Here is a 115,343-nt window from a genome sequence, read left to right as displayed (position 1 = left end):
TTCTAGAAATAAGCTTAGAAGGTTCTGTAGGATAATATAAAACCCATGAAAAAACTAGTTACGGTACTCCTAGTCTTTGGTTTATTAAGCGCGTGTAAAAACGACACAAAAACAACCGATAGCCAACAGCAAACCACCAACAGCGAATACACCCTTTTAAAAGGCGAATTTGTTTACCTGGCCGATGCTGCCGTACTTCAAACAGAGATAGAAGTCTATGGCGTTGTTATAAACCATAAAATGCACGAGCTGGACGATATGGTGAGAAAATACAAAAAAGAAGACACCGATATGGTTCCTGTTGAAATAAAAGGACTTATCACACCAAAACCCGAAAACGAAGAAGGGTGGCCGTTTCGTGTTGAAATAAAAGAAATTATAGGAGTCTCTAAACCAGACCCAAACAAAAACGATGTTGTAAAATTAGGAAGCGAATAAGACTATGTTAAAGATTAAAAACCTACACGCAAGTGTTGAAGATAAAGGAATTTTAAGAGGCATTAACCTTGAGGTTAACCCTGGCGAAGTACATGCTATAATGGGCCCTAACGGCTCTGGAAAAAGCACGTTGGCCTCTGTAATTGCAGGAAAAGAAGAGTACGAAGTAGAACAAGGCGAAATCTTTTTTGAAGGCGAGGACATTAACGAATTGGCCGCCGAAGAACGCGCCCATAAAGGGGTTTTCCTATCGTTCCAATACCCAGTTGAAATCCCTGGAGTTTCGGTAACCAACTTTATGAAAACAGCCATAAACGAAACCCGAAAAGCCAAAGGCCTTGAAGAAATGCCTGCCAACGAAATGCTGAAAATGATTCGTGAGAAATCTGAACTTTTAGAAATTGACCGTAAGTTTTTATCACGCTCGTTAAACGAAGGCTTTTCCGGTGGTGAGAAAAAACGTAACGAAATTTTTCAAATGGCCATGTTAGAACCTAAATTGGCCATTCTTGACGAAACCGACTCGGGGCTAGACATCGATGCACTGCGTATTGTTGCCAATGGGGTTAATAAACTAAAAAGTAAGGATAACGCCGTAATTGTAATTACCCACTACCAGCGTTTACTAGATTACATTGTACCTGATTATGTGCATGTTTTGCACCAAGGGAAAATTGTAAAATCGGGACCAAAGGAATTGGCCCACGAACTAGAGGAAAAAGGATACGACTGGATAAAAGAAGAAGCTAACGCTTAATAGTCTATAGTTGGAACGCCGAAAGTCATAAAGTTAAAAAGTAATGAAAAAAATAAATGCTTTTGAAGATATAATTGCTTGGCAGAAAGCCAGGTTGTTTAATAAAAGTATTTATACTATTACTAATAAAAACTTTGTAAATGATTTCGATTTAATTAGACAAATAAGAAGCGCTTCGATTTCAATATTGTCAAATATTGCTGAAGGTTTTGAACGCAACACCAATAAAGAGTTTATCCGCTTTTTATTTGGCGCAAAAGCATCGGTAGGCGAAGTTAGATCTCAATTGTATTTAGCATTAGATTTAAACTATCTAACTCAACAAGAATTCGGCCAATTAAGTTCTGAAATCAATTAAATTTCAAAACTCATAAGTGGTTTTATAACATATTTAAACAAATAATTCACTTAAGTTAAACGTCTTAACACTCATGTTTTTTTAACTTTCAACTTTAAGATTTTTAACTTTAAGACTAATACACAATGGAATTAAAAGATAAATTAGTCTCATCATTTATGGCTTTCGAGGACCACTTAGAAGCATCCTCACCCATTCATGGTATAAAAAACCAAGCCATAAAAACCTTTGAGCAAAAAGGATTTCCCTCTAAAAAGGACGAGGCCTGGAAATACACCTCCTTAAAGCCCGTACTAAAACACAACTATAGCCTATTCCCTAAACAGGAAACAGCTATCGATTACAACGACATTAAAAAGTACTTAATTCACGATATCGATTCGTACAAGATTATTTTTGTCGATGGGAAATACTCTTCCTACTTATCGCAAACCACCCACGAGGGGATTGATGTTTGCCTAATGTCGGCTGCATTATCAAAAACTAAGTACCGCTTAATTGTAGAACACTATTTTAACAAGGCGGCCACGCAGGACAGTTTGTCCTCGCTTAATACGGCGTTTTCGAGCGAAGGGGCTTACATTCATATTCCAAAAAACAAATTGGTAGAAAAACCCATTCAAATCATCCACTTTGCAACAGGTAACGAAGCCGCTTTAATGCTTCAGCCTCGTAATTTAATTGTGGTTGACGAAAATTCGCATGTTCAGATTATCGAACGTCACCAAAGTTTAACAGACAACCCTGTGTTAACCAATTCGGTAACCGAGATTTTTGCCAACAAACGCGCTATTGTCGATTATTACAAAATACAAAACGACAACCAAAACGCATCTTTAATAGACAATACCTTTATCAAGCAAAAGCAAGAGAGCCACGCCTCGGTTCATACCTTTTCATTTGGCGGAAAATTAACGCGTAACAACCTTAATTTTTATCAAAATGGCGAGCGCATGGATTCTACCTTAAAAGGGATTACGATTATTGGCGACAAGCAGCATGTAGACCACAATACGTTAGTGCATCATATCGAGCCTAATTGCGAAAGTCATCAAGACTACAAAGGTATTTTTGGCGACAGCGCAACGGGCGTGTTTAACGGTAAAGTTGTGGTTGAAAAAGAAGCTCAAAAAACTAATGCTTACCAGTCTAACAACAATATTTTGGTAAGTGATAAAGCCACCATAAACTCCAAGCCACAATTAGAAATCTTTGCCGATGACGTAAAGTGCTCGCACGGGTGTACCATAGGCCAACTAGACGAAAGCGCCATGTTTTATATGCGCTCTCGCGGAATCCCAAAAAAGGAAGCCAGAGCCCTGTTAATGTATGCTTTTAGCAATAATGTTTTAGAGAGTGTTAAAATTCCAGAAATAAAAACACGCATTAACAAACTTATCGCCAATAAGCTAGGAGTTAATATTGGGTTTGACTTATAAGTTTTATCCCACAAAACACATAAAAAAAGGATGGCTATTTAGCGATCCTTTTCTTTTTTAAACTCAATCTCTTTTACCGTGCCGTTAGAAAGCAACAGCTTAAAGTTGACATTGCTTGTATTTTTGATAGAAGTACGTTGGTATGAGTCCGAAATTGAGAAACAGAAAGCCAATAAATACGATAATGCCTCTGTAAGGCCAAGTTAAAAACTCGAACATAGCGCCTATACCAAGAATAAAAAAAGTGATAAAACCCAGGATGTAAAACGATTTTTTCATAAGATAATATTTAAGAAAATTTGTGAACGGAAAGTTTGTACTTAACGTAAAAATGTATGGGCAGAATAACCAAAACCGAAAGTGCAATGGCCCCCAACAACCAAGCATTAGCATAAGGCCAAGCCATCATTTGAAAGACCAGGCTCATAACCAAAAGCAAAATAACCATAAAACCTATGGAAAATTTCACCTTATTGATGGCTATGATTTGCTTGGCGAATTTTTGATAATTGGTTTCTAATTGTAGCTTCTGAAAACTCGCATAACCACCAAATTTCTGCAAAGCCTTTTGATATAATGCGTTAAAATCGCTAGAGTCTTCCTGCTCCATATAGGTGCAAATATGATCAACCAAATCCTCTCTTAACGCACTATCCTCCACACCATAAAGCGTTAAACTGTTTTCTATAAAGGCGATGTGCTTCTCTGATAATATCATTGAACTAATGGTTTTGTATTAAAAATGGTATGTAACGTCATTATAAAATCGTTAATCTCTTTGGTAGCCTCGATTACTTTCTGTTTGCCATCTTTGGTAACACTGTAATACTTCCTTACACGTTTGCCCACATATACTTTTTCGGTAGTCAAAACTCCTTGTGCTTCTAGTTTATGAAGAATGGGATACAATGCCCCTTCTGAAATATCAATTTTACCAGACGTTAATTTTTTAACCTCTTGAGTAATCTCGTAACCATACATTTTATCTCGACTACTAATTAGTTTTAAAATGATGGGTTGCAACGTGCCTTTAGTCAGTTCTTTACTATACATATGACAAATATACATTTTTATTCAATACATTTTATATAAATGTATTGTTTTTTGTGTTTACAACCTAAAAAGCCCTGTTGTTTATGTTTAGATACACCAATGCTTTGTACCTTTGCAATATGAAATTAGAGACACCTTTTAATGTTGAAGCCTTAAGAAAAGACTTCCCCATTCTTAATCGCGAGGTTAACGGAAAGCCTTTGGTTTATTTTGATAATGCAGCTACCTCGCAAACACCACAACAAGTCATCGATTGTATTGTAGACTACTACAGTAACTACAATGCCAACATACACCGCGGCGTGCATACCTTAAGTCAAGAAGCTACAGATAAATATGAAGCCGCCCGACTTAAAATTCAAAAGCACTTTAATGCCAATAAGTCTCACGAAATCATTTTTACTTCTGGCACCACTCATGGTATTAATTTGGTTGCCAATGGCTTTTCATCGTTATTAAACAAAGGCGATGAAATTATTGTTTCGGCCTTAGAGCACCACAGCAACATTGTCCCTTGGCAAATGTTATGCGAGCGCACTGGAGCTATTTTAAAAGTGATTCCCATGAATGAAGATGGCGAATTGGTGATTTCAGAATACGATAAACTACTTAGCAACAACACCCGATTAGTTTTTGTTAATCACATATCAAATGCCTTAGGAACCATAAATCCTATTGAAGCCATTATTGAAAAAGCCCATCAAATAGGTGCCGCTGTTTTAATTGATGGCGCTCAAGCCTGCCCACATATAAAACCCGATGTACAGGCCTTGGACGTCGATTTTTATGTGGCTTCTGCCCATAAAATGTGCGGCCCAACAGGTGTTGGTATTTTATACGGAAAAGAAGCTTGGTTAAACAAATTACCACCCTACCAAGGTGGTGGCGAAATGATTGCCGAAGTCACCTTCGAAAAAACCACCTATGCCGATTTACCCCATAAATTTGAGGCGGGAACCCCAAACATTTGTGGCGGCATTGCCTTTGGCGCAGCCATAGATTATATGAATCAGGTGGGGTTTAACGCTATTGCAGATTACGAACACGACCTTTTAGAGTACGCCACTAAAAAGCTTCTCGAAATTGAAGGCTTAAAAATTTACGGCACCTCAAAACACAAAACTTCGGTTATTTCCTTTAACATTGCAGGTATTCACCCCTACGACATCGGAACCATTCTCGACAAAATGGGCATAGCCGTAAGAACAGGACATCACTGCGCCCAACCTATCATGGATTTCTTTAAAATCCCGGGTACCGTAAGAGCTTCGTTTGCCTTTTACAACACCAAAGCAGAAATAGATGCTTTAGTTGAAGGCGTAAAAAAAGCAACCAACATGTTGCTATAACGCAATAACACATACCTTACTCTAAAAAAACAGCACCCTAATACGGTGCTTTTTTTGTGCTTATCCTCTTCTAAAAAGCAAGAGTTGTTAAAAATAAAAGGTTTTTATTGACAATAACGCTTGTTTAACCTTCATTTTTTTATATATTTCCACGTTTTTAACTAAAAATTAAATAAAATGAAAAAAACACTTTTAGGTTTAACAGCTTTAGGCTTGTTATTTGCTTCTTGTAGCGACGAATCCAATCAAGATTTTACAAGTCAGCAGCAAGTAAAAGTAGACATGAGCGATTTTTATGTGTACACTGATGCCGATGTTGATGAAGCAGCGCGCATTGCAAACGGAAATTCGAAATCTTGCCATACCATGGTTAACCTTAACCGATTATTACACGAAAACCCCGGGCTAGAAAAAAAGATGTACGATATTGAATATAGTTCGCGCGCCTTTATTGCTGGCAAAAAACCCGACGGTGTTGGCAACGGTAACGGCAATGGTAATGGCGGAAACGATGGTGGTGGTGACACTGGAGGAAATAATGACAACCTAGGCTCCATTAACATTCCTGTATATGTACATGTTGTATACAGCAATGCCCAAGAAAACATTAGCGACACTCAAATCAATTCGCAAATGACTGTGCTAAACAAAGATTTTGGCGCCTCTAACAACGATATAAACCAAGTACCAAACGAGTTTGCCAATGTTGTGGCAGATACCGAGATTACCTTCTCGTTAGCAGGTGTATTTAGGCATGCCAACTCAAGAACCTCGTGGGGAACAAACGATTTGGTAAAAAGCACTTATCCGCCGGTAACCCCAGAAACACACCTAAACATTTGGGTCTGTAACATTGGCGGCGGCATTTTAGGATACGCCCAGTTTCCAGGTGGGCCTAGCGCTACAGATGGTGTTGTTGTAGGACCAAACTATTTTGGAACCACAGGTTATGTTTCTTCGCCTTTTGATGAAGGACGAACAACAACTCACGAGGTAGGACACTACTTAAACCTAAGACACATTTGGGGTGACGGAAGATGCAATAGAGATGATTTTGTTGCTGACACACCAACATCCGATGCACCAAACTACGGCTGCCCATCGTACCCTACGGTAAATTGCAGATCTAACGACATGACCATGAATTACATGGACTATGTTAACGATGCCTGCATGTACATGTTCTCTGAAGGCCAGAAAGAACGCATGCGCACCTTATTTGTAGCCGGTGGTGCTAGAGAAGCCATGCTTCAATAATAAACCCCGACACGTTATTTTTTTAAAAGGCGCCTACTTTGGCGTCTTTTTTGTATACTTATATTACATTCTATAAAAAAGTACAGCATGAAAATATTTACCATACTTGTTAGCCTATTTATTATGAACGCTTGCGGCAGTGCCAAAACAGACACCCCAGCCGAAGCACAATTTCAACAAAACAAAACGGGCCAAGAATATGTTATCGCTTATTCGGCCGTGACTAGAGGCTACCTTTTAGACGTTAAGGTTACCCCAAAAACAATTACCCGTAAAGCAGGCTTAAACGCAAAAGCCTTAGAAAAACCCATCACCCAACAGGACTACCAAAGTCTTGTAAAAAAAATAGAAGCCATCGGTCTAGCCAACATGGCAACCCTTGAAGTGCCCTCTAAAGACCACCAATTTGACGGTGCTTTAATAGCCAATTTAAAAATAACAACTCAGGACACTACCTACCAAACACCATCGTTCGACCATGGCAACCCACCAAAAGCCATTAAAACTTTGGTAGAAGAAGTGTTATCATTATCTGAAAAGGTTGAATAGCAACGTTACTATTCGTATTTTTGCATCAAAAGAAAACAACGTGAACATTACCGACATACAAAACGACATTATAGACGAATTTTCAATGTTCGACGATTGGGAAGAACGCTACCAATACATGATAGATTTGGGCAAAACACTCCCCCTAATCAATGAGCAATACAAAACTGACGATCACCTTATTAAAGGGTGCCAAAGTCGCGTTTGGGTTCATGCCGATTTAGAGAGCGATAAAGTGGTGTTTACAGCCGATAGCGATGCCATTATTACCAAAGGCATTATCGCCATTTTAATACGTGTATTCTCCAATCAGAACCCAAAAGATATTATAGATGCCAACACCGACTTTATAGACAAAATTGGCCTAAAGGAGCATTTATCGCCAACCCGCGCCAATGGTTTGGTGAGTATGATTAAACAACTAAAAATGTATGCTGTAGCATACCAAACACAATTGAGTTAAGATGAGCGAAACAAAAATAGACACCAATGCTTTGGGCGAAAAAATCGTTAAGGTTTTAAAATCCATTTTCGACCCGGAAATCCCCGTAGACATTTACGAACTAGGCTTGATTTACGACGTTTTTGTAAATGAAGACTACGATGTAAAAATTTTAATGACCCTAACCACCCCCAATTGCCCCGTAGCAGAAACATTGCCTATGGAGGTTGAAGAGAAGGTAAAATCGCTGGACGAGGTAAAAAGCGCCGAAGTAGAAATTACATTCGACCCGCCTTGGAGCCAAGACCTTATGAGCGAAGAGGCAAAACTAGAATTGGGAATGCTTTAACAGGTTATGGCAAAAGACATTGTAAATCGCATAGCCAAAAGCCCGTTGGTTACTTTGGACCTAGAGGATTTTTATCCGCAGGGACAGCGTATGGTATTAGACATAAAGGACTGGCTGTACGAAGGCCTTATTCTAAAAGAAAAAGATTTTAGGGCCTTTGTAGAGCAACACAACTGGCATGCATATCAAGACGCCTATGTGGCTTTAACCTGTAGCGCAGATGCCATCATACCGTCTTGGGCGTATATGCTTATTACCACAAAGCTTTCACCTTACGCCAATCTTGTAGTAGTGGGCGACTTGGTTGCTTTAGAAACCCTTATTTTTCAAAACATCATCAACACCCTACCTACAGAACCTTATGTTGGTAAGCCTATCATTATTAAAGGATGTGCCAACAAACCCATCCCCGAAACGGCTTACAGCTTGTTAATCTCTAAGTTACAGCCTGTAGCCAAATCGATTATGTTTGGGGAGGCCTGCTCGACCGTGCCACTTTTTAAACAAAAAAAATGACCTTCTTAAAAAAGAGGTGTCTCATTCAGAATTAAAGCACTTATACATTTTAAATCAAATCACTAAAACATGAGAAAATTAATCCTTTCATTAACTTTTATTGGTTTCACCGTTTTGGCTCAAGCCCAAACGATGGACGAGTTAAAGGCAGAACAAGCCACTAAGAAAGACTCTATAGCGGTCCTTCAAGGCAAGGTTGATGCCTTACAGAAACAAATAGATGCTATGCCTGGCTGGCGCATTGGTGCCATTGGAATTATTGGTGGTAGTTTTTCGGAATTTAACAACTGGTACGCCCAAGGCTCGCCAAACAACTCTTCAGGTAATATTGGAATTACGTTTAGTCCCTATGCCAAATTAATTAAAGAAGATTATTTTTGGTATAACAATGCCAACGTAAACCTAAGCTGGATAAAATTTGATGATAAAGATGATCCAAATGACGATACAGATTGGCGTGAAGCGACCGATGTTTTTAACATTTCCTCGCTTTTTGGTTATAACCTAACCAAAACCATCGCGGCATCGACCTTGGCAGAATACAGAACCACACTACTAAACAACTTTAACGACCCAGGCTATCTAGATGTTGGTGTTGGTGCTACTTGGAGACCTAATGCCGATTTAACCGTAGTGGTCCACCCATTAAACTACAACTTTGTTTTTGCCGATAACGAAACTGTTTTCCATTCGTCTTTGGGTGCAAAAATTGTTGCTAACTACACCAAGAGCTTTGGCGACTTAAAATTCATGTCAAACCTATCGGCTTTCCAAAGCTATAAAGATGCCGATCTTTCTAACTGGACCTGGATTAACTCTGCCAGCTATTCACTTTGGAAGGGCATAGGAATTGGCTTTGAGCTTGGCTTAAGAAACAACAAACAGGAAGCGTTAAACTACGCTTTAGGACAATACGATGCAACCACAGCTACAGATCCTGCTCCTACGTTTGATAATGTAGACAACGACTTACAAGTATACACAACAGTAGGGCTTAGCTATTCGTTTTAAACGCAGCTTAGCAACACCAAATAAAAAAGCACTCAGCATAAAACTCTGGGTGCTTTTTTTGTTAGTTTGCTTTAAATTCCTTGGTTTTTTTGTTGCTTTTAAACAGGCGCTTAAAAAAACCATCTTCTTTTTCGGGTTGGCAATCCAAATCGTTTAAAACATCTTTATCGGGAGTTTCGAATGCGGCTCTTGTAATGGCATTAAATGCGCTATCGCGATTTAGTTTTTGATAAAACTTAGCAAATATAGGCAATGCCGAATTGGCCCCTTGGCCCAAACCAGTTGTTTTAAAACCAATATTGTAATCGTCGTTTCCAACCCAAGTCACAGCTACTAAATTTGGGGTAATGCCCACAAACCAACCATCCTTATTGTCTTGTGTTGTTCCTGTTTTTCCTGCAATGGCATTTTGCAACCCGTAAACAGACTGCAGTCTATGCGCTGTTCCCGAGTTTACTGTTGCTTGCATAAACTGCATCATAACCTGCCGTGTATAATCGGTAAATGCTTTTTCTTGGTTAATTTCGGGTTTGAACGCCACAATCTCATCACCGCGTTGGTCTTCAATTTTTGAAATCATATACGGCGTTACCGGCCTGCTTTCATTAACAAAACTAGCATAAGCGCCAGCCAATTCCTTAATGGTTATTTCGGCAGTTCCCAAGGCTAAAGAAGGTTCGGCGGGAAGCTCTGTTTTAAGGCCCATTTTTTGGGCTTGCGCAATAACCTTAGAAATACCCACATCGTGCAACACCTTAACGGCAATTGTATTTACCGATTGGCTTAACGCCTTTTCTAAACTGTAGTTAAGATGTTTTGCATTTTCTGGAGCTTCGCCCGAATTGGTTGGCTTCCAGTTGTCGTAATTGGTATAGGTTATGGCTTCTAACGTATAGTATTTACAAGGCTTTATACCCGATTCTATGGCCGAAGTATAAACAAAAGGCTTAAAGGTCGATCCCACTTGGCGTTGGCTTTGCGAGACGTGATCGTATTTAAAATAACGGTAATCAACCCCTCCAATATAGGTTCTTATAGCGCCTGTTGCTGGTTCTACAGACAACATGCCTGTATTTAAAAACTTTAAATAGTGCGACAAACTATCGATTACCGACATGGATTGTGTAGGCGTTTCATCCCAGTTAAACACATTTAACTCTCGTTTTATTGCCAACGTATCCATAACGGCCGCATCGCTCAGACCCTTGCTTTTAAGCTGGCGAAAAGCGGGCGTTTTCTTTAGGGTTTGTATTAAAAAGTCCTTATTCTGCCACGGTGCTGCTTCGCCATAAGAGGCTTCATAACGCTTCTGTAGAGCCTTTAGGTGTTCACGCATCGCTGCTTCGGCATATTGCTGCATGGTTGCATCTAGGGTGGTATGAATGACCAATCCGTCCCGATAAAGATCGTAACGATTGCCATTCGGTTTTTTATGGTCTTTTAAAATCTGGCTAACTTCTTTTTTAACTTGAGCCCTAAAATAGGGCGCTAGACCCACATCGTGATTAAAAGAATGGTAATCCAATGTTAAGCTGTCCTGTTTTATTTTTTCGGCTTCAGCCTTATCCATAAAACTATAGTTCACCATTTGGTCTAAAACCACATTGCGTCTGGCTTCGCTTCTTTTTAAATACTTTCTGGGGTTGTAATAACTATTGGCTTTTAATGTGCCAATTAGGGTTGCTGCCTCTGATACGGTTAAAGCCGAAGCCGTTTTATTAAAAAACTTTTGCGAAGCACTTTCTATGCCATAGGTATTATCTGGAAATGGCACGGTGTTTAAATAGAGGGTTAGCAGCTCTTTTTTTGAATAAACAGCTTCTAGGCGTCTTGCTACTGCGGCCTCCTTAAATTTATTTATAAGCACGCCAAACAAGGCGTATTGCTGCCTGCCATACAGGTTTTTGGCCAATTGAAGGGTTATGGTACTACCACCACCTGCCGAGGCATCGCCCATAAGAATGTTCTTAAAAAAAACCCGAAGCAAACTCTTACCATCAATACCATTGTGCTCGTAAAAGCGCACATCCTCGGTGGCAATAAGGGCGTCTATTAAATGCTTAGGAAACGCTTTATAGGCTAAAGGCTGCCTATCGTAAATGTAGTACTTCCCTATTAACGTGCCATTTTTATCTAAAACTTGGGTGGCTTTTTCCTGCTTTAAAGCTCCTAGAGCCTCTTTTGAAGGCAGTTTACCAAAAACCCCGACATAAACACCACCATAAAGCAGTAAAAAAAACAATACCACCCCACCACAAGCCATTGCCAACCATTTGGTAAGCTTACTTTTAAATAACGCCTTTATTTTTCCCATATACGTTAAAACGTTAAAGCGGCTTGTTTATTGGTTGGTTTCTTTTTTAACAGCACTGTTCCTCTTATTCTTGCTGCTCGTTTTCATCGTAGTCGGGGTACAGAAAATTATTGTAGGGGAATCTTGTCACATGAATGCGCCTTACCTCTTGATATACTTTTTTTCTGAAGGCCTCTAGATTTTCTTTATTTAAAGCTGAAATAAACAAAACGTTGCCTTCCATTTTATTCATCCAGGTGCGTTTCCATTCCTTTAACGAATAGTTGGCCGGTGTTCGCGGGGTCATTAAATCGGTTTCATCAAAAGGTTCTGCTTCGTAGGCATCAATTTTATTAAACACCATGATGATTGGCTTATCGGCACTGTTAATTTCGTCTAATATTTTGTTTACCGACTCGATGTGCTCTTCAAAATTGGGGTGTGAAATGTCTACAACGTGCAACAGCAAATCGGCCTCCCTAACTTCATCTAAGGTGCTCTTAAAACTCTCAACCAATTGTGTGGGCAATTTTCTTATAAACCCAACGGTATCGGTCATTAAAAACGGTAGGTTTTTAATCACAACTTTTCTTACCGTTGTATCTAATGTGGCAAACAGTTTGTTTTCGGCAAAGACCTCACTTTTACTCACCACATTCATTAAGGTCGATTTGCCAACGTTGGTATACCCCACCAAGGCCACACGAATTAATTGCCCGCGGTTACCACGCTGAACCGCCATTTGTTTATCGATGGTTTTTATTTTTTCTTTTAGCAGGGCTATTTTATCGCGTACAATACGTCTATCGGTTTCTATTTCGGTTTCTCCGGGACCACGCATACCAATACCTCCTTTTTGCCTTTCTAAGTGGGTCCACATCCCTTTTAATCGCGGCAACAAGTATTCGCATTGTGCCAACTCTACCTGTGTTCTGGCGTAGCTGGTTGTTGCACGTTGGGCAAAGATGTCTAAAATTAAGTTTGTTCTGTCTAAAACCTTACACTCTAAAATCCTACTGATGTTACGCTCTTGGGCCGGCGAAAGCTCGTCGTCAAAAATAGCCGTTCCCACCTCGTGTTCCTTAATAAACGTCTTAACATCCTCCAGTTTACCCGAGCCAATAAAGGTTTTGGGATTGGGGGTGTCTAACTTTTGGGTAAACCGCTTGACCACCTCACCACCGGCAGTATATGTTAAAAACTCCAATTCGTCTAAATACTCTTTAGACTTCTGCTCGTCTTGATCTTGGGTTACTACCCCAATCAGCACAGCACTCTCTAACGCTATATTCTTCTTTTCTAACATAGATGCAAAGTTACAAGTATTAAAGCAATTCTTGCAAAATAGAAAATGTATTAATCTGTATATTTATAGAAAATAAGGTCTTAACATGCAAAAAAAGCAATTTACCATAGCCTTTTACAATCTCGAAAATCTTTTTGACATTTACAATGACGCGGCCACCAATGACGATGATTATTTACCGGATTCGGCAAAAAAGTGGACGTCCAAGCGGTATTACAATAAAATACACAAACTTGGTTATGCCATAAAACATATAGGAATGGAAGACACCGGGTTTCCTCCTGCTCTTATTGGGTTTGCCGAAGTGGAAAACAAACGGGTTTTAAAAGATTTAATCACAGCAAGCGACCTAAAAGCGTTTCATTACGATTTTGTGCACTACAACTCTCCCGACGAACGCGGCATTGATGTCGCCTTACTTTACAACACACGGGTTTTTAATGTGGTTCACACCGAAACCTTCCCCTTAAACATTTACAACGACGATGGCAGCAAGGACTATACGCGCGACATTCTTTTGGTCTCTGGCTCCTTAAACGGCACGCTTATACACGTTCTTGTAAACCATTGGCCATCGCGTCATGGTGGCGAGGACGTAACGGCCCAAAAACGTCTGGCTGCTGCTAAAAAGGTTATTGAAATTATAGATATTATAAAAGCTGAACATGACAATCCTAAAATTTTGGTTTTAGGCGATTTTAACGACGACCCCTTTAGCAAAAGCCTAAAGCATCTTTCGAAAACTCAAGGCCTTTACAACCCTATGGCGACGCTTCAATCACACAATAAAGGCACCACGGTGCATTATAGAGCATGGAATTTATTTGATCAGATTTTGTTTAGCACCAATTTTTTTGAAACGCAGCAAGGCGCACTTACCTACAGAGAAAGCGCTATTTTTAACGAGCGCTTTTTACAGGTTTTTAGAGGCAAATACAAAGCCACGCCCTTTAGGACGTATGTTGGTAAAAAATACCAAGGCGGGTATAGCGACCACTTTCCCGTATACATTGTTTTGGAAACCGTTTAAACAAAAAAACCTCGCGAATTGCAAGGTTTTTTTATATTTCTAAATCAATAATGTATTAGTTTTCAACCAATACTCTAAAATTATCTATTTCAAAGGTACCATCAATAGTTCCTGTACTTGGAGCATTACTACCACTATTATCGCCTCCTACATATTTAAATGCAATATAAACATTACCCGAGTACTCGCTTAAACTAATTAGTCCAGACCCTACCCAATCTTGGTAATGAGTGCTATCACCCACTATTGTCCCTGGCAATGCGCTCCATGTCGCTGTAGCAATGTTTGCCTGGTTTCCATCCCAATCGGTTGATATTAACAATTCTAATTCACTATCATCAGAAAAACTATTAGACGATTCAAAACTAACAAACTCAAGGTCTTGTGCATCCAAATCGATAGCAGGGGAAATTAACCAAGCTATATTTACTGGCGTTCCCGAGTTATAAGCTCCCATAGAAGCAATGTTCGTGTTGTTTTGATTGTCGCTAGAATTAAGAACTCTCCAATTGTAGTTCCCTTCCTCTGCGTAAGCAGTCCATCCATTACCACTAACAGTAGTACCTGTTGGCATAGACTCAAAATCTTCTTCTAAAACCACCGAGAAATCCTCAATATTCAACAAAGAACATCTTGTATCGGTAAAGTTTACACCGTCTAAATCGTTTAATGCTAACACCAAGCTAGCGCCATCGAAAGTTTTGTTAACCACAGCAGTAATAGCACCGTTTGCAGTAGGTAATAATTCGTACTTAAACGAAGCAAAGGCACTTGTTTCTAACTGAAAGTTTGAATAATCGAACCCGTCGCATGCTTGTAAGGTTCTTCTTGTATCGAAATCCTGCTCCGAATCGAAATAACGTTCTCCTTCTAAACTATCTTCAAACTCTACACCATTAACTTTTACTAAAAGTCCTACGTGAGCTCCAGAAATTTGTGAAAAGCTTACTTCTAACGGCACCATTTCTTCGGTAACTGTTGAACGTAATACTTTGTTTTGCGTTTGATTGCTGCTTAACTGTGTAACAGTCGTTCCGTATTGGTCGGTTTCTGTTCCGCCACCAATGGTTATTACCCCATTACCAACACGCTCTTCACCAATATAAAGTCCGTTTAAGTTGACATAAACCTCACGACCTACATTGTATTTGTTATAGGTATCTACTAGGTTTAAAACCACTTTAATGGCCGTGGTTGGGTTTGTTGGCGAATCTTGGATAAAGAACTCCTTAAAGAAGTTTCCTGTTCTATCGGAAGACGACACATAACCTTTTATATAGATTTCGGTATCTACAGGGTCTATAAATTCGCCCTCTTCGTACATGGCCTTCGCTTCTGCTATACTTATTACAGTTGAAGAAGCGATTAATGCTTCAAGTTTTTCATTTTCTTCATCGCCAAAAGAAGATGGGATGTTAAAATCATCATCCTGAACACATGATACAATAGCTAAGGCCGCTATCATACCAAAAAACAGTGTTAAAAATTTATTCGCTTTCATAAGTTTTAATGTTTTTAATTAATGTATTCTTTTTCAGTTTTTTTTAGAATCTAAAGTTAAGGTTTACAAAGTAAGTAGCCCCACGTCCGTACCAATATTTTGGTCCAAACACACGTTTAGGCAGGTTTACGTCGTCTCTAAGGGTTCTGTAATCAGAACGTCTTCCTTGTTCGTAACCACCTGTTTTGTATACTTCATCTAGTAGGTTGTTAACACTAGCAAAAAGGCCAATGTAATAGTCGCCTACTTTCCAAGACTTTCCTCCTATTAAATTCACTGTAAAATAATCGTCAAATTTTTCTTGCTTTAAAAGCTCTTGGGCTACATTTTCATTGTAGTCATTAAATGGCAGGCCATCATCTGCTAGGTAAAATCTTTCCGATCTTGCTAATGGGCTTACATCGACATACGTATTGTTAAAATAATTTACGGTTGCACCAAACCACCAGTAATCTGGATCGCGGTACTCGAACCCTACAGAGTATGCGTGCTGTGGGCCACTCGCTAATTTATAATCTTTTAAATTTGCTACCGATACCTCGTTGTCTGCTACCAAATCTACACCGGCATCGTTTACAAAATCTTCTGAACTGGAGGTTGTATAAATATTAGGGTTGTTGGCATAAGTAAACTGCCCTACAGAAGCTACCCCTTTAAGTTTAAGGGTTGGTAACACTTGGGCTTCGATGCCTAGTTCTCCTCCAATATGTTGCTTATCGATACCTGTTAGAACTTCCTGTAGGAATCCTGTTCCGCTTCCTCCTTGGGTAAAGAAGAATGAGATTTCGTTAGCATCTTCCATTAGGGTATAGTACCCTGTTAATTTAGCGTTCACTATTGGCGAACGGAAAATATAACTTGCATCGACCGAAGTAATTTTTTCTTCAACCAACTCTACATTAGAAAGTTTGTTGCCGTTTACCGTACCTACGTAATCATGGCTTTCTCTAGAATTGGTAAACACGTTTCTAAAGTTTGGAGCTTGTGTAATATACCCACCATTAACATCGATAAGGTGTTTTCCTGAAATTTTATAGGTAAACCCTCCCTTGGCACCAAAGCCATTAAAGGTTAGCTTATCGCCTTTACCATACGAGTTATTGGCATGACGGCCGTTTCTGTACAACCCTTCTCTTTGGTATTGGGTATTGGTATAGCTTGCTGCCGCGTAAAAGTCTACTTTTGAGTACTTAAATTGTGCTTGGGCGTGTCCAGAAACCTCATCGGCAAAAATATTGTAGTTATATTTAAACCTATCGCCTTCAAAAGCCACATAATCTGGATTGTTTAAATCGTTTGGTGCCATGGCATCAGATAACGCATAGCTATCTTTGTTAAGGTATCCTGTGGTACTACCAAGCAGGTCGATAATCTCTGCAAAGTTCTCCGATTTCAGTTTTTTATAATTAATCGATGCATTTAATAAAATGTTCTCGTTAAGTTCTGAACTTAAAATAGAGTTTACCATTAGTTGCTTATCGTCGTTTCTATCTTCGTAAAGTGCGTAAGCAGCATAATTGCTTCCATTAACGGCAATGTTATTGTTTAGGTTAGCCCCTATAATGGTTTCCCAATCTATTTGGCCATCGTTAATAAAATTTTGCTCGGCAGCATAGGCCCCTGCTAAATCGCCATCTTCTAAAAATGCACTTGGTAAATTTTGGTAATAAGCCGGGCTAGGGTTTCCACCACCAGCATAATCTAAACGGCTATTTCCTTGTTTACCAAATTGGTAAGCCACATTAGTATTTAACTGTGTTTTCTTGCTAATATCCCAATAGTGGTTAAGCATTAAAACAGGCTCTTCTATTTCTTTTATTCTTGAGTTTTTCTTCTCACCATCGTACCATCCCCAGTACTCGTTGTACTTTATACCTTTTAAATCGTATACTTCTTGAGTGTTTGGCGACGATTTTCCGCGTCGGTTAGGCGTGTAAATCGAGGTGAAGTTTATGCTGTGCTTGTCGCCAAGTTTTTTCTCGACAGAGGCAAAAAACGAGTTCGAATCGTAAAGTGTGGCTTCTTGGTAGCCTTCTTTACCCCAACGTCTTCCTACCATAAAGGTAAAAGCCCAGTCGCCTTTTAACATGCCCGAGGCATAACTTGCCATTAAGCGGTTGGTATAGCTTCGGTTAGATGTTGAATAGGTAATTCGGCCGCCTTCTCTGTATTGCGAGGCTCTTACGTTCATGTTGGTTGTTCCTAGAATACCGCCAAAGTTATAAGCCGAAGGCTGTAAGCCCGTGGTTAATTCTTGGTTGCGAAGCACATCGTTTAAGCCACCCCAGTTACTCCATTGCGGACGCCCGTTGTACAGCTTGTTCATTTCGATTCCGTTTATCAAAACCGAACCGTTTTCAGAGTCTAAACCTCTTACTCTAAAGAAAGACGAGCTAAACTCAAAAGCTGCTGTGCGTTGAAACACATCTTGAGAAGACTGCAACAAACCAGAGATGTTGTCCATGCCGCTGGTGTCGTCGTTCAATTCATCGTCAGACAGGGTAATGGTAAACAAATCGGCTTTTGTAACCACTTTATCCAACGTCATGTCGGTAATGTTAACCTCTTGTCCTTGGTTAACCACAATGGGGTAGCGTTTAGAAACATACCCGCTTTTGGAAACCTTCAAAACCTGTTCGCCTAAAGGCACCGATTGCAAAAACTGAAATTCTCCCGAAGCATTTGTTGTTGTAGAAAGCTCGCTGCCTTCAATAGTTACAATAACATCTGGGATAGGCTCGAAAGACTCTCCTTCAGATACACTTCCTTTAACCACAGTCTGCTGCGAAACAGCTGTAATTGTAGAAAGCATTCCAAATAAAAAAATAAATAATCCTTTTTTCATACTATGAGTTATAGTTAATAGTTCTTTTAGCGATAAATAATAATTATTTAAAGCTTGCAAATTTACATTATTTATAATAAATATCTACTTTTGGCGTAACATTTGTATTTAGATAACAATAACATAACATATTGATTTTGATGAAACATTTTAAACTTTCAGCGCTTTTTTTATTCGTTTTAATGGGCTTCTCATTACATGCCCAAAACGAAAAAAAGTACATCGCCCACACGGTTGCCTTCTACAACCTTGAGAACCTTTTTGATACTGAGAATGATACCAAAAAACTAGATGAAGCCAGCCCTATTATGGAAATGAAAGGCGACATTGAAAGTGTTTACAAAAAGAAAGTACAAAACATGGCACGGGTTATTGCCGATATTGGTAAAGACGTAACCCAAAACGCACCCGCCATTATTGGGGTTTCTGAAGTGGAAAACAGAGCCGTTCTTGAAGATTTGATTAACGACCCACAACTTTTTAACCACGACTACGGCATTGTACATTACGACTCGCCCGATGTTCGTGGGATTGATGTTGGGCTATTATTCCAAAAAGCTCTTTTTACCCCCTTGCATACCAGCAAGCACGAGCTTGTAATATACGACGACAACTCTAGAGACCGTATTTACACCAGAGACCAACTGCTTGTTAGCGGAAAACTTGATGGGGAAATGATTCATATCTTGGTTAATCACTGGCCATCGCGCCGTGGTGGTGAAGCCAGAAGCAGACCTAAGCGTGTTGCCGCCGCAAAATTGTCTAAAAAGATTGTAGACTCGCTTCAAAATATAGACCCCTACGCCAAGGTTTTTATTATGGGCGACCTTAACGACGACCCTACCAACGACAGCCTTAAAAAGGTTTTAAAAACAGAAGACGACAAAGAGAAGGTTGATTTTAAAGGCATTTACAACCCTATGGAAAGTTTCTTTAAAAAAGGTCTAGGCTCTAATGCTTATAGAGACAGCTGGAGTTTATTTGATCAGATTTTAATTACCCAGCCGCTACTGGAAAAAGACTTCTCTTCGTTTAGGTACTACAAAGCAGGTATTTTTAACAAAAACTACCTAGTGAACAAGCATGGCAGATGGAAAGGTTACCCCAAGCGCAGTTTTTCCAACAGCAGTTTTACCGACGGGTTTAGCGACCACTTCCCGGTATATGTTTACATTTTAAAAGAGGTTGTAGAATAAGCTTGCAGTAAAATAAACAGCTATAAAAAAAAAAGCGACTCGAATGAGTCGCTTTTTTTATAGGTTATGACAACCATACATCCCAAGGTATTCTAGAAAGAAACAACACTAGGGCTATGGTATAAAATATGGCTATGGTATTGAACTTAGCCTTAGAGATAAGCTTTTTCTTGTGTTTTGAATAGCCTATGGTAATTAAGGCAATTGCAATAAGGTTAATTATAGGGTGCTCTATTAAGTATAGTCTAGCAACTTCGTTTTTCATAATGCCTCCCATGCCCAAATCTCCAAAAAGGGCCATTCTAGGAGAGACCAGATAAAGCACAATTCCTATTAGTAACTGTAAGTGGGACACAATTAGCGCAAATAAGGAGATTCTAAAATCGAAGGCCAAGTAGTCCTTTCCTGTGGCGCGCTTTACCAAACTGTTTATTGCAGCAATAAAAAGAATTAGCAAAACAATGTAGGCCCAATAAGAGTGTAGTGTTTTTACGGTATCGTACATATTTTTAAAAATTAGTTATTTATATCTTCACAAAGGTAATGAATAAACCCATAAAAAAACCCCTTCAATTTGAAGGGGTTTTTAATACCTTATTTTCTAAGATTAGAAGTTATAACGGATGCTTGCATTCCATGTTCTTCCTATTCCTAAATAATATCCAAAACTATCTCTTTGGTTAATGTATGATTCGTTAAATAAATTATACACATTCCCTCTGAACACTATTTCGTTTACTCCTAATTTAAACTTATACGTTAAACCAGCATCAGCTAAGGCATAAGCAGGCAACCTAACAGATTCGTACTTGCCTCCAGCTAAAGCTTCGGCTGCAACATCTGAAGGGTCTACAAACTCGTATAAATCTGTGTAAATATTATATGTTCCGTCCACCGATAGATTATCCAACAAATCAAAACTAAGTCCTAATCCAAAAGAAGTTTGAGGTGCGTTACCTACTTTCACATCGGTTAGATCGACTTTACCATCTGTTGTAATGAAATTACCAGTATCGTCATTTTGTAATGTGTAAGGCGTTTCTCCATCATACTTCCAGTTCCCTAAAGAACCATATCCTTTTAAGCTCCAATTAGCTGCAACAGGTCTGTATTCAAAGTCAAATTCCACACCTCTGTGTACTTGAGTAACATCGGTCATTCTATAGGTACTAAACTGATCGTCGCTTGTTCCAACCATACCGTCATCTCCTGGCTGTACTGGCCCATTGATTGCCAAGTATCTGTTACCCCATTCGGTATTATAAACATCTATGTTAAGTCTTAACACTTTATTTTTAAAGCGGTAGCCGCCTTCGAAAGAAAGGATTTCTTCATTATCTACTTCTGGTGAAGCTAACTCATTGCTATATCTAACATTAGCGAAAATATTGTCTAAAAACGGCTGTCTTGAATAAAAACCAGCATTAGCAAATAAGGCGTGCTCATCGTTTAATTTATATGCTGCTCCCCCCTTAATGTTGTATCCTGCTTTACTAACTTTTTCAGATTTTCCTTTTCCATCACCATATCCAGAAAAGAATCCTTCTCTTTGATATGATTGCGTAGAAACTGCTCCTTGCACAAATGCTGAGAAACTATCGTTTTTATATTCTACTTGACCAAAACCACCCACGTATTGTATAACTTCCTCGTAGTTATAGTCATAACGTTGATCGTCATCGGCGTAATCAAATAAAGCTGACCATGGGTTTGCTTCAAATGTTTCGGTAATTACATAATCACTTGGGCGATCTGTTCTAAAGTTATCATTATAACCATTAAGCCCTAGTTTGTTTTCTAATTGTCTAAAGTGAATACCATTGTACGTTCTTCCATCTACTCCTATGTTCATGTTCCAATTTTCATTGGCTTCATAGTTTAAGTTTGACAACAATCCGTACCAGTTATGCGCATTAACAGAAGATCTTCTTAAGTAAGAGTCACCAAAATTACCATTACCATTTGCATCGGCAGTAGCAATGTTATTTTCAACGATAGCATCAAAATTAATTTCTCTTTCGTTTAAACCACTAATGCCTAAATCTCCATTTCTAATACGACCATTACCTACATTACCCGTTCCGCCACCGCGGCCCCAAGAAGCATATGCTACAGTAGATAAGTCTAATTTGTCATTAATATTAAAGTCCCAGTTTAAGTTTGCCACTGGTTTGTGGTAATAATTGCGTCTTTCTGTAAAACGTTCACCGTTTAGGAACCCTGAGTTATCGTTAGCTTTTTCACCATAAGTTTGGTAAAACTCTAAGTCTTCTGAAAAGTTTTGGTCGTGCCATTGTGGCGCTCCTGTTAATAGGAAGTTGAAGGCGTGTTTATCGTTTGGCTTATACCCAACCGATATCAAGTAGTTCTGACCTTGCCCTGCTGTTCCTATAGAATATTTTCTATGGGCTTGCCAATGGTCTACAAGAAATGAGAAAGCCCATCCTTTATCACTTAAACCTGTATCATAAGAAGCCGTTCCTTTAAAATAGCTATCGTTTCCTGATAGAAATCTTACAAAACCACCTTGTGTTTTATCTGTTGTTTTAGATACAATGTTTACCGTTCCACCTACTGAAGAAATGGCTAATTTAGAAGCACCTAAACCTCTTTGTACCTGTACAGCATTAGCAACGTCACTCATTCCTGACCAGTTAGACCAATACATTCTACCATCTTCCATACCATTAATTGGTTGACCATTTAACATATAAGCTGTGTTGGTTTGGTCAAAACCTCTTAAAAATATCTGGCTATCTCCAAAACCACCAGCTTGGTTAGACACGTAAACTGAAGGAGTGTTTTTTAATGCTTCACCAAATTCAACATTTCCAGCAGATTTTAATTGAATGTCTGCTCCTTTTATTGTAGATACTGCTACAGGAGTTTCTCTTCCCTCTGCCAAATCAACAATTCCAGTTCCTATAATAACGATTTCTTCTAAAGAATTGTCTGGTGTTAAGGCAATTTCGCCTAAGTTAGCGTTGCCATTAAAAGATAATGTTACTTTACCGTAACCTACATACGAAATAACCACTTCGCCAGAGGCGGCCTCTGTAGTTAAAGTAAAGTTTCCGTCAAAGTCTGAAGACACACCGTTTGAAGTTCCTTTCTCAACAATGTTTGCTCCAGGTAACGGGGCGTTCATTTCGGCATCTTTTACCGTACCTGTTATGGTGCTCTGTGCCATAGAAAAAGCAGTAAACATAAATGCTACTGCCATAAATAATCTAGTAATGTTTCTCATGTTATTAAAAGATAATTGGTTTTAATTTTCGGCAAAATTACGCAACTTTATCTATTATACATTACGTAATTGTTAATTATGCATGCATATTATTTTTCTACTAAAAACAGCTTTCCTAATTTAAAGGCTTATTTACTTGTTATCAGATAAATACAATATTTTAATCAACAAATTAATTAACAATTAGCTTTTTAACGCCTTGTAATATGCGATTAAATGCTGTGTAGATGGGTCGTGATGCCCTATGTTGGCAGCCTTGAAGTCTTTTAAAATATGGCCGGCCAATTGTTTGCCTAATTCTACGCCAAATTGGTCGTAGCTAAAAATATTCCAAACTACCCCTTGCACAAAAATCTTATGCTCATATAACGCGATAAGTTTCCCGAGACTCTCTGGTGTTAGCTTGTTTATAAAAAGGGTATTGGTTGGCTTATTGCCCTCAAAAACCATGTATGGCAGCAGCCTGTCTATTTCGGTCTTAGAAACCCCTTTAGCCTCTAGTTCCTGCACAGCTTCTGCTTTGGTCTTACCGTTTAGCAAAGCCTCGGTTTGCGCCAAAAAGTTTGAAATAAGCTTATCCTGGTGATTGTTATTTTGGTGAAGCGCATTTACAAACCCAATAAAATCGGCTGGGATTAACTTAGTCCCTTGGTGAAACAACTGAAAGAACGCATGCTGCGAATCTGTTCCTGGGCCACCCCAAATAATGGTTCCAGTTTGGTAGTCTACAGCTTCTCCATTTCGGTCAATACTTTTGCCGTTACTTTCCATAGTGCCTTGTTGCAGGTATTTTGCCAGAGTATTTAAATAACTGGAATACGGAATAACCACCTCGCTTTCGGCATTAAAAAAGTTGTTGTACCATACAGACAGCATCGCTAAAACCACCGGAATATTCTTATTAAACGATGCACTTTTAAAATGGTTATCCATTTTGTTGGCACCTTCAAGCAGCTTTTCAAAATTGTCGTATCCTAAAGCCAAACTTATGGTTAGACCTACCGCACTCCACAACGAAAAACGCCCGCCAACCCAATTCCAAACTAAAAAAATGTTGTCTTTATCAATTCCAAACACCTGAGGGTTCTCTTCAGATGTAGAAACGGCTACAAAATGTTTGGCCACATCGGCTTTTGCATCAGACTGCAAGAACCACGTTTTTATGGTTTGTGCGTTTGTAAGTGTTTCTTGTGTGGTAAAGGTTTTAGACACAACCACAAACAGGGTTGTTTCGGGGTTTAGTGTTTTTAGGATTTCGGCAACATGGTCGCCATCAACATTGCTTACAAAATGCGTTCTTAAATGGTTTTTATAGTATTTTAGGGTATCGACCGCCATGGCTGGCCCAAGATCAGAGCCGCCTATACCAATGTTTACAACATCGGTAAACGGCTTTCCTGTATACCCTGTTTTTCCCCCGTTTACAACCGCATTGGTAAATGCTTTCATTTTATGTTTTACAGCATAAATATCGGGAACTACATTTTTTCCATCAACAAAAACCGCTGTTGTTTGGTTGGCCCTTAATGCCGTATGAAGCACAGCGCGATTTTCGGTTTCATTTATTTTTTCTCCTGAAAAATAAGCCTCGATGGCTTGTTCCAACTTAACCTCTTTTGCAAGCTCTAAAAGCAACTCAAGCGTTTCGTTAGTCGCCCTGTTTTTTGAAAAATCAACAAGAAAATCCTCCCACCTAATAGACATATTATTCGCACGTGCTGCATCTTGAGCAAACATTTGCTTAATCGATAGGTTCTCCACCTGTTTAAAATGCGCTTGAAGTTTGGTCCAAGCAGCTGTATGTGTGGGGTTAATTTTGGGTAGGGCCATGCGGTTACTGCACTTGACTTATTAGATTTTCTTCTAGCGGGTTTTCTAACAAGGTCTCCTCGGCAAAAGAGATGTTATCCAACTGCAATTTAACTGGTGCAATAGCGTCTAAAAACCGTGTTTTTAAGCTGTCGGAAATAGGTTTGGCCTCGGGCAGTTTTTGTTTAAACGGATCTACCTGACTGCCATTTTTCCAAAATCTATAGCACACGTGTGGGCCAGAGGTATTTCCTGTCATTCCTACCAAACCAATCACATCGCCTTGTTTTACAAAATCGCCTACTTTCACCTTGCGTTTGCTCATGTGAAGGTATTGTGTTGAGTACACCGAATTGTGTTTAACCTTAACATAATTTCCATTGCCTCTTGTATAGCTTGACTTTACAACGGTACCGTTTGCCGTGGCCATGATGGGTGTACCAACGGGGGCGGCAAAGTCTGTACCCTTATGGGGGCGAATGCGGTTGCCATAAAGCGCTATACGGCGCCTAAGGTTATATCTAGACGATATGCGGCTAAACTTAACGGGCGCCTTTAAAAAGGCCCGCCTTAGGTTTTTGGCATCTTCGTTAAAATAATCTACAATGCCCTTTACGGTATCGGTTTTAAATTCAAACGCATAAAATGGCTCTGATTTATGCTCGAAATAGGCCGCTTTTATTTCATTTATACCACCATAAATGCTATCGTCTATATACTTATCGGTGTAAATTACCTTAAAACGGTCTCCTTTTTGCAACCGTCTAAAATCTATCGTCCAAGCGTAAATCTCATCGGCTAGTTTATAGGCCAGTCTTGGGCTTATGCCCTTTTCTTCCAAAGTTTGCGAAATACTATTGTTTATAACCCCCGAAAGTTCTTTCTCGACATAAGTTATGGGCTTTCGGCTTTTATAGGTATGAATGGAATCTTGAAAGTTAATAACCACGTATTCCTCCTTATTGGGCTGGTAAATAAAGCATTTGGGTTCTTGCAATGTATCTTTTGAACAAAGCAGTGTGTACGGCTTCCCGATTTGCAACGAGCGAATATCGAAATCTGATTTGGCCTGTTCTGCAATTTGATAAATTTTGGGGTAGCCCAGTTTGTTGCGCTCCATAATAACCCCAAACGTATCGCCAGAGCGTACGGTATCACGCTTCACGATAAAATCGTTAAGATTAAACCCAAACTCGTAAACCTCTTCTGGTTGGATTACGGCTAGTTCTTCGGTTGGTTCAATTTGGGGCTTTGGGTCTTCCTTGCAGCTGGCAACTAACCAAACTGCTATTAACATTAAACATTTTCTCCCCAATGCTTTAATTCGTCTTCTGTCCATAATTCTGGAAAAAATATTCTTCTTTGATATTTTGGGTGCATGTATTTTACCCATTCACTTCCTCCTGTTGCCTCTGCTGTTTTTCCGCCAATGTTTAAATAATGGTTGGCTGTATTGTAATGTGCCATAACCCATTTTATGTTTACGGTATGGTCGTAATGGCGCATGGCTTCTATTAACCCTTTATCTTCTTTAACTGCTTCGGGAAGGGTTTTAAACTTCGTCCACAGGTTGTTTGTGTTATAGAATTTCGCAAATCTAATAAATTCATCTTTGTATCGCTCCTCAAAAACTGTTAATAAATAGCTTTTCTTGCCTGTTTTGTAATCTTTTCCAGCGGCTTGCCAGTATAAATGCTCGAAAGCATGCTCAAAAGAGGTGTTTCTATCTATGGTTTCCCTAAACCTGTTATCAATTAGGTTAATAAGCTCTGTTGAAGCAAATTCTATTTTCCTGTACTGGGCACTTTGAAATCCGCTTGCCGGGGTTAGTGTGGTTCTAAATTTGTTGTATTGTTCGACCTCCATACCTTCTCTCATAATGTTGAATGAGGAAGTTAGCATGTCGAAATAACGGCTAATACGCATAAGCTTTTCTGAAAAGATCTTTGCCGTAAGCGCTTCGCACTTAGCAACCTGATCTATTTCCCAAAGAATCATTTTAAACAGCAGCTCGTTTATTTGATGGTACATAATAAACACCATCTCGTCTGGCAATACGGTGCGTTGGGTTTGTAAATCCAACAAGGCATCGGTTTGTATGTAGTCCCAATAATTTATGGGTTTACTATAAAGCAAACCTTCTAGGTGGGTGTTTAGGTCCTGTCCTATGCTATCAAACTTCTCTTGTAGTTGGTTGGTTATATGTGTACTCATTAATTTTCTACTACTATTTTAAATGGATGTTTTAACCCTTTAAAAGCGTCTAGGTCAGCTCTTAAGGAGCCCACCGCTAAATCTGCCTTTACTCGCAAAGGTACTCTATTTTTATCGTTAGAAACCCATAAGGTTAAACTTTCTTCCTCTTTAAACACCCGCCCAGCCATAACATAAGGTCTAAATTTTAGGGCTTTTACTTTTCCAAAATTGGTAGATATGGTCTCTTCGCCTAAATATCTAATTTTAAAACCATAGTTTTCTTTATCGAAAAACATGTTTACAAACACCTCTTCGCCTATGTTTAGGTTATCTACATCCAGCTGGTTACGTAAATAGTAAAACGTAGATACCATGTCCTGAACATTGGGTTCTGTTTTAATCACCGATTTTTGCCGGTGTTTTTTATCGTTTACGTATGCTTTTTGATCTTGGTGATCAAATTTAATCTCGATATCTTTAGTATGCCCACCTTCATCAATATCTCTAATAAACCTGTAAGGGATTATGTGTGTTTTGTCGAAAAAACTTTCATAGCGGTCCTCAACCTTAAAAAACCATTTAATGGCGCCTGTTGTCCACCCCTTACCAACCACATGGTAAACGGGTTTGCCCTCAACCATATTATCCTTTACTTCAAGGGTGGCTTCGCCCGCTTTTAAAAAGCCGCTGTAACTCATTTCAAAACGAAACCATTCGCCTACCTTAAAAGCCGATTCGTCCTGGGCATGAAGCAGCTGGAAAGCGGTAAAGAACACTATAGTAATTAGGCAGGTTTTGTTCATTGTTATGCTTTTATAATTGTAACTCGTTTTCATAAAAAATGTGTTTCTTCACATAAATTACAATTACTGTTCCAAATGTATTAAAACAAAAAAACTCCATCAAGATTGTGATGGAGTTTTTAATAATTTAACAAGGTATATTTCTTTTAAAGGGTGCCTCTTTTTTCCTGTTCTCTTTCAATAGACTCGAAAAGCGCTTTAAAGTTTCCTGCCCCAAAGCCTTTGGCGCCCATACGCTGTATAATTTCGAAGAATAGGGTTGGTCTGTCCTCTACTGGTTTGGTAAAGATCTGCAACAAATAGCCCTCTTCATCGGCATCGATCATGATACCCAGGCCCTTTAAGGTTTCAATGTCTTCGCGAAGCTCGTGGCTAAACTCATCTAAACGTCCTGGCACAGCTTTATAATATTCTTCTGGCGGCGTTGACAAGAACTCAACTCCTCTAGAACGCAATGCCGAAACGGTTTTTATAATATCGTCTGTGGCTACAGCAATGTGTTGTACTCCTGGGCCTTCGTAAAAATCTAAATATTCTTCTATTTGCGATTTTTTCTTTCCTTCGGCTGGCTCGTTAATAGGGAATTTAATACGGCCATTACCATTGCTCATTACCTTACTCATTAAAGCCGAATATTCGGTATGGATTTGCTTATCGTCGAACGATAGGAAATTTACAAAGCCCATCACATCTTCGTACCATTTTACCCAAGTGTTCATTTCGCCCCAACCAACGTTGCCTACCATGTGGTCTATAAACTTTAGCCCTACAGGTTCTGGGTTGTAATCGGACTCCCACTTTACAAAGCCTGGCATAAACTGCCCTGTATAATTCTTGCGTTCTACAAACATATGCACGGTTTCGCCATAGGTATAAATTCCTGCACGTACTACTTCGCCATGCTCGTCTTTCTCTACTGTTGGCTCCATATAGGACTTTGCCCCTCTTGAGGTGGTCTCTTCCCATGCGCTTCTGGCATCGTCTACCCAAAGTGCTACGATTTTTACACCATCGCCATGTTTTACAATGTGGTCGTTAATAGGGTGCTTGGAGTTTAATGGTGTGGTTAAAACCAATCGTATCTTGTCTTGTTTTAAAACATAAGACACGGTTTCTCTGCTTCCTGTTTCCAGACCTTTATAGGCATAGGATTGAAATCCAAAAGCCGTTTTGTAAAAATGCGCTGCCTGCTTGGCATTGCCTACGTAAAACTCAACATAATCGGTTCCTAAAAGCGGAAGAAAGTCTTCGGCGCCTTCAAATATTTTTTCTAACCCGTAATTTACTGATTCTATATTCTTGCTCATATTTAATGTATTTTAAAGAAACTAAAGGATAAAAATGGCCTCTTTTGCCGTTTTTCTGAACCTCTGTAGTATTTCTTCAAGTTTATTTAATTTTTATTTTCACGTTGAAAAGCGTCTACCAAAAGTAGAGCTTACTTCTATTAAACCTTATTCCAACCACGATTTAAAATAATCTTCATCTGCAATTTTTAAAGCGTCCTCGGTAATTTGAAGGGGCTTAAAGGTATCTACCATAACGGCTAGCTCATCGGTTTTTACTTCTCCTATGCTTCGCTCGGTGGCTCCTGGGTGTGGCCCATGTGGAATTCCCGCAGGGTGCAACGATATGTGCCCGGCATCGATATCGTTTCGGCTCATAAAATCGCCATCTACATAATACAACACCTCATCGCTATCAATGTTGCTGTGGTTGTATGGTGCTGGAATGGCTTGTGGGTGGTAATCGTATAACCTAGGCACAAAACTGCACACTACAAACGCATCGGTCTCGAAGGTTTGGTGTACTGGTGGCGGTTGGTGCACACGCCCTGTAATGGGCTCGAAATCGTGAATGGAGAATGCATAAGGGTAGTTATAGCCGTCGTAGCCTACCACATCAAACGGGTGTGTGGCGTAAACCATCTCGAAAATATCGTCTTGCTTTTTTACTTTTATAAGAAAATCGCCAGTCTCATTATAGGTTTCCAACTCTTGGGGCTGGCGTAAATCGCGCTCGCAAAATGGCGAATGCTCCAACAATTGCCCAAACCAATTGCGGTAACGTTTTGGAGTGTATATGGGACGACGCGACTCTACAATAAACAAGCGGTTGTCTTCGGTATCGAAATCTATTTTATAGATTATCCCTCTTGGCACCAACAAATAGTCGCCATACTTAAAATCGAGATTCCCCAACATAGTACGAAGCTTACCGCTGCCTTTATGTACAAATATTAGCTCGTCGGCATCGGTGTTTTTGTAAAAATAGTCTTTTGTAGATTGCTTGGGTGCGGCAAGTATAATACTGCAGTCGCTATTGGTAAGCACGGTTTTTCGACTGTCTAGATAATCGGTTTCTTGGGGCACTTTAAACCCATGAAATCTATACGACTGTATGCTATTGGCCTTTGCTATTTTGGGTGCTACGCTATATTGGTCTTTTATTTCCTTAACCTGGGTTGGCCGATGCTCGTGATACATGTTGGTAGACATGCCATCGAAGCCTATGGTGCCAAACAATTGTTCGTAATACAAACTACCATCTGGCTTTTTAAATTGTATGTGTCGTTTATGGGGAATGCTCCCTAACTTATGATAAAAAGGCATTTTAGTTTTGGTTTAAAAATATGAATGCTACTAAACAAAGTGCGATAATCGCCTTAGACTACGTCTTGCATAAAGATACAAAATAAGTCATTTATTCGGGGTTTCTCTTAATGAGAAAATGAAGATGACGCAACAAATCTTTCCAAAAGAGTTTCATGCCTTCAAATATGCGAATTTTTCAACGATTTTTCAAACGATCTTTCTAAAACCAAAACCCTAAGTTAAAAAAGAAGTAATTCTCCTTAATCTCTGGCGACCAAGTATACTTAAGTTCTATAGGCCCTAAAAACGTTTCATAGGCATAACCTAGAGCATACCCCGTATGGTCTGGAGCATTAATCCAATCGCCTGTCGAAAAAATATCGTCGTCTACATTAGCATAGTTGGCTGCTAAGTTTAAATGGTGTTTTTTAAACAGCTCGTAATCCAGTGTAAACCGGCCATTAATAAAACTATCGCCAGAAAGTGAAAAGTAGTCATACCCATAAAACGCAGTAAAATTGTTTATAAAATTCTGGCCATATCCTCCTAGAACAAAGTCTAAAAACGGGTCTTCATTTTCCCCTATCCTAAACCCGCCTTGGGTTGTTATGTTTGCGGTAAGCTTACTGGTAAAACTTTTGGTATAACCAATGGTTGCCTTTCCTATAGAATACTCAGAAAACGTATTATTGTAATCCGACGAATATAGATACACATGAAAATTACCATCAAAGAAAAAGCCTTCGTTTGGGAAATACTTATTATCGTAGGTATCGAATTTTAACCCGCCAAACAAACTAAGGTAGTCGCTATTTTCGAAAACAGTTTCTTTATTGTTAAACAGGACGGTTTGCGTACTCACTTTAAGATTTTTGTGTTCTGCGCCCAAAGTGAGCGAAAAATCCCTTCTGAAGAGCGTTTGCAAATAAATTTGGTTGGTAAAATCCTTAAGCCTCATATCCAACTGATTAACCCCCGGGAAATAACTCTCCTCAAAAAGGAAACTGCTTGGGGTTTCGTGCTTAAATTGGTTAAAACGCGATTTTAGTCCTATGCTCCAATAAAACCCTTTATCGATGTAATACTCAAAATTGTATCTAATATTATCTCCAGCAATAATATCGAGCGAAACAACATCGTTGCCCATAATAAGTTGTTTTTTTGTGATGTTTAACAACGCAGCACTTTTATACAAATCGTCATAATGCACCCCAAACTTTAAAAACGTTTTCTTCTTGCTTTCTACCACTTTAAGGTCAATATTGTATGCGCCGGGCTCTGTAGCAGATTTAAACCCATAGCTTATGCTCTCGAAATTATTGGTAGCAGCCAGGTTATTTACCCCATCGACAAAAGCATCGAATTTAATGTTATCGCCCTGACGAAATTTTAATTTCCCCAAAACATAGGCTCTAGAGTATTTTAAGTTACCAGAAACGTTAATAGCGTTTATTTTAACGCTATCTACCGGCTGGATTTTCATGTTCTTTACAGGCGCCTCTCTAAGGTTTTGAAGTGCCAAAAGCTCAGGCATTTTTTCCCTTGCCGCATGTTCGCCGTTAAAAATAATCTCCCTACCATCATCAAAAGACACCACAGTATAGGCTTCTATGTCTGGTTTTATATAAATATCGGTGATTTTAGATTTCGATTTCATCGCATTAATTGTGCGATAATTGTTTATTTGAAGCAACACATCCAAGGCCGAATCCAGCTCGTCTCTAGTTGCCAAATCGTCTTGAACATCGACACCTATCACTAGGTCCGCACCTCGTCTTTTAAGCTCTTCAATAGGGTAGTTATCTGCAACACCACCGTCTATAAGCAGTTTCCCATCTATATTTATAGGCTGAAATAACGACGGGAAGGCACTGCTAGCCGTTATGGCCTGAGGCAGGCTACCCCGATCTAAAATTACGGCCTCTCCTGTTTCTACATTGGTTGCCATACAGAAAAACGGGATGGGCAATTGGCTAAAATCGTCTACATGGCTTACATGCAACGTTAATTTAGACAGTAGGCTAAACGTATTTTGCCCCCTTGACAAGGCCGAAGGCAGCTTGAGCTTAAACTTGTCGAACGGCAGGGTTATGGCATATTTTTCGGAGTTGTCTCGCTCGTAAAATGTTTTGGCCTTTCGTGGCAGTTCATCATTTATAATCTTATCGAAATCTACCCCTTCAAAGATCGAGTCGATATCCTTACCCGAATACCCCGACGCGTACAATGCCCCTATTATGGATCCCATACTGGTTCCTGCAACATAATCTACTTTTATCCCCAAGCTATCTATTACCTTTAAAACCCCAATATGCGCTAGACCCTTGGCCCCACCACCACTTAACACCAACCCTATTTTTTTGGGGGGTGCCTGACTGGCTGGTTGGTTGTCCTGTGCAAATACAGCAATATGCAGTGCAAGCAATACTATGGTTAAAGTTTTTTTCATGGCTTGTGGTAATAATTATATATCTTGTTTGCCTTGTGCGAGCCCACAACATCTTCCAGCTCATCCAGCTTGGCATTGGTTATGCGCTTTACCGATTTAAAGGCCTTTAACAGCTGAACAATTGTTTTCTCGCCAATTCCTGGAATGGTTTCCAGCTCGGTATTTAAGGCACTTTTACTTCGTTTATCCCTATGGTGCGTTATTCCAAAACGGTGTGCTTCGTTACGCAATTGCTGAATGATTTTTAGGGTTTCGCTTTTTTTGTCTAAATATAAGGGAATTGGATCGTCTGGATAAAATAATTCTTCCAAACGTTTCGCAATCCCGATGATTGCTATTTTACCTCTTAATCCCAGAGCATCTAAACTTTTTAACGCCGATGACAGCTGTCCTTTGCCTCCATCAATAACAATAAGTTGGGGCAAGGGTTTTTCTTCTTCCAACAACCGTTTATAACGCCTGTACACCACTTCTTCCATCGAGGCAAAATCATCAGGCCCTACCACCGTTTTTATATTAAAATGCCGGTAGTCCTTTTTGCTGGGCTTACCGTTTTTAAACACCACGCAGGCCGCCACGGGATTGGTGCCTTGTATATTCGAATTATCGAAACACTCGATATGGCGAGGCGCCTCACTTAACCGCAAATCGGCTTTCATTTGTGCCATAATACGGTTAGCATGCTTGTCGGGGTCCGTCATTTTCACCTGCTTAAAGCGCTCCATTCTATGGTATTTGGCATTTCGTAAAGACAAATCTAAAAGATGCTTTTTATCGCCCAATTTGGGTACAGTAACTTTTATATCATGGCCCACGTTTATTTTAAAAGGCACAAAAATCTCTCTAGAGGTTGAGTTAAAGCGTTGGCGCAGCTCGGTAATGGCCAATTCTAAAAGGACCTCGTCGGTTTCTTGTAGCTTCTTTTTTATTTCTAGGGTGTGCGACCTAATAATGGCACCATAGGAGAGTTGTAAAAAGTTAACATAGCCGTAGCTTTCGTCGCTCACTATGGTAAACACATCTACATTGCTAATCTTAGGGTTTACAACCGTAGATTTGGCTTGATAGTTTTCTAAAATCTCTATTTTCTCCTTTATTTTCTGAGCTTCCTCAAACAGCATGTCTTGGGCATACTGCTGCATTTGCTGTTTAAACTGATGCAAGGACTCTTTAAAATTTCCTTTTAGTATTTCCCGTATAGCGGCAATGTTGTTGTGGTAGGCTGTTTCGGTTTCCAGTCCTTCGCACGCGCCTTTGCAATTTCCCAAATGGTACTCTAGACACACTTTATACTTTCCTGCATCTATTTTTTCTTGAGCCAGATCGTAATTGCATGTTCTAAGCTGAAACACGCCTTTTATTAACCCCAACAAAGTGCTTACCGTTTTCATGCTGGTATAGGGGCCAAAATATTCGCTGCCATCTTTTATTACCCGCCGGGTTGAAAACACTCTAGGAAAGCGTTCTTTTTTAATACAAATCCAGGGGTAGGACTTATCGTCCTTTAGCATAACATTATACCGCGGCTGGTATTTTTTTATCAGGTTGTTTTCAAGCAGCAAGGCATCGGTTTCGGTATTGACCACAATATGCTTAATGCTCGCAATTTTTTTAACCAGCACCTTGGTTTTGCCATAATCGTGCTGTTTGTTAAAATAAGAACTTACACGCTTTTTAAGGTTTTTGGCCTTTCCTACGTATAAAATTTTATCATCGGCATCAAAAAACTGATACACTCCTGGCAGATTTGGCAATGTTTTTAGCTGTACGTTAAGCGTTGTTTCACCCATTATTTCAAAGGTACTTATTTTAATTTTCAGTGGTGAAAAATTAATGCATTTTTATATTCTGAAATTTCGTAAATTGATTACTTTTCGCCACTTTTTTATAAACTATAAAAAAACACCATGCAAAAACCAATAATAGGTCGTGTAGATAAGGTCGATTTTCCTAGCCTAGGTCTCTTCAATATCGATGTAAAAATTGATACGGGTGCTTACACCTCTGCCATCCATTGCTCTGAAATAATAGAAGAGAACAACACCCTAAAATGCACCTTCTACAGCAAGGGACACCCTAATTTTGGAGGCGACGAAGTTACCTTTACCGACTACTCCCGAACCGATGTTAAGAGTAGCAACGGCTATAAGGAAAACAGGTTTAAAATAAAATCTGATATTGTTATATTTGGTAAAACGCATACAATTAACTTAACTTTAAGCACCAGAGACGACATGAAGTTTCCTGTGCTTATTGGTCGCCAATTTTTAAGCCACAAATTTCTTGTCGATGTTAACAAACAAAACATATCATATAATAAGCGCCTAGATGAACATTGTCATACTCTCTAGAAACATTGGCCTATACTCAACCAAGCGCCTGGTTGAAGAAGGTGTAAAGCGGGGACATCAAGTTGAAGTTATCGATCCGCTAAAATGCGAAATCATTATCGAAAAGGAACAACCTAAAATTTATTATAGGGATCGTTATTTAGATTATGTCGATGCCATTATCCCACGCATTGGCTCCTCGGTAACATTTTATGGTTGCGCTGTGGTTAGGCAATTTGAAATGATGAACGTCTTTACGACCGTCACCTCAGATTCCATTATACGCTCGCGCGATAAGCTGAGAAGCTTACAACGTTTAACCAAGGCCGGTGTTGGCATGCCAAAAACCGTTTTCACCAACTACTCCAGAGATGTAGAAGAAGTGATCAACTCGGTTGGTGGCACGCCGGTAATTATTAAACTCCTAGAAGGCACTCAAGGTCTTGGTGTGGTTTTGGCCGAAACCAAAAATGCTGCCGAATCGGTTTTAGAAGCCTTTAATGGACTTCAGGCTAGGGTTATTGTACAAGAATTTATTAAAGAAGCCAAAGGCGCCGATTTGCGTGCTTTGGTTGTAGATGGCCAAGTTGTTGGCGCCATGAAACGCCAAGGTAAAGAAGGTGAGTTTCGCTCTAACCTGCACCGTGGCGGCTCTGCCAACATTGTTAAGTTAAATGAAGCCGAATTAAAATTGGCCATGCAAGCCTCTCGAGCCTTAAAATTACCCGTTTGTGGGGTTGATATGCTACAGTCAGATCGTGGCCCCTTACTTTTAGAGGTCAACTCTACCCCCGGACTAGAAGGCATAGAAAAGGCCACAGGCAGGAACATTTCACGTTCCATTATTACATACATTGAAAGAAATTATAAATGATCTACGAGCAAAAGCAAATCATAACGGTATTGGGAAAGCAGATTAGAGCTGGGGAAAGTTGTGAATTGACTTTTGGCGTAGCCAACTTACACACCTCTTCGAGTGTTGATGTTCCTGTAATTGTAGAGCGCTCTAAAAAGCCGGGGCCCGTAATCTTGTTTACCGCAGGAATTCATGGCGATGAAGTAAACGGCGTAGAGATTGTGCGTCAAATCATTGCCAAAGGCATAAACAAACCCAAATGTGGCACCGTAATTTGCATGCCGGTTATAAACGTTTTTGGGTTTGTACATTTGGTTCGCGAATTTCCAGATGGCAGGGATTTAAACCGGGTGTTTCCGGGTAGCAGAAAAGGCTCGCTGGCAAGTCGGGTAGCCTATAAACTTACAAAAGAAGTTCTCCCAGACGTCGATTTTGTTTTAGATTTCCACACCGGTGGCTCAAAACGATTTAATGCCCCACAGCTAAGGCTTATTAAAAACTCGCCAGAATTGGAAGCGCTTGCTAAGGTGTTTAACCCCCCATTTATTCTATACTCGAGAAACATAAAAAAAACCTTTAGAAATGCCTGTACCAGATTGGGTAAGCCCATGCTGCTTTTCGAAGGCGGAAAATCCTTCCATATCGATTCTCAAGTTACCAATACTGGTGTAAATGGAGCCAAACGTGTTTTAAAGCACTTTAACATGTTGGCTTCAAAATTTAAAACCTCTAACCCCACAAAAAACCCTGTTTTTATCGATAAAAGCCGTTGGCAACGGGCAAGCTTTTCGGGCATGTTCAAGCCCGTCGCAAAAATTAACACCTATGTTAAAAAAGGCGAGGTTATTGGTAACATTACCGATCCCTACGGCAAGTTTAACCATTTTGTGAAAGCTTCACATACAGGCTACATTATTAATGTAAACGAATCGCCCATTGTGTACCAAGGCGATGCCCTGTTTCATATTACCGTAAAACTTAAAGACTAGTTTTGTAGCATGCCAACAAAAGCCCAACTTAGAAAAACATACAAACACAAACGGCAACAGCTTACTCCTGCGCTCATTGACGATTTAAGCCTTAACATCTCTAACCAACTGTTAAAGCTTAATATTTGGGACCATGCCTATTACCACATTTTTTTAAGTATTGAAGAGCAACGTGAGATTAACACCGATTATATCCTGAACATCCTCTCAGGAAAAGACAAGCATATCATCATTTCTAAAAGCGATTTTAAAACGTTTAAAATGACACATATCTTACTAACAGATGCTACTGTTATTAAGAAAAACCACTACAACATACCCGAACCTGTTGATGGTATTGAAATCCCCGATGCTAAAATTGAGGTTGTTTTTGTACCGCTTTTGGCTTTTGATAAGCAAGGCCATCGCGTAGGTTACGGCAAAGGGTTTTACGACACGTTTTTATCGAAATGCAACCCAGATACTTTAAAAATTGGGTTGAGCTTTTTTGAAGCTGAAGATTGTATTGAAGACACCTTTAAAGGTGATATTGCTTTAGATTATTGCGTAACTCCTAATAAAACATACACCTTTTAGGCTAATCTGCTTTTGAAAATGCTTTTTTATTAAACACAATTAGCAAGCCAAAGCCAGTACTAATAGCGACATCGGCAATGTTAAATACGGGCTCGAAAAAGGTAAAATACGTGCCCCCGTAATAAGGAATCCATTCGGGCAAATAGCCTTTCCAAATCGGAAAATACAGCATATCGACTACCTTGCCATGCAATAACGAACCATACCCGCCACTTTCTGGCAAAAAGGCCGCAACCTGACCATGGCTATCACTAAAAATAACACCGTAAAACACCGAATCTAAAATATTGCCTAAGGCGCCAGCAAAAATCAAGGCTACGGCTATCACCAATATCTTAGGGCTTTGTTTTCTACAAACGTCATACAACCAATAGCCAATACCAAAAATGGCCACAATACGAAAAACACTTAATGCTAGTTTGGCGGTTTTATCGGAGATTGAAGGGATAATATCGCTTAATTTGGTACCCCAAGCCATGCCGTCGTTTTCAATAAAATAAATTCGAAACCATTTAAAAACCTCAACATCATCGCCAATGGCAAAATGGGTCTTAATGTAAATTTTACTTATTTGATCTACAAGTAAAATAGCTATAATAAGGACAATCGATTTTTTTAACGACATAAACAAGGTTGTGGGTAAAAATAGGAATATTATTCAGTATCGAAACATTAACAGCATAGGATATTAAAACAAAAAACGCTTCTGTGTAGAAGCGTTCTTTTGGGTTATGCTATTTAAGCCTCCTTTATTTTTGCATGTTCTTGGCCTCAATACTTAAGGTTGCATGGGGCACTAGTTTTAAACGCTCTTTTTTAATGAGCTTTCCTGTTACACGGCAAATGCCATAGGTTTTATTCTCTATCCTGATTAGGGCATTTTTAAGGTCGCGAATGAATTTTTCCTGACGAATGGCCAATTGCGAATTCGCTTCTTTACTCATGGTCTCACTACCTTCCTCAAAAGCTTTAAACGTTGGCGACGTATCGTCTGTGCCATTGTTTAAATCGTTCATATAAGCCGATTTGATTAAACCTAAATCATGTTCAGCCTTATCAATCTTCTCTTGAATAATTTGTCTAAACTCTTCTAAATCTTTATCTGAGTATCTTACGTTTGTATCTGTTGACATAATCTTAATGTTTTTGTATAAACAATTTGGTCGTTACCTCATCAAAGGCAATTTCTATACCATTGTTTACAGAGTCCATAATTTCAAGTTCTTCGGTTAAGGTTTCAGACTTAATATAATCGATATTGGCATCTATAGCCTTAACTATATTAGCGTCTTTTTGAAGTTTCACATCTATACGATCTGTGACTTCAAATCCTGAATCTTTACGTAAATTTTGAATGCGGTTTACGAGCTCACGAGCAATCCCTTCTCTTCGTAAATGATCAGTAAGCGTTACATCTAGGGCGACTGTTAAGGCACCTTCATTAGCGACCAACCAGCCTTCAATGTCTTGCGATGTGATTTCCACATCGGCAACTCCTAAAATAATGCTTTTTCCGTTAATTTCAATATTTATTTCGCCATTTTGCTCGATATTTTTAATATCGGCGGCGGTAAATTTGCCTACTGCGCTTGCTACCAGTTTCATGTCTTTGCCAAAACGAGGGCCAAGGGCTTTAAAATTTGGCTTTATTTGCTTAACCAGTATGTCTGAAGCATCCTCAAGCAATTCTATTTCCTTGATATTCACTTCGCTTTTTATCAGGTTGGCTACAGCCAAAATTTCTTCCTTTTGTTGGTTATTATCAACAGGAATCATGATTCTTTGCAAAGGCTGACGCACTTTAATTTTCTCTTTAGCTCTTAACGACAATACCAAAGACGAAATGGTTTTCGCATTTTCCATTTTACGCTCCAAGCGCTTATCTATAATGCGCTCATCGTGTTTTGGAAACTCTGCCAAATGTACACTTTCAACGTTTTCTTTTTGTGTTACCTGTGTTAAGTCTTGGTAAAGTCTGTCCATATAAAATGGGGCTATGGGCGCACCTAATTTTGCCAAGGTTACCATACAGGTATAAAGCGTTTGGTAAGCCGAAATTTTATCGTTTTGGTAATCGCCCTTCCAAAAACGTCTTCTGCTTAAACGCACATACCAGTTACTTAAATATTCTTGTGTAAAGTCTGATATAGCTCTTGCTGCTTTGGTAGGTTCGTATTCTGCATAGAATTCGTCTACCTTCTTGATAAGCGTGTGTAATTCAGATAAAATCCAACGGTCCAATTCTGGGCGTTCTTCTAGCGGTATGTCGGCCTCTTCGTATTTAAAGTTGTCTAGATTGGTATACAAGCTAAAAAACGAATAGGTGTTGTATAGGGTTCCGAAGAATTTACGTTTCACTTCTTCTATCCCTTCCAGGTCAAACTTTAAGTTATCCCAAGGGTTGGCATTGCTTATCATGTACCAACGTGTGGCATCGGCACCATAGGTAGACAGGGTTTCAAACGGATCGACGGCATTACCTAAGCGTTTCGACATTTTTTGGCCGTTTTTATCCAACACCAAACCGTTAGACACCACATTTTTATAGGCTACCGAGTCGAAAACCATGGTTCCAATAGCATGAAGTGTATAGAACCACCCACGGGTTTGGTCTACCCCTTCCGCGATAAAATCGGCTGGATACGAGGTGTGTTCATCTATTTTTTCTTTGTTTTCAAACGGGTAATGCCATTGGGCGTACGGCATGCTTCCAGAATCGAACCAAACATCAATCAAATCGGCCTCGCGCTTCATGGGTTTTCCCGAAGCAGACACCAAGGTAATTTGATCGACAATATTTTTATGAAGATCTAAAGTGGCATAGTTTTCATCACTCATATTACCAACTTCAAAATCAGCAAAAATATCAGCCTCCATCACGCCTGCCTTAACGGCTTTAGCCATTTCGGTTTTTAGCTCTTCAACCGAGCCGATACAAATGGCTTCCTTACCGTCTTCGGTACGCCAAATAGGCAACGGTATCCCCCAATATCGCGAGCGCGACAGGTTCCAATCGTTGGCATTGGCCAACCAGTTGCCAAAACGCCCCGTTCCGGTTGCTTTTGGCTTCCAGTTTATGGTTTGGTTTAATGCAGCCATACGTTCTTTAACATCGGTTACTTTAATAAACCAAGAGTCTAATGGGTAGTAAAGTATGGGTTTATCGGTACGCCAGCAGTTTGGGTAACTGTGTTTGTATTTTTCGACCTTAAAGGCTTTGTTTTCTGTTTTAAGTTTAATGGCTAGTTCTACATCAACTGATTTTTCTGGAGCTTCGCCATCGTTATAATATTCGTTTTTAACGTATTTTCCAGCAAATTCACCCATTTCTGGACGGAATTTCCCTTGTAAATTCACCAAAGGTACTAAATTATCATTCTCGTCTTTTACCAACATTGGTGGCACGGGTGGGGTGGCTTGTTTAGCTACCAAAGCATCATCGGCACCAAAGGTTGGTGCAGTATGAACGATTCCTGTCCCGTCTTCTGTAGTCACGAAATCTCCAGAAATAACCCGAAAAGCATGTTCAGGATTGTCGTTTGGCAACGCATACGGTAAAAGCTGTTCGTAGGTAATCCCAACCAAATCTGCGCCCTTAAACGCTTTAACTATTCTGTAAGGTATTTTCTTATCGGTTTCGGTATAGTTTGCTATATCGGCTTCGGTTTCAACTTCAGCATATTTTCCAGTAAATTGTTTTCCTACCAAAGGCTTACCAAGCACGACTTTTATAGGCTCGAAGGTGTATTGGTTATAAGTTTCTACCAACACATAGTCTATTTTAGGCCCTACGGTTAAAGCGGTATTACTTGGCAAAGTCCAAGGTGTTGTGGTCCATGCCAAAAAGTGTATCTCGCCTTGGTCTTGCAGAAAATCTGGAAGCGTTTCCTTCACGGCTTTAAACTGAGCCACCACCGTAGTATCTGTCACATCTTGATAGGTGCCAGGTTGGTTTAACTCGTGCGAGCTCAATCCCGTTCCTGCTTTTGGTGAATACGGTTGAATGGTGTAGCCCTTATAAAGCAAGTTTTTATTATAAATCTGTTTTAACAACCACCACACGCTTTCCATGTATTTGGGTTCGTAGGTAACGTACGGGTTATCCATATCTACCCAATAGCCCATTTTTTCGGTCAGGTTGTTCCAGATATCGGTATAACGCATAACGGCTTTTCTGCACGCTTCGTTGTATGCTTCGACAGAAATGGTTTTTCCAATATCTTCTTTGGTAATTCCCAGCTCTTTTTCTACCCCAAGTTCCACAGGCAAACCATGGGTATCCCATCCGGCTTTACGTTTCACTTGATAACCTTTCATGGTTTTATAACGCGGAAAAATATCTTTGATAGCTCGTGCTAAAACATGGTGTACACCGGGCAATCCATTGGCCGATGGCGGGCCTTCAAAAAACACAAAAGGTTTCTGGCCTTCGCGAGCCGTTACACTCTTTTCGAAGATGTTATGTTCTTTCCAATAGCCTAGGATATTCTCTGCCACTTCCGGCAAGTCAAGACCTTTATATTCAGGGAATTTCTTACTCATGGTATCATTAATTCTTATCGACCTGCGAAATTAATGATTTTTAAGTAAATAGGGATATTGAAATCTTTTTAAATTAAACCAGAGCACCCACCAAATCCTCGACTTTGGAAATCAATTGAATTTTGATGGTCGTGTTTTTTAGGGAAATCTTGTTGTATTTCGATACAAAAATGGTGGAAAACCCAAGTTTTTCGGCCTCTAGAATGCGTTGTTCTACACGTTGCACCGGTCTAATCTCTCCCGATAAGCCCACCTCGGCAGCAAAGCAGTAGGTATTTGGCAGGGCCTCATCCTCGTTAGACGATAAAATGGCCGCTACAACAGCCAAATCAATAGCGGGGTCGTCTACCGTAATGCCTCCGGTAATGTTTAAAAACACATCTTTGGCCCCCAACCTAAACCCGGCACGTTTTTCTAAAACAGCTAAAATCATGTTAAGCCGCTTGGCATTAAAACCTGTAGCGCTGCGTTGTGGCGTGCCATATACAGCCGTACTTACCAAAGCCTGAACCTCAATCATTAAAGGGCGCATGCCCTCTAAGGTTGCTGCAACAGCATTACCGCTTAGCTCGCCATCTTTTTTAGAGATTAGTATTTCGCTAGGATTGGTCACTTCACGTAAACCCGCTCCTTGCATTTCGTAAATCCCCAATTCGTTAGTCGACCCAAAACGGTTTTTATGCGCACGCAGAATTCTAAACACATGGTTGCGATCGCCTTCAAACTGCAAAACCGTATCGACCATATGCTCTAAAATTTTAGGGCCAGCAATGTGGCCATCTTTGGTAATGTGGCCAATTAAAATTACTGGGGTAGCCGTTTCCTTAGCAAATTTTATCAGTTCGGTGGTGCATTCCTTAATTTGCGAAATACTTCCCGAAGACGACTCGATATAATCGCTATGCAAGGTTTGAATGGAGTCGACAACCACAATATCGGGTTCTAAGGCTTCTATTTGCCTGAAAATATTCTGGGTCTTGGTTTCGGTTAAAATGTAACAGTTGTCGGTTGTTGGCTGAATGCGTTCGGCACGCATTTTTATTTGCTTTTGACTTTCCTCGCCAGAAACATAAAGCGTTTTAAACGGTAGTTTTAAGGCTATTTGTAGCAGTAAAGTACTTTTTCCTATTCCAGGCTCGCCTCCTAAAAGAGTTAAGGAACCCGGCACTAAACCGCCGCCCAGCACGCGATTAAACTCGGCATCTTCTGTGTTAAAACGCACTTCTTTAGAGGTATCGATATCGCTTACCCGTAACGGTTTGGACACACGTTTTTTTTCTGTTGAAGCACTGGCAGCCTTCCAATCGTTTTTTTCTGGTTTTTGCACCAGCTCTTCCACTATGGTGTTCCACGCCTTACAGGCAGTACACTGGCCTTGCCATTTTGAAAACTGACTGCCGCAATTTTGACAGAAAAAGGTTGTTTTAGCTTTTGCCATACTCACCTCCTGCGAAAGCAGGAATCTTATTAATTAGATGCTATACTTTTTAATGGTTCTTGAAAACTTTGCCAGTTAATTTAATACCCAAAATCTGCTTTAATCTCTTCGGCTTTTTCAAGCACCAAATCTTTGGTGATACCACCAAGCTCTTCTAAAACATAAGCCGACTGGTAGGTTTTCATGGCTTTTTTGGGCTCACCGGTCTCTTCGTAAAAACGCGCCAAGTAGTAGCTTCCTAAAATGGCATCTGGATAGGCTTTTCTGGCTAATTTCCCTAAAGCTTCGTAATGCTGAAATTGTTCATTTTTCTCTATGGCTGCCGAGATGGCCTTAAAATCGTTTACTAAAATTTGCTTTTCTATACCGAACAAATCCTTAATAGTTTGGTATTTTTCCTCTAAATAGACTACCGGGGACGATTGTAGTTTTAAGATGGTTTCTTTATACTCGTTCTTGCTTATTGGCTGATAGACCAAAAATATTTTCATTAGAGCATCTGGAATGGCATAGGCAGGCACCGCGTAGTGCGTTGGGTTTTCAAAATCGAAATAATTATATAAAATATTCTTGTTTTCCAGCTTGCCAATTTCGGCGTTAAGCGATACGGTTGCGGCCTTTATGTGGTTGATGTCGTTTTTTGAAGAAGCCAAATAGTAAAAAATCTTAGACTGCACTTTTTGCAGCTTCTCGGGGATGTAGTTTAACATGTCTGGAGCCAAATCTGGAGATAACACCACATACCCCTGAAACAAAGGCTCTCCTTTTAGCAGGTAATAATTTATAAAGTTAGCTGTTTCGCCATGGCCAATGGCCATTTTAAAATTTTCTATGCGGTAATTTTTCTCTAAATAAGGCATGAGTTCCATGCCTACAAATTCAAAAAAACTAACGCCCGTTTCTATGGGCAGGGAGTTTTGTTCAGAATATAAGGAATCGTCATAACGTTTATCCAGTTGGTTAATACCCACCACGATGGCCTCTGGCATATCGTCCCAATAAGAATAGTAATCGACATTTCCCGCCACGGGTTCAAACAGGTAATCGCCATCAAAAACAACAATTAACGGATAACGTTTGTTGTCACTATCGGCATACCCCCTTGGCAATTGTATTTTTAGCTCGCGCTCTTCCCCTAGTTTTTCCGAAAAAATGGTTTTATAGTCTACCTGCGAAAACGCAATTTGAACGGTAAAAAACAACAATAACAAAAGGTGTATTTTTTTCATGGCTATCCTTGATTGAATTTACTTGGCAAGATAAAAAAATAAACTATAGGTTTAAAGCGATTGCCCCTTGTTTAGTGCCGCTTACGATTTTATAGGCTTTCGTTTATTATAAAACGGCAGCATTACCATAGATATCCCTCCCAACAAAACCAGCATAAGGGTTTGGGAAGCCCACATAATCCAACCAAAAGCACGGCTTGGCTCTTCTGGTAAGCTAAACAACAAGAATGCGATAACGACAGCCTCTGGATACGACCCCACGCCGCCATTTGTTGCTGCAATGCTAAAACTAGCAGCTATAAACGCTACTAAAATGGCTGAGAACGGGACAGGTTGCAGGGCTTCAACCGAAAATGTTGTAACATAAAACATAAGCACATACATGCCCCAAATAAACAACGTATGAAATATAAATGCCCATTTGCGCTTCATTTTAAAAATGCTTAACACCCCTTCTACCAAGCCCGAAACAAAGCCCCGTATTTTCATGGCGATTTTAGAAGTACTCGTTTTAAAGTATACCACCAAGACGATGATAAGGCCCAAAACAAACGCCAACCCTAAAACCACTTTTAGAGGATTGTATTTGCTAACTAACAGAGTATAAATAAAATCGAATTCCAGCAATAAGGTTACGGCAATAATAAGAAGCAGCACGACCATATCGGCCACGCGTTCGGACACGATGGTGCCAAAGCTTTTTTCAAAAGGCACCTTTTCGTAATTGGCCAGTAAAGATGCTCTTGTTACCTCGCCTGCCCTAGGAATGGTGTAGTTTACCAAATACCCAGAAAACACAGCCATTACGCTATTTAAAAGCCTAGGCTTATACCCAAGCGGTTCGAGTAAAAACTTCCAACGATAGGCTCTTGACAAATGGCTTAAAAGCCCCAAAAAAAGGCCTATCCCTACCCATGTATAATCAGCATGTTTAAAGTAGTTTAAAAGTGTAGCAACAGATATTTTAGACAACGAGTACCAAACCAGAGCCACCCCTAAAAGAAGCGGTAAAAATAAGGCTATAAAACGTTTGGCTTGGCGGTTCACATGTTATTTTAGTAAGTTGGTCGCCTCGTCTGGAAAAACAAGTGCTGGCTTGAAGGTTTTAGCTTCTTCTATAGCCATAAACCCATACGTGATTAAAATAAGGACGTCTCCTGGAGATACCAATCTCGCGGCTGCGCCATTCAAGGTAATCTCTCCACTATTTCTAGGCCCCGGAATAGCATACGTCTCTAAGCGCGCCCCATTGTTGTTATTAACAATTTGAACTTTTTCGCCTTGTATAATATTCGCCGCATCCATTAAGTCCTCATCTATGGTTATGCTACCAATATAGTTAAGGTCTGCGCCTGTACATTTTACTCTGTGAATCTTGGATTTTACTACTTGTATTTGCATGGTGCAAAGGTAATTAATTTAGAGCGATATTGTCTATTAGTCTAATATTATCTGCATAAACCGCAATAAACGCCCTGTATTGTTTTTTGTTTGATTTTCGTTTAACTGGCTTTAAGGTTTCGGCATCGGCAATGGTAAAGTACTCCAGCTCGAGGAGCTCGTGGCTTTTAAACTGATTTTGAACCCATTTCACCACTACATTAGCACTTTTTGTGCCAAACTTAGTTTTGGCAGTCAATAAGGTTTTATAAATAAATGGCGCCGCTTGTAAATACATTGGCTCCAACCTTTCGTTTCTAGAACTCATGGCCAAGCCCGAAGGTTCACGAAGAATATCGCAACCTATAACATTAACAGGAATGTCGTAGGCTTTTACCAGCTTTTTAATGATTAAAAGTTGTTGATAATCCTTTTTTCCAAAGTAGGCATTATCTGGTGTTACAATATCAAAAAATCGTTTAACCACAGTAGCAACTCCATCAAAATGTCCAGGGCGAAAAGCACCTTCCATCTCGGCTTCTAATCCATCAAAATTAAAACCGCTAGAAACAACATCTGTCCCGTAGATATCGTTGACCGTTGGAGCATACACATAAACCGCTTTAGAGAGGGACGACAGCAAGGCAACGTCGGCGTTTAAATCTCTCGGGTATTTTTTTAAATCCTCCTGATTATTAAATTGGGTCGGGTTAACAAAAATGCTTACAAAAACTGCATTATTGTCATCTAAAGCCTGTTGTATTAAAGACAAATGTCCTTTATGAAGTGCCCCCATAGTAGGTACAAAGCCAATGCTTTTTCCTGTTGATTTTAGCTCTAAAACAGCTTTAGAGACCGCTTGTTTGTTTTTGAAAACTTTCACAATTAATAAAAAATTAACGCGTGCAAACTTAAGATTTTACGGTTAATTTGCATAAATTTTTGTAATTTTGCGTGTTTTTTATTTTGAATTTCAAAAGTTCCCTAATATATGAAAGATAAGAGGATATTGTATGTATCATCTGAAGTAGTTCCTTATTTACCAGAAACCGAAATTTCTTCTATGTCGTTTGAAGCTCCTAGAATGGTGAACCAACAAGGCGGCCAAATTAGAATCTTCATGCCACGATACGGCAACATTAACGAACGAAGACACCAATTGCACGAAGTAATACGGCTTTCTGGAATAAATTTGGTTATTAACGATTTGGACATGCCTCTAATCATTAAAGTTGCTTCTATCCCAAAAGAGCGTATTCAAGTTTACTTTATTGATAACGACGAATACTTTAAAAGGAAAGCCACATTGACCGATGAAGACGGTAACCTGTTTCCCGACAACGATGAACGTGCCATATTTTTTGCCAAAGGCGTTATCGAAACCGTTAAGAAATTAAACTGGGCCCCAGACATTATTCATGTGCACGGCTGGCTAGCATCGTTACTGCCTTTATACCTAAAAGAATACTACAAGGACGAACCCTTGTTTAACGATAGTAAAATAGTAACCTCTATATACAATCAAAGTTTTGATGGTACGTTAAATAAAGACATGCAAAGCAAAGTACAGTTTGACAACATTAACGACAGTGCCATTAAAATTTTAGAAACACCAAACTTTAACAACTTAATGAAAGTTGCCATCGATTACTCTGATGCGTTAATTATTGGATCGGAAGACATCCCGAACGAGATTACAGACCATCTTGAGGCCTCTAAAAAACCTGTTTTAGAGTACAAGACTATGGACGAGTTTGGCGAAGCATATACCGAGTTTTACACAACACAGGTTTTAGGTTAAACCAAACCTTTTAAGAACCACTTCAAATACACTATGAAAAAGTTAACCCAAATAATAAAGCTCCCAGCAGCCCTTTTGCTACTGGCTGCTGCTTTTATTGGTTGCGAAAAAGACTACACTGCTTTAGACAGCAACATACAAGGCATAAAAAACTTTGAGGCGCTTACAGAAAAATACCCTGCAATTGCCTATAACAAAAAAACAACCCCAGTACAGACAGACAATTTTAGCTCGAACATACTAGGCGTGTTTAACGACCCCATTTATGGGCAAACTACTGCCAGCATCGTAACGCAGCTTATTCCACAATCCGGCGGCTTCAACCCAGATTTTGGGGACAACCCAGAGATTGTTTCTGTAAAACTAAACGTTCCCTTTTACAGCTCGGTAATCGACACGAATGATGATGGCGAATCTACCTACGAGGTCGATTCTATTTTTGGCAATCCTGCTTCACCATTTAAGCTCTCTGTTTACCGAACAGATTACTTTTTGGCCGATTACGACCCTAACAGTGAGTTTTCAGAAAACCAGGTGTTTTATTCTAACGCCAACCAGACTATTAATTTTAACAACCACGAGCTGGAACTTTTGTTTCAGGACGAGACTTACATCCCTTACACTGAAGACACCTATTTGGAGGAAAGCGCAGGATTAAACTTCGACCTTAACCTTATTGAATCTTCTGAAGGGTTTTGGGAAGCCATGTTTTTCGACAACCAAGGTAATCCAGCGTTGTCAAACCCCAATAACTTTAAAAACTTTTTTAGAGGACTCTATTTTAAAGCCGAAGCCATTGGTCCCAATACAGGGCAAGCGATCATGCTAAACTTTAGCAACCGTTCTGCCGGCATTACCATTGAATATACTAACGACAGCACCGAAGAAGACGAAACCCTAGAATACAAATTGGCGTTTACAAACGTAAACCGTTTAAACACCTTCGATAACGACCCAACAAGCACAATTATAGAAGATGCTGCCAACAATGCCGATATGGTTAATGGTGACGAAACGCTATACCTAAAAGGCGGAGAAGGGTCTTATGCCGTAGTAGACCTTTTTGGGGGCGACGATACAGATGGCAATGGCCTTTCTGATAATTACGAGGACTTTCAAGCAGCTTTCTTAGACCAAAACGGTCAACCTACAAGACTTATCAACGAAGCCTCTATCTCGTTTTACGTTAACCAAAACATTGTAAACGGCGAAGAGCCAAATAGGGTTATTCTTTACGATTTAAAAAACATGACACCTGTTGTCGACTATTTTTACGACTCTGGTGTAAGCACCATAAACCCCCATACATCTAAAAGCTCTTTTTCAAAAATCTTAGAACGCGACGAAAACAACCAAGGCGTTAAATATAAAATTAACGTTACCGAACACATTAATAACATTCTGCTAAGAGACTCTACAAACGTTAAGCTAGGCCTATACGTTACTACAAATATTAACGAGATAAACCAGGCCAAGCTGTTAAACGATGAGAATGTAATTTCTACAGCTACCGCACTTTCTCCTCGAGGTACGGCATTGTATGGTAGCAGCAGCAATGTTCCAGAAGAAAAAAGAGTACAACTAGAGATTAATTACACCGAACCCAATTAAGAATTATTATGTGTGGAATTGTTGGTTATTTAGGCAAAAGGGAAGCCTACCCTATTATCTTAAAAGGCCTTAAACGCCTTGAATACAGAGGTTACGACAGTGCCGGCATTGCCCTATACGATGGCAACGACATCAAACTTTGTAAAACCAAAGGTAAGGTGGCCGATTTGGAAGAAAAAGCCAAACAAGAAATCTCTACCCATGGCACCTTAGGAATAGGCCACACCCGATGGGCTACCCACGGCGTGCCTAATGATGTTAACTCACACCCACACTATTCCAATTCTGGAAATTTGGTGATTATACACAATGGCATTATTGAAAATTACGATGCCCTTAAAAAAGAACTCATTAAAAGAGGCTACACCTTTAAATCTGACACCGACACCGAGGTTTTAGTAAACCTTATAGAAGATGTTATGAAAAAAGAAGGCGTAAAACTAGGAAAGGCCGTACAAACAGCCCTTAATCAGGTTATTGGAGCCTATGCTATCGCCGTTTTCGACAAAAACAAACCCAACGAAATTGTTGTCGCTAGACTAGGAAGCCCTTTAGCCATTGGTATTGGTGACGACGAGTTCTTTATTGCTAGCGATGCCTCGCCTTTTATAGAGTACACAAAAAACGCCATCTATCTCGAAGATGAAGAAATGGCTATTGTTAGACGTGGTAAAGACGTTAAAGTAAGAAAAATTAAGGACGATACCTTAGTTGCCCCATACATGCAAGAGCTTCAATTAAATCTCGAGCAAATAGAAAAAGGCGGCTACGAACATTTCATGTTAAAAGAAATTTACGAGCAACCTCGAGCCATACTCGATACGTTTAGGGGGCGCCTTAAAACCGATGAAGCCATTATTAAAATGGCTGGTGTAGAGGATAACATGAAAAAATTTCTAAATGCCAATAGAATTGTTATTGTAGCTTGTGGCACCTCTTGGCATGCCGGTTTGGTTGCCGAATACATCTTTGAGGACCTTGCCAGAATTCCGGTAGAAGTAGAATACGCTTCAGAATTTAGGTACCGAAACCCGATAATCAACGAAAACGATATCGTTATCGCTATTTCTCAATCTGGAGAAACAGCCGATACCCTTGCTGCCATTAAGCTGGCCAAATCTAAAGGTGCTTTCGTTTTTGGTGTGTGCAATGTTGTGGGCTCTTCCATTGCCAGAGAAACCCATGCTGGCGCCTACACCCACGCTGGGCCAGAAATTGGCGTCGCTTCAACCAAAGCCTTTACAACTCAAATTACGGTACTTACCCTTATTGCCTTAAGATTGGCACGCGCCAAGGGCACGATTTCAAGTTCAGATTACAGACACCATTTAATCGAACTGGAACTTATTCCTGAAAAGGTTGAAAAAGCCCTTCAATCTGATGCGAATGTAAAAACCATTGCCAACATTTATAAAGATGCCAAAAACTGCCTATACCTTGGTAGAGGCTTTAATTTTCCGGTAGCTTTAGAAGGCGCCTTAAAACTTAAAGAAATTTCCTATATCCACGCCGAAGGCTACCCTGCCGCCGAAATGAAACACGGCCCTATAGCCCTTATCGATGAAAACATGCCCATTATTGTTATTGCTACAAAAAAGGGGCATTACGAAAAAGTGGTTAGTAACATTCAGGAAATTAAATCTAGAAAAGGTAAAATTATAGGTATTGTTACAGAAGGCGACAAGCATGTTACCGAACTAGCCGATCACGTTATTGAGGTTCCAGAAACCCTAGAATCGTTATCGCCCTTGCTAACCACCATTCCTTTGCAGTTATTATCGTACCATATTGCTGTTATGCTGGGTAAAAATGTAGACCAGCCCAGAAATTTAGCCAAGTCGGTAACCGTAGAATAGGTGTTTTAGTATCAAACTGTTAACAAAACCCTGATTTTTTGAAAATATTCAGTTAAATCCTTGTTTAATTACCAAAACCTATTATGCGCGCATAATTTTTTAGGAAAAACTCATTATTATTTTATAGTTTTATTATATTGCTTTAATATTAATTAACTAAACTATAAAATGAAATCATTCCTTTCTCTTTTGCTGTTATTTGCAAGCATAGCAACATACTCGCAAACAACAGTCTCAGGCTCGGTTGTAGATGATAGTTCCCAACCCGTTCCTGGAGCCAATGTTATTATTGTTGGAACATCGTCTGGAGCAGTAACCGATTTTGACGGTGGCTTTACCCTTACCGTAGATCAGGCCCCGCCCTTTACCCTACAAGCAAGTAGTATAGGTTTCGAGTCTGTCTCCATAGAAATTACTACCAACAATCAAACGGTTTCTTTTGTTCTTAAAGAAGGAACATCTTTAGACGAAGTAGTTATTTCGGCCTCGAGAACCCCAGAACGTATTAGAGAATCTCCTGTAACGGTAGAGCGTATGGGGCTTAAAGAAATAAAAAATGCCGCTTCGCCATCGTACTACGATTCTGTCGAAAACCTTAAAGGTATAGACATGAACACCAACAGTTTAACTTTCAAATCGGTAAACGCTCGTGGTTTTGCCACCTTTGCCAACACACGCTTTATGCAATTGGTAGACGGGATGGACAACTCTTCGCCTGCTCTTAACTTTGCCCTAGGAAACCTTTTGGGCATGTCCGAACTGGATGTTAATACGGTTGAGCTTTTACCAGGAGCATCATCTGCACTGTATGGTGCCAATGCCTTTAATGGTATTATGTTCATGACCAGTAAAAACCCTTTCGATCACCATGGGATAAGCGCTTATGCCAAAGTGGGCATGACCTCCAGCGAGAATGCCGGCGACAATAAAATGATTGATGTTGGCATTAGAACAGCTTACAAGTTTAGCGACAAATTTGCTGCTAAAGCGTCGTTCTCGTTCTTAAACGGTACAGAATGGTACGCTACAGACTATAGAGACTACAACAATCTGGGCGCAACAAGAGACAACCCAGCATACGACGGCCTTAATGTTTATGGCGACGAAGTGTCTACCACATTAGATTTTGATGAAATTGCAGCAGCCAATCTGCCTGTACCTGTCCTTACCAATTATGGGGCATCGACCATTTCTAGAACGGGTTATAACGAAGTTGATTTAATGGACTACGATGCCGAAAGCATAAAAGCAGATTTTGGCCTGTACTTTAGACCGTGGGAAAATGATTTTGAAGTTATCCTAAACTCTAAATTTGGCCGTGGAAACACCATTTATCAAGGTGCCAACAGATACTCTATAAAAGACTTCTTCATGCAACAGCACAAATTGGAGCTTCGCAATGACAATTTCTTTGTTAGAGGTTACCTAACAGATGAAAAAGCGGGGAACTCTTACGACTCGCGTTTCGCGGCAATAAACATAAACCGTAGCTGGAAGAACGACACACAATGGTTTACAGACTATGCAGGATCGTACATTGGCTACTTAGCCAATCAAGGTATTTTTAACCCAACATCCGAACAGCAAGCCGCAGCACATCAAGCAGCAAGGGTAGCCGCCGACACAGGCCGATACCTTCCAGGAACGACTGCGTTTAACAATGCCTTTGCAAGCGTGACCTCGGACCCTAATTTAGAAACCGGTGCCAAATTCAAAGACAACTCTAGAATTTACCACGTCGATGCCAACTACAACTTCAGTCATTTAATAGATGTTGTAGACATCATGGTTGGAGGTTCCTGGAGACAATACTCGCTAAATTCCGATGGCTCCATCTACACCGATTACGATGGCTCTATCGACTACAACGAATATGGCGCCTACCTACAACTTCAAAAGAAACTTTTAGACGAACGCTTAAAATTCACAGGATCTATACGTTACGATAAATCTGAATTTTTCGATGGTTTTGTATCTCCTAGGGTCTCTTTGGTATACGCTGCAGACGAAGCCAAAAAACACAACATAAGAGGGTCGTTCCAAACAGGATTTAGAAACCCAACCACCCAAGATTTATTTATTGGTCTAAACGCAGGACGAGCTATTCTTGTAGGGTCGTCACCAGACAACCTGTCTAGATATACGGCTACAAGTGCCCCTTTAAGCACGCAAGGGCAAGCCATCACAGGCTCGCAAACGGTGCAACTTAATGGTGGCGATGCTTACTCGAATGCTTTCGACTTAGCATCGGTAAACGCCGGTAACCCTACAGCCATTAACGTAGGCCTTGTAAAGCCAGAAAAAGTAACTGCCTACGAAATAGGCTATAGAGGGATTGTTAAAAAAGTAAACGTCGACCTAAGCGTTTATTACAATGCCTATGAGGACTTTATTTCTAATAAAACAGTACTAACACCATTATATGGCCAAGCAGGAGACAACTCGCTGTCCTTGTTAGCATTACAAAACGGAGATTTTCAAGCCTACCAAACGTACACAAACTCTACTGCAGACATTAATTCTTACGGGGCTTCTATTGGCTTAAATACTAAAGTATTAAATGGCTTCGACTTTGGTATAAACTACACCTATGCCAAACTGGATTTTGATGAAAGCAGTGATCCTGGTTTTGAAACGTCTTTCAACACCCCAGAGCATAAAGTTAAAGCCTCGTTTGGGCATTCGGACCTATTTAAGAACTTCGGCTTTAATGTAAACTGGAGATGGAACGATTATTACCTATGGCAATCTACTTTTGCCGATGCTTATCTACCTGCCAGAAGCACTGTAGATGCACAGTTAAATTATACGATAGAAAGTTTAAAGTCCACAATAAAACTAGGCGGCGCTAATATTTTAGGGTACGAATATGTAAGTGCGCCAGGCTCTGGTGCAGTAGGTGCACTATATTACATTTCATGGACATTCAATAATTAAAAAATCTTATTATGAAAATTAAATATTTCGCATTATTAATCGGTTTTCCTTTACTGTATTCCTCTTGTGATAGCGATATGGATAATTTGGCAGAGCCTTACAGTCAAGAAACAACCGACGTAACACCAAACATCCAGTACAGTAGTGGTTCGGCAAACCTTTCAACCTTTGTAACTGTTGGCAACTCGTTAACGGCAGGATTTTCAGATGGAGCTTTGTTTAAAAAAGGGCAGGAAGTTTCTGTTTCTAATATTTTAGCAGATCAATTTGCATTAGCTGGTGGCGGGACTTTTACCCAGCCTTTAATGAATGATGATGTTGGAGGCTTGTTGTTGGGCGGAAATCCTATTTTAAACCCTACAACCGGAGACAACATGTTTCCGCAAAGAATGTTTTTTGATCTTGGTACCCAAACCCCAATGACCTTAAACCAAGCATCATCAACCGAGCTCACCAATATCCTACCAGGACCATACAACAATATGGGAGTTCCTGGTGCTAAAACGTTTCACCTTGTGGCTCCTGGCTATGGCGACCTTGCTAATTTTCCTGCAGCGGCCAATCCTTATTTTGTTCGTATGGCTTCTGCCCCTAGTACAACAGTGCTTGCTGATGCCATGAGCATGAACCCAACATTCTTTTCGTTATGGATAGGAAACAACGATGTTTTAGGATATGCCATATCGGGCGGCGACGGCTCTGATGCCATTACAGACATCAACACCTTTTCTGCTGCTTATGGTGCCATTGCCGGTACTTTGGCCTCTAATGCCTCTGGTGGTATTATAAATAACATTCCTAATGTGACCGACATTCCTTATTTTACGACGGTTCCTTATGCACCGTTAGATCCATCAAACCCAGATTTTGGGCCATTAATTCCTACCTTAAATGGTATGTTTGGGCTTTTAAACCAAGTTTATGTGGCCATGTCTATGCCAGAACGTGCTGTTGTATTTTCTGAAACATCTGCCAGCGCTGTTCTTATTAAAGATGAAAGCCTAGTAGACATCTCAGCTCAAATGACACAAATTTTAGCGACTAACCCGGCCTTGCCTATGTTTATCCAACAATTTGGTTATTCTGAGCAAGAAGCTCAAGCACTAGCACCACTTGTTGCGGGCTTATTAGGTAATTATTATGGGCAAACCCGTCAAGCAAACGCAAACGATTTGCTTGTACTTCCTAGCAGCAAGGTTATTGGAGAAATTAACATGACCTCATTACAAAACCTAATGAACTTAGGGTTCCCACAAGAACTTGCCGCTCAATTCTCTGTAGAAGGCATTACTTATGGCCTTGATGATAAGTGGGTACTACTTCCAACCGAACAGCTTGAGGTAGAAAATGCGACTACTGCTTTTAATCAAGTTATAGAGCAAACAGCTTCAACTTACGATTTGGCCTTTTTTGATGTAAACACCTTTTTTAGTGGTGTTGCCAGTTCTGGTTACCAAGCAGGAAGCGCTTTTATGACAGCCGATTATGTTACCGGAGGCGCCTTTTCTTTAGATGGGATTCACCCTTCGCCAAGAGGCAACGCCGTTATTGCGAATCAAATGATTCAAGTTATTAACGAAAAATATGGTGCCAACTTGCCCAATGTTAATCCAGTAGATTATACAGGGCTTTATATTAACTAGCACAAAATTCTTAATCATTTAAAAGCCTGCAACTAGCAGGCTTTTTTTATTTGCAAAAAAGCCATGGCAACCTATTTATTTTTAAATTAAAAAAACATATCTTTGCAGCGCGAAAACCAAAGGTGTTTTCAAAGTTTTAAATTGCATAATATTAAACATATAAGTAATGTCAAAAGTTACAGGTAAAGTTGCACAAATTGTAGGTCCGGTTATCGACGTTGAATTCGGCGCTGAGGCTGACCTTCCAAAAATTTATGATTCGTTAGAAATTAAAAAGGCTGATGGTTCTACATTGGTACTTGAAGTACAGTCGCACATTGGTGAAGACACTGTACGTACCATTGCCATGGACTCTTCAGATGGTTTAAGTAGAGGAACTGAAGTTGTTGCAACTGGAGCACCTATACAAATGCCAATTGGCGATGATGTTTACGGACGTCTATTTAATGTAATTGGAGATGCGATTGATGGTTTGGGCGACTTACCAAAAGCTGGAAATGCTGGTTTGCCTATCCACAGAGAAGCACCAAAATTTGAAGATTTATCAACTTCTACCGAAGTTTTATTTACAGGTATTAAAGTAATCGACTTAATTGAGCCTTACGCAAAAGGAGGTAAAATTGGATTATTTGGTGGTGCCGGTGTAGGTAAAACTGTATTAATTCAAGAGTTGATTAACAATATTGCTAAAGGTCACGGTGGTTTATCGGTATTTGCCGGTGTAGGTGAAAGAACGCGTGAAGGAAATGACCTTTTAAGAGAAATGCTTGAGTCTGGTATTATTAAATATGGTGACGACTTTATGCACTCGATGGAAGCAGGCGGATGGGACCTTGAAAAAGTAAACAAAGCTGCCATGAAAGACTCTAAAGCAACGTTCGTATTCGGACAGATGAACGAACCACCAGGAGCACGTGCTCGCGTAGCATTATCTGGGTTAACTATCGCAGAATATTTCCGTGATGGCGCTGGTGACGGACAAGGAAAAGACGTACTTTTCTTCGTAGATAACATCTTCCGTTTTACACAAGCTGGTTCTGAGGTATCGGCACTTTTAGGTCGTATGCCATCAGCGGTAGGTTACCAACCAACATTGGCAACAGAAATGGGTGCCATGCAGGAACGTATTACTTCAACTAAAAAAGGATCGATTACATCTGTACAAGCGGTTTACGTACCTGCAGATGATTTAACAGATCCAGCACCTGCTACAACCTTTGCCCACTTAGATGCCACAACCGTATTATCTCGTAAAATTGCCGAGCTAGGTATTTACCCAGCGGTAGACCCATTAGATTCTACGTCGCGTATCTTAACTGCAGACATTTTAGGAAATGAGCACTACGACTGTGCACAACGTGTAAAAGAGCTATTACAACGTTATAAAGAATTACAAGATATTATCGCGATTCTTGGTATGGAAGAATTATCTGAAGAAGATAAATTAGCCGTATCTCGTGCAAGACGTGTACAACGTTTCTTATCGCAACCATTCCACGTAGCAGAGCAGTTTACTGGTATTCCTGGTGTGTTAGTAGATATTAAAGACACCATTAAAGGTTTTAACATGATTATGGAAGGTGAATTAGACCACCTACCAGAAGCAGCCTTTAACCTTAAAGGAACCATTGAAGAAGCTATCGAAGCTGGAGAGAAAATGTTAGCTGAAGCTTAATAACTAGTATTCAGTTAGCAGTAACAGTTAACAGAAAACTGAGACTAAAAACTGAGACTGAAAACTAAAAACATATGTACTTAGAAGTTGTATCACCAGAAGACACCTTGTTTAGTTCAGAAGTAGATTCTGTGGTTGTTCCAGGTGTAAATGGCGATTTTCAAATGTTGAACAATCACGCCCCTATTGTATCCTTACTAAAAGAGGGCACCGTTAAAATTCATACGCATACTCAAAGCCATTTGGTTTTAGACGATTTACATGGTAGTATTGTTCCCCACATTGATGACAGCAAGATTTTAACCATTGCTATCACCTCTGGAACGATTGAAATGAAAGACAATAAGATTATTATTTTAGCAGACTAACATTGCTTAAAAATAAATTATAAAAAACGCGAAGAACTTATTCTTCGCGTTTTTTTATTTATAATATCCGTGTTTTTATCTTCCGCCAAAGCCTTATTAATACGATGCCTGCCACACTAGCAACCCCTAGCAACAACAGTGCTATTGCATGATTGCCATAAATAAAATACCCTGTAGCAAACATGATGGCATAAATTAGCAAACAGCTTACCAACATAGCTAAAATTCCAGAAGGCACAGACCAACCCTTAATATTCTTATCAGTTATGGTCTCGTTATCCTCTAAAGCCAAACGAACTACCTTTTCCCAACCAGGACCACCAGGTTGAATTTTCTTATAAAACGCTCTAAGCACCGCGGCATCTTCTGCAGGTGTTAAATACGTGACCAATACCCAAACTAGGGTTGTAACAGCTACAACAAAAGGAAATTTGGCCCAAGCGGGAAACGCACCATCTACGCCAAACAACATATCCCCCAAGCCCGTAAAGGCAATTAGTATAGATACAAGCCCCGAAACAAACATGGCCGAAATCTCGCTCCAAGCATTAATGCGCCACCAAAACCACCGTAGGATAAATATAAGCCCGGTGCCCGCACCAAACATCAAAATAATATCGAACAACTGTAGTGCATTTTGAAGAACTAAAGCAAATAACGCACTTAGTACCATTAGCACAACCGTTGATACCCGTCCTACCAGTACCAGTTCTTTTTCTGAAGCTTTGGTGTTTATTTTTTCTTTATAAAAATCATTTACCACATAAGAACTCCCCCAATTTAAGTGCGTTGATATGGTACTCATGTACGCCGCAACAAGCGAAGCCAACACCAAGCCCAATAAGCCCGATGGCAATTTGGTTAGCATGGCAGAATACGCCAAATCGTGCCCCAATTTATCTTGAGCCACATTAGGGAAAGCCTGCTGTATACTCGCTAAATCTGGGAAAACCACCAAAGACGCCAAGGCCACTAAAATCCAAGGCCAAGGGCGTAAGGCATAATGCAAAATATTAAAAAAGAACGTTGCCCCTATGGCGTGGTTTTCATTTTTGGCTGCCAGCATACGCTGGGCGATATACCCCCCACCACCAGGTTCTGCACCAGGATACCAAGAGCTCCACCACTGCACAGCTAAAGGAATAACGAGTAATGAAATAACTATTTCTGTATTGTTAAAATCTGGCAGTATAGCCATTTTACTACGAACCTCCTCATGCTGCAACAAAGCTTCTAAACCGCCTACTTCTGGCAAACCTACTAAATAATACGCCGCACCTATAGCACCTACCATAGCGGTGAAAAACAAAATAAAATCGGTGTAAACCACTCCTCTAAAACCTCCTAAAGCACTAAACACAACGGTTATTACACCAGCATAAACCACGGTTTCCCAAGGCGCTAAGCCCAACATGATGCCTCCAATTTTTATTGCTGCCAAAGTCACTCCGGCCATAGCCAAGACATTAAAAATAACCCCTAAATAAACCGCTCTAAAGCTTCTTAAAAATGTAGCAGGCTTACCACCATAGCGCAATTCATAAAATTCGATATCGGTTTTTACTTGCGATTTCCGCCACAATCTGGCGTAGACAAATACCGTTAGCAAGCCTGTAATTAAAAAGGCCCACCAAACCCAATTTCCAGAAACACCGTTGGTACGCACAATATCTGTAACCAAATTTGGGGTGTCTGTCGAAAATGTTGTTGCCACCATCGAGAGTCCTAAAAGCCACCAAGGCATGCTCCTACCCGATAAAAAATACTCGGCAGAACTTTTTCCCGATTTTTTTGACACAAAAACGCCAATAAAGAGGGTTATTGTAAAGAATGTAATAATGAGAATGTAATCTATAGTAGATAATTGAACCATGGGGTGCTACTGGATTTAAAAATAAGCTACAAAATATGTAATTAATTACTGATGGTCTTTGTTCTTTTCAAGAAAATTACAGCTTTTTAATCACATTTGTAACAACGCCCCAGATAACAAACTCGTTTTCTTCTGTAATTTGAATGGGGCTATACCTATCGTTTTCGGGCAACAACCAAAGGCCATTAGCTGTAACACTAAGGCGTTTTACCGTAAATTCCCCATCTAAAAAACACACGGCTATCTTACCGTCTTCGGGCTCTAAACTTCTATCAATAACCAATAAATCATTATCGTCTAGGCCTGCCCCTATCATGCTTTGGCCACTTACTCGGGCAAAAAAGGTAGCTTCTTTATTTTTTATCAATTCCCGGTCCAAGGACAGGCGTTCTTCTTTAAAATCGTCTGCAGGTGATGGAAATCCAGCCGAAATCCCCGAATCGAAAAAAACAGCGCCTTCACTAGAACTCGTATCTGGCAAAAAAAACGTTAGGTTTATAGAATTTTCTTTAGCTAGCATGTTATTTTAATTATGTCGTTAATGTTAGTGGTGTATTTTGGCGATAAGCGCTCTTGGCGCATTTTCCAGGTCTGTTCTAAATCTTGGTTTCCCAATTTAACCTTATTATCCCTATATTTATTATTTAAGCCATCAATGGCCCGCATAAGCGGTTTGTGTTTGGGGTTTTCATGTGCAAACAATTGGAGCTGGTAATTATCGTTTGGCACCAAACCCATCACAACAACGCCCGCACGCTTGTATTTAACGCCTTTTCTAAAAATACGTGTTACTGCCTTTACAGCCTCCTTACTAATTACCAATGTAGAATTTGTTGGGCATGCTAAATGAATGGTTTGACTGCCGCGGTGTTGTACTGCCGTTTTCTTATGCCTGTCGCTGCTTAAGGTTACCAAAATCATATAACAACTGGACTGCTGCTTTCTTAGTTTCTCTGCACAACTTGCAGCAAACGTAGCGATACGCTCCTTAATATAATCCAGATTATCGTACGTATAATCAAAACTTCTGGTTGTGGCAATGGCCTTTTTATTGGTAACCTCATCGAGTTGAATGCTGGCAATTCCTTCTAAGTCCTTTTTTAACCTAAGCTCTTTTATGGATAGGTTTTTAAACACCCATGAATCGGGTAATTGCGTGAAATCATAAGCCGTTTTACAGCCTTTTGCTGTTAGCCGTTTTGCCAAACGGTAGCCAATGCCCCAAACATCTTCAATTTTAAGCCATTTTAGCGCTTTTATCCGTTTAGCTTCAGAATTAATCACATACACACCATTTGTTTCATTTGGAAACTTACGCGCTATTTTATTAGCCACTTTGCTCAAAGCCTTTGTGGGAGCCATACCCACACAGGTTGGAATGCCTGTCCATTTTAAAATACGGCGACGCATTTGGGTACCATAATCGTTAAAATCGTAATATTGAAATCCTTTAAATTGCAAAAAAGCTTCGTCTATGCTGTACACTTCAACATCTGGGGTAAATTGCCTTAGTATGCTCATTACGCGATTGCTCATATCGCCATATAACGGGTAGTTTGAAGAAAGCACAGCAATGTTATGCGCTTTACAGAACGCTTCCCACTTAAAAATAGGAGCACCCATGGGCAGTTTAAGCGCTTTTGCCTCGTCGCTTCTCGAGATAACGCAGCCGTCGTTATTACTTAAAATAGCGACGGGCTGTCCTTGCAAATTCGGATTAAAAACCCGCTCGCAGGACACATAAAAATTATTGCAATCTACCAAGGCGTACATACCCATAAAGGTAAGTGCTTTTCTTATATTTGCTATATGCTGCCAGAAAAACTTGCAAACAAAATACATCAGCGAAAAACCGAAAACGCTCTTAGAACTTTGGGCACTTCGTTACCATTAACCGATTTTTCATCCAATGACTACCTTGGATTTTCTAAATCTGAGCAGCTTTTTAATGCCGCCCACGCGTATTTGGCAGCAAACAACATAAAACACAATGGCGCTGCAGGTTCTAGGCTACTGTCGGGGAACCATTCGCTTTACCCTAAGCTCGAGCATATGCTCTCGGAGTTTCACAACAGCGAAGCAGCTCTAATTTTCAACTCTGGGTACGATGCCAACATTGGCCTGTTCTCTAGCCTGCCACAACGTGGCGATGTGGTTTTGTACGACGAACACATACATGCTTCCATTCGCGATGGGATTTCCATGAGCCACGCCAAAGCCTATAAATTTAAGCACAACAACCTAACTCATCTTGGCGAACTCCTTAAACGCTATCAACAAAGCGACACCATTTATGTGGTAACCGAATCGGTTTTTTCTATGGATGGCGACTCTCCCGATTTGGTGCAACTTTCAAACCTTTGCAAAACTTATCAGGCTTATTTAATAATTGATGAAGCTCATGCCATTGGCATTTTAGGAAACAATGGCAGCGGACTGGTTCAAGCAACGGGCTTAGAGCAGCATGTTTTTGCCCGTCTGGTAACCTACGGAAAAGCTTTGGGCTGCCATGGCGCTGCCGTTTTGGGCAGTAAAGCACTAAAACAGTACCTTATAAACTTCTCCCGATCTTTTATTTATACCACGGCCTTGCCCCCACACAGTTTGGCTGCCATTCAAGCGGCATACCAAGAGCTTCCCTCGCACATTAAAAGAGCACAGCTGCATGAGAACATTAAACATTTTAAAAAAGATCACTTTGGTTGTGCCTCCCTCATGATGACGAGAAATTAAACTTTTTCGACAGCCTTCTTAATGTTAAACCAACGCATTATAAGCCAAACACAATTTCTCAACCACCGCTTTAATTTCATCTTCGGTTAATTGCCCAAAACCAAAACGAATGGCACAGGTATCCTTATCCTGATACAAAATGGTTTTTGGTATAAACACATCCTGTTTTTCAGCTGCTTCAGCAAGTTTCACTAAGGAAATTTTTGGTTCAAATTGCAACCACAACGCCAACCCGCCAGAGGGAATTTCAACGTGTATCTTATCTCCAAAAGATTCCGAAAGGCACTTACATAAAGTATCCCGTCGCTCTTTATAAACCATGATATTCTTCTTGATAAGTCGGTGTATTTCGCCCTCGTGAATTAATTCTGCCAACATTTGCTCCTGAATTAAATCGCCTTGCTTGTCGAGCAATTGCAAATAATTTTTTGCTTCCGAAATTAAATTTTCTGGCGCCACGACAAACCCTGTTTGAAAGCTTGGAAACAGCGATTGTCCCAGCTTGCCCAAATAAATTACCATGCCGTTGGCATCGGCACTTGCTATGGGCAGCATGGCTGAGCCTTCGTATTGAAAATCGTAATCGTAATCGTCTTCAATAATGGCAAATCCATAATCTTTAGCCAATTGCAACAACTTTAAACGGCGCTCGGCGCTTAAAGTCCTAGTGGTTGGATAATCGCGTTGCGCACAAACATACACACACCGAATGCTTCCTCTTATAAAATGCGTTTTAATATAATCGACATCCAGTCCTTCATCATCAACCGGAATGGTTTTAATGGTCGCCCCTACTTCTTGAAAAATCATGTTCGACTCGTAGTTACTCAATTGCCCTACCAGTACCACATCTTTTGGTTTTATAAGCAGTTGAGACACGATGTACAAACTCATTTCGGTACTTCGTGTATTTAAAATGTTTACAGGTTTAATATGAAACCCTCTGGTGGCATTTAAATAATTGCATAGCTGTTGCTCAAAAATAGAATGCGTGTACTCCCATGCTCGATTCCACTTAGGCACTAACGACTTGCGTTTCATGGCGGCACTATACCATTTTGAAAACTGATGAATAGAATACAATCGTAGGTCTGGTTTTCCATCTGTAACACTATACTTCGCTTGCGTGGCTTGTGTTGTTGGCGCTAAATGCAATGCCGTTTGAAACGGAAACCCGGTGGTTTTTGAATAGGCATAAGCCTGATCCATTTGTTGTGCTGGTGCGGTAATCTTTGCTGTGCGCTGTTCTGGCACCAATACAAAGGTTCCCTTATTAGGCAAAATTTCTACCCAACCCTGCGAGGCCAGCTCATCGTAAATAGCAACAACCGTATTTCTATGAAGGTTTAAAAGTTTGCTTAATCCGCGAGTGCCAGGCAACAATGTGCCTTTTAATAAATACCCACGCTGAATTAAATTAATAATTTGTTCGGCAACCTGCATATAAACAGACTTTGATAAGGATTTATCAAACGTAACAAGTTTTTCAAAAAGACCTTCAACCGGACTACTTACTGATTTCAAACTGGACTACTTTAATAGTCCGCTAAGTTACGACTTTTGTGGTGTTTTTAAATTTTAAATTCAATCATGAAAAACAAACTGATACTTATCTCAGTCGTATTGCTTTATACGTTATTCGCTAAAGCTCAAAACCAACCCGTTAAAATAGATTCGTTACAGGAGATAACCATTACCTCAACGCGTATCGATTTACCTTTTAAAGAAAACTCAAGAACCATAAACATAATCACTTCAAAAGATATTAAAAACAGCGCTGCCACCAATGTTGCCGACCTGTTACAACAAGTTGCCGGCATAGACATAAGACGTCGTGGCACCGCTGGAAGCCAGGCCGATTTATACATTCGTGGCGGTAGTTTTGACCAAACCTTATTGCTTATTGACGGTATAAAAATGGACGATGCACAAACCGGACACCACACCATGAATGCTGCTTTACCCATTGAAGTTATTGAACGCATTGAAATTATAAAAGGCCCCGCAGCCAGAGCTTTCGGGCAAAATGCTTTTGCCGGAGCGATAAACATTGTTACTAAAAGCCAGCTAAATAATAGTGTTTCAGTAAATCTTGAAACGGGTTCATTCAACCAACTAAACGGATCGGTGACAGTGGGGTCCGATTTAAAAAACTCCTCACATATTGCACACATGGGCAAATTATCGTCTGATGGCTACAGAACCAATTCCGATTACGATAACTCCAACTATTTCTTAAAAAGTGTATTCAACAAAAACACGCAACCCATTGAAATGCTTGCCACCTTTTTCGAAAGAAAATTTGGAGCCGAAAACTTCTATACAAGCAATGCAACCTTTCATGAATACGAAGAAACCCAGAACAGTTTAATTGGCATTTCTACAGCATTTAAAGCGAATAACCTAAAAATAAAGCCGAGACTGTACTGGAAACGCAACCAAGATATGTTTCTGTTAAGACGCAACGAACCAAGCTTTTACAGAAATTTACACCTCAGTAATAAAATGGGTGCCGAGATTAACACCTCTTACACCTCGAATTTAGGGGTTACCGGATTAGGCGTTGATGTCTCGAAAATTTACATGACCAGCAACACCTTAGGCGACCGCAACCGATTTATGGCTACAGCATTTTTGGAGCACCGTTTTAAAATATTCAACCAAAATCTTGATATTACGCCTGGCGTAGCTGTTACCTATTTTTCAGATTTTAAATTCCATGCCTTTCCCGGTGTTGATGTAGGTTACAAAATTTCTGAAAACTTTAGAGCTTATGGTAATTTAGGTTATACCTACCGCATACCAACCTACACCGATTTGTACTATAGCGATCCTGCGACCATTGGAAACGAAAACCTCGAGCCTGAAGAAGCCCTATCGGGAGAAGTTGGTGGTAAATTTTTCTCGTCAAGATTTAATGCCTCGTTCGCCTTATTTTACAAAGACGCTGAAAATTTAATTGACTATGTAAAAGCCAATACAGACGATCCTTTTATGGCCATGAACATAAGAGATTCGAAAACCAAAGGGTTTGAAGTAAACACGTCTTACAACTTTACAGTAAACAATTTAAAGCAAAACCTATCGGTGGGTTACACCTTTATGGAAGACCAAATTGGCGATATCAACCTAGATTTTTCACGATATTCTATCAACTCGCTTAAGCACCATTTTACATCGCGTTTAAGCACACGAATCACAAAAAGCATCAACTTTAGTGTGATTTATAAATATGCTGAACGCACACAAGGATTAAGCTACAACGTGCTAGATGCTTCGGCGATTTTTAATGTAAACCAATTTGAATTAAGCATCACGGCTAATAATATTTTTGATACCGATTATATTGAAACCGGCATTGTTCCAATGCCTCCAAGCAATGTACTATTCGGGTTACGATACAACTTTAAATAAACAAATTATGACTGCGGCGAAACACAACTGGACTAAAGAAGAGATTCTTAAAATTTACAACAAACCATTAATGGAGCTACTTTACGAAGCAGCTACTGTTCATCGTTTACACCACGATCCGAATACCGTTCAGGTAAGCACCTTGCTGTCTATAAAAACAGGTGGTTGCCCCGAAGATTGTGGGTATTGTCCGCAGGCCGCACGTTATCATACCCATATTGAAGGCAACGATTTAATGTCCGTGACACAGGTAAAGGCTCAGGCCTTACGTGCCAAAGCGTCTGGCAGTTCTCGCGTTTGTATGGGTGCCGCTTGGCGTAATGTTAAAGACGGCGAAGAGTTTGATCAGGTTTTAGAAATGGTTCGTACCATTAACAAATTGGATATGGAAGTGTGCTGTACTTTAGGCATGCTTACCGAAAACCAAGCCAAGCGTTTAGCCGAAGCCGGTTTGTATGCGTACAACCACAACTTAGACTCATCTGAGGAATATTATAAAGAAGTGATTTCTACACGAGGTTTTGAGGATCGGTTGGAAACCATTGGCAATGTTAGAAAAACCAATGTAACGGTTTGCAGTGGCGGTATTATAGGCATGGGAGAAAAAACGGAAGATCGCGCTGGCATGTTGGTGGCGTTATCAACTTTAAATCCGCAACCAGAATCGGTGCCTATTAATGCTTTAGTTGCTGTTGAAGGCACTCCGTTAGAAGACCAAAAACCGGTTTCTATCTGGGATATGGTACGCATGGTTGCCACAACACGTATTGTCATGCCCGAAACCCAAGTCCGCTTAAGTGCCGGACGCACACAAATGACTCGCGAAGGCCAAGCCATGTGTTTCTTTGCCGGTGCCAATTCTATTTTTGCAGGCGACAAACTGTTAACCACACCAAACCCCGATGTTAACGAAGACATGGAAATGTTTGAGATGTTGGGCTTAAATCCGCAGAAACCTTTTATTAAAAAAATGCAGCCAGAAACCGTTGAAGCCAAAGATTCTGAATATGCTGCACTGGGCGAAAAACCCAAATGGAGCCGTCCGGAGCACACAATTGATCGTAACGAAGCCGCAAAACAAAAAGCCAAGACTATAAAGTAATCCTGTTTTCGCGTTAGGGATAGTAGCGGCATCCTTTTTGTGCGGTGTTAGCACCCTTTATTTGCAAAACAAATTACTGGGGGAACTGTTATTGGTTGAGATACCGAAAACAAATTCGGCACAAAAAGATACAGCGTATAGCCCGACCTGTTTTTAGCAGGTAACGCCCAAAATTATAGCCGTTGTTTGGTAACATTTTGTTAACTTTAACCGCTAACTTTTTTGGACGTTGAAACTACAACTTAAAGAAATTCCTAGGGTTAGGAATATTAACAAAGCCGATTTTATAAAACACTACTACAAGCCACAAAAACCTGTGGTTATTGAACGTTTTATAGAAGATTGGCCTGCATTTTCTAAATGGAACCTAGATTACATGAAAGCCGTTGCAGGGGAAAAAACAGTCCCCCTATACGACGATAGGCCAGTAAGCCATAGCGATGGTTTTAATGAGCCGCACGCCAAAATGAATATGGGCGATTATATTGATTTGCTTAAAAAAGAACCCACAAGATACCGCATTTTTCTGTGGAATATTTTAAAGGAAGTGCCACAACTGCGCCAAGATTTTTCCTATCCCAATTTGGGGATTTCCTTTATGAAAGGGTTACCAATGTTGTTTTTTGGTGGTAAAAACTCGTATACCTTTATGCATTACGATATTGATTTGGCTAATATTTTCCATTTTCATTTTGAGGGCAAAAAAGAAGTCATCCTTTTCGATCAAAGTCAGAACAAGCACCTATACAAAGTGCCGTTTTCTTTAATAACACGGGAGGACATTGATTTTTCGAACCCCGATTTTAACCAATGGCCCGCCTTAAAACACGCCAAAGGACTTGTTACCGAACTAAACCACGGCGAGGTGCTTTACATACCCGAAGGCTATTGGCACTATATGAAATATGTGACCCCCGGCTTTTCCATGAGTCTAAGATCTATAGCAAAGCGCCCTAAAAATTTGGGTAAGGCCTTATACAATATTTTTATTATGAGACATCTTGATAACTTTATGAGACGTTTAAAAGGCCAACGCTGGATTGATTGGAAAAACGCCCAAGCTATTGCCAAAACCCACAACCATATTAAAAACTTATAATATCTTTGCCCCTTTAAAATAAAACACTCTTATTATGAAAAAAATATCTGTTATCTTATTACTGTTATCTGTGTTTTTTGCTCACGGACAAGCGTTTGTTGGTAGCGGTGACCAAAAATTACAAATTGGCGCTAATTTTCAAGATATGGCCACAGGCATAAACGTTTCTTACGATTATGGTCTGGGCGAAAACATTTCTGTAGGACTAAGCGCCGTATACGCACTGGGCATTTCCAGTGATCTAAAGCACGATGTTGTGGCAAATGGCGAAACCCTGGTTGAAAAGGCTGGTTTTATAGACCGTTTTGATTTAAAAGCCCGCTTTAATGCCAATATAGGGAATGTTCTTAATATTGATGAGAACTTCGACCTATACCCTGGCCTTAACATTGGCTTTAAAAATTTTGGTGGTCACGTTGGGGCACGGTACTTCTTTACCAACGGCTTTGGGCTATTTACCGAAGCGCAGTTCCCTATTGCCAAATACAATGACAACCTAACACCGGCCGAGCACATTCACAACCAGTTTAATTTGAATATTGGAGCGGTTTTTAACCTATAAACGTCTTCTCTTTTTAAATAACAAAGCCCAACAAAACGTTGGGCTTTTTTTATGGGATTAACTCCTTAACCTTCTCGTAAACCAAATGCGATTCCCAGCCGCGATACAACAAATAATCGGCGAGCTTTTTTCGTTTTTTCCAAACGTTAGGCTCCTTTATGGCCAAAAAACGCTTTTGGGCCAAACTGTTTAACGTGTCGTAATACTCCAAATCGTCTATCTGTTTTAACGCTATGTTAATGTTGTAGGTGGAAATGTCCCGCTGTTTCAACTCGTTTTTTAGTCTTTGCTTGCCCCATTTTTTTATGCGGAATTTTCCCTGTACAAAAGCTTTGGCAAAACGGGTTTCGTTTAAAAAATTATCAGCTATAAGCTGAGATACAATAACATCTATGGCCTGCGGAATCATGTGCATGCCCCATAATTTATCGCGTACCTCTTTATGGCAACGCTCTTGATAGGCACAGTATTTCTGTAAGGCACTTAAAGCCTCCTCTACGGTATAGGTGGTACGTTGATTCATTTAAGACAAAAATAATAACATTTTATTAATATATAAGTTGCTAACAGTCATGCGTTTACTACAAATATGTGCTATATTTGTATGCTTGCATAGTATGTAAGCATAGTAAATTCCCTCTTATGATAAAATATTACGCCCTCGCTTTGTTGCTTTTTTTAGGTGCCTTTAACTTTGGATTTGGGCAGATTGTCATTGCTGTTCAAGATTTTGATGGTGCAACTCCAAATTGGAATTATGCTTCTAACCCTTCACCCTACAATGGTAGTGATGATGATTGGGATATACTTAACACAAATAATGATCCTACTGGAACAAATGGTAACTTCTGGGCCATACAAGATTTAAATAACCCGAATGGTGGCGGAAATTTTTATCATGAGCTAACTTTTAATGATATTGACCTAACTGCTTATACAAATGTGCAAATATCTTTCAGATACTATACTATTGGTTTCGAAAGTGCAGATGAAATTAATTATAAAATAGCGTATAATGGTGGTGCATTTGGCTCTGAACTAAGTTTGAATAAAAACACTAATAGTTGGGCAACAATCACAATAAATGTCCCCAATGGAACAACTTCAGCAAGAATTCAATTACGAGCTAAACAAGAAGGTGGAAGTGATTACGCTGGATTTGATGATATCATGATTGAAGGTGATATAGCTTGCACCCCACCCACAGACCCCAATGGCTCTATTTCAGAAACCACACCAGTTTGTAACAGCACTACCTTAAGTTACACCCATGGTGCTGGCCAACCCCAAGCCAATGTTGCGTATTATTGGCAAACCACAGCAACTGGCACAAGCACGACAAGTAACGCGAATAACACTTACAATGCCACAACTTCTGGCACCTATTATGTAAGGGCTTTTAATACAGCAACCTCCTGCTGGTCGTTAAACGCTGTAAGTTATACTGTGGAGGTAAACAACACGCCAAGCATTACGGCACAACCGCCCAACCAAGACATCCAAAATGGCAGCAATACCACCTTTAGCATCACGGCCAACAATGCCATTTCTTACCAGTGGCAAGTGTCTACAGACAATGGCGGTTCTTGGATCAATTTAAGCAATGGAGCGCCCTATTCGGGGGTAACAACAGAGACTTTAACGCTAACGGGAGCTTCTTTAAGCTTACATAACAACCAATACAGATGTGTTGTTTCGGCTAGCCCCTGCCCCAGCACCACATCGAATGCTGGGATTTTAACGGTTAATAATATAGCCCCCAACAATGCGCAATCCTTATCCAGTTGCTTTTTAGACGATGCCGTAACCCTTAGCTGGAACCATCCGGCAACCCCACCAGACGGGTATGTTATTTTTGCCCTTGAAGGCACAACACCACCTACTACGCCCACGCTAGACGCCACTAACTATGCAGCCAATTCCAACTTTACAGCGGCACCATTTGAAACCCCAATAAGCTTAGGTAAAACTGTTTACAAAGGCACTGGCACCACTGCCACCATTACAGGGTTAAATGAAGACAACACCTATTCCTTTAGGATATTTGCTTATAACGGCGAAACACAAACAGGATGGTCAAATGGAAATACCGCAGGGAGTAATGCGCAAGGTCTGGCACAAGCCGATATTACGAACCTCACTGCCACGCCCAACACCAATCAAGTAAACCTCGCTTGGAACAACCCACTGCCAACCGCCTGTTTTGACGAGTTAATTATAGTGGCCAACCAAGGCACTGTTTCATTTACACCTTCTGGTTCTTATGCCCCTATAAGCATTCCCTATGCTGTACCTAATTCAGTGGTTTACGCCACAACGGCAACGGTAAGCACTAAAGCCATTTCGGGCTTAACCAACGAACTCAATTACTGTTTCAAGATTTTTATTAGGCGTGGTACTATATGGAGTGAAGGTGTTGAAGTTTGTGCAACCCCAACGCTTTCCTACTGCGATGCCTACGGGAATACCAGTTATGATACTGGGATTACGGGCGTGTTTTTTAATACCATAAACAACAGTGTGACCTCTAGCAATAATAGTTATACAGATTACACAAGTTTATCTACCGATGTTGAATTAGGAAGCACCCACAATTTATCGGTGCATGTTGAGGTTGACGGCAATGGTACTGTGTACACCAAAGCTTGGATTGATTGGAATCAAGACGGCACATTCAACAACACAACCGAAGCCTACGATTTAGGGGACGCCTATAATGTTGTTAATGCGCCTACAACCAATTCGCCCTTGGGAATAGAAGTGCCCTCAAATGCAGCCTTAGGCAGCACAAAAATGCGTATCGCCACCAAATGGGACAGTCATGCAACCCCATGCGATACAGGATATGGTGGCGAGGTAGAAGATTATACCATTAATGTTATGCAACCCAGCGGCCCTGAAATAAACATAAAAGGGGGTAGTATTTCAATCCCTAACGGCTTTAATACCCCATACGGATTAAACAACACCTTATTTGCTGCAACCCCCATTAATAACGATGGCGACACCAAAACGTTTACCATTGAAAACTTTGGCCTAACTGCTTTAACCCTAACCGGATCTCCGCTTGTTGAAATTATAGGCGATCATCCAACAGACTTTATTGTTGATGTACAGCCTAATGCCTCCGTACCCTCTTCTGGGCAAACCACCTTTAGCATTAGGTTTCATCCTACCCTCGAAGGCGTTCGAACGGCCATTGTAAGGCTTCTAAATTCTGATAGTAATGAAAGCCCCTATCAATTTACCATTCAAGGGTCTGGTGTTTGCAGCGCTGCGATAACCAGTACCATTTTACCTACATCTGGCCCAGAAAATACCGAAATCACCATAACCTCAGCAACCAATTTAACCAATGCAACGGCTTCAATAAACGGTATTCCCATGCCCATTGTTTCAAGCACCTCTGACCAATTGGTTGTTAGTGTCCCTAATGGGGCCACAAGCGGGAATATTTCTGTGCTATTGAATACGGGGTGCACGTTCAACAATGCATTTACCGTTATAGACAATACGATAAGCAACTGCGATGCCCTGTCTAGTGCCACAACGCCTGCCAATTTATTTATAAGTGAAATCTCCGATGCCACCTCCGGCAGCTCGTCTTTAGTCGAGCTGTTTAACGGCACTGGCGCGCCTATTGATCTTTCCGATTATGTGCTTAAAGTCTATAATAACGGTAGCTCGAGCGCCTCTAGTGACAATGCGCTAACAGGCACTTTAGCCAATAATAACGTATATGTCGTGGCTTTGGGGGCAACCTCTTGCGATTTACCGTCGAACGGATTGAGCAATAGCCCAAACCAAACGTTTTCTAGTTCAAGTGGTATTAATTTTAACAACGATGATTCTGATGCCATTGTTTTAGAAAAAGTCTCTGGCGATAATCCAGGTGAAATAGATATTTTTGGGGTTAAAAACAGTAACTCTTGGGCGAATACGCTGGGAATAGGCGACAAAGGCGTTAATTTCAAAAGAAAAAATGACGCGCCTAATTTGCCAAGCATGAGCTTTTTATTATCGGACTGGGATATGGTAGATTGGACCAGCTGTGACGATTCAGATTATGCAGGTTTTGGCAATTACGATTTTTCGGTTGGCATTCCCCCGGTCATAACACTACAGCCAACCACACCCGTAGCAGCCTGTTATTTGGCCGCTACTCTTACCGTAAACGGAAGCGAAGGTTATGATGGTGCTGGAGACACCCAAGACCTAGCTTACCAATGGTACTATGCGGCGCCCAGCCACAGTGGCTGGACTGCTGTAAACGACAGTGCCATTTACACGGGTAGCACAACAAATACCTTGAGCATTTTAGACACTTCTAGCCTTAATAACTATCAGTTTTACTGCCAAGTAAGGGAGGACGATGAAGGCTGTTTTACGGCCAGCAATGCCATTAAGATACATTCTGGAATGACCGTTTGGGATGGCACCACCTGGAGCAATGGCATACCAGACCACAATACCGTAGCCATAATAGACAACCACTACAACACCGATACAAATGGCAGTTTTGAAGCCTGTAGCCTTACTGTAAATGATGGCTGGCAAGTTGTTATTGCCGATGAAGATAATGGTAGTAGCAACACGTATATAGAGGTTGCCAACGATGTAAAATTAATAGGCAGCGCATCTATGCTTGTTCATCCTAAAGCGGCTTTTGTTCAGCTTAACGATAGTGGCTTGGTAACGGCTGATAATGCAGACAACTATCAGGTTAACAAAACAACGGCGCCCATGAACAACTGGTACGAGTACACGTATTGGAGTTCTCCGGTAAGTACCGAAACCATAGCCCATGCCCTAAGCACTGCTACTCCCAACAGACGGTTTAGGTTTAGTGCCCAAGATTATCGAGACTCCTACAAAGAAAACAATAACAGCAACACATTTAACATTGGGCAAGATGGTGTTGATGATGACCCCGATTATTTTACCGACGGCACAGGCGCCGATTGGCAATTAACTAGCGGCAGCGATATTATGACTCCTGGCGTGGGCTATATTTCTACCCACAGATCCGATTTGTTTGGCCAATCGCCTTGTAATAATGGCCCTAACTGTCAGTTTACATACTCGTTTAAAGGTCTTTTTAACAATGGAATTGTAACCGTTTGGATGTATAGAAACGACGAAGAAACCAACGACCTTAACTGGAATTTATTGGGCAACCCCTATCCTTCTGCTATTAGTGCCGATGCTTTTTTAAATTATAATGCCGACATTGCAAGTGCTACAAACCCTGTTGTAGATGGTGCCATATACCTTTGGTCGCAAAACACGCCGCCAGACGGAAACACCAGCGGTAACGAAACGCTTAATTTTTCACAAAGCGACTATGCTGTAATTAATGGCGTGGGCGAAACAGGCAGTGCCCCCGGTGGCGATGGCAGCGACCCTTCTAACAGAATGATTCCTTCTGGCCAGGCCTTTTTTGTCGCCATGTCCGATTCGGCTCCTGGCACACAATTTCATTCCGACCCCAGCGCAGATTTGGGTAATATTGTTATGAAGGAAGTCGTCTTTAACAATGCCATGCGCGTAAGGGGAACTAGCGACAACTCGCAATTTTACAGAATGAACAACAACAGCAACTCCAACCCGAACAAAATATGGTTAAACCTAACCTCTGATAACGGGGCTTACAATCAAATTTTAATAGGTTATGTGAATGGTGCCACAAACGGTTTGGACAACATGTATTACGACGCTCCTATGGCGGTCACTAATGTTAATGCCGTTATGTACTCGACCATAGAAAATGTGCAAAATAAATTTACCATTCAAGGCAAGGCACCAGAAGCCCTTAATCTAGATGAAGTAATCCCTCTTGGGTTTAAGACCTCCATAAATGTTTCTACCCTGTACACCTTGAGTATTCCTAGGCTTGAAGGCCCGTTTTTAAACACCAACACCATTTATTTAAAGGACAACCTACTAAATACATACCACGACTTAAGCACTTCAAACTATACATTTACTTCTGATGTGGGCGAGTTTAACAGCCGCTTTGAACTTGTTTTTAAGAACCCCACCTTAACCAATGAAGCATACGAACTCCCTAATTTTGGGCTTACCATTATTGAGTTTCAAAATAACCAAGTGCAATTTTCTGTTGACAAAAAACACACCATGACATCTATAACTATTATCGATTTATTGGGACGTACCGTTTACCGCTTACCGGGCAACAATTCACACCAAGTTACCCACGACCTTTCTAGTTTAAGCAGCAGCGTTTATATGGCCAAAGTACATTTAGCCAATGGGCAAATAGTTTATAAAAAAGCGCTGAAAAAATAATTATAAAAAAGAGAACGCCACAACGGATTTTTAGTTGTGGCGTTTTATTTATAAAGTATATTTTAAGGACATAATAAGGTTTCTACCGGCCGAGGCTATTCCCGAAGAGTAGGTTTTATAACGCTGGTCGGTTATATTTTCCAAGCCTGCCGTAACGCTTAACGATGGCATAATAGCATACTTAGCCCTTAGGTTTAAGGTATACCAAGAAGGCGCGTATGGGTTGCCGTTTGCGTCTAAAGCGTACATATATTCTTTACTTGTTTCAGATGGCGCCAATTGATAATAGGATAATTCGCCATTGTAGTTGGCATAGGCATCAATTAAAAACTTGTCTTTATCCCATACCAAATGGGTATTTCCAAACTGCGGCGCAATATGTCTAACAGGAACATCGGTACCATTATCATCTTCTTTTCCTCCTATAAAATTATACTGTGACGTTACTTTTAGGTGTTTGCTGAAATTTAATTGAATTCCGGCCTCAACCCCATAAATGTTTGCGCTAGAAGCATTTTGTATGGCCTGCACTTGGCTTAATTCGCCATCGTACATAATCTCGGTTTGCCCGTTTAAATTATAGTCCCTTCGCACCAACGCATGATCTAAATAGGTGTAATAGGTCGCCAAGTCTACCAAAACAATGTTATTAAAGTTTAAGCTCAGGCCAAGCTCGGCATTATAGGCGTACTCTGGCTTAAGGTTGTTATTTGGCACTACAACAGCTCCAGGCTCGGAGTCGAAAACCTTGCCTACATCATCAATATTTGGGGCTCTAAATGCGGTTGAGCCATTTAGTTTCCATTGAATGGTTTTATTAGGAATCCAGCTTACACCAAAAGAGCCCGTTACGGCATCGGAATTGATCTTAGCCTCATTAAAAGGCAGGTTTAAATAGGTGTTATTTTGGGTAAAATCGGCATACGTGCTTATGTAGTTATAACGCAAACCTGATTGTAAGATGAACCTCTGGTGGGGTTTAAACTTTAGGTTAACATAGGCGGCGGCCGTTTGCCAATTCGAACCATCTGGATATCGCGATACCGTAGCATGGTTGGTATTATCGACTATATTTACTTCGGCACCTACAGAACTAACCTTGTTGTAAACGTACTCTGCCCCGTAAAACAATTCGGTTTTTGGTGAGATTAGTTTTTCAAAATCGGCATTAAACGAAAACGCATCGACGGTCTCTTCTCTAATGTTTTTTATAACCGATTGATAATCCCTATCGTATCTGCTTTCATTAAAATTTTGGTAGGCCACAGTGGTTTGTATTTTGTCGTACAGGTTGGAGCGGCTGCCCAATTTGGTTAGTTGCAAGCTTCCCATAAACCATTTTTGAGGACCATAATACCACTCCGCCGATCTTAGGTTCCCGCTTTTGTAGCGAATTAACCTATCGTATCTTGGGTAATCTGATGTTTTGGTAAAATGCAAGCCCAAATCAAAACTTAAATTGTCTTTAGGCTCAAAACGCACCTTCTGCATTAGGTTAATTTGGTTGTATGCTGTTGGCACTTGAACTTTAGGGTTGCTGTTTGTTACCGTTTGGTCGTTCCCCATGGGGTCGCTAACCACATACTCTGGGCGTAAATACTCATCAGGCCCATGGCTTCCCATACGTAAATCGTCATAATCATTATAGCTTACACTTGTTAAAAAGCCCCATTTTTTCAAGCCGAAATTAAAATCTAAATGGCCCGTTTTTTCTTTGTTTGCCGTAGCGTACCTAACAGTGGTATTGGCATGAAAAGTTGTTTGGTTTGCGTAGGACAGTTGTGGTCGTTTTGTGTAAAATCCCATAACCCCACCAACGGCATCGCTACCATAAACCACCGATCCGGCACCAAGGCTTACTTCGGTTCTCTCTATGGCAAACGGGTTAATCGAAATTACATTTTGCAGGTTTCCGCTTCTAAAAATAGCATTATTCATTCTTACGCCATCAATCGTTATTAAAAGTCTATTAGCAGAAAACCCTCTAATCATCGGGCTTCCTCCACCCATTTGACTTTTTTGAATGTACACCGAGCCTACTCCTTCTAATAAATCGGCACTGGTCTGTGGGTTGGCCAATTGGATTTCTTTTGCACTTAGGCTTATAATTTTATGCGGAATGTCCTTTTTACTCTGCTCAAACTTAGATGCCGAAATGAGGACTTCATCCAAACCTTCAACCAATGGTTGTAAGTAAACAACACCTTGTGCTTTAACAACCTCGGCTTTTGTTATGCGCATTGTTTCGTAAAGCATATGCTTGAAAAATAACACATCGGTGTCGCTAAAGTGCCTCAATGAAGCTTCCCCATCAAAATCGGTGATTACCGATGTACTTTGTGCTTTGTTGTAAATTGTTACCCCAGGAATTGGTTCGTGTGTTTGCTTGTCTAAAAGCTGTAGCTGTTGGCCATAAGACAAACTAAATGCTAGCGCAAAGACCAGCACGGTAATAATTCTCATATTCAGATTAATTAGTTAGTTGTTTAATTAAATACTTGATTAAAAACATCAAGCGATTTTGGCTGCTTAAACCCATCGACATGAAACCTGTAGTACATTAAAATATGCTCTAGCAAATGCTGTCTTTGGTTTAAGCTGATTTTAACCGTGTTTAACGCATCAAAATTTATGCCCAATAAGGTTTTTAGCCCTGTTAAAATTTCCCCTGAAATGGTGTTGTGGGCACTAACTTCCTGAAAGCTTCCCTCTTGAAGGTTAAAATAGCTGTAGTGTATGTTAGAAACATCTGGATAGAACCCCAAATGCTTGGTAAGCTTAAGCAAAAATACCAGATGAAAATTTGAATACGAATCTTCAACATCCAGCCATAAAAGGGCATGTTCTAAAAACTCGTAAAGGGTGCTGTTTTTTTCCTCCTCGTTTAAAACATTGGCCAAGACTTCGGCAAGAAACATAACAATAGCACTTTTTAACACATGGGTATGCATACTGGTGTAAATGGCAGCAGACTTTACATCCTTAATGCTTTGAAGGGTTTTGTTTTCTTTGTGCACAGCCTCTAATTGAAGCTGAGACAACAACTGGTAATACGCTGCCTTCTGGCTTGCTCGCCTAGAACTATAAACCCCTCTTATGATGTAGTTAATAGCCCCAAATTTTTGGGTATAACACTTAACAATTAAATCGTTATCCCTGTATTTTAATTTTGAAAGAACAATGGCCTTAGTGGATACAAGCATTACCTAACAACCATTAATTTTAGCACTTTGGTTTCTAGGGCATCTAAATCTGTAAGCATGATTAAATACACTCCAGAAGCTACCGTATTGTTGGCTAAATTTTTACCATTCCAAAACGCCGACCCACCGTCAATCTCCAAATGATATCCTTTGTAACGCATGTTTACGTTAGATTGAGCTTCGGCTACCAAATTACCTTCAATATCGGTAATTTTAATGTTCACATTCTCTGGCAGGCCGCGAATTTTAATTTTCTTTTCTACCATATTAAAATCCGGCCTTACGGGATTGGGGTAAACAAAAGCATCTTCAAAATCCTCTTTTGTTCCCGAACTACCAGAACCATACGATAGCAAGCCTTTATCGGTAGCAATATAAACCCTTCCGTTAGAGGCATCAATAGAAACATCGATAATGTTGTTAGAAGGCAATGGCGAATTGTCTTTCGTAAAATGGAAAATGGTCTCCTGCCCGTCTGATGAGAAATAGAACAGTCCGGCGCCCATAACACCTATCCATTTATTATTTGCACCATCTACCTCAATATCAGATACAAATTGCTGGTAGAGCAATTCTGATGGCTGGCCATTTTCTAAAATTACAATTTCTTCTACTTGTACATTATCGGTAAAAAAGCCTGTGCTATTGTATAGCACCCTTAGCCCGCTTATAGTCCCAACCCAAACTCGATCGTTCTTATCTACGGCCAGAGAGGTCACAAAATTGTTTGACATATTACCTTCCTCTGTACTTAAGTTTTTTAACTGAACCCCATTAGTATTGTTAAACCCTATTAGCCCATAATTGTAGCCCCCAATCCATTTTGTTCCGTTCGAACTGATGTCCAAATCGCTATATCCCCATTCACCGCCTAAAGCATCTGGTATTAAAGAAGTAAAATCATACCCTTGCCATTGGCCCGTTGTTGGATCATACGATTTTAAGGGCCTAGCAACTCGCCCAGTCATCGTCCATAAAACACCATTACTATCAAACTTAGAAGCACTTTGCCTAATACTTTTAATATTTGGGTTTGTAGGGATTATTAAAGACTCTAGACCACTATTGGTCTCATTGTACAAAACGGTGGGCACATTGTTATTAATCTCCAACAAACCATCGTTAAAAGAACTGATAAATACTTGGTCTTCATTAAATGGGTTTATGACTATCTTGTTTAAATTCCTAGCCGACAATAGACTATCGTAAGGAATATTGGCCCAAGTCTCATTTCTCAAATGGCTAACACCCCTGCTTCTTAAAGGACTAGGGTTGTATGTCAAGGTATAATCGCCATAGGTTACCCATAAGTTATTCGAATACGCTTCAATAGCAAAAGTGTTATTTAAAAGTGGGCCATCTGGGTGTAACTGTTCAAAACTTACGCCATCTGTCAAGGCGGTCTTTAAAACACCATTGTGTTGTGTTCCTATGTACAAAAAACCCGAATGCACACTCGCCGCGGTAAAGCTTGTCTCTACTTCTTCGTTAAAAGTTGCCTGAGCAATTACATTAAAATCAACATCATAGGCATAAACATCGTTAGCCGTGGTGATTACCAAATAGTCATCGTTAGATTTTAAGTCTAGAACCATGTGGTTTAGCTGCGCAAGTTCGGTTAATGCATTACCAACCACATTATACACCCTTCTGTTGGCTCGTATTGCAAACACAGCGCCCATATGTTCCTGCACCCCAACAAAATTGCCTGTTGCCAATGATTGCCATTGCTGATAGTCTATTAAATTATCACTTGCTACCAATGCGCGCTTAAGGCCAACGCCATCATAACAAGCGGCAAAAATATAATCGTCCCTTACAGTTGTTTGTTTAACCTGTATTTGAGACCCGCCAGGGCCAATATAATAGGTGTCTCCAAATTCTAAACGGGATAAATCGTATACCGAAATACCAAAATCGGCCGCAATATAGACCTGACCATTATACTCGTTAAAATGGTTAATTTTTTTACTTGTTGGAGGAATAGTAGGCTTATCCAAAATATCGACAATTGTTAACACATCCTCTTCGCCATCAATAACAATCTCTATTAGGCCGTTTTCATAGCCTATTAATAACATCCCGTAGTCCTGACTGTAATGTATCGTAGAAATTATTTCACCTGAAAGCCCTTGTATTGAGGATATTTTTTCAATCTCGAAAGTATTAACATCATAAGTAAATACAGCGTTTTCTGCCGCTGCATATATCTTATTTTCGCTTCTTGAAGTGTCTTTTATGTTTAAATAAGAATAATATCCCTGCCAAAGTGCCGAATAGTTTTGGGCTTGCGTTAAGCCAACGAACAATACAACAATAATAAGAAGCGCTTTCTGTTTCATCATGGTTTTAAAACGTCAAATATATTTATATATAACGAGTTTTGTATTAAAAACATATTCTTAAACTAAAAAAAGCCTCCTAACAAAGGAAGCTTTTCTGGTTTTTTTAAGACTCTTAAACGTTACAGTTCCCCTTGGGCAATCATGGCATCTGCCACTTTTACAAAACCTGCAATGTTTGCGCCTTTAACATAGTTTATATAACCATCGTCTTCAGCGCCATAGGCGATACATGCGCTATGAATGCCTTCCATGATTTCTTTAAGTTTTTTATCAACCTCTTCGCGAGACCAATTGTATCGCAATGAGTTTTGGGTCATTTCCAGTCCAGATGTGGCGACCCCTCCAGCGTTGGATGCCTTACCGGGAGCAAAAAGAATTCGCGCCTCGTGGAACACTTCTATTGCACCTTTTGTCGATGGCATATTGGCCCCTTCACTTACACAAATACAGCCGTTAGCCACTAAAGTTTTTGCATCTTCTTCGTGAAGTTCATTTTGTGTGGCACATGGTAAAGCGATATCGCACGCAATGTTCCATGGGGTTTTGCCTTTGTGAAACTCGGCATTGGGATATGTGTTTAAATATTCGCCTATTCTAGCGCGCTTTACATTTTTAAGCTCCATAACATGGGCGAGCTTTTCTGCATTAATCCCATCTTTATCGTAAATGTAGCCAGACGAATCGGACAATGTTAAAACGGTACCACCAAGTTCTATTGTTTTTTCGGCTGCAAACTGGGCCACATTTCCAGAACCTGAGATAACTACTTTTTTCCCTTCAAACGAATCGCCTTTGGTTTTTAACATGTTGTTTGCAAAATACACATTTCCATATCCTGTGGCCTCGGGTCTAATTAAAGAACCGCCCCAAGACAAGCCCTTTCCTGTTAGAACTCCTGTAAACTCGTTTCGTATTTTTTTATACATTCCAAACAAATAGCCTATTTCTCTAGCGCCTACTCCTATATCGCCTGCCGGAACATCTGTATTGGGGCCTATGTATCTAAACAACTCCGCCATGAAAGCTTGACAAAACCGTCGGATCTCACCATCGCTTTTTCCCTTAGGGTCAAAATCGCTTCCGCCTTTACCACCACCCATAGGCAAGGTGGTTAAACTGTTTTTAAACACTTGTTCGAAGGCTAAAAACTTTAAAATGCTAAGGTTTACCGTTGGATGAAACCTCAACCCACCTTTGTATGGTCCAATGGCCGAGTTCATTTGCACACGGTACCCTCTGTTTACTTGTATTTCGTCATTATCGTCTACCCAACAAACCCTAAAAGAAATAACACGTTCGGGCTCGACCATTCTTGAAAGAATTTTTTTTCCTAAATAAACATCGTTATCTTGAATATATGGAATAACCGTTTCTGCCACCTCCTCTACTGCTTGTAAAAACTCGGGCTCATGGCCGTTTCTAATTTTTACTTCTTCTAAAAAAGCTTCAACTTTATTTCTCATTTATCTTTTAATTATGATATTGTTATTTGTTTTAACATGTGTATAACAAATATACGTTATCTGTAAAAAAGAAAAGGTTTTTTTTAGAATTTCGTGTTTTTTTAATTAAAAACTGTGTTTTTGTAATTTCTCATACTCTTAAACAAGAAATTTCTGTTTTATGATTTTTAGTTTGGTAGCTTTTAACGTTTTGCTATATTTGTTATACTAAGAGCTCTTTTTCACCATACTATGCTGAATTCAAAATATTTATACACTTGCTTAATCCTACTTATAGGCAGTGTTAATTTAGGGTTTGCCCAATTAGGCTTCTCTCATGAAATAGGGGCTATTGTTGGCCCGGTACAGTTTAGATCGGATTATGGTATTCGAAATAACGAAGAAACCAATTTTGGCAACTCGGGCATTGGTATTGGTATTATACACTACATAAGTTTTGCTTATAGGGCCGACTGTAACTGCTATTCCACAGACACTTATTTTAACGACCATTTTAAATTGCGCAGCGAGATTTCCTGGAATAAAACCAAACTCGATCACTTTGGGCGTTGGGTAGCCCCCGACCGCACAAGTGCCAATGCCGACAAATTACGGGCGCACTCTGGAGAAGCTCAAAATTTTGATATTGGCATGCAATTAGAGTACTTCCCTTTAAGCATTCGTTCTTTCCAGGCCTTTAGCTATAGATTTGCACCGTTTGTTAGCCTTGGCGCTCACTACACAGCTTCTAGCCCTAAATCTGAAACCACTTACGGCAGCGGAAATGTGATGGACGAGTCTGCCATTTATTCTTATTGGTATGAAGATGAAACGTTTTTACCAACGTTAGCCCCGGGAGAAAGCAGAGAGTACCCTATAAACACAGACCCCTCTAGCGCATGGTCTGTAGTGGCTAGTGTTGGAGTAAGATATAAGCTTACCAAACTTTCCGATTTGATGTTGGATTTACGGTGGCAGTATTATTTTAGCGACTGGATAGATGGCTTTAACCACCAATTGGACTACAACAAGTTTAACGATTGGTTAATATGGCTTAATTTTGGTTATGTTTACTATCTAGATTAAAAAAAACACCCCAAAATAAATTGGCGTGTTTTTTTAATACGTTTTTCTTTAAAATGGGTTTACCCTATAGCTTGTTTTAGATCTTCCAACAAGTCTGCCTCGTCTTCAATACCCACACTAAGTCTAATTAAAGAATCTACTACACCTGTTTTTTCGCGTTCTTCCTTTGGTATGCTAGCATGCGTCATACTAGCTGGGTGGCCTGCTAAAGACTCTACACCTCCAAGCGATTCGGCTAAGGTGAAAATCTTTAAGTTCTCCACTATTTTTATGGCATCTTCATAGCTATTGCCTTTTGTTGTAAACGATACCATTCCACCAAAATCGGCCATTTGGGTTTTGGCAACGTCATGATTTGGATGGTTCTCAAAACCTGGCCAGTACACCTTTTCAATTTTCGGATGGTTATTCAAATAGGTGGCTACAGCACGACCATTTTCGCAATGGCGCTGCATGCGTATGTGCAATGTTTTTATACCTCTTAATACTAAAAAACTATCTTGAGGCCCGCAAACGGCACCACTAGCGTTTTGAATAAAGTATAATTTATCAGCAAGATCTTTATCCTTAACCACCAAAGCACCCATAACCACATCGCTATGCCCGCCCAAATATTTGGTTGCCGAGTGCATAACAATATCGGCTCCAAGTTCTAAAGGCCGTTGCAAATACGGCGTTGCAAAGGTATTGTCTACCGCCAAAATAAGGTTGTGCTTTTTAGCAATTGCTGCTGTAGCTTTAATATCTATAATATGCATCATTGGGTTTGTTGGTGTTTCTACCCAAATAAGCTTGGTATTGCTGTTTACATAATTTTCAATATTTGCAGCGTCTTGCATTCCCACAAAGTGGAACTTAATTCCAAAACGTTCAAAAATACTGGTAAACAACCTGTAGCTCCCCCCATAAAGGTCGTTTGTTGAAATAACCTCGTCTCCCGGGTTTAAAAGTTTCATCACAGCATCTATGGCTGCCAAACCAGAGCCAAATGCCAATCCAAACGCTCCATTTTCTATGCTCGCCAACGCTTTTTCTAAGGCATGTCTAGTAGGGTTTTGGGAGCGGGAATACTCAAACCCTTTATGGCCGCCGGGGGTAGATTGCGCATAGGTTGATGTTTGGTAAATGGGAGGCATTACAGCGCCGTAGGCCTTATCGTGTTCTTGTCCTCCGTGTATGGTTTTGGTATTGAATTTCATAATCAAAAAAATTAATTTGCACCCTTTTCGCTACTGCTTTTTAAACAGGCTAAGGGGGCTTGGTTTGTTAAAATCTTTCAGGGTTGCCTATAGGCTTTCCATGCGAAAAAACAAATTTAAGGTTTAATTCGGTCTATTCAAACGGATGCAGTACCTTTAGTCTATGTTTAACAAAAAATCATTTGCCGTGTTAAAAAAGCTTACCGTATTTAGTGTGTTTCTATGCCTTGCCCTGTCTTGCAAAGACAATATGCCCATCACGTTTAAAGAAACCGTTTTCAACTCTAAAACTACAGCCGATATTGATATTTTATACCCTAAAGTTACAGAAGCACACCCCATAGCAAAACAAATAAACACTGAAATTGAACACTACATTTCGCAACGCCTCTTGTTTAAAGACACCACAGCTCAAATTTCCATAAAAGCAGCCGCAGCAGCATTTGATAATGAATTAAACCAATTTAAAACAGCCTTTCCAGAAACACCCCAACATTGGGAAGCACTTATTGAAGGCGAAGTGCTATACCAAACGCCTGCACTTATTTGTATTGGCATAAGCTCATACACTTACACTGGCGGCGCCCATGGCAACGATACCATTGCATTTTTAAATTTCAATCCGGAAACAGGTGCATTATTTACCAAAGCCGAACTCTTTCAAAACCTTTCAGAGTTTAGTGCTTTGACTGAAAGCTTCCTTAAAAAAGAAATTGAAATTGGAAAGCGCGAAACCATGGCCGATTATTTTTTTGGAGAAGCTTTTAAACTACCAGAATCTATCGGGTTTAACGAAGAAGGCGTTATCATGCTGTACAACAAATACGAGATAGCCTCTTATGCACAAGGCATTACCGAGTTTGTTATTCCGTATAGCGAGGCCGAACCATTTTTAAAAATAATGCCATAACCCTTATTCGTTTCGGTTAAAAACAGTTCCTTTGCAACAATTTTTATGATTTTACGGCGATGAAAAAATTCTATTATTTAAAGACCTGCAATACGTGTACAAGACTTATTAATGAATTGGAGCTGCCCAACGATGTGGTTATGCAAGACATTAAATCGGATCCCCTTACCGTAAAACAGCTCGAAGCAATGCATGAACTATCAGGAAGCTACGAGGCCTTGTTTAGCAAACGTGCCAAGCTATATAAAGAGATGGGATTAAAAGACCAAGCGCTATCTGAAAAAGATTTTAAACATTACATTTTGGAACATTACACGTTTTTAAAGCGCCCGGTTTTTATATACAAACAACGCATTTTTATAGGAAACAGCAAAAAAACGGTCGAAGCGGCCAAACAAGCCATCCATGAAGAGTAGGATTTGGGCCCTTGTTGCCGTGTTCTTGGTTCAAGTTATTTATGGGTTTACGTTTACCTTTGCCAACGATGTGATTGATGGCGGGCACATAAAACCATTCGGGTTTATCTTAATCCGCATTTTTTTTGCTACCCTGTTATTTTGGGCTTTTAGTGTGTTTGCTCCTAAAGAAAAAGTCGACCCTAAAGACTATAAAACCTTCTTTTTGGCTGCTATTTTTGGCATTGCCCTAAACATGCTCACTTTTTTTAAAGGGTTTGAATACACCACACCCATACACGCTTCGGTAATTATGACAGTTGTGCCCATTGTTGTGCTTATCCTATCGTCTATCATGCTTAACGAACGCATTACCAAGTTAAAAATATTGGGGATTTTAATCGGGTTTTCTGGAGCTTTAATCTTGTCGCTTTACGGTAAATCCACTCAGGCTGGCGACAATATTCCATTAGGGAATTTACTGGTCTTTATCAATGCGGTATCGTATAGTATTTACCTTATTATCATTAAAAAGCTAACGTTTAAATACCACCCATTTACATTTATTAAATGGCTGTTTTTATTTGGGCTTATCCTCGTCGCCCCTTTTGGGTTAAACGAAGTCCTGTATATCGATTTTAGCACGTTTGATACCTACATTTATTTTGCCGTAGGCTTTATAATTGTTGGAGCCACATTTACAACCTATTTGCTAAACCCATTGGCATTAACTAGGCTTAGAGCCTCTACAGTAAGTGCCTTTTTATACTTGCAGCCTGTAGTTGCGGGAATTTTTGCCGTTACCATGGGCAGCGACACCATTAACCCCGTTAAGCTAATTGCTGCCGCTTGTATTTTTTGTGGTGTTTATCTGGTTACCAAGCCACCCCGAGCTCGCATTACCGATTTAAAACAAATTAATTCTTAAAAGCCACTTAGTTTTGCAAATTAACAGGCTTTTTACCGTGTTTTCTAGTGTCCTCCTTGGTAAGCGCCTTAAAATGTCCGGCTTTGGGAAATGTGTTGGATATCTGTAACAACTCCTCGGGCAATACGGTAAGGCGTCGCTGTTTTAAATCCATCCAGCCTCCTAACATTTCGCAATGCGCTAGGTGGTCGCCTTTATGGTTGTAAAAATTATGGTCAAACATAAAAAATGTACCATCTTCACTTAAACCCGAGACCTCTAGCGTAACCGTTAGTGGCTGTCCCATAAAAGCTTCTTTAAAATAAAACATATGTTCGTAAAACACGATAGGCCCAAGATTGTGTTTGGCAAGTTCTTGCATTCCAAATCCGTTTTCAATTAAAAATGCCATTCTGGTATGGCTCATAAAATTGGTATACGCACTATTGGCCAAATGCCTGTTAGCATCGATATCGCTCCAACGGATTTCAAATTCTTTTTTAAACATACATGTCGTTTTTTTGGTTGTTGCAAAAGTATGGTATTTTATTATGCAGGCATAATGGTTTAACATCCTTAAAAAACTCCAACAATTTGTTACCTTTGCGCAAAACAAATTTCCCTTACAGGCATGCTCCCGAGGGCTTTAATGAAAAACCCTTTGGTATTAGGCAAATCTTAGTGGGATTTAATACGTTTGTGTATGATTCAATCTATGACAGGTTATGGGAAAACCGTGGTACAGCTTCCTACCAAAAAAATCTCCTTAGAAATAAAGTCTTTAAACAGCAAAAACCTAGACCTAAACGCTAGAATGCCTTCTATTTACAGAGAAAAAGAACTCGACATAAGAAAGCGCATTGCCGCGACTTTAAGCCGTGGAAAAATAGACTTTTCGCTATATGTAGAAATTACCGGTGAAGAAACCTCGTCACAGATTAACAAAACCGTTGTAAAAGAGTACATAAAACAACTTAAGGATGTGGTTGATGGCGATGCTACCGAATTGTTAAAAATAGCCATTCGCCTACCCGATGCCGTAACGACTGAACGTGATGATATTGATGAGGACGAGTGGAATACCATTTCTAACGCCCTAGATGAAACGCTCGAAAAAATTGAGCAGTACCGTTTAGACGAAGGCAAAAGCTTGGAAACCGATTTTAAAGAACGTCTGGAGAACATTCACCAGCTATTGGATGACGTAATAGCTATGGATCCAGACCGCATTGATGCCGTAAGAACACGTTTGGAAAAAGGCATTGCAGACATTAAGGAAAAGGTAGACGAAAACCGCTTTGAGCAAGAGCTGGTTTACTACATTGAAAAATACGATATAACCGAAGAAAAAGTGCGTTTAAAAAACCATTTAGACTACTTCTTAAAAGTTCTAGGCACCAAAGAATCCAACGGAAAAAAACTCGGATTTATCGGTCAGGAAATGGGTCGAGAAATCAATACCATTGGCTCAAAATCCAACCATGCACCCATGCAAAAACTGGTAGTTCAAATGAAAGACGAGCTAGAAAAAATTAAAGAACAACTCTTAAACGTGCTCTAATGCAAAAAAAAGGAAAGCTTATTGTTTTTTCTGCCCCTTCAGGCTCTGGAAAAACTACCATAGTAAAACATTTGCTTAAACAAAAAGAGTTAGATCTGGAGTTTTCTATTTCTGCCACCTCGCGCGACAAACGCGGTGAAGAAGTAGATGGCAAAGATTACTATTTTTTATCGTTTGAAGCATTTAAACAAAATATTAAAGACGATGCATTTTTAGAATGGGAAGAAGTGTATCGCGACAACTTTTACGGCACCTTAAAAACCGAAGTCGAACGCATTTGGGCAAAAGGCAAACATGTTATTTTTGATATTGACGTATCTGGTGGATTGCGTATTAAACGCAAATTCCCAGAAGAAACCTTGGCCATTTTTGTAAAACCGCCTAGTATAGACGAGCTTAAAATTAGACTTAAAAAACGCCAGACCGAAACCAACGATAAAATTAACATGCGCATTGCCAAAGCTTCGGCCGAGTTGGCTACAGCACCGTTATTTGATCATATTGTAGTTAACGACACCTTAGAGCACGCTTTAGAAGAATCGTATCGCTTAGTGTCTGAATTTATCTCTAAATAACAACGCATGAAAATAGGGCTTTACTTTGGTACTTTTAACCCCATTCATATTGGCCACCTAGTTATTGCCAACCATATGGCAGAATTTAGTGATTTAGATCAGGTGTGGTTTGTGATTACACCACACAGCCCGTTTAAGAAAAAAAGCTCGTTGTTAGATGATCACCACCGCTACGAAATGGTGTATCGTGCCACCGAGGCTTACGACAAGCTAAAACCAAGCAATATTGAATTTAAATTACCACAGCCCAATTACACGGTTAACACCTTAGCGCACCTTTACGAAAAATACCCTAAACATACGTTTTCATTAATTATGGGTGAAGACAATTTAAAGGGGTTCCACAAATGGAAAAACTACCAGGCTATTTTAGAGCATCACGATATTTATGTGTACCCACGCATTTCTAAAGGCACTATTGAAACCCATTTTGACGGGCATGAGAAAATTAATCGTGTTGAAGCTCCTATAATGGAATTATCCTCCACCTTTATTCGCGATAGCATAAAAGCAGGCAAAAATATTAAACCCATGCTACCCGAAAACGTTTGGGAGTATTTGGATGAAATGAATTTTTACAAATAAAAAAAGCGCATTACAACAATGCGCTTTTTTCTGTTTTTAAATAAATGCGGTTAGTCCAACGCAGGAATACGTAGTACTTGTCCTGGGTAAATTAAATCTGGATCTTTAAGCATAGGCTTATTGGCTTCAAATATAACAGGGTATTTCATCGCGTTTCCATAGTATTTTTTAGCAATTTTCCCTAAGGTGTCGCCACTTACAACAGTATGAAACTGCGCTTCAGGCTCTGGGTTTTCAACGGTCATTTGGTCGTCTACAGTAGCTATTCCAACCGAGTTTCCTACAACTAGAACCACTTTTTCCTTGGTGGCTTGGTCGTAAGCCGCTCCTGTAACTGTAGCTTTGTCGTCAGCTATATGAATGTTTAAGTTTTCGACTTGTAGTGATAAGTCTGAAATGGTTTCTTCTAGTGTTCTTGCTGCAGCTTCTTCGGCCTTTAATTTAGCAGCAGCGGCTTCTGCTGTAGCTTCGGCAGCTTCTTCTGCTGATGTTTTTCCGCCAAAAATCTTGGCTCCGGCATCTTTAATAAATGAAAATAATCCCATAATTGTTTGTATGATTTTAAAGGTTAATATTACGTTTTAAAAAGTTAAAAAGTCAATATACTAAAAAAAGAGAGTGCTACAACATTAATATATTGTTAAAGCACTCTCATCAACTAACTAACTAATCAACCAAAATATCTATGCTTTTCTTGTGTTTTCTCTCGGGTTTGCTTTTTTCTCTGTCTTCTGTTTACGTTTTTTAGGCTGTTGGGTTTGTTTGCCCGCAGCATTTTTCATGTATTGTATGTAGCCTCTTCCTGTAAACTCGTATAGTGTTCCAGATGATGGGTGGTACAGCTCGATACGTTGGTCATTTACAACACTTAACTCAAAATATTCATTGTTAAAATAATCGTAATCTAGCGTTAATGTTTTTACATACATGTTGTTTGCTACATTGCCTACGCCATACACTCCTGTGTAATCCCAATACAGATAATCTGGGTTTAACCCTGCAGGGTCTTGAGAGCTTCTAAATTCGGAGTCGTTGCCTCCAGCCAAAAACTGCAAATAGTTTTCGTTATCAAACTCGTTTAGTGCCCCATAACTGCTTGTATAGGTTTTTTCCCAAGCCTCGTATTCTTGTAGGAAATAGTGAATGTTATCGTAAAACACAAAGTCGTAATCGAACGTATGACGTTGGTAACCGTGTAAAAAATACGATGTATCTGTATACGGGTTGTACAATTCTATGGTATTGTAATCTACTTCGTACACATCAAATGTTTGGTAGCCATCTATATCGTGGTACACATCTAAAATCATGTTATAAGCATCGTAATCACCTACCGGAATACCAAAACCGTTCCCTTGGCTTTCAAAGCCTACTAAATTGTTGTTGGCATAGAGCACCCCATTTCTAAACGATAAGGTAAAAGCTATTTCCATAAAAGGCGTCTCGCCATACCCTATGGTTTGGTTAATATCTACATACCACAGTTCGTAAGAATGCAACAATTGGTCTGCTGTTACGATGGGTGTTGTTGGGGTTGGATTATAAGTATCGTAAACAACTGCTTCTTCGTAAATACACGATGTAAATAAAAAGGCGGTTAGCGTGAATGCTAAAAGTAGTTTTAAAGGTCTCATAAGCCATAAATTTTAGGGTTACTTTCATAACCTTTTCAAAACGCATGCCAAAAATTAAAAAGCTTGTAACAACAGGCTTTACAAACAGTGATATTTTGCGTACTTTTGAACGAACTAATTTTTTAATCCACAGATGGAAACACCTTTAAAATATGCTGTTTTTGGTGCTGGCAGCTGGGCTACCGCAATTGTAAAAATGTTGTGCGAAAACTTAAATGAAGTGGGCTGGTACATGCGCAGTGCTTATATAAAGGAGCATCTCTTAAAAGAAGACCACAACCCAAACTACTTAAGTTCGGTAGAGTTTGATCCCTCACAACTTAAGCTCAGCAACGATATTAACGAGATTGCTCATTGGGCCGATGTGCTTATTTTTGTTGTGCCTTCGGCATTTATGCACTCTGAACTCGAAAAACTTACCGTCGATATTTCTCAAAAAATTCTTGTTTCGGCCGTTAAAGGTATTATTCCAGAATCTGGAAAACTGGTAGGAGAACATTTTCACAGCGAATACAACATTCCTTTTAGTAACATTGTTGTTATTGCAGGCCCTTGCCATGCCGAGGAGGTTGCCTTAGAACGTTTGTCCTATCTAACCATTTCTTGTGCCGATGCCAACAAAGCCAAAGAAGTAGCCAAAACATTGTCTAGCGATTACATTCAAACCAAAATTAGCGACGATGTCATCGGGACCGAATACGCTGTTATGCTGAAAAACATTTATGCCATTGCCGCTGGTATTGCGCATGGTTTGGGGTATGGCGACAATTTTCAGAGCGTGTTAATGAGCAATGCCATTCGCGAAATGAAACGGTTTATAAAAAAGCGCCATAAAATGAAACGCAACATTAACAACTCGGCCTACCTTGGCGATTTGCTGGTTACCGGATATTCGCTGTTTTCACGAAATCGTATGTTTGGCAACATGATAGGCAAAGGGTATACGGTAAAATCGGCTCAAATGGAGATGAATATGGTTGCCGAAGGCTATTACGCCACCAAAAGCGCCCATTTACTAAACGCCCAAAGTAGCAAAAAGACCAAAATTCCTATTATCGATGCGGTTTACGATGTGCTATACGAAGGCAAAAACCCGAAAAAGGTATTTAAGAAATTAACCGAAAAACTAGATTAAACTACCCGAGTAAAACACCTTGCTCGTTCATAACCGGAACAGCCTGTAAGGCGTCCTTATTAATGGTGTTCTCGGCGAAGGTGTACGTTTTATCAAGCATGGTATTCGCCTTAAAAAAAGTTACTTTAAACTCATTGGTTAAAGCCAAGACATCTTCCTGTAAAAACTCGACTTTTGCGTAGCTTTTAGCTGGTAAAACGTCTAACTTATGGCGCATAACAGACGTTTTTTTGTCTGCCGAATATCCTAAAGAAACGATTAAAACCGTTTCTAAAGCGTAATCGTTGTCGTTTATTAAGTAAACGTTCCAATCGTGCGTTCTGTGGGTGTCGTTAAATTGGTTTATGGCCGCCATATAAACACCTTCAACTTTGGGAATTTGTATGTCTTTTTTCATTTTCGGTGGGTTTACAGCTCTTGTTCATGAGCCTTTCATACGGCAAAAATAATTTATTCCGCCAAAGGAAACACATAAGAAGGCTTGGTAATTCCTCTAAGACTATAAATAATGGTGTGGTTTAAAAGGAGTTGGTTTCAAATAAGACCTTCTTTAACACAAACAGCCGCCAAATGTGAAATGTTTTTGCAATGGAATTTCTTTAAAATATTCCGTTTATGAGTATTGACAGTAAGGGTGGATATATACAATTCTTTAGCTATGTCTTTTGCTTTTTTTCCTTGAGCTATTTGTTTTAAAATTTACTGCTCCCTTTTCGTAAAGACACATTCAATCCCATTTGTTGAAGCTTCATTTCTTTCTTTCAGTTTGCAATGAAATTTTGACCTATTTTCACTTTATTCAACAATCTTTTTTCTACACACAAACAAGAAGCAACCCTTGCTTCTATGAAAGTGATTAAAAAATACTCAAATTGAGTATTGTTTTACTAATAATTATAGAATAAATTTATAAACGCTATTAATCATAAACTCTGAGAGGAATGTTGAGAATTAAAACTGTCCATGCATGTGTGCAGTTTCTCTTCTTAAAAAATACCCAGCATCAGGTATTTCTTTAATAGCCTATAGCATCTAAGTTTACAACATACTATTTAACAAGAATAGGACTCCTCAATTCGCACGTATTTTCCCTACTCCTTCATGGTATCAAAAGCGCAATGCTTTTTATAAATCTGGCTATTAACCAATAATTTAATATACAATGAAAACGTTACGACCCAACCTTTTAAAAACAATTGCTGTTTTACTCTTATTCGTGACAGCAACCCAAGCCCAAAACACTATCATTATAGACAACGGGCCACAATCTACCACGCAATATACTACAATTCAAGCAGCCATAGATGCTGCTAGTGATGGGGATATTATTTATGTACAACCCTCGGCTACTAGCTATGGAAGTGCTACCATTAACAAACCATTGACTATTATAGGGCGTTCGCACAGTGAACCTAGTGAGGTTTCAAACTTGACAAGTGTTATTGTTCAGGCAGATAATGTTACAATTAAAGGATTGAGTTTCTCAAGTTGTTATGCTTCATATAGTGGTTCAAATACTTCAAATACCAAAATTTATGAGTGTAAATTTTCAACACTTTATTTAGCATATGCTGGTGGTATAGCTGATGATGTTACGGTTAGAGGTTGTTATTTTAATTCATTCAATCAATATGCTACAGCAACAAATGTTTTGATATCAAACAATATTATACGCTCTGGAGGAAGTATAGATAATCCAACAAACATAATTGTAGCTAATAATATTTTCAAGCATACCTCTAACATGAGTTTTTCTAATAATGCAGCTGCTCAAACTGCCATTATTTATAACAATATGTTTATCAATAATAGCGCAAACAATAGAACTATAACCTTTTCAGGTGTTGGTGACTGGAATATCTCAAACAATCTTATATATAATTATGGTACAGGCGACTTTACTTTAAATCATACAGGAACTGGTACTTTTGAACATAATGGAAGCTTAATAAATACAGACCCATTGTTTACTAATGTAGATTCTACAGTAAGTACCAGTTTTGCTGGCACTTCAACTTACAATCCAGCAGCCCGACCAGAAGATGATCTTACCCTTCAAGCCAGTTCTCCAGCACTTACTGGTGGTGGCGGTGGTTCAGAGTTAGGAATATTTAACAATGGGTTTAATTTTAAGTACTTAGGTAACCCTAGAGGGATTCCCACTTTTGATATTGTAACCTATACTGGTGCTGTGCCAAAAAATGGTAATATTAATGTAACTGTTGAAGCCAAAGCACACTAGAAACTATGAGAGCGTTAAGAAAAATACGCTCAACCATGGTTTTAAACCTATTTCCTAGTATCAAGAAAAATATTTTATTGCTTGGCTTATTTTTGATAAGCACTGTAGGATTACAGGCGCAAAGCATAGAATCTTTTGAGTACTTTTTTGGTAACGATCCAGGTATAGGTAATGGAACCATAGTTGCAGCAAATACCAACACGGGTGAAATCACCCAAGATTTGAACATTTCACTTTCAGGAATGGAATCGGGTTTTCATAAACTCACAATACGAGCCAAGAACGATTTAGATACTTTAAGTCTTTACAAAGCCGTTACCTTTTATATTAGTGAGCCACTATCAGGTAGTGAATCAGTGGCTAATCTAGCTTCAGCTGAGTACTGGTTTGATACAGATCCAGGCTTTGGTAATGGAACCGCATTATCTATTTCAACTTCATCTGAAAACTTAACTGAAAGCTTTGTTTTGCCTTTAGGTAATTTAGATCAAGGATTTCATAAATTAGGACTAAGAGTACAAAATACCGAAGGTGTTTGGAGCATGTACGACCAGAATACATTCTATATCAGTGAGCCAATCTCCGGTAGTGATCCAATTATAAGTTTATCAGCCGCTGAGTACTGGTTTGATACGGACCCTGGTATGGGCAACGGTATTCCTTTGTCAGTTTCTGGAGCAACAACCGAGTTAAACCAAAGTTATATTATTCCTTTGGGAAGTTTAGAACAAGGCTTCCACAAAATTGGTATAAGAGTTCAAAATACTGAAGGCATTTGGAGTCTTTACGATTTAAATACATTTTATGTCAGCGAGCCTTTTTCAGGGAGTGAGGCTGTTTCAAATCTTGCGACAATGGAATATTGGTTTGATACAGATCCTGGTTTAGGTAATGGCACAGCTATTAGTATCTCGGGTAGCCCTAGTGAAATTCAAGATAACTTAATTATTCCCTTGGGAAGTTTGGAAGGCGGATATCATCAACTAGTAATTCGTGCTCAAAACTTGGACGGTTCGTGGAGCATGTTTGACCGTAAAACATTCTATGTTATTGATAATACACTCTTTGAAACGGGAGATTTAGAGCAGTTAGTAGGAGTAGAGTACCTTTTCAATGGAACCTTTGGCCCTGATGAAGAAGCCTTAGTAAGTTTAACACCAACAGGAAACCCTGATGAATACACTATTTCTATTCCTACAGATAATGAACTCTGTGATATTCATGACCTTTCCCTACGTCTAAAAAATGCAGGTGGCGATTATTCGCAAATTAAGTTATTAGAAGATATTGATGTTTATGACACTGGAGGACCAACTATAGTTGTAAATCCAAGCATTACTGTTCAATTAGATGAAACTGGCGAAGGCCTACTCACATTAGTTGATGTGGATAATGGTACTTATGATGATTGTGAATTGGTTTCTGTTGAATTGGCGCAACCTCAATACAATTACACTACTGCTGATGTTGGAGAAAATCAAGTAACCATTACAGCTACAGATGCCTTAGGAAACATCAGCACTCAAGATGTGGTAGTAACCGTATTAGCCTATAACGGTGGTGGTACAGATACAACATGGTATCAAGATGCTGATGATGATGGATTTGGAAATCCAAATGTTAGTCAATTAGCAGAAACACAACCTACTGGTTATGTAATTGATAACACAGATTGTGATGATACAAACAATGGTATTTATCCTGGAGCTACTGAAACACTAGATAATGGAATAGACGAAGACTGTGATGGTTTTGACCTTAAAACATGGTACGCCGATACGGATGGTGACACCTTTGGTGATTTAGCTTCAACGCAAACAGCCAATGAACAACCAGCAGGCTATGTGTCTGACAACACAGACTGTGATGATTCGAACAATGGTATTTATCCTGGAGCTAGTGAAACACCAGATAATGGAATAGACGAAGACTGTGATGGCTTTGATCTTAAAACATGGTATGCAGATACGGATGGTGACACCTTTGGGGATTTAGCTTCAACGCAAACAGCCAATGAACAACCAGCAGGCTATGTTTCAGATAATACAGATTGCGATGATACAAACAATGGTATTTATCCTGGAGCTACTGAAATACCAGATAATGAAATAGACGAAGACTGTGATGGCTTTGATCTTAAAACATGGTATGCAGATACGGATGGAGATACCTTTGGGGATTTAGCCTCTACGCAAACAGCCAACGAACAACCAACAGGTTATGTGTCTGATAACACAGACTGTGATGATACTGATGCTACAGTTAATCCAGATGCTGTTGAAATAGAAAACAATGGAAAGGATGACGACTGTAATCCTGCTACACTAGATAATACCTTAGTGGATGCTGATGGGGATGGTTACACAAATGATGTAGATTGTAACGATGCTAATCCAGCGATTAACCCCGGAGCAACTGAAGTTCCTGGTAATGATATTGATGAAGACTGTGACGGTTTTGATTTAAAAAACTGGTTTGCTGATACAGATAATGATTTATATGGTAATCCAAGTATTGTCATAATAGCCAATGAGCAACCAACAGGCTACGTAAACAACAATACCGATTGTGATGATTCAAATAGTGCCATCTATCCAGGTGCTAGTGAGATACCAGATAATGGAGTAGACGAAGACTGTGATGGTTTTGATCTTAAAACTTGGTATGCAGATGTTGATGGTGACACCTTTGGGGATTTAGCAACATCACAAACTGCTAATGAACAACCAGCAGGCTATGTATCTGACAACACAGATTGTGATGATTCGAACAATGGTATTTATCCTGGAGCTATTGAAACACCAGATAATGGAATAGACGAAGACTGTGATGGCTTTGATCATAAAACTTGGTATGCAGATACTGATGGCGATACCTTTGGGGATTTAGCAACATCGCAAACTGCTAATCAACAACCAGCAGGTTATGTGTCTGATAACACAGACTGTGATGATTCGAATGATACCATCTATCCTGGAGCTATTGAAACACCAGATAATGGAATAGACGAAGACTGTGATGGCTTTGACCTTAAAACATGGTATGCAGATACGGATGGTGACACCTTTGGGGATTTAGCTTCAACGCAAACAGCCAATGAACAACCAGCAGGCTATGTTTCAGATAATACAGATTGCGATGATACAAACAATGGTATTTATCCTGGAGCTACTGAAATACCAGATAATGAAATAGACGAAGACTGTGATGGCTTTGATCTTAAAACTTGGTATGCAGATACGGATGGCGATACCTTTGGTGATTTAGCCTCTACGCAAACTGCTAATGAACAACCTGCAGGCTATGTATCTGATAATACTGATTGTGATGATTCGAACAATGGCATTAATCCTGGAGCTACTGAAATACCAAATAATGGCATTGATGAAGATTGCGATGGTATAGATGAAGTTGTTGAAATTACTTGGGGAATAGTAGGAAATGCCACTCCTAATGGCTGGATAGGGCCAGACGTTCAGTTTAATACTACCGAAATCAACAATGTCTTTGAAATCATTACCGACTTTACAGACGGCTACATCAAATTTAGAGCTAATAATGATTGGAACGTTGGAAATTACGGCGATTTTGAAGGTGATGGTATTCTAGATGCGCCACCAAATGCCAATGATATTCCTGTTACGCAGGGAACATACAAAGTAATCCTCAACTTAAATGATCTTACATATTCAATTGAACCTTATCAAGAGATATGGGGCATTGTAGGATCAGCCTATAATAACTGGGGAAGTAGTCCTGACTTTCCTATGGAGTATAATGAAACAACCAGCAATTGGGTGGCTAATGTGCACTTGATAGATGGAGAATTTAAATTCAGGTTAAATAATGACTGGAGTTGGAATTATGGTGATGGAGAAGTCAACTTTGATAATGATGGTATCTTAGATTTACACGGAGTTAATATCCCTGTAACAGCAGGATATTATAAAGTAACGGCCAATTTCACCACATTAACGTACTCAATTGAAGAATTAGTTGAAATTCCAGATTCTAATTTTGAGCAGGCCTTGATTGATCTGGGTATAGATAGTGATGGGGTAGTAAACCAGAGTTTATTAAAAAGTGATGCCGAATTAGTAACGGAGTATTTAAATGTAAGTAATAAAAACATTTCAGATTTATCTGGAATAGAAGCCTTTATAAATTTAAAAGATCTTCGTTGTCAGTATAATCAAATTAGTTCAATAGATTTAAGTTCTAATACTGAGTTAATTTTGTTGGGTATTTGGGATAATCAATTGACATCTTTAGATTTATCATCAAACCATAATTTTAAAGATTTATATGCAGACAATAATTCTATAAGTAGCATTTCATTTTCAAATGCTAATATTATAGAGCGTATCAACTTGAGAAATAATGCTATTACTGATTTAGATGTAACTAATTATGCTCAACTGATTCAATTAGACATAGCCTATACCAGTGTTACCTCAATTGATTTATCACAAAATATCAATTTACAGGAGCTGTATGTTAAAAATAATGGACTTACTAATCTAGACTTATCACAAAACATAAATCTTTTAGGTATAGATGTTTCTGATAATGATTTAGTGGCTCTTGACTTATCTAACAATTCAAGTTTGGAATATTTACAAATTCAGAATAATCTAAACTTAAGTCATTTAGATTTAAGGAATGGGAACAATGCAAACATGAATTATTTTATAGCATCAAACACACCAAACCTTAATTGTATCAATGCAGACCCTGTAATTTCTCAAGCGATGATTAATTCAGGTAAAACCTTTAGTGAAGACTGTGGCGACTTTGTTTATATCCCAGACCCTAACTTTGAACAAGCATTGATTGATTTAGGAATAGACAGTGATGGAGTTGTAAATCAGAGTTTGTTAAGAAGTGATGCAGAAGCAGTCACAGCTCAGTTAAATGTTAGCAATAATAATATTTCTGATTTAACTGGTATTGAAGCTTTTACTAATCTTAATGATTTAATAATTGGTGGGAATAATTTGACCAGTATTGACTTATCGCAAAATACAAGTCTTACTTATTTGTCTTGTGGATCAAACCTAATGACAACGCTAGATGTTTCATTAAACATTAACCTTAATCAATTGTCAATAGGTAATTTACCTATTTCAACTCTTGATTTGAGTAATAACGTAAATCTGTATAAGTTTTTTGCTGTAAACAATTCAACTTTACAACATGTGAACTTTGGGACTATTCCTTTACTTAATCAAGTTTGGATTACAGAATCTACAATAGAATCATTGAATTTGAGTGGTAATTCAGGAATGCTGTTTTTAATTTTGCATAATAATCTTAATCTTTCACACTTAGATTTAAGGAACGGTTATAATACAAGTATCAGCTATTTTGATGTAACTAACACACCAAACCTTACTTGTATTAATGCAGACCCTGTAATTTCTCAAGCGATGATTAATTCAGGCAAAACCTTTAGTGAAGACTGTGGAGACTTTGTCTATATTCCAGACCCCAACTTTGAACAGGCATTGATTGATTTGGGGATTGACAGTGATGGTGTTGTAAACCAGGGTTTGTTAAGGAGTGATGCGGAAGCGGTAGTAGAATTAAATTTAAACAATCCATTGTTTGTAACATTTACCTTTCAAGGGAATCCGTTAATTCAAAATGTAACAGAAAAGATTTATGATCTAACAGGAATTGAAGCTTTTATAAATCTTACTAGTTTAACTTGTGATTATAATGAAATTGAAACATTAGATTTATCGGGTAATACTCAATTAATTTATTTAAGCTGCAATTATGGCCATATTAATGATGTCAATTTGACTCAAAATAGTTTACTGGAAACTCTTTATTTATATGAAAATCAAGTTGCAACAATAGATTTATCACAAAACATCAACCTAGATTTAATAGGCTTGGATAATAATAATTTATCAAATATTGATGCTTCAAACAACGTGAGTTTAAGAATGTTTTTTGCAACCAACAACAATATAACATCCTTACAACTCTCTAATAATATAAACTTAGAGTTCATTAATATCAATAATAACTTAAATTTATCGCATTTGGATATAAGAAATGGTAATAATTCTAATATTACATTTTTCCAAGTTTTCAACACACCAAACCTTACTTGTATCAATGCCGACCCTGTAATTTCTCAAGCTATGATTAATTCAGGGAAAACCTTTAGTGAAGACTGTGGCGACTTTGTTTATATACCTGATCCAAATTTTGAGCAGGCACTTATTGATTTAGGAATAGATAGCGATGGGGTTGTCAATACTTCTGTTTTAAGACAAGATGTTAACGGTGTTGTGGGGTTAGGATTAAATGATCCTTTAACAAACCCTAGCTTACCTAATGTAAATGGTAAGATTATTGATTTAACAGGAATAGAAGCTTTTGTAAACTTAGTAGGGATTAACTTAAATGGGAATGAGATTGCTCATTTAGATTTCAGTTCAAATCTTTTATTAAAAGATATATATGCTAATCAATGTAATATACAAACGCTCAATGTTGATTTAAATTCGAATTTGGAGTTTCTGCATTTATGGTCAAATCAACTTACCAACTTGAATGTTTCAAATAATCCGAATTTAAAAGAGCTTATTTTACTTGGTAACCACCTTACAAGTTTGGATGTCTCTTACAATACAAACTTAACATTCCTTCAATGTGGTTATAACCAATTAACAAACTTGAATATTGCCAATGGCAACAACATTAATTTTACACCACCTAATTGGACAAGCGCTTCTTTCTCGGCTGATGGAAACCCAAATTTAGAATGTATTCAAGCAGATGAAGATGTGATTGAAAATATTCCTTCAGATTGGGTAAAAGATGCCCATGCCATTTACAGCAGTGACTGCAATACCAAACCGGAGCATGTCTATATTCCTGACCCTAACTTTGAACAGGCTTTAGTAGACTTGGGTATTGATAGTGACGGTATAGTGAATACGTGGTTATTGCGTAATGATGCAGAAGCTACTACTGGTCATTTAGGTATAAGTGGGAAAAATATTAGTGATTTAACAGGTATTGAAGCGTTTGTAAATATTACAGAGTTGCAAGCAGGGGAAAACCAGCTTACCAGTATTGATGTGTCACAAAATGTATTATTAGAAAAAATATGGGTGTATTATAATCAATTAACCGAGTTGGATTTATCATCTAATACATTAATGGAACGTGTCTCCGCAGGAGGAAACCAACTGAGCTCTATTAATCTTGCAGGATTAAATCAAGTTGATACACTCCTACTATGGCAAAATCAATTGACCCAACTAGATGTATCTGATTTAGCAAACTTGGTATCATTGGATGCAAGAGAAAATCAATTGACCAACTTAGACACAACCGGAAATCCCTTATTAGAAACCTTGCATATTGGCAATAATAATCTTGCAACTTTGAACTTGTCCAATAATGTCAATCTAATGTACTTATATGTCCATCAGAACAACTTGGAAGAATTAGACATTTTATCAAATGTTGACCTTTTGAATTTAGCCGCTGGCCAAAATAATATTGATCAATTGGACATATCAGTTAATCAATCTTTGGAATACCTCAACGCCAGCTATAATGATGGATTAAAACTGATAACAGCTGCTACTGGAAGTCCTTCGCTATTGCATTTAGACTTATCCAGCACAGGATTATCCAATTTCAATCCAACTTTGTATCCTAATTTAGAATCTCTATTGTTGGATGATAACAACTTAACCAGGTTGAATACCGGAAATATTCCAAACATTCAACTGCTTTCAGTTCACCACAATATGATTGATGACATGGATCTCTCATCCAATTCGCAATTAGTATCGCTTTATGTTTATAATAACCAACTGGAAATCTTAAATGTTCAAAATGGTAATAACGTCAATCTGCTACAGTTTGACGCTACCAACAATTTATTAACGTGTATCATGGCAGATTCCAATGATAACACACAAGCCCCTTATAATGGTTGGCTCATGGATCTTGGAGTAACATTAAGCTTGGATTGTGGGAATGAACCCGACGTGGTCTTGATTCCAGATCCAAATTTTGAACAGGCCTTAATTGACTTGAACATTGATTCAAATGGTTTAACTGGAAATATTTTAAGAACCGATGCCGAAACCCCTTTGGTATTAGACGTCAGCAATAAGTCCATATCAGACCTTAAAGGGATAGAAGGGTTTATAAATCTTACACACCTGAACATTTCAAACAACCTTCTAAACACAGTCAATTTAACAGAAAATACGTCTCTGGAAAATTTGGATGTGTCATTTAACAACTTAGAGGAATTAAACAGTTTGAATAGTGGGAATTCATTAATAAGTTTAAATGTTAGCGACAATCAGTTAGTAAACTTGATCGTTGAAAACTTTAATAATTTGGAATTGTTAAATGCCGAATCCAATTTATTAAATACCCTTGATGTAAGAGACCTTAATTCATTAAACGATTTGAATACCCTAAACAATCCCGATTTATTTTGTATAGGCGTTGACAATCCGGACGCTATTCCAATAGGCTGGATTAAGGATGACTGGACCGCATATTATACCGACCCAGATTGCTTAGATCCAACCATTATTTCGAATGATGTCACCATCTATTTAAACAACCAAGGAAAGGCTTCGGTAGTAGCTAATGAGTTTGATAATGGTTCTTATGACAACATCACAGCTTCGACAGATTTGATTTTTGAAATTTCTCAATCAAATTTTAACTGCGGTAACTTGGGTTTAAATCAGCTAGAGTTAATGGTAACCGATCAAGCCGGAAATACGGCAGTACAAATGGTCAATCTTTATGTTGTAGATAATTTGAATCCATCGGTATCAACCCTAAATGATTTTGTGGTAGATCTTAATGGCATGTCGGCTTACAACATTACTACTGATGATGTTCATAGAAACTCCTCAGACAATTGCGAAGTTGCTTCATTGGATATTAACCAATCCATATTTACATCTATTGGGGTTTATACGGTTACTCTCACAGCAACTGATAGTAGTGGAAATACGGCCACAGATACTATTGAAATTACGGTAGAAGACAGTGCCGGTTCGGCTGTATTAAAATTCAGACAGAATCTTGAAGTCACCATTTATCCAGTACCGATAGCTGAAGCTATACACCTTAATTTTTCATACGCTATCGATTTATCAACTGTTGACGTTCAATTATTTGATTTTAATTTAAATCCCACAGAAGTTGATTTCATGGAAGATTCTGGAAGCATAATCAGTTCAAACACTGAAGATTTGTCCGCAGGAATTTATTTAATACAAATAACCATCGCAGGTCAAACCAAAACAGAACTTCTTGTGAAATAGTCATTTTATTTAGAAAAGGTGCTATAAATTATAGCACCTTTTTTATAACTCCTATCTAGCCCCAATATAAGTTCTTATTCCGCCAAAGGAAACACATAAGAAGGCTTGGTAATTCCTCTAAGACTATAAATAATGGTGTGGTTTAGTAAGGTATTGCTCGGGTAAATATCGAACAGATTGTTATTTGTAAAGGCAATTTCCTCAAACCGCTTAAAATACAGGTCGCAGAATAAGTTTAGGTTAACACCTGCCATTAAAATCCCACTTTCTTGAGCCTCTTTTAGCAAGTTATACACCCTTACCCTAACAAAATCATCCCGAAAATCATCAAACACCTTATTGGCTGTCGGATAGTACTTTCTAAGTCCAAAAATAAAAGAAGGCTTAAAGTACTTTAACCGTTCAAATGCTTTTTCGTACATTATAATTATGCGTGCAATGGGATCGTCTTGCCCACGCAACATAGCTTCTAATGTCTGGTTGTAATCGTCTATTAAGTACTGTACGCTTGCTATAACCAAAGCCTCTTTACTATCGAAGTATTTATAAATGGTTTTTTTAGAAATTCCCAACTCCGAAGCAAGCTCATCCATAGTAAAACGTTTGCTTCCAAACTTGGTGAAGTTGGAAACAGAACACTCCAAAACGTCACGCTTACTCGTCATTCTTCTAATTAGTTTATTATAAAAATAAAGCAGAAGTATCAAAAAACGACACTCCTGCTCTATTAAATTTATTTACTTTTCTTCTTCATTTTATTGCCATCCGCCACCAAGGGCTTCGTATAAATTCACGATGCTTAACAACTGGTTTAATTTGTTGTTAATCATATTCAATTCGGCGCTTAACGCACTTTGTCTTGCTGTTAACAAATCCAAGTAATTGGCATAGCCGTTTTTAAGCAGTTCCTCAGAATTGGCTTCGGCCTTACGCAAGGCTTCAACTTCTTTCTCCCTGTATTCAAATTTTTCGGTTTCGGCCTTGTAATCAAACAGTGCATTAGACACCTCGTTACCGGCCGTAAGCAATGTTTTCTTAAAGCTTAGCAGCGCTTGTTCCTGCTGTGCTTGGGCAACTTCGTGTTGGGTTTTTATGGCACGCTTATTAAAAATAGGCTGTGTTAAACCGCCAACTATATTGGCAAATAACGAATTGGCACTTAACAGTTCGTCCAATTCCAAACTTTGAAAACCACCGTTGGCCGTTAAGGTTAACGACGGGTAGAATTGACTTCGTGTGACATTGGTCATCTCGAAGGCATTGATCAATCCGTATTCGGCTGCCATAACATCGGGTCTGTTTCGTAGCAAGGTCGTAGGAACGCCCAATTTAACCTCGGCGTTTAACTGCTGGCCGTCCAGTGTGCTACGCTCAATAGCCACGGCAGGTCTGCCTAAAAGCAGATTTAATGTGTTTTCAGTTTTAAAAATAGCAGCTTCCAATTCTACCTTTAAGGCTTTGGCGTTATTGTATTGCGCTATGTTTTGATCTACCGCCACTTGGGTTACATTCCCGGCATCCTTTAAGGCTTTAATAGTAACCACACTACTGTCTCTGGTAGCAATGGTTTTTTTGGTGATGTCTAATTGAGCATCTAAGGCTACCAGTTGGTAATAGGTTGAAGCAATGGCCGAAACCAATTGGGTTTTTACCGCTTGATGGGCGGCTACACTTTGCAAGTAGCTAGCTTCACCGGCTCTTTTTGTGCTTCTTATTTTACCCCAAATATCGGCTTCCCAAGACAGGTTTCCGGTAAGCTCGAATTGCTGCAGGCTTCCGTCGAAAAACGCTCCAAACTGACTGTTTTTTGCCAACTCCTGGTGTGTCGCTGTTGCGCCAATCCCTATGCTGGGCAAATAGCCCGCTTTGCCTTGTTTCATATAAGCTTCGGCTGCCGCCATTTGCTGTAAGGCAACGCGAATGTCTAGGTTATGCTGTAGGCCTTCTTCAATATATTGCTTTAAATACGTGTCGGTAAACATGTCTTTCCACGATACATCTGCCATAGACAAGCTGTCTTGTGGCAAATTATCGGTACGGTATAAGTGCTCTGTTTCTTCCAACTCCGGACGCACATAATCCTTGGCTACAAAACAACTTTGTAGGGTGGTGGCCATGACAACCACGATTAAGCTTTTATTTAAAATAGCATTCATGATTAATTTTCTTTAGTTTCAACAACAACGGGCTTACTGGATACTTTCTCTTGCAACCACTGGAACAGGATAAACAAGATTGGTATAATAAACACCCCTAAAATGGTTCCTATAAACATGCCTCCTGCTGCTCCTGTACCAATAGAATTATTTCCTTCGGCACCTACACCTTTTGCTAACACCAAAGGCATTAGTCCTAAAATAAAGGCAAAAGAGGTCATTAAAATAGGGCGTAAACGTGCTTTGGCGCCATGAATAGCGGCATCTACCAGACTTTCACCATGACGGCGGCGCTGTACGGCAAATTCCACAATTAGAATGGCATTTTTAGCCAAGAGCCCAACCAACATAATCAAGGCAATCTGGAAATAGATGTTGTTCTCCAGCCCCATAACCTTTGTCGAGAAAAAGGCTCCAAATACCCCTAAAGGTAACGACAAGATTACTGCTAATGGTAAAATATAGCTTTCGTATTGGGCAGCCAATAAAAAGTAAACAAATACAATTACCAATAAGAAAATAACCACCGTTTGGTTACCGGCGTTCACCTCCTCTCGCGATAGGCCAGAATAGGCCACCTCGTAGTTGCTCGGCAGGTTTTTAATTTCTTCGTTTACGATAGCAATGGCATCACCAGTACTAAACCCTGGGTTGGAAGCCCCACTTATTTTAGCTGAATTGTACAGGTTAAAACGCGTTACCGATTGTGGGCCATACACCCGTTTTAAATTCACAAATTGGGTGATTGGTGTCATCTCGCCACTGCCGGTCTTTATGTACAGTTCGTTTAGGGAATTGGCATCGCTTCGGTCTTCTGGCTGCGCCTGGACATACACGCGGTACTGCTTACCAAACCTTGCAAAATCTGCGGCATAAACTCCACCGATGTACCCTTGTAAGGTTGAAAATATACTGCTTATGGAAACCCCGTATTTCTTAGCCAATGGCACATCGATATCCAATTCGTATTGGGGATATTTGGTATTGAATGATGATTGTCCGTACTGAATTTCCGGATGCTTCATTAAATTGCCAATAAACTGTTGGGTGGTAGCATCTAACTCTTCAAAACTACCGCCAGACTTATCCATTAAGTTTACTTCAAACCCTCCCGAGAGTCCAAACCCTGGAATACTTGGTGGTGCGAAGAAAATAATATTGGCATCTGGAATGGTTGCTGCAACCCCAAACAATTTTCCTATAATAGCATTTGCCGATTGGTCTTCACTCTCGCGCTCTTCCCAATCTTTTAACTTTACAAAGCCCAACCCGTAGTTGGTACCGGCGCCACTAATTAAACTTCTACCGTTAATTAGGGTTATTCCTCTAACCCCTGGAATTTGTCTTGCTTTCTCATACAACTCCTGTGTTACCATGTTGGTTCTATCCATAGAGGCTCCAGCAGGCAGTTCGACGTTTACAAAAATAATTCCACGGTCTTCGTTAGGCACAAACCCTGTTGGTGTGGTGTTTGCCGCCCACCAAATACCTACTCCAGAAAGTATGAGTATGGCCGCCGTTATCCATTTGTTTTTATATAAAAAGGCTAATGACTTTCCATAACGCTCTGTAGTGGCATTAAAGCCTGCATTAAATCTGTCGTAGAATTTCTGCAAAAAGCTTTTGTTTTTATCTTCGTGTTCTTCATGCCCTTTTAAGAATAAGGCACAAAGTGCCGGACTTAAGGTTAAGGCATTAACTGCCGAAATTAAAATGGCGACAATTAGCGTTACCCCAAATTGCTCATAAAACACCCCCGTAGGTCCTTGAATAAAGGTAACAGGAATAAATACCGCAGCCATAACCAAGGTAATCGAGATAATGGCTCCCGAGATTTCGTGCATAGCATCTAGTGTTGCGGTTTTGGCATTTGTTTCACCTTGGTCTATTTTGGCATGTACGGCTTCAACCACCACAATGGCGTCGTCTACCACAATACCAATGGCTAATACTAATGCGAATAAGGTTAATAGGTTAATCGAGTACCCAAACAAATTCAAGAAAAAGAACGTACCTACAATAGCTACTGGTACTGCAATTGCTGGAATTAGGGTCGAACGGAAATCTTGTAAGAAAATAAACACCACCAAGAACACCAATAAGAAGGCCTCGATTAAGGTGTTTCTTACCTTGTTCATGGATGCCGTTAGGAAATTGTTCGTATCGTAATTGATCTCGTATTTAATGCCCTCAGGAAAATCTTGCGACAAGCGTTCCAACTCCGATTTAATTTCTTCTATAATCTCTTGTGCATTAGATCCCGCTGTTTGATAAATACCCATGTTTACACTTGGGTACCCCTCGGTAAACCCATAAGAATCGTAGCCTTGCGAATCCAATTCAATTTTAGCCACATCTTTTAAACGCAGGTACTCTCCATTATCCAGAGCTTTAATAACAATATCCTCGTACTGCTTTTCGGTTTTAAAGCGCCCACTATACTTAATGTTATAAGAAAATGCTTGGCCGTCGTTTTGCCCTAGCGAGCCCGCAGAAGCTTCTAAACTTTGCTCTCTTAACGCTGCTGTTACTTCTGAAGGGATTAAGTTATAAGCCGCTAATTTTTCGGGCTTTAACCAAATGCGCATGGCGTAGTCTTGGTTAGAGAACACGTTTACGTTACCCACACCGTTTACCCTTTGAAGGGCCGGTATTACGTTAATCTTTAAATAGTTTTGAACAAAGGTAGCGTTGTAATCGTCGTTTTCGGAAAATACCGAAAGGAACATTAATGCCGATGTTTGTTGCTTTTGTGTGGTAACCCCGGTTTGTATTACTTCTTGTGGTAATAACGGATTTGCTCTAGCCACACGGTTTTGTACGTTTACCGCCGCAATGTCGGGGTCCATTTCCTGGTCGAAAAATACGGTAATATTGGCCGTACCGTTATTAGATGCAGAAGACGTCATATAGGTCATGCCTTCCACACCGTTTATTTGTTCTTCGATAGGAATAATAACACTCTCCAGAATGGTTTCGGCACTGGCGCCCGGATAGGTCGCATTTACCTGAATGGTAGGCGGTGCAATATCTGGGTACTGCTCTACAGGCAATGTTGTATAGCCCAAAATACCCAAAATAACAATGATAATGGAAATAACGGTAGATAATACCGGTCTTTCTATAAAGGTTTTTAACATGATTTCTAGCTTCTAAGTGTTATTGAAAAAGTGGTTTGATAGGCTTTACAATACTATCGAAAGCAACTTTTTGAGGTTGTATAGGGGTGCGGTTACGCAGCTTGCCTATGCCTTTTACTACAACAAGATCGCCTGCTTTTATACCAGCTCCTACAACATAAAGCCCATCAGCTTTATCTTTTACCGTAACCATGGTGGCTATGGCTGTATTACTTTCATCTACTTTGTACACAAAGGTTTGTCCTTGCTGCTCGAAGGTGGCCGATTGTGGTACAACTACGGAATTTTCGTAATGCTTCGGAATTTCTATCGTTCCGCTGTTACCGTTGGTTAACAACAGGTTTGGGTTGTTAAATGTTGCTCTAAAGCTTACTGTTCCTGTGTTGGCATCTATTTGTCCGGTAACGGTTTCTATGGTGCCCTTTTGGTCGTAAGCTTGACCGTTGGCCAATAACAATCCTACCTTCGGAAAGTTGTTTATTTTATCTTGACGTGTTTTGCCTTCGGTTTGTTGTAAAAAATTTAAGTATTCGGTTTCGTTCATTGAAAAGTAAGCGTACACCTTATCAATGCTGGCTACTGTGGTTAAAGGTTTGGCGCTAGTGGCGCTTACCAAAGAGCCTTCTCTATAAGAAATGGCGCCCACATAACCATCTACCGGGCTGGTTACAGTCGCGTAACCAATGTTGGCCACCACACTGTTATAAGCGCTTTTAGCCTGTGCTAGATTAGCCTTGGCTGTTTCTAACTGCACTTGGCTAATGATGTTTTTTTCAACAAGCGGAATAAGTTTATCTACTTCTACTTGCGCCACGTTTACACGAGCCTTGGCGGCTTCGGCATCTTGGCTTAACGACTGGGTTTCTAGCTTAAATAACGCCTGACCTTTTTTTACTTTTTGGCCTTCGTCTACCAATACGTTTTGAATGTAACCAGAAACTTTCGCGCGTACTTCACTGCTTATGGTACCTTCTATTGTTGTGGGATAGGCTATGTAAGACGTTACGTCTTTTTGTGGCATTTCTGAAACCACAAAAGGTAATACTTGGGGCTGCTGCGGCCCTTGTTGTGCTTCCTGCTTACAGCTGCTTACTGCTAAGGCCGAAATACCAAAAACCAGTAGGCTATATGTCTTTAATCGTTTCATTTTTTTTGACTTGTATTAGTGTTTGTTATTGATTATTGTTTCTTTTAATTTGGTTATGGATGTCATTGCCCCATCTAAGAAGTCTATAAAACTATCGTGAAACCCCAGTTCGAACTGGTTTTCTTCTTCTAACGTTTTGTTGGCATCTTCTTTATAGGCCTTTATTTCTATATGTAATTGTTTTTCGTTTTTCCACTCCTCTACCATATCGCTAATTCCTTGAATCATGGTGTGTTTGTTTATGGTAAAATATTTCTTTCGGTCACCTGGTCTAGTAAAATAGTCTATTTTTTTTAAATCCTGTAAATGACTTAGGTGCGTAGAAATGGTACTTTTACTAGCACAGAGGTTAGACACCAAATCTTCGAAGGTTGTGCCTTGCTTTCCTGTTAAAATAATGTATGAAAAAATCCTTGCGGCCACAGGAGCCATTTGCTCTTTTTTTTCTAAGAAAATACCCAATTTCTCTACCAGTTCACTCTTTCTTGTTGCTATTAAATTCATCGTCATTTTAATTTTACCATGCAAAAGTAACATTTAGTTCGGAACAAACCGAACTAAACGAAGTTAAGAAATTGTTAAATAGCGTTTTCCTCTTATCCTGAGAGCTTTTCCAGCTCATTAAGCACAAGTCTTATTTCGCCATAAGAGAATTTTTCATCTAATTGATGTTTCAAATCCGATAGATTATCAAATGTCTTGGTTGGTATCACTTTTTTAAGCTCCTTGTAGTTCGTTTTGGTCATTAAATCGGTAATTTCAATTTCTCCCGATGGGATAAAGCTTGCTAAATGCCCAAAGATGGTATTGGTATTGAGTTCCCGTTCGTCAGCTATTTGCGCAATGGTTTTTCCTTGTTTGAACAGTTGCAGGGATGCTTTTTGTGAATCGCCTTTTTTTCGTTTAGGGTGTTTAGATTCTGAATTAAAATTGTTTTGAACAACAACATTGTTATCATTGATGTATTCTGAAATTACTTCAAGAATTTCTGCACCATATGTTTCAATGCGCTTTTTCCCCATACCATGTACTGCCTTAAGTTCTTGCTTTGTGGTTGGTAGCAACTCACACATGGCATACAAGGATTTTTGTGTAAAAATTTGAAAATGCGCCACGTTTTCCCTAGTTGCTATCTGGCTTCTTAAGGCCTTAAGCAGTTCGAAAAGCTTTGTATTGGATGTGCCTTCAACAACTGTTTTTCGTTGTTTTTTGGGCTGTACGTTTAATAGGAAAACCGATTCGGCTCTTAATTTTAAAAAAGCATCCGTATGGAACTCATTTTTCAAGCCTTCAAAATAGAATAATTTTGCCGCTAGCAATTCTTCTAAAGCATCTAATTGTTTTACAATATCTTTATCAACCGTTTTATTATCTGTAGTAAAACTTATGGCATTTATAGCCGTCTCAATGCCTGATTTGGTTTGCTCATTAAAGTAGCTTATTGCCTTAACAAAACGGTCTTGCAATGCATTGCTGGTTTCAGGAATTTCGGTTTTACCAACCACTGTTTGCAATTGTAAATTGAAGGAATTGCTGATTTTTAATAAATGGGTTACTAAGTTTTTAATCCGCTTTAGTGGTTCTTCCAGCTTGCCTTCAATACTATTTCGGTTTTTATAGTAAATATCCAGCGTCCGATTTGTTGGGTGCAAAAACTCATAAAAATTAAACACTTCTGAAATTAAATCCAACTGAAACTGCCGTTTGGATTCTTGTAAAATGCCTTCGTTAGGTTGGTTGTTTTCCGCCGTTTTATTAAAGGATACCACATGGCTATCGGTAATAATTTGTTGCGGGGATATTTTACTTTTTAAAACCAAACCCTCTAAAGATTTACATCTGCTTAAAGCCACATAAGTTTGTCCATGGGCAAAGGCATCTTCAGCATCAATAATGGCTTTTTCAAACGTTAACCCCTGACTTTTGTGTATGGTAATAGACCAAGCCAATCGCAATGGTATTTGTGAATAGCTTCCTATTTTGTCTTCTGTAATTTCTTTGGTAGCGTTATTAACAGTGTATTTAATATTTTCCCAAGTTTCAAATGACGTGGTAATATTAAAATCGTCTTGGGGACAACGTACCACAACCTCATCTTCGCTTAACGCAATGACCTTGCCTATTTTTCCATTAAAATACCGCTTTTCAGCCGCGCTGTCATTTTTAATAAACATGACTTGTGCCCCTATTTTTAGTTGCAAGTCGTCTTTATTTGGAAAAGCATGTTCTGGGAAATCGCCCGCTAAAATGGCTTGGTAGGTCTGTGTTTCTCCTTCTAACTCATCCAATTTTTTTTGGTTTATCTGGGCGGCTTTTCGGTTGTGTGTTGTTAAAGAAATATAGCCTTCTTTGGGACTAAAATCAGGCTGATATCTTTTATTGAGCTCATCTGCCGATTGTTGTGATAATTGATTGTTTCTAATGCCATTTAAAATAGCAATAAAAACAGGGTTTTCTTGTCTGTAAATATGTTTTAATTCTATTGTTATGGCCCGACATTGCTCATAGGCCAAACTGCTGAAGAAAAAATAATTTTTATAATATGACTTTAACAATTGCCATTCGTGTTCCTTGACAACAGGAGATAATTGCTGGAGGTCGCCAATCATTAGTAATTGTGTACCACCAAAGGGCAATTGTCTGTTTTTAAACCGCCTTAACACCTTATCAATACCATCCAGCAAATCTGCTCGCACCATACTAATTTCATCAATAATTAGTAAATCGAGTGACTTAATGATGTTGATTTTTGTTTTACTGAACTTCCTACTAAACTTTGAAGCGGTTTGCAGGTCTTCGTTTGGCAAAATAGGGCCAAAAGGCATTTGAAAAAACGAATGAATGGTCACCCCTTTTGCATTAATAGCAGCCACTCCTGTTGGGGCTACAACAATCAGGCGTTTACGGCATTCTTTTTTTAATTTATGAAGAAATGTTGTTTTTCCTGTACCTGCTTTTCCCGTCAAAAAGATATTCCGGTTGGTTTTAGTAACAAAACTCCAAGCTAAATCAAGTTCTATGTTTTCCTTCATACTTTTTACAATAAGCTATGAAGATACTTTTACTTTTATGAAAAAACAAAATACTGGTTTTCCAAATAAAAAAACCCGTTGAAAATTGTTTTTCAACGGGTTAACATATTTATATACCATGTATTAAAGCGCCGATTTAAACTGCTCTAAAAACCGCACATCGTTTTCACTTAATAAGCGAATATCTCCTATTTGGTGTAATAACATGGCAATACGATCGATTCCCATACCAAAGGCAAAGCCCGAGTATTTTTTGGAGTCTATCCCGCAGTTATCCAACACATTGGGATCTACCATACCACAGCCCATAATTTCTAACCAACCGGTACCTTTTGTAATGCGGTAATCTATTTCGGTCTCTAAGCCCCAATACACATCTACCTCGGCACTAGGCTCTGTAAATGGGAAATACGATGGGCGTAGCCGTATTTTACTTTTCCCAAACATTTCGGTAGTGAAATACTGTAGGGTTTGCTTTAAATCGGCAAAGCTTACATCTTTATCAATATACAAACCTTCTACTTGATGGAAGAAACAGTGCGAACGCGCCGAAATGGCTTCGTTTCTGTACACGCGTCCTGGTGAAATCGTTCGAATGGGCGGCTTGTTGTTTTCCATATAACGCACCTGTACCGAACTGGTATGCGTACGCAACAAGATATCTGGATTGGTTTGAATAAAAAAGGTATCCTGCATGTCGCGTGCCGGGTGATATTCTGGCAAGTTTAACGCGGTAAAGTTGTGCCAATCGTCTTCAATTTCTGGTCCTTCGCTTACGTTAAAACCAATGCGGGAAAAAATATCGATGATTTGATTTTTTACGATTGAAATAGGATGGCGCGCACCAATTTCTATGGGTTCGCCAGGTCTAGACAAATCGCCATAAAGGCCTTTACGATCTTCTTTGCTTTCCAGCTCTTCCTTTAGGGCGTTAACTTTTTCCTGTACCGTGTTTTTTAAGGTATTAATCGTTTGCCCAAACTCCTTTTTCTGGTCGTTTGCTACATTTTTAAACTCGGCAAAGTAGGTGTTTAACAAGCCTTTTTTTCCAAGGTATTTAATACGAAACTCTTCTACCTCTTCTTTAGATTTTGCTGTAAACGCCTCGGCTTCAACAATAAGCTCTTTTATTTTATCTATCATGATATTGTAATAATGGCTGCAAATTTAACGATTTTACCCCAACTGCGTTAGGGATTACCCATACATATTATAAAAAATGGGCTACGTCTTACTGTTATTGTATGTAATTGGCTTCTAGAAAATAGTTAACAATGGCCTCTTTCATAAGCACACTTTGTTCGCCTGCTTTTAAGTGAGGCAGCTGTTCCTTGACCTTGTAGTGTGGCCACCCATCATCATCAAAATAATCAAACTCGTAATAGCCATAGGGTTCCAATAGTCTGCAAATGGCTATATGCATTAAATCTAGTTTGTGGTCTTTTTTAAATCGCCGGTGCAACTGTCCAAGCTCTTGCACCCCTATTAAGTATATTACTGCATCGAGATCTAGTGTGTCGCCATCGGCAAATTGTGTAGATAGCTTGCTTACCACCAGTTCCCATCGTTCTTTTAATTGCTCGTCTCTTGCCATAATCATTTTAAAGTTGCAAAGTTAGTTTATATTTACAGAAATATTACATTATGAGCGGTATTGATATTGTTTTGGCAGCTTTAATTTTATTTGGGCTGGTTCGCGGGTTTATGAAAGGGCTTTTTGTTGAAGTGGCTTCGCTAGTGGCTTTGGTTGCCGGTGTTTATGGTGCCATACACTTTAGCAATTATGCAGGCGATTTTTTACAAGCTAAAGTTGATTGGGACGACAAGGTAATTAGTGCCACTGCTTTTGCCATAACCTTTGTTATTATTGTTCTAGCCATTGCCCTAGCCGGAAAAGCCTTAACCAAATTGGCCAATTTTGCTGCTTTGGGCATTATTAATAAACTTCTAGGGGGTGTTTTTGGCGGACTTAAAATAGCCCTGATCTTAAGTGTTCTATTGGTGGTGTTTGATAGGATGAATAAAACCATTCCGTTTGCCAATGAGGAAAGCTTAGGCGAATCGCTTTTATACCAGCCGGTAAAAGCTTTGGCTCCCACAATATTTCCCAGTATTTTAAATACAGATGTTCCTTTAGAAGAACAGGATCAAGACGAACTTCCAGAACAACAACCCACTACATAACAATAAAGCCGCTTTGTAACAAA

89 protein-coding genes (1 of these 89 running past the window's edge) are annotated in these 115,343 nt (G+C 39.5%); 42 read left to right on the top strand and 47 right to left on the bottom strand.

All coding sequences use genetic code 11. The features are described 5' to 3' along the window. The 5 genes from sufB to sufD form a co-directional block, all read left to right on the top strand. Positions 1 to 35 carry the 3' end of a Fe-S cluster assembly protein SufB gene (sufB, locus tag IA57_RS06195; RefSeq protein ID WP_036120702.1) on the top strand. Its footprint begins 1,414 nt before the window's first position, so only the last 35 of its 1,449 coding nucleotides appear in the window; its start codon lies beyond the left edge, outside the window; the stop codon is at positions 33 to 35. Positions 36 to 45: 10 nt separating this feature from the next. Beyond that, complete coding sequence (locus IA57_RS06190) at positions 46 to 438, top strand: hypothetical protein (protein WP_036120699.1); 393 nt, start codon at positions 46 to 48, stop codon at positions 436 to 438. Between the two features lie 4 nt (positions 439 to 442). After that, complete coding sequence (gene sufC, locus IA57_RS06185; protein ID WP_036120696.1) at positions 443 to 1,195, top strand: Fe-S cluster assembly ATPase SufC; 753 nt, start codon at positions 443 to 445, stop codon at positions 1,193 to 1,195. 43 nt (positions 1,196 to 1,238) lie between these two features. After that, positions 1,239 to 1,553, top strand: a complete 315-nt coding sequence (locus tag IA57_RS06180; protein WP_051880995.1) for a four helix bundle protein — start codon at positions 1,239 to 1,241, stop codon at positions 1,551 to 1,553. A 125-nt stretch (positions 1,554 to 1,678) separates the two neighbouring features. Next, positions 1,679 to 2,992 (top strand): Fe-S cluster assembly protein SufD, encoded by a 1,314-nt coding sequence (sufD, locus tag IA57_RS06175; protein ID WP_036120694.1) that lies wholly within the window; start codon positions 1,679 to 1,681, stop codon positions 2,990 to 2,992. Positions 2,993 to 3,281: 289 nt separating this feature from the next. On the opposite strand, the gene IA57_RS06165 is transcribed toward sufD, so the two are convergent. Both IA57_RS06165 and IA57_RS06160 read right to left on the bottom strand, forming a co-directional pair. Further along, the gene (locus IA57_RS06165) at positions 3,282 to 3,710 is read right to left on the bottom strand and encodes a hypothetical protein (protein WP_036120686.1); all 429 of its coding nucleotides are present in this window, start codon (positions 3,708 to 3,710) and stop codon (positions 3,282 to 3,284) included. After that, on the bottom strand, positions 3,707 to 4,045 hold the full coding sequence (locus tag IA57_RS06160) for a PadR family transcriptional regulator (protein WP_036120683.1): 339 nt from the start codon (positions 4,043 to 4,045) through the stop codon (positions 3,707 to 3,709). Before IA57_RS06160 ends, IA57_RS06165 begins: the two co-directional genes overlap by 4 nt. A gap of 119 nt (positions 4,046 to 4,164) precedes the next feature. Between IA57_RS06160 and IA57_RS06155 the strand changes: the two genes are divergently transcribed. From IA57_RS06155 to IA57_RS06125, 7 genes are all read left to right on the top strand, one after another. Next, positions 4,165 to 5,394 carry an aminotransferase class V-fold PLP-dependent enzyme gene (locus tag IA57_RS06155; protein ID WP_036121373.1) on the top strand — a complete coding sequence of 410 codons (1,230 nt, stop codon included), beginning with the start codon at positions 4,165 to 4,167 and terminating at the stop codon, positions 5,392 to 5,394. Positions 5,395 to 5,571: 177 nt separating this feature from the next. Next, on the top strand, positions 5,572 to 6,651 hold the full coding sequence (locus tag IA57_RS06150; RefSeq protein ID WP_036120680.1) for a zinc metalloprotease: 1,080 nt from the start codon (positions 5,572 to 5,574) through the stop codon (positions 6,649 to 6,651). A gap of 87 nt (positions 6,652 to 6,738) precedes the next feature. Beyond that, positions 6,739 to 7,200: a hypothetical protein gene (locus tag IA57_RS06145; RefSeq protein WP_036120677.1), complete on the top strand. Its 462-nt coding sequence runs from the start codon at positions 6,739 to 6,741 to the stop codon at positions 7,198 to 7,200. Positions 7,201 to 7,240: 40 nt separating this feature from the next. Then, complete coding sequence (locus IA57_RS06140; protein ID WP_036121370.1) at positions 7,241 to 7,663, top strand: SufE family protein; 423 nt, start codon at positions 7,241 to 7,243, stop codon at positions 7,661 to 7,663. A gap of 1 nt (position 7,664) precedes the next feature. After that, a complete protein-coding gene (locus tag IA57_RS06135; protein ID WP_036120674.1) occupies positions 7,665 to 7,991 on the top strand; it encodes a DUF59 domain-containing protein in 327 nt (108 codons plus the stop codon). A 6-nt stretch (positions 7,992 to 7,997) separates the two neighbouring features. Continuing rightward, positions 7,998 to 8,507: a DUF2480 family protein gene (locus IA57_RS06130; protein WP_036120672.1), complete on the top strand. Its 510-nt coding sequence runs from the start codon at positions 7,998 to 8,000 to the stop codon at positions 8,505 to 8,507. A gap of 69 nt (positions 8,508 to 8,576) precedes the next feature. Next, positions 8,577 to 9,518, top strand: coding sequence for a DUF3078 domain-containing protein (locus IA57_RS06125; RefSeq protein WP_036120669.1), 942 nt, complete (start codon positions 8,577 to 8,579; stop codon positions 9,516 to 9,518). 61 nt (positions 9,519 to 9,579) lie between these two features. Here the strand turns inward: IA57_RS06125 and IA57_RS06120 are convergent, their stop codons facing one another. Both IA57_RS06120 and hflX read right to left on the bottom strand, forming a co-directional pair. Then, positions 9,580 to 11,832: a transglycosylase domain-containing protein gene (locus IA57_RS06120; protein ID WP_036120666.1), complete on the bottom strand. Its 2,253-nt coding sequence runs from the start codon at positions 11,830 to 11,832 to the stop codon at positions 9,580 to 9,582. A 64-nt stretch (positions 11,833 to 11,896) separates the two neighbouring features. Beyond that, a complete protein-coding gene (gene hflX / locus IA57_RS06115) occupies positions 11,897 to 13,117 on the bottom strand; it encodes a GTPase HflX (RefSeq protein ID WP_036120663.1) in 1,221 nt (406 codons plus the stop codon). An 85-nt stretch (positions 13,118 to 13,202) separates the two neighbouring features. Between hflX and IA57_RS06110 the strand changes: the two genes are divergently transcribed. Then, positions 13,203 to 14,147 carry an endonuclease/exonuclease/phosphatase family protein gene (locus IA57_RS06110; RefSeq protein ID WP_036120661.1) on the top strand — a complete coding sequence of 315 codons (945 nt, stop codon included), beginning with the start codon at positions 13,203 to 13,205 and terminating at the stop codon, positions 14,145 to 14,147. 55 nt (positions 14,148 to 14,202) lie between these two features. On the opposite strand, the gene IA57_RS06105 is transcribed toward IA57_RS06110, so the two are convergent. Together IA57_RS06105 and IA57_RS06100 are read right to left on the bottom strand one after the other, a co-directional pair. Then, positions 14,203 to 15,648, bottom strand: coding sequence for a DUF5689 domain-containing protein (locus IA57_RS06105; RefSeq protein ID WP_036120658.1), 1,446 nt, complete (start codon positions 15,646 to 15,648; stop codon positions 14,203 to 14,205). A 43-nt stretch (positions 15,649 to 15,691) separates the two neighbouring features. Next, a complete protein-coding gene (locus IA57_RS06100) occupies positions 15,692 to 18,493 on the bottom strand; it encodes a TonB-dependent receptor (RefSeq protein ID WP_036120655.1) in 2,802 nt (933 codons plus the stop codon). A gap of 140 nt (positions 18,494 to 18,633) precedes the next feature. On the opposite strand from IA57_RS06100, the gene IA57_RS06095 reads away from it, so the two are divergent. Then, positions 18,634 to 19,689 (top strand): endonuclease/exonuclease/phosphatase family protein, encoded by a 1,056-nt coding sequence (locus tag IA57_RS06095; protein WP_036120649.1) that lies wholly within the window; start codon positions 18,634 to 18,636, stop codon positions 19,687 to 19,689. A 64-nt stretch (positions 19,690 to 19,753) separates the two neighbouring features. On the opposite strand, the gene IA57_RS06090 is transcribed toward IA57_RS06095, so the two are convergent. The 10 genes from IA57_RS06090 to uvrC form a co-directional block, all read right to left on the bottom strand. Next, positions 19,754 to 20,194: a hypothetical protein gene (locus tag IA57_RS06090; RefSeq protein WP_036120646.1), complete on the bottom strand. Its 441-nt coding sequence runs from the start codon at positions 20,192 to 20,194 to the stop codon at positions 19,754 to 19,756. Positions 20,195 to 20,296: 102 nt separating this feature from the next. Further along, entirely contained in the window at positions 20,297 to 22,936 is a 2,640-nt protein-coding gene (locus tag IA57_RS06085; protein ID WP_036120642.1) for a TonB-dependent receptor, read from the bottom strand. A 183-nt stretch (positions 22,937 to 23,119) separates the two neighbouring features. Then, positions 23,120 to 24,766, bottom strand: coding sequence for a glucose-6-phosphate isomerase (pgi, locus tag IA57_RS06080; RefSeq protein ID WP_036120640.1), 1,647 nt, complete (start codon positions 24,764 to 24,766; stop codon positions 23,120 to 23,122). Between the two features lie 4 nt (positions 24,767 to 24,770). Beyond that, positions 24,771 to 26,042: a peptidoglycan DD-metalloendopeptidase family protein gene (locus tag IA57_RS06075; protein WP_036120638.1), complete on the bottom strand. Its 1,272-nt coding sequence runs from the start codon at positions 26,040 to 26,042 to the stop codon at positions 24,771 to 24,773. Then, positions 26,042 to 26,959 carry a tryptophan 2,3-dioxygenase family protein gene (locus IA57_RS06070; RefSeq protein ID WP_036120635.1) on the bottom strand — a complete coding sequence of 306 codons (918 nt, stop codon included), beginning with the start codon at positions 26,957 to 26,959 and terminating at the stop codon, positions 26,042 to 26,044. The genes IA57_RS06075 and IA57_RS06070 overlap by 1 nt, the downstream gene beginning before the upstream one ends. Then, a complete protein-coding gene (locus IA57_RS06065) occupies positions 26,959 to 27,744 on the bottom strand; it encodes a DUF3108 domain-containing protein (protein ID WP_036120632.1) in 786 nt (261 codons plus the stop codon). The genes IA57_RS06070 and IA57_RS06065 overlap by 1 nt, the downstream gene beginning before the upstream one ends. A 146-nt stretch (positions 27,745 to 27,890) precedes the next feature. Next, positions 27,891 to 29,051 carry a 4-hydroxyphenylpyruvate dioxygenase gene (gene hppD, locus IA57_RS06060; protein ID WP_036120629.1) on the bottom strand — a complete coding sequence of 387 codons (1,161 nt, stop codon included), beginning with the start codon at positions 29,049 to 29,051 and terminating at the stop codon, positions 27,891 to 27,893. A gap of 147 nt (positions 29,052 to 29,198) precedes the next feature. After that, positions 29,199 to 30,356, bottom strand: a complete 1,158-nt coding sequence (locus IA57_RS06055) for a homogentisate 1,2-dioxygenase (protein ID WP_036120626.1) — start codon at positions 30,354 to 30,356, stop codon at positions 29,199 to 29,201. A 202-nt stretch (positions 30,357 to 30,558) separates the two neighbouring features. After that, entirely contained in the window at positions 30,559 to 32,787 is a 2,229-nt protein-coding gene (locus IA57_RS06050; RefSeq protein WP_036120623.1) for a patatin-like phospholipase family protein, read from the bottom strand. After that, positions 32,784 to 34,577 (bottom strand): excinuclease ABC subunit UvrC, encoded by a 1,794-nt coding sequence (gene uvrC / locus IA57_RS06045; protein ID WP_036120620.1) that lies wholly within the window; start codon positions 34,575 to 34,577, stop codon positions 32,784 to 32,786. Before uvrC ends, IA57_RS06050 begins: the two co-directional genes overlap by 4 nt. A 117-nt stretch (positions 34,578 to 34,694) precedes the next feature. Between uvrC and IA57_RS06040 the strand changes: the two genes are divergently transcribed. The 4 genes from IA57_RS06040 to IA57_RS06025 are packed head-to-tail and all read left to right on the top strand — an operon-like array spanning position 34,695 to position 37,538. Then, the gene (locus IA57_RS06040) at positions 34,695 to 35,138 is read left to right on the top strand and encodes an ATP-dependent zinc protease family protein (protein WP_036120617.1); all 444 of its coding nucleotides are present in this window, start codon (positions 34,695 to 34,697) and stop codon (positions 35,136 to 35,138) included. Beyond that, entirely contained in the window at positions 35,116 to 35,991 is an 876-nt protein-coding gene (gene rimK / locus IA57_RS06035) for a 30S ribosomal protein S6--L-glutamate ligase (protein ID WP_036120615.1), read from the top strand. Before IA57_RS06040 ends, rimK begins: the two co-directional genes overlap by 23 nt. Next, on the top strand, positions 35,988 to 36,962 hold the full coding sequence (locus IA57_RS06030) for a succinylglutamate desuccinylase/aspartoacylase family protein (protein ID WP_036120613.1): 975 nt from the start codon (positions 35,988 to 35,990) through the stop codon (positions 36,960 to 36,962). The genes rimK and IA57_RS06030 overlap by 4 nt, the downstream gene beginning before the upstream one ends. Positions 36,963 to 36,971: 9 nt before the next feature. After that, entirely contained in the window at positions 36,972 to 37,538 is a 567-nt protein-coding gene (locus IA57_RS06025) for a 5-formyltetrahydrofolate cyclo-ligase (protein ID WP_036120610.1), read from the top strand. 1 nt (position 37,539) lies between these two features. Here IA57_RS06025 and IA57_RS06020 read toward each other — a convergent pair whose 3' ends face one another. The 8 genes from IA57_RS06020 to panC all read right to left on the bottom strand — a co-directional run bounded on the left by IA57_RS06020 (position 37,540) and on the right by panC (position 47,010). Next, positions 37,540 to 38,163 carry a lipoprotein signal peptidase gene (locus tag IA57_RS06020; RefSeq protein ID WP_036120607.1) on the bottom strand — a complete coding sequence of 208 codons (624 nt, stop codon included), beginning with the start codon at positions 38,161 to 38,163 and terminating at the stop codon, positions 37,540 to 37,542. A 124-nt stretch (positions 38,164 to 38,287) separates the two neighbouring features. Then, entirely contained in the window at positions 38,288 to 38,671 is a 384-nt protein-coding gene (locus tag IA57_RS06015; RefSeq protein WP_036120604.1) for a TraR/DksA family transcriptional regulator, read from the bottom strand. A gap of 4 nt (positions 38,672 to 38,675) precedes the next feature. Continuing rightward, the gene (gene ileS / locus IA57_RS06010; RefSeq protein WP_036120601.1) at positions 38,676 to 42,080 is read right to left on the bottom strand and encodes an isoleucine--tRNA ligase; all 3,405 of its coding nucleotides are present in this window, start codon (positions 42,078 to 42,080) and stop codon (positions 38,676 to 38,678) included. A 73-nt stretch (positions 42,081 to 42,153) separates the two neighbouring features. Further along, the gene (gene radA, locus IA57_RS06005; protein ID WP_036120598.1) at positions 42,154 to 43,518 is read right to left on the bottom strand and encodes a DNA repair protein RadA; all 1,365 of its coding nucleotides are present in this window, start codon (positions 43,516 to 43,518) and stop codon (positions 42,154 to 42,156) included. 80 nt (positions 43,519 to 43,598) lie between these two features. Next, complete coding sequence (locus tag IA57_RS06000; RefSeq protein ID WP_036120595.1) at positions 43,599 to 44,747, bottom strand: alpha/beta hydrolase; 1,149 nt, start codon at positions 44,745 to 44,747, stop codon at positions 43,599 to 43,601. An 81-nt stretch (positions 44,748 to 44,828) separates the two neighbouring features. Further along, positions 44,829 to 45,794 carry a lysylphosphatidylglycerol synthase transmembrane domain-containing protein gene (locus IA57_RS05995; protein WP_036120592.1) on the bottom strand — a complete coding sequence of 322 codons (966 nt, stop codon included), beginning with the start codon at positions 45,792 to 45,794 and terminating at the stop codon, positions 44,829 to 44,831. A 3-nt stretch (positions 45,795 to 45,797) separates the two neighbouring features. Then, a complete protein-coding gene (gene panD, locus IA57_RS05990; RefSeq protein WP_036120590.1) occupies positions 45,798 to 46,148 on the bottom strand; it encodes an aspartate 1-decarboxylase in 351 nt (116 codons plus the stop codon). Positions 46,149 to 46,161: 13 nt separating this feature from the next. Next, positions 46,162 to 47,010 (bottom strand): pantoate--beta-alanine ligase, encoded by an 849-nt coding sequence (gene panC / locus IA57_RS05985; protein WP_036120587.1) that lies wholly within the window; start codon positions 47,008 to 47,010, stop codon positions 46,162 to 46,164. A gap of 108 nt (positions 47,011 to 47,118) precedes the next feature. Between panC and IA57_RS05980 the strand changes: the two genes are divergently transcribed. The 7 genes from IA57_RS05980 (at position 47,119) to IA57_RS05950 (ending at position 58,018) form a co-directional block, all read left to right on the top strand. Further along, positions 47,119 to 47,928, top strand: a complete 810-nt coding sequence (locus IA57_RS05980) for a glycogen/starch synthase (RefSeq protein ID WP_036120583.1) — start codon at positions 47,119 to 47,121, stop codon at positions 47,926 to 47,928. A 33-nt stretch (positions 47,929 to 47,961) separates the two neighbouring features. Then, on the top strand, positions 47,962 to 49,539 hold the full coding sequence (locus IA57_RS05975; RefSeq protein ID WP_036120580.1) for a DUF4270 domain-containing protein: 1,578 nt from the start codon (positions 47,962 to 47,964) through the stop codon (positions 49,537 to 49,539). An 8-nt stretch (positions 49,540 to 49,547) separates the two neighbouring features. After that, positions 49,548 to 51,395, top strand: coding sequence for a glutamine--fructose-6-phosphate transaminase (isomerizing) (gene glmS / locus IA57_RS05970; RefSeq protein ID WP_036120578.1), 1,848 nt, complete (start codon positions 49,548 to 49,550; stop codon positions 51,393 to 51,395). A 168-nt stretch (positions 51,396 to 51,563) separates the two neighbouring features. Next, a complete protein-coding gene (locus IA57_RS05965) occupies positions 51,564 to 54,332 on the top strand; it encodes a TonB-dependent receptor (protein ID WP_036120575.1) in 2,769 nt (922 codons plus the stop codon). Positions 54,333 to 54,343: 11 nt separating this feature from the next. Next, the gene (locus IA57_RS05960) at positions 54,344 to 55,975 is read left to right on the top strand and encodes a hypothetical protein (protein WP_036120573.1); all 1,632 of its coding nucleotides are present in this window, start codon (positions 54,344 to 54,346) and stop codon (positions 55,973 to 55,975) included. A 166-nt stretch (positions 55,976 to 56,141) separates the two neighbouring features. After that, positions 56,142 to 57,650, top strand: a complete 1,509-nt coding sequence (gene atpD, locus IA57_RS05955; protein ID WP_036120570.1) for a F0F1 ATP synthase subunit beta — start codon at positions 56,142 to 56,144, stop codon at positions 57,648 to 57,650. A 74-nt stretch (positions 57,651 to 57,724) separates the two neighbouring features. Continuing rightward, entirely contained in the window at positions 57,725 to 58,018 is a 294-nt protein-coding gene (locus tag IA57_RS05950; protein ID WP_036120567.1) for a F0F1 ATP synthase subunit epsilon, read from the top strand. A 58-nt stretch (positions 58,019 to 58,076) separates the two neighbouring features. On the opposite strand, the gene IA57_RS05945 is transcribed toward IA57_RS05950, so the two are convergent. The 3 genes from IA57_RS05945 to IA57_RS05935 form a co-directional block, all read right to left on the bottom strand. Continuing rightward, a complete protein-coding gene (locus tag IA57_RS05945; RefSeq protein ID WP_036120564.1) occupies positions 58,077 to 59,891 on the bottom strand; it encodes a sodium:solute symporter family protein in 1,815 nt (604 codons plus the stop codon). A 76-nt stretch (positions 59,892 to 59,967) separates the two neighbouring features. Further along, on the bottom strand, positions 59,968 to 60,411 hold the full coding sequence (locus IA57_RS05940; protein ID WP_036120562.1) for a LexA family protein: 444 nt from the start codon (positions 60,409 to 60,411) through the stop codon (positions 59,968 to 59,970). Continuing rightward, complete coding sequence (locus tag IA57_RS05935) at positions 60,405 to 61,664, bottom strand: Y-family DNA polymerase (RefSeq protein WP_036121367.1); 1,260 nt, start codon at positions 61,662 to 61,664, stop codon at positions 60,405 to 60,407. Before IA57_RS05935 ends, IA57_RS05940 begins: the two co-directional genes overlap by 7 nt. 36 nt (positions 61,665 to 61,700) lie before the next feature. Here IA57_RS05935 and IA57_RS05930 point away from each other — a divergent pair, with 36 nt between their 5' ends. Further along, positions 61,701 to 62,624, top strand: a complete 924-nt coding sequence (locus IA57_RS05930; RefSeq protein ID WP_051880994.1) for an aminotransferase class I/II-fold pyridoxal phosphate-dependent enzyme — start codon at positions 61,701 to 61,703, stop codon at positions 62,622 to 62,624. 24 nt (positions 62,625 to 62,648) lie between these two features. On the opposite strand, the gene IA57_RS05925 is transcribed toward IA57_RS05930, so the two are convergent. Then, the gene (locus IA57_RS05925) at positions 62,649 to 64,148 is read right to left on the bottom strand and encodes an aminotransferase-like domain-containing protein (RefSeq protein WP_036120559.1); all 1,500 of its coding nucleotides are present in this window, start codon (positions 64,146 to 64,148) and stop codon (positions 62,649 to 62,651) included. Positions 64,149 to 64,214: 66 nt separating this feature from the next. Between IA57_RS05925 and IA57_RS05920 the strand changes: the two genes are divergently transcribed. The 4 genes from IA57_RS05920 to IA57_RS05905 all read left to right on the top strand — a co-directional run bounded on the left by IA57_RS05920 (position 64,215) and on the right by IA57_RS05905 (position 68,801). After that, the gene (locus IA57_RS05920) at positions 64,215 to 66,038 is read left to right on the top strand and encodes a TonB-dependent receptor plug domain-containing protein (RefSeq protein ID WP_188358226.1); all 1,824 of its coding nucleotides are present in this window, start codon (positions 64,215 to 64,217) and stop codon (positions 66,036 to 66,038) included. A 7-nt stretch (positions 66,039 to 66,045) separates the two neighbouring features. Next, positions 66,046 to 67,140 (top strand): biotin synthase BioB, encoded by a 1,095-nt coding sequence (gene bioB / locus IA57_RS05915; RefSeq protein ID WP_036121363.1) that lies wholly within the window; start codon positions 66,046 to 66,048, stop codon positions 67,138 to 67,140. A gap of 229 nt (positions 67,141 to 67,369) precedes the next feature. Further along, a complete protein-coding gene (locus tag IA57_RS05910; RefSeq protein WP_036120554.1) occupies positions 67,370 to 68,239 on the top strand; it encodes a cupin-like domain-containing protein in 870 nt (289 codons plus the stop codon). A gap of 34 nt (positions 68,240 to 68,273) precedes the next feature. Beyond that, positions 68,274 to 68,801: a DUF6646 family protein gene (locus tag IA57_RS05905; protein WP_036120552.1), complete on the top strand. Its 528-nt coding sequence runs from the start codon at positions 68,274 to 68,276 to the stop codon at positions 68,799 to 68,801. A 49-nt stretch (positions 68,802 to 68,850) separates the two neighbouring features. Here IA57_RS05905 and IA57_RS05900 read toward each other — a convergent pair whose 3' ends face one another. Next, positions 68,851 to 69,324, bottom strand: coding sequence for a regulatory protein RecX (locus IA57_RS05900; RefSeq protein WP_036120549.1), 474 nt, complete (start codon positions 69,322 to 69,324; stop codon positions 68,851 to 68,853). Positions 69,325 to 69,443: 119 nt separating this feature from the next. On the opposite strand from IA57_RS05900, the gene IA57_RS05895 reads away from it, so the two are divergent. Next, positions 69,444 to 75,110, top strand: a complete 5,667-nt coding sequence (locus tag IA57_RS05895; RefSeq protein ID WP_036120546.1) for a GEVED domain-containing protein — start codon at positions 69,444 to 69,446, stop codon at positions 75,108 to 75,110. A gap of 48 nt (positions 75,111 to 75,158) precedes the next feature. Here the strand turns inward: IA57_RS05895 and IA57_RS05890 are convergent, their stop codons facing one another. From IA57_RS05890 to gdhA, 4 genes are all read right to left on the bottom strand, one after another. Beyond that, positions 75,159 to 77,573, bottom strand: a complete 2,415-nt coding sequence (locus IA57_RS05890) for a TonB-dependent receptor (RefSeq protein WP_036120544.1) — start codon at positions 77,571 to 77,573, stop codon at positions 75,159 to 75,161. Positions 77,574 to 77,596: 23 nt separating this feature from the next. Beyond that, positions 77,597 to 78,313 carry a DNA repair protein RecO gene (recO, locus tag IA57_RS05885; RefSeq protein WP_036120542.1) on the bottom strand — a complete coding sequence of 239 codons (717 nt, stop codon included), beginning with the start codon at positions 78,311 to 78,313 and terminating at the stop codon, positions 77,597 to 77,599. Further along, the gene (gene porZ, locus IA57_RS05880; protein WP_229730265.1) at positions 78,313 to 80,658 is read right to left on the bottom strand and encodes a type IX secretion system anionic LPS delivery protein PorZ; all 2,346 of its coding nucleotides are present in this window, start codon (positions 80,656 to 80,658) and stop codon (positions 78,313 to 78,315) included. Before porZ ends, recO begins: the two co-directional genes overlap by 1 nt. 119 nt (positions 80,659 to 80,777) lie before the next feature. Next, positions 80,778 to 82,121 (bottom strand): NADP-specific glutamate dehydrogenase, encoded by a 1,344-nt coding sequence (gene gdhA, locus IA57_RS05875; protein WP_036120536.1) that lies wholly within the window; start codon positions 82,119 to 82,121, stop codon positions 80,778 to 80,780. A gap of 231 nt (positions 82,122 to 82,352) precedes the next feature. Between gdhA and IA57_RS05870 the strand changes: the two genes are divergently transcribed. Continuing rightward, positions 82,353 to 83,186: a THC0290_0291 family protein gene (locus IA57_RS05870; RefSeq protein WP_036120533.1), complete on the top strand. Its 834-nt coding sequence runs from the start codon at positions 82,353 to 82,355 to the stop codon at positions 83,184 to 83,186. Between the two features lie 59 nt (positions 83,187 to 83,245). On the opposite strand, the gene IA57_RS05865 is transcribed toward IA57_RS05870, so the two are convergent. Next, positions 83,246 to 84,385 (bottom strand): cystathionine gamma-synthase, encoded by a 1,140-nt coding sequence (locus tag IA57_RS05865; RefSeq protein ID WP_036120530.1) that lies wholly within the window; start codon positions 84,383 to 84,385, stop codon positions 83,246 to 83,248. Between the two features lie 163 nt (positions 84,386 to 84,548). On the opposite strand from IA57_RS05865, the gene IA57_RS05860 reads away from it, so the two are divergent. The 3 genes from IA57_RS05860 to IA57_RS05850 are packed head-to-tail and all read left to right on the top strand — an operon-like array spanning position 84,549 to position 86,618. Beyond that, positions 84,549 to 85,295, top strand: coding sequence for a DUF3298 and DUF4163 domain-containing protein (locus IA57_RS05860; RefSeq protein ID WP_036120528.1), 747 nt, complete (start codon positions 84,549 to 84,551; stop codon positions 85,293 to 85,295). A 59-nt stretch (positions 85,296 to 85,354) separates the two neighbouring features. After that, positions 85,355 to 85,711: an arsenate reductase family protein gene (locus IA57_RS05855; protein WP_036120525.1), complete on the top strand. Its 357-nt coding sequence runs from the start codon at positions 85,355 to 85,357 to the stop codon at positions 85,709 to 85,711. Continuing rightward, entirely contained in the window at positions 85,701 to 86,618 is a 918-nt protein-coding gene (locus IA57_RS05850) for a DMT family transporter (protein WP_036120521.1), read from the top strand. Before IA57_RS05855 ends, IA57_RS05850 begins: the two co-directional genes overlap by 11 nt. Positions 86,619 to 86,625: 7 nt before the next feature. Here the strand turns inward: IA57_RS05850 and IA57_RS05845 are convergent, their stop codons facing one another. After that, complete coding sequence (locus tag IA57_RS05845; RefSeq protein ID WP_036121359.1) at positions 86,626 to 87,105, bottom strand: acyl-CoA thioesterase; 480 nt, start codon at positions 87,103 to 87,105, stop codon at positions 86,626 to 86,628. A gap of 195 nt (positions 87,106 to 87,300) precedes the next feature. On the opposite strand from IA57_RS05845, the gene IA57_RS05840 reads away from it, so the two are divergent. From IA57_RS05840 to nadD, 3 genes are read left to right on the top strand one after another with little or no spacing between them, the layout of a single operon-like run. Further along, complete coding sequence (locus IA57_RS05840; RefSeq protein WP_036120519.1) at positions 87,301 to 88,158, top strand: YicC/YloC family endoribonuclease; 858 nt, start codon at positions 87,301 to 87,303, stop codon at positions 88,156 to 88,158. After that, complete coding sequence (gene gmk, locus IA57_RS05835) at positions 88,158 to 88,733, top strand: guanylate kinase (RefSeq protein WP_036120516.1); 576 nt, start codon at positions 88,158 to 88,160, stop codon at positions 88,731 to 88,733. The genes IA57_RS05840 and gmk overlap by 1 nt, the downstream gene beginning before the upstream one ends. A 6-nt stretch (positions 88,734 to 88,739) precedes the next feature. Beyond that, the gene (nadD, locus tag IA57_RS05830; RefSeq protein ID WP_036120513.1) at positions 88,740 to 89,318 is read left to right on the top strand and encodes a nicotinate (nicotinamide) nucleotide adenylyltransferase; all 579 of its coding nucleotides are present in this window, start codon (positions 88,740 to 88,742) and stop codon (positions 89,316 to 89,318) included. A gap of 50 nt (positions 89,319 to 89,368) precedes the next feature. Here the strand turns inward: nadD and lysM are convergent, their stop codons facing one another. After that, positions 89,369 to 89,863, bottom strand: coding sequence for a peptidoglycan-binding protein LysM (gene lysM, locus IA57_RS05825; RefSeq protein WP_036120512.1), 495 nt, complete (start codon positions 89,861 to 89,863; stop codon positions 89,369 to 89,371). Between the two features lie 138 nt (positions 89,864 to 90,001). Beyond that, positions 90,002 to 90,952: a hypothetical protein gene (locus IA57_RS05820; protein ID WP_036120510.1), complete on the bottom strand. Its 951-nt coding sequence runs from the start codon at positions 90,950 to 90,952 to the stop codon at positions 90,002 to 90,004. Positions 90,953 to 91,085: 133 nt separating this feature from the next. On the opposite strand from IA57_RS05820, the gene IA57_RS05815 reads away from it, so the two are divergent. Next, positions 91,086 to 92,087, top strand: coding sequence for an NAD(P)H-dependent glycerol-3-phosphate dehydrogenase (locus tag IA57_RS05815; protein ID WP_036120508.1), 1,002 nt, complete (start codon positions 91,086 to 91,088; stop codon positions 92,085 to 92,087). Position 92,088: 1 nt separating this feature from the next. Here the strand turns inward: IA57_RS05815 and IA57_RS05810 are convergent, their stop codons facing one another. Both IA57_RS05810 and IA57_RS12800 read right to left on the bottom strand, forming a co-directional pair. Further along, complete coding sequence (locus IA57_RS05810; RefSeq protein WP_036120505.1) at positions 92,089 to 92,484, bottom strand: hypothetical protein; 396 nt, start codon at positions 92,482 to 92,484, stop codon at positions 92,089 to 92,091. A gap of 137 nt (positions 92,485 to 92,621) precedes the next feature. After that, positions 92,622 to 92,774: a response regulator transcription factor gene (locus IA57_RS12800; protein ID WP_394359132.1), complete on the bottom strand. Its 153-nt coding sequence runs from the start codon at positions 92,772 to 92,774 to the stop codon at positions 92,622 to 92,624. Positions 92,775 to 93,249: 475 nt separating this feature from the next. Between IA57_RS12800 and IA57_RS05805 the strand changes: the two genes are divergently transcribed. Together IA57_RS05805 and IA57_RS05800 are read left to right on the top strand one after the other, a co-directional pair. Next, entirely contained in the window at positions 93,250 to 94,329 is a 1,080-nt protein-coding gene (locus IA57_RS05805; RefSeq protein ID WP_036120502.1) for a right-handed parallel beta-helix repeat-containing protein, read from the top strand. A 5-nt stretch (positions 94,330 to 94,334) separates the two neighbouring features. After that, complete coding sequence (locus IA57_RS05800) at positions 94,335 to 103,661, top strand: MopE-related protein (protein ID WP_036120500.1); 9,327 nt, start codon at positions 94,335 to 94,337, stop codon at positions 103,659 to 103,661. Between the two features lie 74 nt (positions 103,662 to 103,735). Here IA57_RS05800 and IA57_RS05795 read toward each other — a convergent pair whose 3' ends face one another. The 8 genes from IA57_RS05795 to IA57_RS05760 all read right to left on the bottom strand — a co-directional run bounded on the left by IA57_RS05795 (position 103,736) and on the right by IA57_RS05760 (position 114,730). Continuing rightward, on the bottom strand, positions 103,736 to 104,326 hold the full coding sequence (locus IA57_RS05795) for a TetR/AcrR family transcriptional regulator (protein ID WP_036120497.1): 591 nt from the start codon (positions 104,324 to 104,326) through the stop codon (positions 103,736 to 103,738). 90 nt (positions 104,327 to 104,416) lie between these two features. Further along, complete coding sequence (locus IA57_RS05790) at positions 104,417 to 105,817, bottom strand: efflux transporter outer membrane subunit (RefSeq protein ID WP_036120494.1); 1,401 nt, start codon at positions 105,815 to 105,817, stop codon at positions 104,417 to 104,419. A gap of 2 nt (positions 105,818 to 105,819) precedes the next feature. Continuing rightward, complete coding sequence (locus tag IA57_RS05785; RefSeq protein WP_036120492.1) at positions 105,820 to 108,957, bottom strand: efflux RND transporter permease subunit; 3,138 nt, start codon at positions 108,955 to 108,957, stop codon at positions 105,820 to 105,822. A 19-nt stretch (positions 108,958 to 108,976) separates the two neighbouring features. Next, positions 108,977 to 110,104, bottom strand: a complete 1,128-nt coding sequence (locus IA57_RS05780) for an efflux RND transporter periplasmic adaptor subunit (protein ID WP_036120490.1) — start codon at positions 110,102 to 110,104, stop codon at positions 108,977 to 108,979. Positions 110,105 to 110,119: 15 nt separating this feature from the next. Then, a complete protein-coding gene (locus tag IA57_RS05775) occupies positions 110,120 to 110,608 on the bottom strand; it encodes a GbsR/MarR family transcriptional regulator (protein WP_036120487.1) in 489 nt (162 codons plus the stop codon). 92 nt (positions 110,609 to 110,700) lie between these two features. Continuing rightward, positions 110,701 to 113,136: a helix-turn-helix domain-containing protein gene (locus IA57_RS05770; protein ID WP_036120484.1), complete on the bottom strand. Its 2,436-nt coding sequence runs from the start codon at positions 113,134 to 113,136 to the stop codon at positions 110,701 to 110,703. A 123-nt stretch (positions 113,137 to 113,259) separates the two neighbouring features. Continuing rightward, positions 113,260 to 114,279 carry a phenylalanine--tRNA ligase subunit alpha gene (gene pheS / locus IA57_RS05765; RefSeq protein WP_036120482.1) on the bottom strand — a complete coding sequence of 340 codons (1,020 nt, stop codon included), beginning with the start codon at positions 114,277 to 114,279 and terminating at the stop codon, positions 113,260 to 113,262. 94 nt (positions 114,280 to 114,373) lie between these two features. Beyond that, positions 114,374 to 114,730, bottom strand: coding sequence for a hypothetical protein (locus IA57_RS05760; protein WP_036121357.1), 357 nt, complete (start codon positions 114,728 to 114,730; stop codon positions 114,374 to 114,376). Positions 114,731 to 114,780: 50 nt separating this feature from the next. Here IA57_RS05760 and IA57_RS05755 point away from each other — a divergent pair, with 50 nt between their 5' ends. Further along, positions 114,781 to 115,320: a CvpA family protein gene (locus IA57_RS05755; RefSeq protein WP_036120481.1), complete on the top strand. Its 540-nt coding sequence runs from the start codon at positions 114,781 to 114,783 to the stop codon at positions 115,318 to 115,320. The last annotated feature ends 23 nt before the right edge of the window (positions 115,321 to 115,343 follow it).

Source organism: Mangrovimonas yunxiaonensis, assembly GCF_000733475.1.
GTDB classification, from domain to species: Bacteria; Bacteroidota; Bacteroidia; order Flavobacteriales; family Flavobacteriaceae; genus Mangrovimonas; species Mangrovimonas yunxiaonensis.
Note: the sequence above shows the minus strand (reverse complement) of the source record. Positions and strands in the feature narration are given on the sequence as shown.

Excerpts from the sequence above, each read along its gene's own strand:
- IA57_RS05930 (WP_051880994.1), top strand. The coding sequence starts at position 61,701 with ATGCTGCCAGAAAAACTTGCAAACAAAATACATCAGCGAAAAACCGAA.
- IA57_RS05780 (WP_036120490.1), bottom strand. The coding sequence starts at position 110,104 with ATGAAACGATTAAAGACATATAGCCTACTGGTTTTTGGTATTTCGGCC.
- IA57_RS05860 (WP_036120528.1), top strand. The coding sequence starts at position 84,549 with ATGTTTAACAAAAAATCATTTGCCGTGTTAAAAAAGCTTACCGTATTT.
- IA57_RS05945 (WP_036120564.1), bottom strand. The coding sequence starts at position 59,891 with ATGGTTCAATTATCTACTATAGATTACATTCTCATTATTACATTCTTT.
- IA57_RS05775 (WP_036120487.1), bottom strand. The coding sequence starts at position 110,608 with ATGAATTTAATAGCAACAAGAAAGAGTGAACTGGTAGAGAAATTGGGT.
- gdhA (WP_036120536.1), bottom strand. The coding sequence starts at position 82,121 with ATGAGAAATAAAGTTGAAGCTTTTTTAGAAGAAGTAAAAATTAGAAAC.
- pheS (WP_036120482.1), bottom strand. The coding sequence starts at position 114,279 with ATGATAGATAAAATAAAAGAGCTTATTGTTGAAGCCGAGGCGTTTACA.
- IA57_RS06130 (WP_036120672.1), top strand. The coding sequence starts at position 7,998 with ATGGCAAAAGACATTGTAAATCGCATAGCCAAAAGCCCGTTGGTTACT.
- IA57_RS06125 (WP_036120669.1), top strand. The coding sequence starts at position 8,577 with ATGAGAAAATTAATCCTTTCATTAACTTTTATTGGTTTCACCGTTTTG.
- IA57_RS05935 (WP_036121367.1), bottom strand. The coding sequence starts at position 61,664 with ATGTACGCCTTGGTAGATTGCAATAATTTTTATGTGTCCTGCGAGCGG.
- IA57_RS06110 (WP_036120661.1), top strand. The coding sequence starts at position 13,203 with ATGCAAAAAAAGCAATTTACCATAGCCTTTTACAATCTCGAAAATCTT.
- IA57_RS06030 (WP_036120613.1), top strand. The coding sequence starts at position 35,988 with ATGATCTACGAGCAAAAGCAAATCATAACGGTATTGGGAAAGCAGATT.
- IA57_RS05975 (WP_036120580.1), top strand. The coding sequence starts at position 47,962 with ATGAAAAAGTTAACCCAAATAATAAAGCTCCCAGCAGCCCTTTTGCTA.
- IA57_RS06190 (WP_036120699.1), top strand. The coding sequence starts at position 46 with ATGAAAAAACTAGTTACGGTACTCCTAGTCTTTGGTTTATTAAGCGCG.
- sufC (WP_036120696.1), top strand. The coding sequence starts at position 443 with ATGTTAAAGATTAAAAACCTACACGCAAGTGTTGAAGATAAAGGAATT.
- IA57_RS06085 (WP_036120642.1), bottom strand. The coding sequence starts at position 22,936 with ATGAGAAACATTACTAGATTATTTATGGCAGTAGCATTTATGTTTACT.
- IA57_RS05920 (WP_188358226.1), top strand. The coding sequence starts at position 64,215 with ATGAAAAACAAACTGATACTTATCTCAGTCGTATTGCTTTATACGTTA.
- IA57_RS06040 (WP_036120617.1), top strand. The coding sequence starts at position 34,695 with ATGCAAAAACCAATAATAGGTCGTGTAGATAAGGTCGATTTTCCTAGC.
- IA57_RS05855 (WP_036120525.1), top strand. The coding sequence starts at position 85,355 with ATGAAAAAATTCTATTATTTAAAGACCTGCAATACGTGTACAAGACTT.
- IA57_RS05965 (WP_036120575.1), top strand. The coding sequence starts at position 51,564 with ATGAAATCATTCCTTTCTCTTTTGCTGTTATTTGCAAGCATAGCAACA.
- IA57_RS06155 (WP_036121373.1), top strand. The coding sequence starts at position 4,165 with ATGAAATTAGAGACACCTTTTAATGTTGAAGCCTTAAGAAAAGACTTC.
- recO (WP_036120542.1), bottom strand. The coding sequence starts at position 78,313 with ATGCTTGTATCCACTAAGGCCATTGTTCTTTCAAAATTAAAATACAGG.
- IA57_RS05960 (WP_036120573.1), top strand. The coding sequence starts at position 54,344 with ATGAAAATTAAATATTTCGCATTATTAATCGGTTTTCCTTTACTGTAT.
- IA57_RS05760 (WP_036121357.1), bottom strand. The coding sequence starts at position 114,730 with ATGGCAAGAGACGAGCAATTAAAAGAACGATGGGAACTGGTGGTAAGC.
- IA57_RS06145 (WP_036120677.1), top strand. The coding sequence starts at position 6,739 with ATGAAAATATTTACCATACTTGTTAGCCTATTTATTATGAACGCTTGC.
- hflX (WP_036120663.1), bottom strand. The coding sequence starts at position 13,117 with ATGTTAGAAAAGAAGAATATAGCGTTAGAGAGTGCTGTGCTGATTGGG.
- IA57_RS06020 (WP_036120607.1), bottom strand. The coding sequence starts at position 38,163 with ATGTCGTTAAAAAAATCGATTGTCCTTATTATAGCTATTTTACTTGTA.
- IA57_RS06105 (WP_036120658.1), bottom strand. The coding sequence starts at position 15,648 with ATGAAAGCGAATAAATTTTTAACACTGTTTTTTGGTATGATAGCGGCC.
- IA57_RS06070 (WP_036120635.1), bottom strand. The coding sequence starts at position 26,959 with ATGAGTACACATATAACCAACCAACTACAAGAGAAGTTTGATAGCATA.
- glmS (WP_036120578.1), top strand. The coding sequence starts at position 49,548 with ATGTGTGGAATTGTTGGTTATTTAGGCAAAAGGGAAGCCTACCCTATT.
- gmk (WP_036120516.1), top strand. The coding sequence starts at position 88,158 with ATGCAAAAAAAAGGAAAGCTTATTGTTTTTTCTGCCCCTTCAGGCTCT.
- pgi (WP_036120640.1), bottom strand. The coding sequence starts at position 24,766 with ATGGCCCTACCCAAAATTAACCCCACACATACAGCTGCTTGGACCAAA.
- IA57_RS05755 (WP_036120481.1), top strand. The coding sequence starts at position 114,781 with ATGAGCGGTATTGATATTGTTTTGGCAGCTTTAATTTTATTTGGGCTG.
- IA57_RS06055 (WP_036120626.1), bottom strand. The coding sequence starts at position 30,356 with ATGCCTTTTTATCATAAGTTAGGGAGCATTCCCCATAAACGACACATA.
- IA57_RS06180 (WP_051880995.1), top strand. The coding sequence starts at position 1,239 with ATGAAAAAAATAAATGCTTTTGAAGATATAATTGCTTGGCAGAAAGCC.
- IA57_RS05785 (WP_036120492.1), bottom strand. The coding sequence starts at position 108,957 with ATGTTAAAAACCTTTATAGAAAGACCGGTATTATCTACCGTTATTTCC.
- IA57_RS05870 (WP_036120533.1), top strand. The coding sequence starts at position 82,353 with ATGCTGAATTCAAAATATTTATACACTTGCTTAATCCTACTTATAGGC.
- IA57_RS06135 (WP_036120674.1), top strand. The coding sequence starts at position 7,665 with ATGAGCGAAACAAAAATAGACACCAATGCTTTGGGCGAAAAAATCGTT.
- IA57_RS06100 (WP_036120655.1), bottom strand. The coding sequence starts at position 18,493 with ATGAAAAAAGGATTATTTATTTTTTTATTTGGAATGCTTTCTACAATT.
- IA57_RS06025 (WP_036120610.1), top strand. The coding sequence starts at position 36,972 with ATGCCAACAAAAGCCCAACTTAGAAAAACATACAAACACAAACGGCAA.
- uvrC (WP_036120620.1), bottom strand. The coding sequence starts at position 34,577 with ATGGGTGAAACAACGCTTAACGTACAGCTAAAAACATTGCCAAATCTG.
- IA57_RS05890 (WP_036120544.1), bottom strand. The coding sequence starts at position 77,573 with ATGAGAATTATTACCGTGCTGGTCTTTGCGCTAGCATTTAGTTTGTCT.
- hppD (WP_036120629.1), bottom strand. The coding sequence starts at position 29,051 with ATGAGCAAGAATATAGAATCAGTAAATTACGGGTTAGAAAAAATATTT.
- sufD (WP_036120694.1), top strand. The coding sequence starts at position 1,679 with ATGGAATTAAAAGATAAATTAGTCTCATCATTTATGGCTTTCGAGGAC.
- IA57_RS06075 (WP_036120638.1), bottom strand. The coding sequence starts at position 26,042 with ATGTTAATAGCAGTTTGGTTAGTTGCCAGCTGCAAGGAAGACCCAAAG.
- IA57_RS05795 (WP_036120497.1), bottom strand. The coding sequence starts at position 104,326 with ATGACGAGTAAGCGTGACGTTTTGGAGTGTTCTGTTTCCAACTTCACC.
- IA57_RS05940 (WP_036120562.1), bottom strand. The coding sequence starts at position 60,411 with ATGCTAGCTAAAGAAAATTCTATAAACCTAACGTTTTTTTTGCCAGAT.
- IA57_RS05840 (WP_036120519.1), top strand. The coding sequence starts at position 87,301 with ATGATTCAATCTATGACAGGTTATGGGAAAACCGTGGTACAGCTTCCT.
- rimK (WP_036120615.1), top strand. The coding sequence starts at position 35,116 with ATGAACATTGTCATACTCTCTAGAAACATTGGCCTATACTCAACCAAG.
- IA57_RS06165 (WP_036120686.1), bottom strand. The coding sequence starts at position 3,710 with ATGATATTATCAGAGAAGCACATCGCCTTTATAGAAAACAGTTTAACG.
- nadD (WP_036120513.1), top strand. The coding sequence starts at position 88,740 with ATGAAAATAGGGCTTTACTTTGGTACTTTTAACCCCATTCATATTGGC.
- IA57_RS06095 (WP_036120649.1), top strand. The coding sequence starts at position 18,634 with ATGAAACATTTTAAACTTTCAGCGCTTTTTTTATTCGTTTTAATGGGC.
- IA57_RS05900 (WP_036120549.1), bottom strand. The coding sequence starts at position 69,324 with ATGAATCAACGTACCACCTATACCGTAGAGGAGGCTTTAAGTGCCTTA.
- IA57_RS05820 (WP_036120510.1), bottom strand. The coding sequence starts at position 90,952 with ATGAGACCTTTAAAACTACTTTTAGCATTCACGCTAACCGCCTTTTTA.
- IA57_RS05845 (WP_036121359.1), bottom strand. The coding sequence starts at position 87,105 with ATGTTTAAAAAAGAATTTGAAATCCGTTGGAGCGATATCGATGCTAAC.
- IA57_RS06120 (WP_036120666.1), bottom strand. The coding sequence starts at position 11,832 with ATGGGAAAAATAAAGGCGTTATTTAAAAGTAAGCTTACCAAATGGTTG.
- IA57_RS06000 (WP_036120595.1), bottom strand. The coding sequence starts at position 44,747 with ATGAAAAAAATACACCTTTTGTTATTGTTGTTTTTTACCGTTCAAATT.
- IA57_RS05850 (WP_036120521.1), top strand. The coding sequence starts at position 85,701 with ATGAAGAGTAGGATTTGGGCCCTTGTTGCCGTGTTCTTGGTTCAAGTT.
- IA57_RS06050 (WP_036120623.1), bottom strand. The coding sequence starts at position 32,787 with ATGAAAAAAACTTTAACCATAGTATTGCTTGCACTGCATATTGCTGTA.
- IA57_RS05865 (WP_036120530.1), bottom strand. The coding sequence starts at position 84,385 with ATGAAATTCAATACCAAAACCATACACGGAGGACAAGAACACGATAAG.
- IA57_RS06065 (WP_036120632.1), bottom strand. The coding sequence starts at position 27,744 with ATGAACAAAACCTGCCTAATTACTATAGTGTTCTTTACCGCTTTCCAG.
- atpD (WP_036120570.1), top strand. The coding sequence starts at position 56,142 with ATGTCAAAAGTTACAGGTAAAGTTGCACAAATTGTAGGTCCGGTTATC.
- IA57_RS05805 (WP_036120502.1), top strand. The coding sequence starts at position 93,250 with ATGAAAACGTTACGACCCAACCTTTTAAAAACAATTGCTGTTTTACTC.
- IA57_RS05895 (WP_036120546.1), top strand. The coding sequence starts at position 69,444 with ATGATAAAATATTACGCCCTCGCTTTGTTGCTTTTTTTAGGTGCCTTT.
- IA57_RS05905 (WP_036120552.1), top strand. The coding sequence starts at position 68,274 with ATGAAAAAAATATCTGTTATCTTATTACTGTTATCTGTGTTTTTTGCT.
- IA57_RS05815 (WP_036120508.1), top strand. The coding sequence starts at position 91,086 with ATGGAAACACCTTTAAAATATGCTGTTTTTGGTGCTGGCAGCTGGGCT.
- IA57_RS06015 (WP_036120604.1), bottom strand. The coding sequence starts at position 38,671 with ATGTCAACAGATACAAACGTAAGATACTCAGATAAAGATTTAGAAGAG.
- panD (WP_036120590.1), bottom strand. The coding sequence starts at position 46,148 with ATGCAAATACAAGTAGTAAAATCCAAGATTCACAGAGTAAAATGTACA.
- porZ (WP_229730265.1), bottom strand. The coding sequence starts at position 80,658 with ATGATGAAACAGAAAGCGCTTCTTATTATTGTTGTATTGTTCGTTGGC.
- IA57_RS05810 (WP_036120505.1), bottom strand. The coding sequence starts at position 92,484 with ATGAAAAAAGACATACAAATTCCCAAAGTTGAAGGTGTTTATATGGCG.
- ileS (WP_036120601.1), bottom strand. The coding sequence starts at position 42,080 with ATGAGTAAGAAATTCCCTGAATATAAAGGTCTTGACTTGCCGGAAGTG.
- bioB (WP_036121363.1), top strand. The coding sequence starts at position 66,046 with ATGACTGCGGCGAAACACAACTGGACTAAAGAAGAGATTCTTAAAATT.
- IA57_RS06090 (WP_036120646.1), bottom strand. The coding sequence starts at position 20,194 with ATGTACGATACCGTAAAAACACTACACTCTTATTGGGCCTACATTGTT.
- IA57_RS05790 (WP_036120494.1), bottom strand. The coding sequence starts at position 105,817 with ATGAATGCTATTTTAAATAAAAGCTTAATCGTGGTTGTCATGGCCACC.
- IA57_RS05980 (WP_036120583.1), top strand. The coding sequence starts at position 47,119 with ATGAAAGATAAGAGGATATTGTATGTATCATCTGAAGTAGTTCCTTAT.
- IA57_RS05950 (WP_036120567.1), top strand. The coding sequence starts at position 57,725 with ATGTACTTAGAAGTTGTATCACCAGAAGACACCTTGTTTAGTTCAGAA.
- IA57_RS05800 (WP_036120500.1), top strand. The coding sequence starts at position 94,335 with ATGAGAGCGTTAAGAAAAATACGCTCAACCATGGTTTTAAACCTATTT.
- IA57_RS06150 (WP_036120680.1), top strand. The coding sequence starts at position 5,572 with ATGAAAAAAACACTTTTAGGTTTAACAGCTTTAGGCTTGTTATTTGCT.
- IA57_RS05770 (WP_036120484.1), bottom strand. The coding sequence starts at position 113,136 with ATGAAGGAAAACATAGAACTTGATTTAGCTTGGAGTTTTGTTACTAAA.
- lysM (WP_036120512.1), bottom strand. The coding sequence starts at position 89,863 with ATGGGATTATTTTCATTTATTAAAGATGCCGGAGCCAAGATTTTTGGC.
- IA57_RS06160 (WP_036120683.1), bottom strand. The coding sequence starts at position 4,045 with ATGTATAGTAAAGAACTGACTAAAGGCACGTTGCAACCCATCATTTTA.
- radA (WP_036120598.1), bottom strand. The coding sequence starts at position 43,518 with ATGGCAAAAGCTAAAACAACCTTTTTCTGTCAAAATTGCGGCAGTCAG.